The 113,129-nt window shown below is 71.9% G+C and carries 97 protein-coding genes and 14 pseudogenes (2 of these 111 running past the window's edge); 66 read left to right on the top strand and 45 right to left on the bottom strand.

What is annotated here, in order from left to right; all coding sequences use genetic code 11:
• Positions 1-720, bottom strand: the 5' portion of a protein-coding gene (locus tag F9278_RS02460; protein ID WP_152166781.1) for a LysR family transcriptional regulator. It extends 246 nt beyond the left edge of the window; 720 of the gene's 966 nt are visible here — the first part of the coding sequence; it begins with the start codon at positions 718-720; its stop codon lies beyond the left edge, outside the window.
• Positions 721-792: 72 nt separating this feature from the next.
• Between F9278_RS02460 and F9278_RS48620 the strand changes: the two are divergent.
• The 3 genes and pseudogenes from F9278_RS48620 to F9278_RS02450 all read left to right on the top strand — a co-directional run.
• Positions 793-1,155: pseudogene (locus F9278_RS48620) on the top strand (RidA family protein); the annotation flags it as partial.
• Positions 1,138-1,563, top strand: a complete 426-nt coding sequence (locus F9278_RS48615) for an antibiotic biosynthesis monooxygenase family protein (RefSeq protein WP_404819000.1) — start codon at positions 1,138-1,140, stop codon at positions 1,561-1,563. The pseudogene F9278_RS48620 and the gene F9278_RS48615, both read left to right, overlap by 18 nt.
• 124 nt (positions 1,564-1,687) lie before the next feature.
• Positions 1,688-2,806: a substrate-binding domain-containing protein gene (locus F9278_RS02450; protein WP_152166779.1), complete on the top strand. Its 1,119-nt coding sequence runs from the start codon at positions 1,688-1,690 to the stop codon at positions 2,804-2,806.
• Here F9278_RS02450 and F9278_RS02445 read toward each other — a convergent pair.
• Complete coding sequence (locus F9278_RS02445) at positions 2,763-3,254, bottom strand: MarR family winged helix-turn-helix transcriptional regulator (RefSeq protein ID WP_152166778.1); 492 nt, start codon at positions 3,252-3,254, stop codon at positions 2,763-2,765. The two genes, F9278_RS02450 and F9278_RS02445, sit on opposite strands and share 44 nt — an antisense overlap.
• A gap of 235 nt (positions 3,255-3,489) precedes the next feature.
• Here F9278_RS02445 and urtA point away from each other — a divergent pair, with 235 nt between their 5' ends.
• The 5 genes from urtA (at position 3,490) to urtE (ending at position 8,431) form a co-directional block, all read left to right on the top strand.
• On the top strand, positions 3,490-4,743 hold the full coding sequence (gene urtA / locus F9278_RS02440) for an urea ABC transporter substrate-binding protein (protein WP_152166777.1): 1,254 nt from the start codon (positions 3,490-3,492) through the stop codon (positions 4,741-4,743).
• Between the two features lie 163 nt (positions 4,744-4,906).
• Complete coding sequence (gene urtB / locus F9278_RS02435) at positions 4,907-5,791, top strand: urea ABC transporter permease subunit UrtB (protein WP_152166776.1); 885 nt, start codon at positions 4,907-4,909, stop codon at positions 5,789-5,791.
• The gene (urtC, locus tag F9278_RS02430) at positions 5,788-6,933 is read left to right on the top strand and encodes an urea ABC transporter permease subunit UrtC (RefSeq protein WP_152166775.1); all 1,146 of its coding nucleotides are present in this window, start codon (positions 5,788-5,790) and stop codon (positions 6,931-6,933) included. The genes urtB and urtC overlap by 4 nt, the downstream gene beginning before the upstream one ends.
• A complete protein-coding gene (gene urtD / locus F9278_RS02425) occupies positions 6,930-7,733 on the top strand; it encodes an urea ABC transporter ATP-binding protein UrtD (protein WP_152166774.1) in 804 nt (267 codons plus the stop codon). The genes urtC and urtD overlap by 4 nt, the downstream gene beginning before the upstream one ends.
• A 5-nt stretch (positions 7,734-7,738) precedes the next feature.
• Positions 7,739-8,431 (top strand): urea ABC transporter ATP-binding subunit UrtE, encoded by a 693-nt coding sequence (gene urtE, locus F9278_RS02420; RefSeq protein WP_152173644.1) that lies wholly within the window; start codon positions 7,739-7,741, stop codon positions 8,429-8,431.
• Here the strand turns inward: urtE and F9278_RS02415 are convergent.
• Positions 8,421-9,773, bottom strand: a complete 1,353-nt coding sequence (locus tag F9278_RS02415; RefSeq protein WP_226966597.1) for an MFS transporter — start codon at positions 9,771-9,773, stop codon at positions 8,421-8,423. The two genes, urtE and F9278_RS02415, sit on opposite strands and share 11 nt — an antisense overlap.
• A gap of 90 nt (positions 9,774-9,863) precedes the next feature.
• On the opposite strand from F9278_RS02415, the gene F9278_RS02410 reads away from it, so the two are divergent.
• Together F9278_RS02410 and F9278_RS46060 are read left to right on the top strand one after the other, a co-directional pair.
• Positions 9,864-10,223, top strand: coding sequence for an ArsR/SmtB family transcription factor (locus F9278_RS02410; protein WP_152166773.1), 360 nt, complete (start codon positions 9,864-9,866; stop codon positions 10,221-10,223).
• Complete coding sequence (locus tag F9278_RS46060; protein ID WP_226967252.1) at positions 10,220-10,723, top strand: LysR substrate-binding domain-containing protein; 504 nt, start codon at positions 10,220-10,222, stop codon at positions 10,721-10,723. The genes F9278_RS02410 and F9278_RS46060 overlap by 4 nt, the downstream gene beginning before the upstream one ends.
• An 18-nt stretch (positions 10,724-10,741) precedes the next feature.
• Here the strand turns inward: F9278_RS46060 and F9278_RS02400 are convergent.
• Positions 10,742-11,976: pseudogene (locus tag F9278_RS02400) on the bottom strand (family 43 glycosylhydrolase); the annotation flags it as partial.
• Positions 11,930-12,061, bottom strand: a complete 132-nt coding sequence (locus tag F9278_RS46780) for a fumarylacetoacetate hydrolase family protein (RefSeq protein ID WP_226966596.1) — start codon at positions 12,059-12,061, stop codon at positions 11,930-11,932. The gene F9278_RS46780 and the pseudogene F9278_RS02400, both read right to left, overlap by 47 nt.
• 199 nt (positions 12,062-12,260) lie before the next feature.
• Here F9278_RS46780 and F9278_RS02395 point away from each other — a divergent pair, with 199 nt between their 5' ends.
• The 3 genes and pseudogenes from F9278_RS02395 to F9278_RS02385 all read left to right on the top strand — a co-directional run.
• The gene (locus tag F9278_RS02395; RefSeq protein ID WP_193241343.1) at positions 12,261-13,349 is read left to right on the top strand and encodes a fumarylacetoacetate hydrolase family protein; all 1,089 of its coding nucleotides are present in this window, start codon (positions 12,261-12,263) and stop codon (positions 13,347-13,349) included.
• 70 nt (positions 13,350-13,419) lie between these two features.
• Entirely contained in the window at positions 13,420-13,959 is a 540-nt protein-coding gene (locus F9278_RS02390) for a MarR family winged helix-turn-helix transcriptional regulator (RefSeq protein ID WP_152166771.1), read from the top strand.
• 59 nt (positions 13,960-14,018) lie between these two features.
• Positions 14,019-14,399: pseudogene (locus F9278_RS02385) on the top strand (3-hydroxyacyl-CoA dehydrogenase family protein); the annotation flags it as partial.
• A gap of 105 nt (positions 14,400-14,504) precedes the next feature.
• Here F9278_RS02385 and F9278_RS02380 read toward each other — a convergent pair.
• Both F9278_RS02380 and F9278_RS48610 read right to left on the bottom strand, forming a co-directional pair.
• A pseudogene (locus tag F9278_RS02380) lies at positions 14,505-14,928 on the bottom strand (siderophore biosynthesis protein); the annotation flags it as partial.
• A 137-nt stretch (positions 14,929-15,065) separates the two neighbouring features.
• On the bottom strand, positions 15,066-15,299 hold the full coding sequence (locus tag F9278_RS48610; RefSeq protein ID WP_152166770.1) for an iron chelate uptake ABC transporter family permease subunit: 234 nt from the start codon (positions 15,297-15,299) through the stop codon (positions 15,066-15,068).
• A gap of 338 nt (positions 15,300-15,637) precedes the next feature.
• Here F9278_RS48610 and F9278_RS02370 point away from each other — a divergent pair, with 338 nt between their 5' ends.
• Entirely contained in the window at positions 15,638-16,828 is a 1,191-nt protein-coding gene (locus tag F9278_RS02370; RefSeq protein WP_152166769.1) for a type III PLP-dependent enzyme, read from the top strand.
• Positions 16,829-16,967: 139 nt separating this feature from the next.
• A complete protein-coding gene (locus F9278_RS02365; RefSeq protein ID WP_152166768.1) occupies positions 16,968-18,167 on the top strand; it encodes a 4-hydroxybenzoate 3-monooxygenase in 1,200 nt (399 codons plus the stop codon).
• Between the two features lie 9 nt (positions 18,168-18,176).
• Here the strand turns inward: F9278_RS02365 and F9278_RS02360 are convergent, their stop codons facing one another.
• Positions 18,177-18,539 (bottom strand): DUF6479 family protein, encoded by a 363-nt coding sequence (locus F9278_RS02360; protein WP_152166767.1) that lies wholly within the window; start codon positions 18,537-18,539, stop codon positions 18,177-18,179.
• Positions 18,540-18,621: 82 nt separating this feature from the next.
• Here F9278_RS02360 and F9278_RS02355 point away from each other — a divergent pair, with 82 nt between their 5' ends.
• Both F9278_RS02355 and F9278_RS02350 read left to right on the top strand, forming a co-directional pair.
• Complete coding sequence (locus tag F9278_RS02355) at positions 18,622-19,011, top strand: ferredoxin (RefSeq protein WP_152166766.1); 390 nt, start codon at positions 18,622-18,624, stop codon at positions 19,009-19,011.
• 133 nt (positions 19,012-19,144) lie between these two features.
• Positions 19,145-20,335, top strand: a complete 1,191-nt coding sequence (locus F9278_RS02350; protein ID WP_152166765.1) for an acyl-CoA dehydrogenase family protein — start codon at positions 19,145-19,147, stop codon at positions 20,333-20,335.
• An 18-nt stretch (positions 20,336-20,353) separates the two neighbouring features.
• Here the strand turns inward: F9278_RS02350 and F9278_RS02345 are convergent, their stop codons facing one another.
• The 6 genes from F9278_RS02345 to F9278_RS02325 form a co-directional block, all read right to left on the bottom strand.
• Positions 20,354-22,195, bottom strand: coding sequence for an ABC transporter ATP-binding protein (locus F9278_RS02345; protein WP_152166764.1), 1,842 nt, complete (start codon positions 22,193-22,195; stop codon positions 20,354-20,356).
• The gene (locus F9278_RS02340) at positions 22,192-23,052 is read right to left on the bottom strand and encodes an ABC transporter permease (RefSeq protein WP_152166763.1); all 861 of its coding nucleotides are present in this window, start codon (positions 23,050-23,052) and stop codon (positions 22,192-22,194) included. Before F9278_RS02340 ends, F9278_RS02345 begins: the two co-directional genes overlap by 4 nt.
• A 2-nt stretch (positions 23,053-23,054) precedes the next feature.
• A complete protein-coding gene (locus tag F9278_RS02335; protein WP_152166762.1) occupies positions 23,055-23,999 on the bottom strand; it encodes an ABC transporter permease in 945 nt (314 codons plus the stop codon).
• A gap of 1 nt (position 24,000) precedes the next feature.
• Positions 24,001-25,599 (bottom strand): ABC transporter substrate-binding protein, encoded by a 1,599-nt coding sequence (locus F9278_RS02330; RefSeq protein ID WP_152166761.1) that lies wholly within the window; start codon positions 25,597-25,599, stop codon positions 24,001-24,003.
• Positions 25,600-25,777: 178 nt separating this feature from the next.
• The gene (locus F9278_RS48425; RefSeq protein ID WP_319023143.1) at positions 25,778-25,861 is read right to left on the bottom strand and encodes a putative leader peptide; all 84 of its coding nucleotides are present in this window, start codon (positions 25,859-25,861) and stop codon (positions 25,778-25,780) included.
• A gap of 72 nt (positions 25,862-25,933) precedes the next feature.
• A complete protein-coding gene (locus tag F9278_RS02325; RefSeq protein ID WP_152166760.1) occupies positions 25,934-27,166 on the bottom strand; it encodes an ROK family transcriptional regulator in 1,233 nt (410 codons plus the stop codon).
• 281 nt (positions 27,167-27,447) lie between these two features.
• On the opposite strand from F9278_RS02325, the gene F9278_RS02320 reads away from it, so the two are divergent.
• The 6 genes and pseudogenes from F9278_RS02320 (at position 27,448) to F9278_RS02295 (ending at position 35,851) form a co-directional block, all read left to right on the top strand.
• Complete coding sequence (locus F9278_RS02320; protein WP_152166759.1) at positions 27,448-28,407, top strand: TauD/TfdA dioxygenase family protein; 960 nt, start codon at positions 27,448-27,450, stop codon at positions 28,405-28,407.
• A 325-nt stretch (positions 28,408-28,732) separates the two neighbouring features.
• Positions 28,733-28,930: pseudogene (locus F9278_RS46770) on the top strand (oxygenase MpaB family protein); the annotation flags it as partial.
• Positions 28,931-28,986: 56 nt separating this feature from the next.
• Positions 28,987-31,272: a serine/threonine-protein kinase gene (locus tag F9278_RS02310; protein WP_152166758.1), complete on the top strand. Its 2,286-nt coding sequence runs from the start codon at positions 28,987-28,989 to the stop codon at positions 31,270-31,272.
• A 108-nt stretch (positions 31,273-31,380) separates the two neighbouring features.
• Positions 31,381-33,012 (top strand): phytoene desaturase family protein, encoded by a 1,632-nt coding sequence (locus F9278_RS02305; RefSeq protein ID WP_226966595.1) that lies wholly within the window; start codon positions 31,381-31,383, stop codon positions 33,010-33,012.
• A gap of 173 nt (positions 33,013-33,185) precedes the next feature.
• Entirely contained in the window at positions 33,186-34,298 is a 1,113-nt protein-coding gene (locus tag F9278_RS02300; RefSeq protein WP_152166756.1) for an NAD(P)H-dependent flavin oxidoreductase, read from the top strand.
• Positions 34,295-35,851 carry an acyl-CoA synthetase gene (locus tag F9278_RS02295; RefSeq protein WP_152166755.1) on the top strand — a complete coding sequence of 519 codons (1,557 nt, stop codon included), beginning with the start codon at positions 34,295-34,297 and terminating at the stop codon, positions 35,849-35,851. Before F9278_RS02300 ends, F9278_RS02295 begins: the two co-directional genes overlap by 4 nt.
• A 61-nt stretch (positions 35,852-35,912) precedes the next feature.
• Here the strand turns inward: F9278_RS02295 and F9278_RS02290 are convergent, their stop codons facing one another.
• Together F9278_RS02290 and F9278_RS02285 are read right to left on the bottom strand one after the other, a co-directional pair.
• Positions 35,913-36,689, bottom strand: a complete 777-nt coding sequence (locus F9278_RS02290) for an SAM-dependent methyltransferase (RefSeq protein ID WP_193241341.1) — start codon at positions 36,687-36,689, stop codon at positions 35,913-35,915.
• A 170-nt stretch (positions 36,690-36,859) separates the two neighbouring features.
• On the bottom strand, positions 36,860-39,280 hold the full coding sequence (locus tag F9278_RS02285; RefSeq protein WP_152166753.1) for a penicillin acylase family protein: 2,421 nt from the start codon (positions 39,278-39,280) through the stop codon (positions 36,860-36,862).
• A gap of 229 nt (positions 39,281-39,509) precedes the next feature.
• On the opposite strand from F9278_RS02285, the gene F9278_RS02280 reads away from it, so the two are divergent.
• Positions 39,510-41,024: an acyl-CoA synthetase gene (locus F9278_RS02280; RefSeq protein ID WP_152166752.1), complete on the top strand. Its 1,515-nt coding sequence runs from the start codon at positions 39,510-39,512 to the stop codon at positions 41,022-41,024.
• A 13-nt stretch (positions 41,025-41,037) separates the two neighbouring features.
• Positions 41,038-41,879, top strand: a pseudogene (locus F9278_RS02275) (alpha/beta fold hydrolase).
• Positions 41,880-41,891: 12 nt separating this feature from the next.
• Here F9278_RS02275 and F9278_RS02270 read toward each other — a convergent pair.
• Positions 41,892-43,511: an acyl-CoA synthetase gene (locus F9278_RS02270; RefSeq protein WP_152166751.1), complete on the bottom strand. Its 1,620-nt coding sequence runs from the start codon at positions 43,509-43,511 to the stop codon at positions 41,892-41,894.
• A 167-nt stretch (positions 43,512-43,678) separates the two neighbouring features.
• Between F9278_RS02270 and F9278_RS02265 the strand changes: the two genes are divergently transcribed.
• From F9278_RS02265 to F9278_RS02245, 5 genes are all read left to right on the top strand, one after another.
• Positions 43,679-44,479 carry a crotonase/enoyl-CoA hydratase family protein gene (locus tag F9278_RS02265; RefSeq protein ID WP_152166750.1) on the top strand — a complete coding sequence of 267 codons (801 nt, stop codon included), beginning with the start codon at positions 43,679-43,681 and terminating at the stop codon, positions 44,477-44,479.
• Between the two features lie 114 nt (positions 44,480-44,593).
• Entirely contained in the window at positions 44,594-45,535 is a 942-nt protein-coding gene (locus tag F9278_RS02260) for a Zn-ribbon domain-containing OB-fold protein (protein ID WP_152166749.1), read from the top strand.
• A complete protein-coding gene (locus F9278_RS02255) occupies positions 45,532-46,581 on the top strand; it encodes a thiolase domain-containing protein (protein ID WP_152166748.1) in 1,050 nt (349 codons plus the stop codon). Before F9278_RS02260 ends, F9278_RS02255 begins: the two co-directional genes overlap by 4 nt.
• Positions 46,578-47,744 carry a thiolase domain-containing protein gene (locus F9278_RS02250; protein WP_152166747.1) on the top strand — a complete coding sequence of 389 codons (1,167 nt, stop codon included), beginning with the start codon at positions 46,578-46,580 and terminating at the stop codon, positions 47,742-47,744. The genes F9278_RS02255 and F9278_RS02250 overlap by 4 nt, the downstream gene beginning before the upstream one ends.
• Before the next feature lie 82 nt (positions 47,745-47,826).
• On the top strand, positions 47,827-48,072 hold the full coding sequence (locus F9278_RS02245; RefSeq protein ID WP_033526253.1) for a DUF397 domain-containing protein: 246 nt from the start codon (positions 47,827-47,829) through the stop codon (positions 48,070-48,072).
• 558 nt (positions 48,073-48,630) lie between these two features.
• On the opposite strand, the pseudogene F9278_RS48420 reads toward F9278_RS02245, so the two are convergent.
• Positions 48,631-49,044 (bottom strand): annotated as a pseudogene (locus F9278_RS48420) (transglutaminase domain-containing protein); the annotation flags it as partial.
• Between the two features lie 178 nt (positions 49,045-49,222).
• Between F9278_RS48420 and F9278_RS02235 the strand changes: the two are divergent.
• Positions 49,223-49,825 carry a CGNR zinc finger domain-containing protein gene (locus F9278_RS02235; protein ID WP_152166746.1) on the top strand — a complete coding sequence of 201 codons (603 nt, stop codon included), beginning with the start codon at positions 49,223-49,225 and terminating at the stop codon, positions 49,823-49,825.
• A 104-nt stretch (positions 49,826-49,929) separates the two neighbouring features.
• A complete protein-coding gene (locus F9278_RS02230) occupies positions 49,930-50,427 on the top strand; it encodes a hypothetical protein (RefSeq protein WP_152166745.1) in 498 nt (165 codons plus the stop codon).
• Positions 50,428-50,495: 68 nt separating this feature from the next.
• Here the strand turns inward: F9278_RS02230 and F9278_RS02225 are convergent, their stop codons facing one another.
• The gene (locus F9278_RS02225) at positions 50,496-52,472 is read right to left on the bottom strand and encodes an N-acetylmuramoyl-L-alanine amidase (protein WP_152166744.1); all 1,977 of its coding nucleotides are present in this window, start codon (positions 52,470-52,472) and stop codon (positions 50,496-50,498) included.
• Positions 52,473-52,709: 237 nt separating this feature from the next.
• Complete coding sequence (locus tag F9278_RS02220; RefSeq protein WP_152166743.1) at positions 52,710-53,852, bottom strand: aminoglycoside phosphotransferase family protein; 1,143 nt, start codon at positions 53,850-53,852, stop codon at positions 52,710-52,712.
• Positions 53,853-54,088: 236 nt separating this feature from the next.
• On the opposite strand from F9278_RS02220, the gene F9278_RS02215 reads away from it, so the two are divergent.
• Positions 54,089-55,585: a DNA-binding protein NsdB gene (locus F9278_RS02215; RefSeq protein WP_152166742.1), complete on the top strand. Its 1,497-nt coding sequence runs from the start codon at positions 54,089-54,091 to the stop codon at positions 55,583-55,585.
• A gap of 9 nt (positions 55,586-55,594) precedes the next feature.
• Here the strand turns inward: F9278_RS02215 and F9278_RS02210 are convergent, their stop codons facing one another.
• Positions 55,595-57,025 carry a PP2C family protein-serine/threonine phosphatase gene (locus F9278_RS02210; protein ID WP_152166741.1) on the bottom strand — a complete coding sequence of 477 codons (1,431 nt, stop codon included), beginning with the start codon at positions 57,023-57,025 and terminating at the stop codon, positions 55,595-55,597.
• Positions 57,026-57,418: 393 nt separating this feature from the next.
• Between F9278_RS02210 and F9278_RS02205 the strand changes: the two genes are divergently transcribed.
• Positions 57,419-57,832 carry an SsgA family sporulation/cell division regulator gene (locus F9278_RS02205; protein ID WP_152166740.1) on the top strand — a complete coding sequence of 138 codons (414 nt, stop codon included), beginning with the start codon at positions 57,419-57,421 and terminating at the stop codon, positions 57,830-57,832.
• A 1-nt stretch (position 57,833) separates the two neighbouring features.
• Here F9278_RS02205 and F9278_RS02200 read toward each other — a convergent pair whose 3' ends face one another.
• The 3 genes from F9278_RS02200 to F9278_RS02190 all read right to left on the bottom strand — a co-directional run bounded on the left by F9278_RS02200 (position 57,834) and on the right by F9278_RS02190 (position 61,350).
• Positions 57,834-58,943, bottom strand: a complete 1,110-nt coding sequence (locus F9278_RS02200) for a baeRF3 domain-containing protein (RefSeq protein ID WP_152166739.1) — start codon at positions 58,941-58,943, stop codon at positions 57,834-57,836.
• A gap of 78 nt (positions 58,944-59,021) precedes the next feature.
• A complete protein-coding gene (locus tag F9278_RS02195) occupies positions 59,022-59,552 on the bottom strand; it encodes a DUF4232 domain-containing protein (RefSeq protein ID WP_152166738.1) in 531 nt (176 codons plus the stop codon).
• A gap of 124 nt (positions 59,553-59,676) precedes the next feature.
• A complete protein-coding gene (locus F9278_RS02190; protein ID WP_152166737.1) occupies positions 59,677-61,350 on the bottom strand; it encodes an alpha/beta hydrolase in 1,674 nt (557 codons plus the stop codon).
• Positions 61,351-61,685: 335 nt separating this feature from the next.
• Between F9278_RS02190 and F9278_RS02185 the strand changes: the two genes are divergently transcribed.
• On the top strand, positions 61,686-62,549 hold the full coding sequence (locus tag F9278_RS02185; protein WP_152166736.1) for a GNAT family N-acetyltransferase: 864 nt from the start codon (positions 61,686-61,688) through the stop codon (positions 62,547-62,549).
• Here the strand turns inward: F9278_RS02185 and F9278_RS02180 are convergent.
• Positions 62,527-63,672, bottom strand: coding sequence for an acyltransferase family protein (locus F9278_RS02180; protein ID WP_152166735.1), 1,146 nt, complete (start codon positions 63,670-63,672; stop codon positions 62,527-62,529). The two genes, F9278_RS02185 and F9278_RS02180, sit on opposite strands and share 23 nt — an antisense overlap.
• A gap of 64 nt (positions 63,673-63,736) precedes the next feature.
• On the bottom strand, positions 63,737-64,240 hold the full coding sequence (locus F9278_RS02175; RefSeq protein ID WP_152166734.1) for a nucleoside deaminase: 504 nt from the start codon (positions 64,238-64,240) through the stop codon (positions 63,737-63,739).
• 216 nt (positions 64,241-64,456) lie between these two features.
• Here F9278_RS02175 and F9278_RS02170 point away from each other — a divergent pair, with 216 nt between their 5' ends.
• Complete coding sequence (locus F9278_RS02170; RefSeq protein ID WP_152166733.1) at positions 64,457-65,239, top strand: GNAT family N-acetyltransferase; 783 nt, start codon at positions 64,457-64,459, stop codon at positions 65,237-65,239.
• A 61-nt stretch (positions 65,240-65,300) separates the two neighbouring features.
• Here F9278_RS02170 and F9278_RS02165 read toward each other — a convergent pair whose 3' ends face one another.
• The 3 genes and pseudogenes from F9278_RS02165 to F9278_RS46765 all read right to left on the bottom strand — a co-directional run.
• Positions 65,301-66,215, bottom strand: coding sequence for a GNAT family N-acetyltransferase (locus tag F9278_RS02165; protein WP_226966594.1), 915 nt, complete (start codon positions 66,213-66,215; stop codon positions 65,301-65,303).
• Positions 66,216-66,332: 117 nt separating this feature from the next.
• Positions 66,333-66,596 carry a GlsB/YeaQ/YmgE family stress response membrane protein gene (locus tag F9278_RS02160; RefSeq protein ID WP_152166732.1) on the bottom strand — a complete coding sequence of 88 codons (264 nt, stop codon included), beginning with the start codon at positions 66,594-66,596 and terminating at the stop codon, positions 66,333-66,335.
• Positions 66,597-66,683: 87 nt separating this feature from the next.
• Positions 66,684-66,866, bottom strand: a pseudogene (locus F9278_RS46765) (hypothetical protein); the annotation flags it as partial.
• Between F9278_RS46765 and F9278_RS46760 the strand changes: the two are divergent.
• A pseudogene (locus tag F9278_RS46760) lies at positions 66,867-67,199 on the top strand (SRPBCC domain-containing protein); the annotation flags it as partial.
• A 119-nt stretch (positions 67,200-67,318) separates the two neighbouring features.
• On the opposite strand, the gene F9278_RS02150 reads toward F9278_RS46760, so the two are convergent.
• Together F9278_RS02150 and F9278_RS02145 are read right to left on the bottom strand one after the other, a co-directional pair.
• Positions 67,319-67,774 carry an SPW repeat protein gene (locus tag F9278_RS02150; protein WP_152166730.1) on the bottom strand — a complete coding sequence of 152 codons (456 nt, stop codon included), beginning with the start codon at positions 67,772-67,774 and terminating at the stop codon, positions 67,319-67,321.
• Between the two features lie 269 nt (positions 67,775-68,043).
• Positions 68,044-68,628, bottom strand: a complete 585-nt coding sequence (locus F9278_RS02145) for an RNA polymerase sigma factor (RefSeq protein WP_152166729.1) — start codon at positions 68,626-68,628, stop codon at positions 68,044-68,046.
• Between the two features lie 101 nt (positions 68,629-68,729).
• Here F9278_RS02145 and F9278_RS02140 point away from each other — a divergent pair, with 101 nt between their 5' ends.
• Positions 68,730-69,836 (top strand): MerR family transcriptional regulator, encoded by a 1,107-nt coding sequence (locus F9278_RS02140; RefSeq protein ID WP_152166728.1) that lies wholly within the window; start codon positions 68,730-68,732, stop codon positions 69,834-69,836.
• On the opposite strand, the gene F9278_RS02135 is transcribed toward F9278_RS02140, so the two are convergent.
• Together F9278_RS02135 and F9278_RS02130 are read right to left on the bottom strand one after the other, a co-directional pair.
• Complete coding sequence (locus F9278_RS02135; RefSeq protein ID WP_152166727.1) at positions 69,833-71,194, bottom strand: cryptochrome/photolyase family protein; 1,362 nt, start codon at positions 71,192-71,194, stop codon at positions 69,833-69,835. The two genes, F9278_RS02140 and F9278_RS02135, sit on opposite strands and share 4 nt — an antisense overlap.
• Before the next feature lie 89 nt (positions 71,195-71,283).
• Positions 71,284-72,201 (bottom strand): LysR family transcriptional regulator, encoded by a 918-nt coding sequence (locus F9278_RS02130; protein ID WP_193241340.1) that lies wholly within the window; start codon positions 72,199-72,201, stop codon positions 71,284-71,286.
• A gap of 137 nt (positions 72,202-72,338) precedes the next feature.
• Here F9278_RS02130 and F9278_RS48605 point away from each other — a divergent pair, with 137 nt between their 5' ends.
• The 6 genes and pseudogenes from F9278_RS48605 (at position 72,339) to F9278_RS02100 (ending at position 78,425) form a co-directional block, all read left to right on the top strand.
• The gene (locus F9278_RS48605) at positions 72,339-72,422 is read left to right on the top strand and encodes a putative leader peptide (protein ID WP_350284076.1); all 84 of its coding nucleotides are present in this window, start codon (positions 72,339-72,341) and stop codon (positions 72,420-72,422) included.
• 133 nt (positions 72,423-72,555) lie between these two features.
• Positions 72,556-73,674 (top strand): dimethylsulfone monooxygenase SfnG, encoded by a 1,119-nt coding sequence (gene sfnG / locus F9278_RS02120; RefSeq protein WP_152166725.1) that lies wholly within the window; start codon positions 72,556-72,558, stop codon positions 73,672-73,674.
• A gap of 14 nt (positions 73,675-73,688) precedes the next feature.
• Entirely contained in the window at positions 73,689-74,906 is a 1,218-nt protein-coding gene (locus tag F9278_RS02115; protein ID WP_152166724.1) for an acyl-CoA dehydrogenase family protein, read from the top strand.
• 59 nt (positions 74,907-74,965) lie between these two features.
• Positions 74,966-75,490: pseudogene (gene ssuE / locus F9278_RS02110) on the top strand (NADPH-dependent FMN reductase); the annotation flags it as partial.
• Between the two features lie 209 nt (positions 75,491-75,699).
• On the top strand, positions 75,700-76,980 hold the full coding sequence (locus F9278_RS02105; RefSeq protein ID WP_152166723.1) for an SfnB family sulfur acquisition oxidoreductase: 1,281 nt from the start codon (positions 75,700-75,702) through the stop codon (positions 76,978-76,980).
• A gap of 302 nt (positions 76,981-77,282) precedes the next feature.
• Positions 77,283-78,425: an LLM class flavin-dependent oxidoreductase gene (locus F9278_RS02100; RefSeq protein WP_152166722.1), complete on the top strand. Its 1,143-nt coding sequence runs from the start codon at positions 77,283-77,285 to the stop codon at positions 78,423-78,425.
• Between the two features lie 4 nt (positions 78,426-78,429).
• Here F9278_RS02100 and F9278_RS02095 read toward each other — a convergent pair whose 3' ends face one another.
• Together F9278_RS02095 and F9278_RS02090 are read right to left on the bottom strand one after the other, a co-directional pair.
• A complete protein-coding gene (locus F9278_RS02095) occupies positions 78,430-79,140 on the bottom strand; it encodes a 2-phosphosulfolactate phosphatase (RefSeq protein WP_152166721.1) in 711 nt (236 codons plus the stop codon).
• Between the two features lie 24 nt (positions 79,141-79,164).
• Positions 79,165-80,208 carry an acyl-CoA dehydrogenase family protein gene (locus tag F9278_RS02090; RefSeq protein WP_152166720.1) on the bottom strand — a complete coding sequence of 348 codons (1,044 nt, stop codon included), beginning with the start codon at positions 80,206-80,208 and terminating at the stop codon, positions 79,165-79,167.
• 448 nt (positions 80,209-80,656) lie between these two features.
• On the opposite strand from F9278_RS02090, the gene F9278_RS02085 reads away from it, so the two are divergent.
• From F9278_RS02085 to F9278_RS02065, 5 genes are all read left to right on the top strand, one after another.
• Complete coding sequence (locus tag F9278_RS02085) at positions 80,657-81,544, top strand: glycoside hydrolase family 19 protein (protein WP_152166719.1); 888 nt, start codon at positions 80,657-80,659, stop codon at positions 81,542-81,544.
• Between the two features lie 67 nt (positions 81,545-81,611).
• Positions 81,612-82,568: an aldo/keto reductase gene (locus F9278_RS02080; RefSeq protein ID WP_152166718.1), complete on the top strand. Its 957-nt coding sequence runs from the start codon at positions 81,612-81,614 to the stop codon at positions 82,566-82,568.
• Between the two features lie 48 nt (positions 82,569-82,616).
• Positions 82,617-83,801 (top strand): hypothetical protein, encoded by a 1,185-nt coding sequence (locus tag F9278_RS02075; protein WP_152166717.1) that lies wholly within the window; start codon positions 82,617-82,619, stop codon positions 83,799-83,801.
• A gap of 153 nt (positions 83,802-83,954) precedes the next feature.
• Positions 83,955-84,365 (top strand): VOC family protein, encoded by a 411-nt coding sequence (locus F9278_RS02070; protein WP_152166716.1) that lies wholly within the window; start codon positions 83,955-83,957, stop codon positions 84,363-84,365.
• A gap of 51 nt (positions 84,366-84,416) precedes the next feature.
• Positions 84,417-85,493: an adenosine deaminase gene (locus F9278_RS02065; RefSeq protein WP_152166715.1), complete on the top strand. Its 1,077-nt coding sequence runs from the start codon at positions 84,417-84,419 to the stop codon at positions 85,491-85,493.
• Here the strand turns inward: F9278_RS02065 and F9278_RS02060 are convergent.
• Both F9278_RS02060 and F9278_RS02055 read right to left on the bottom strand, forming a co-directional pair.
• Positions 85,469-85,996, bottom strand: coding sequence for a mycothiol transferase (locus F9278_RS02060; RefSeq protein ID WP_152173641.1), 528 nt, complete (start codon positions 85,994-85,996; stop codon positions 85,469-85,471). The two genes, F9278_RS02065 and F9278_RS02060, sit on opposite strands and share 25 nt — an antisense overlap.
• A gap of 228 nt (positions 85,997-86,224) precedes the next feature.
• Complete coding sequence (locus F9278_RS02055) at positions 86,225-86,845, bottom strand: hypothetical protein (RefSeq protein ID WP_152166714.1); 621 nt, start codon at positions 86,843-86,845, stop codon at positions 86,225-86,227.
• Positions 86,846-87,096: 251 nt separating this feature from the next.
• Here F9278_RS02055 and F9278_RS02050 point away from each other — a divergent pair, with 251 nt between their 5' ends.
• On the top strand, positions 87,097-88,539 hold the full coding sequence (locus tag F9278_RS02050; protein ID WP_152166713.1) for a transcriptional regulator: 1,443 nt from the start codon (positions 87,097-87,099) through the stop codon (positions 88,537-88,539).
• On the opposite strand, the gene F9278_RS02045 is transcribed toward F9278_RS02050, so the two are convergent.
• Positions 88,529-89,434: a LysR family transcriptional regulator gene (locus F9278_RS02045; RefSeq protein WP_152166712.1), complete on the bottom strand. Its 906-nt coding sequence runs from the start codon at positions 89,432-89,434 to the stop codon at positions 88,529-88,531. The two genes, F9278_RS02050 and F9278_RS02045, sit on opposite strands and share 11 nt — an antisense overlap.
• 128 nt (positions 89,435-89,562) lie before the next feature.
• Between F9278_RS02045 and mgrA the strand changes: the two genes are divergently transcribed.
• The 5 genes from mgrA (at position 89,563) to F9278_RS02020 (ending at position 95,556) form a co-directional block, all read left to right on the top strand.
• Positions 89,563-90,564: an L-glyceraldehyde 3-phosphate reductase gene (gene mgrA, locus F9278_RS02040; RefSeq protein WP_152166711.1), complete on the top strand. Its 1,002-nt coding sequence runs from the start codon at positions 89,563-89,565 to the stop codon at positions 90,562-90,564.
• Between the two features lie 431 nt (positions 90,565-90,995).
• Positions 90,996-91,406 carry a hypothetical protein gene (locus F9278_RS02035; RefSeq protein ID WP_152166710.1) on the top strand — a complete coding sequence of 137 codons (411 nt, stop codon included), beginning with the start codon at positions 90,996-90,998 and terminating at the stop codon, positions 91,404-91,406.
• A gap of 109 nt (positions 91,407-91,515) precedes the next feature.
• Complete coding sequence (locus tag F9278_RS02030) at positions 91,516-93,843, top strand: FHA domain-containing protein (RefSeq protein ID WP_152166709.1); 2,328 nt, start codon at positions 91,516-91,518, stop codon at positions 93,841-93,843.
• 5 nt (positions 93,844-93,848) lie between these two features.
• A complete protein-coding gene (locus F9278_RS02025; protein ID WP_152166708.1) occupies positions 93,849-94,559 on the top strand; it encodes an SH3 domain-containing protein in 711 nt (236 codons plus the stop codon).
• Complete coding sequence (locus F9278_RS02020; RefSeq protein ID WP_152166707.1) at positions 94,552-95,556, top strand: serine/threonine-protein kinase; 1,005 nt, start codon at positions 94,552-94,554, stop codon at positions 95,554-95,556. Before F9278_RS02025 ends, F9278_RS02020 begins: the two co-directional genes overlap by 8 nt.
• Here the strand turns inward: F9278_RS02020 and F9278_RS02015 are convergent.
• Positions 95,531-95,992, bottom strand: coding sequence for an RpiB/LacA/LacB family sugar-phosphate isomerase (locus F9278_RS02015; protein ID WP_152166706.1), 462 nt, complete (start codon positions 95,990-95,992; stop codon positions 95,531-95,533). The genes F9278_RS02020 and F9278_RS02015 overlap by 26 nt on opposite strands.
• A 53-nt stretch (positions 95,993-96,045) precedes the next feature.
• Positions 96,046-96,501, bottom strand: coding sequence for a MarR family winged helix-turn-helix transcriptional regulator (locus tag F9278_RS02010; RefSeq protein ID WP_152166705.1), 456 nt, complete (start codon positions 96,499-96,501; stop codon positions 96,046-96,048).
• A 191-nt stretch (positions 96,502-96,692) separates the two neighbouring features.
• Here F9278_RS02010 and F9278_RS02005 point away from each other — a divergent pair.
• Positions 96,693-96,932: pseudogene (locus tag F9278_RS02005) on the top strand (MFS transporter); the annotation flags it as partial.
• Between the two features lie 41 nt (positions 96,933-96,973).
• Here the strand turns inward: F9278_RS02005 and F9278_RS02000 are convergent.
• Positions 96,974-97,639 carry a hypothetical protein gene (locus tag F9278_RS02000; RefSeq protein WP_152166704.1) on the bottom strand — a complete coding sequence of 222 codons (666 nt, stop codon included), beginning with the start codon at positions 97,637-97,639 and terminating at the stop codon, positions 96,974-96,976.
• Between the two features lie 262 nt (positions 97,640-97,901).
• Here F9278_RS02000 and F9278_RS01995 point away from each other — a divergent pair, with 262 nt between their 5' ends.
• On the top strand, positions 97,902-98,852 hold the full coding sequence (locus tag F9278_RS01995) for a Dyp-type peroxidase (protein WP_152166703.1): 951 nt from the start codon (positions 97,902-97,904) through the stop codon (positions 98,850-98,852).
• 35 nt (positions 98,853-98,887) lie between these two features.
• Here F9278_RS01995 and F9278_RS01990 read toward each other — a convergent pair.
• Positions 98,888-99,841, bottom strand: a pseudogene (locus F9278_RS01990) (amidohydrolase); the annotation flags it as partial.
• A gap of 2 nt (positions 99,842-99,843) precedes the next feature.
• On the opposite strand from F9278_RS01990, the pseudogene F9278_RS01985 reads away from it, so the two are divergent.
• The 5 genes and pseudogenes from F9278_RS01985 to F9278_RS01965 form a co-directional block, all read left to right on the top strand.
• Positions 99,844-101,169 (top strand): annotated as a pseudogene (locus F9278_RS01985) (ATP-binding cassette domain-containing protein); the annotation flags it as partial.
• Positions 101,166-103,043 carry an ABC transporter ATP-binding protein gene (locus F9278_RS01980; RefSeq protein WP_152166702.1) on the top strand — a complete coding sequence of 626 codons (1,878 nt, stop codon included), beginning with the start codon at positions 101,166-101,168 and terminating at the stop codon, positions 103,041-103,043. The pseudogene F9278_RS01985 and the gene F9278_RS01980, both read left to right, overlap by 4 nt.
• Positions 103,043-104,119, top strand: a complete 1,077-nt coding sequence (locus tag F9278_RS01975; RefSeq protein ID WP_152166701.1) for an iron-siderophore ABC transporter substrate-binding protein — start codon at positions 103,043-103,045, stop codon at positions 104,117-104,119. The genes F9278_RS01980 and F9278_RS01975 overlap by 1 nt, the downstream gene beginning before the upstream one ends.
• 130 nt (positions 104,120-104,249) lie before the next feature.
• Entirely contained in the window at positions 104,250-105,290 is a 1,041-nt protein-coding gene (locus F9278_RS01970; protein ID WP_152166700.1) for a FecCD family ABC transporter permease, read from the top strand.
• Positions 105,291-105,367: 77 nt separating this feature from the next.
• Entirely contained in the window at positions 105,368-106,477 is a 1,110-nt protein-coding gene (locus F9278_RS01965) for a FecCD family ABC transporter permease (protein ID WP_152166699.1), read from the top strand.
• 7 nt (positions 106,478-106,484) lie between these two features.
• On the opposite strand, the gene F9278_RS46050 is transcribed toward F9278_RS01965, so the two are convergent.
• Positions 106,485-107,222 carry a hypothetical protein gene (locus tag F9278_RS46050; protein WP_193242108.1) on the bottom strand — a complete coding sequence of 246 codons (738 nt, stop codon included), beginning with the start codon at positions 107,220-107,222 and terminating at the stop codon, positions 106,485-106,487.
• 30 nt (positions 107,223-107,252) lie between these two features.
• Here F9278_RS46050 and F9278_RS01960 point away from each other — a divergent pair, with 30 nt between their 5' ends.
• Together F9278_RS01960 and F9278_RS01955 are read left to right on the top strand one after the other, a co-directional pair.
• Positions 107,253-108,083 carry an ABC transporter ATP-binding protein gene (locus tag F9278_RS01960; protein WP_152173640.1) on the top strand — a complete coding sequence of 277 codons (831 nt, stop codon included), beginning with the start codon at positions 107,253-107,255 and terminating at the stop codon, positions 108,081-108,083.
• Between the two features lie 256 nt (positions 108,084-108,339).
• Complete coding sequence (locus F9278_RS01955; protein ID WP_226966593.1) at positions 108,340-109,674, top strand: lysine N(6)-hydroxylase/L-ornithine N(5)-oxygenase family protein; 1,335 nt, start codon at positions 108,340-108,342, stop codon at positions 109,672-109,674.
• Positions 109,675-109,786: 112 nt separating this feature from the next.
• Here the strand turns inward: F9278_RS01955 and F9278_RS01950 are convergent, their stop codons facing one another.
• Positions 109,787-111,076 carry a streptophobe family protein gene (locus tag F9278_RS01950; protein WP_152166697.1) on the bottom strand — a complete coding sequence of 430 codons (1,290 nt, stop codon included), beginning with the start codon at positions 111,074-111,076 and terminating at the stop codon, positions 109,787-109,789.
• Between the two features lie 193 nt (positions 111,077-111,269).
• On the opposite strand from F9278_RS01950, the gene F9278_RS01945 reads away from it, so the two are divergent.
• Positions 111,270-112,559 carry a DUF6777 domain-containing protein gene (locus F9278_RS01945; protein ID WP_193241339.1) on the top strand — a complete coding sequence of 430 codons (1,290 nt, stop codon included), beginning with the start codon at positions 111,270-111,272 and terminating at the stop codon, positions 112,557-112,559.
• A 229-nt stretch (positions 112,560-112,788) separates the two neighbouring features.
• On the opposite strand, the pseudogene F9278_RS46755 reads toward F9278_RS01945, so the two are convergent.
• Positions 112,789-112,878, bottom strand: a pseudogene (locus F9278_RS46755) (ABC transporter permease); the annotation flags it as partial.
• Between the two features lie 111 nt (positions 112,879-112,989).
• On the opposite strand from F9278_RS46755, the gene F9278_RS01935 reads away from it, so the two are divergent.
• On the top strand, positions 112,990-113,129 hold the beginning of the coding sequence (locus tag F9278_RS01935) for a MurR/RpiR family transcriptional regulator (RefSeq protein WP_152166695.1). 784 nt of this gene lie beyond the right edge of the window; 140 of the gene's 924 nt are visible here — the first part of the coding sequence; it begins with the start codon at positions 112,990-112,992; its stop codon lies off the right edge, out of view.

The raw sequence follows: 113,129 nt of genomic DNA, 5'->3' as shown, positions 1-113,129 counted from the left end.
CTCCACCAGGGCACAGACCGTCTGCCACTCCACGGCGTGCTGCGCCACCCGGGGTGTGAAGCCCGCCGCGACGCACACGCCGGTGATCCGGTCGTACAGCGACGGGCCGACGGCGCGGGGCAGCAGCACGAACGGCTGGTCCGCCAACTGCGCGACACGGACGACGCGTCGCGCCGCGAGCGGGTGCGCGGACGGCAGGACGGCCACGAACGGCTCGGTCAGCACGGTCGAGAATCCGAGTTCCGTGTCGTCGGCGGGCGGTTCGCGCAGCAGCCCGATGTCGATGGTCCCCTCGCGCAGCGCGGCCAGTTGCGGGGTGGTGGTCATCTCCTGGATGTCCAGCTCCACGGCGGGGAACCGTTCCCGGAAGGTGCGCAGCAGGCCGGGCAGCAGGGTCAGGGCGAGGGAGGCGGCGAAGCCGATCCGCAGCCGCCCGGCCCGGCCGCTGCCGGCGTCCCGGGCCGCTGCCAGCCCGTCCGCGAGGCCGCCGAGGGCCTGCCGGGCCGCCGGCAGAAGCTCCCGGCCCGCCGGGGTGAGCGCGACACGTCCCGGCCCCCGGCTGAACAGCGCGAAGCCGACCTTGTCCTCCAGCCGCCGGATCTGCTGGCTCAACGGCGGCTGGGCGATGCCCAGCCGGGCGGCGGCGCGGCCGAAGTGCAGTTCCTCGGCGAGCACGACGAACGCGTGCACCTGCTGAACGGGAAGTTCGGGACGTTCCATACGCCTAGAGATATCACTCCGTACCAGATGCTGTATTAGACGTATTCCTGCTGGTCACCTAGCGTTCGGCGCATGACAGAGCGACGCGCGATCCTCAGCGGCTCGACGTTCGAGGAGGAGATCGGCTACGCCCGCGCCGTGGTCGACGGCGACCGGGTCCATGTGTCCGGGACGACCGGATTCGACTACACCGCCATGACGATCTCCGAGGACGTGGTGGAGCAGGCGAAGCAGTGCCTGCGCAACATCGAGAACACGCTGACCGAGGCGGGATGCTCCTTCGCCGACGTGGTGCGGGTGCGCTATCTGCTGCCCGACCGGTCCGACTTCGAGCCCTGCCTGCCCGTCCTGCGTGACGCCTTCGGCGAGGTCCGGCCCGCCGCCACGATGCTCGTGTGCGGCCTCTCCGACCCCCGGATGAAGATCGAGATCGAGGTGTACGCGCGCACGCGGCCACCGCGTGCCTCCGAGGAGCCCACCCGGGCCACCCAGACCGCGCAGCCCGTCCAGACCGCGCAGCCCGTCCAGGCCTATGAACCCCCGTACTACGCGGCCGTCTTCACCGCGGTGCGGACCCCGGACCGGAGCGGCTTCGGCGAGACCAACGCCCGCATGGAGGACCTGGTGAAGGACATCCCCGGGTACCTGGGGATGGACCACGCCCAGACCCCCGGCGGGCTGGGCATCACCGTCGGCTACTTCCGCGACGCCGACGCCCTCGACCGCTGGCGGACCGACGCCGAGCACCGCGCGGCGCAGCGGCGCGGGCGCGCCGAGTGGTACGAGAGCTACACGCTGCACGTGGCGAAGGTGGAGCGCAGCCACGGGTTCACGCGAGCGTAGGCCCGACCCCGCCAAGGCCCGTCTCCGCCCCGCTCGTGACCCCTGTCTCGACCCCGGCCTACGAATCGGTCTCGATCCGTGACACCGACTGGGGCGCCGATGGTGATCACGCCATCATGAGCCCATGAATCGGCCACCACCGCGCCTCCACACCCCCGAGTGGTTCACGGCCGACTCCTCGACCCTGAACGTGGCCCTCGTCTACCCGATGCAGGGACCCGCCGGGATCTTCGGCCCCACCTGCGGGGCGTGTGCCCGGCTGGCCGCCGAGGAGGTCAACAAGGCCGGGGGAGTGCTGGGCAGGGAGCTGCGGCTGATCGAGGTCGACGGCGGGGCCGAGCCGTCGCGGGTCGCGGAGGACGTGGAGGCCCTGGTCGCCTCCGGCGCGGTCCAGGGCGTCACCGGCTGGCACATCTCCTCGGTCCGGCGGGCGGTGGCCCCGCGCATCGCCCACCGGGTGCCGTATGTGTACACGGCCCTGTACGAGGGCGGCGAGCGCACCGAGGGCGTCTTCATGACGAGCGAGACACCCTCCTGGCAGCTGCTGCCCGCGATGCGGCTGCTCGCCGAGTCACGCGGGGTGCGCCGCTGGTTCGTCGTCGGCAACAACTACGTATGGCCCCGGCACACCGCTCGGGCGGCCCGGGGCTATGCCCGCGCCTGCCGGGGCCGGGTCTGCGGCGAGGCGTATCTGCCGCTCGGCACCGAGGACTTCGCGGACGTCCTGCGACGCGTCGAGCGGGCCGACGCCGACGGGGTCCTGATGCTGCTGGTCGGCAGTGACGCGGTCCGCTTCAACCGGGCCTTCGCCGCCTCCGGCCTCGACCGGCGGTGCCTCAGGCTGAGCACGCTCATGGACGAGAACATGCTGCTGGGCAGCGGCCCCGAGGCCACCCTCGACCTGTACAGCACCGCCGGGTTCTTCGCCTCCCTCGCCGACCAGAACACCCTGGACTTCCACGGCCAGTACGCCGGCCGCTTCGGCCTCCAGGCACCGGTCCCGGGCAGCCTCGGCGAGTCCTGCTACGAGGGCGTCCTGCTGCTCGCCGCACTCGTCGAGCGGGCCCGCGCCCTGGACGTCACCGCGATCGGGGCCGCCGCCGACACCGTCTCGTACGAGGGGCCGCGCGGACTGCTCGGTCTGGACGGGCGGCATGTGCGCCAGCGCATCTACCTCGCGCAGGCCGACGGCTACGACTTCAACGTCCTCGCCCAGCTGCGCGCTCCGCACGACCTGCGCTGACCCGGCCCCGCGCGTCGGCGCTCCCCCCGGCCTCCAGGGTCCGGGCCAGCCGGTCCAGCAGCAGTTCCAGCCGCTTCCCGTCCTCGTCGCCCAGTGGCTCCAGGCCGGTCCAGTCGGCGCGCACCTCGCGGGCGAGCCGCTGCCATCGCTCCAGGCCGCGCGGCGTGAGATGGGCGAGGACACGGCGCCGGTCGGCGGGGTCGACACGGCGGAACACCAGGTTCTGGTCGACGAGTTGGTCGATCAGCTTGGTCAGGCTCGGCGCCGGCAGGAAGGCGTGCTCGGCGAGGGCCGTCATGTTGTGCCCCTGCCCGTCGGAGAGCAGATCGAGGACCCGCCAGGCCTCGACGGAACAGTCGAACTCCTCCAGCACGGACTGCGTCCGGCGCACGGACAGGCGCTCGGCACGGGTCAGCAGATGGAGCAGTTCCTCGGGCCGCCTCGCCATCGCACTCCTCAACTCGCCTCGTGCCGCCCCGCGACGGGATGTCCGGAGCTTACCCTCGCCCATCCCGCCCGTGACAGGCAAACCAGGAGTACATCCTTTCTCCGGGAAGTAACAAATTCTCCGGGGCCCCACAAAAATACTTCCTCAGGAAACTGTTCTTCAATTGCCCCGAAACGCAAGGGAAACAGTCTCCTCGCAGGCTGTGGTCGCACTTCAGCGACCTAGGAGGTATTGCATGTCCGGGATCGGCATCAGCAGACGAGGTCTTCTCGCGGGCGCCTCGGCGCTCGGTACGACCGCCGCCCTCAGCGCGTGCGGCGCCAAGACCGGCAGCGGCACCTCGTCGAACGCCGGGGCCCAGGCGGACACCTCCGGCGACACCGTGAAGGTGGGGCTGCTGAACTCGCTCTCCGGCACCATGGCCATCAGCGAGGTCACCGTCCACAACGCGCTGCTGCTCGCGGTGAAGGAGATCAACGCCGCCGGCGGTGTCCTCGGCAAGAAGCTGAAGCCCATCAGTCAGGACGGTGCCTCCGACTGGCCGACCTTCGCGGAGAAGGCGGAGGCCCTGATCACCGACGACAAGGTGGTCGCCACGTTCGGCTGCTGGACCTCCGCCAGCCGCAAGGCCGTCAAGCCGGTCTTCGAACGCTACAAGTCGCTCCTGTTCTACCCCGTGCAGTACGAGGGCCTGGAGCAGTCCCCGTACATCTTCTACATCGGCGCCACCACCAACCAGCAGATCGTGCCCGCCCTCGACTACCTCAAGAAGCAGGGCCTGACACGGCTGTACCTGGTGGGCAGCGACTATGTCTTCCCGCGCACCGCCAACAAGATCATCAAGGCGTACGCGGAGGCCCAGGGTATGAAGGTGGTCGGCGAGGACTACGCGCCGCTCGGCTCCACCGAGTTCGGCACCATCGTCAACAAGGTCAAGGACGCGGGCGCGGACGCCGTGTTCAACACCCTCAACGGCGACAGCAACGTGGCCTTCTTCAAGGAGTACAAGTCCGCCGGGCTCACCGCGAAGAGCCTGCCGGTGCTTTCGGTGTCGATCGCAGAGGAGGAGGTCAAGAGCATCGGGACGCAGTACCTGGAGGGCCAGTTGACCGCCTGGAACTACTACGAGACCACACCGGGCGCCGCCAACACCGAGTTCGTCGCCGCCTATCAGGCCGCGTACGGCAAGGACAAGCCGACCAGCGACCCGATGGAGGCCGCGTACATCTCCGTGTACCTCTGGAAGGAGATGGTCGAGAAGGCCGGTTCCTTCGACGTGGCGAAGGTGAAGAAGGCGGCGGACGGCATCGAACTCGACGCGCCCGAGGGGAAGGTCACGGTCGACGGGGCGACGCAGCACGTCTACAAGACGGCCCGCATCGGAAAGATCGGCTCGGACGGGCTGATCGAGGAGGTCTGGAACTCCGGCAAGCCGATTGCGCCGGACCCGTATCTGAAGGGGTACGACTGGGCCGCCGGTCTGTCGTGAGTCCGTGGGCCCGGTGGGGACTTCTCGCGCAGTTCCCCGTGCCCCCAAAAGCAAAAAGCACGGGGCGCAGCCCCTGCTTTTTGAGGGGCGCGGGGAACTGCGCGAGAAGCCCCCACCCACCCGCACCCGCCCACGCACCCTCCCCCCGACCCGGAGCCGCGTAATGACGGTCATCCTCAATCAATCCTTCACCGGCATCAGCATCGGCGCCGTCCTCCTGCTCATCGCCCTCGGCCTGACCCTCACCTTCGGTCAGATGGGCGTGATCAACATGGCGCACGGCGAGTTCATCATGGCCGGCGCGTACACCACGTACGTGCTGCAGAAGTCCATCAGCGGCGCCGGTGCCTCCCTCCTCGTCGCCCTGCCCGTCGCCTTCCTCGTCGCCGGAGCCATGGGCGCGCTGCTGGAATGGCTGCTCATCCGGCGCCTCTACACCCGTCCCCTGGACACCCTGCTGGTCACCTGGGGCGTCTCCCTGATGCTCCAGCAGCTGGCCCGGGACATCTTCGGCGCCCCGAACGTCCAGACCGCCGCGCCCGACCTCCTCACCGGCAACATCTCGGTCGGCGGCATCACCTTCGCCAACAACCGGCTGTTCATCCTCGGCCTCGCCCTGCTCTGCGTCCTCGGCCTCACCCTGATCCTGCGGCTGACCCCGCTGGGCCGCCGTATCCGCGCCGTCGTGCAGAACCGGGACCTCGCCGAGGTGTCCGGTATCGCGACCGAACGCGTGGACCGTACGACGTTCTTCATCGGCTCCGGTCTCGCGGGCGTGGCCGGTGTCGCGCTCACCCTGGTCGGCCCGATCGGTCCGACGATGGGCACCAACTACATCGTCGACGCCTTCCTGGTCGTGGTCGTCGGCGGTGTCGCCCAGCTCAAGGGCAGTGTCATCACCGCCTTCGCGCTCGGCGTGCTGCAGTCGGTCCTCGAATACTCGACGACGGTCAGTGTCGCCAAGGTCGTCGTGCTCGTGGCGATCGTCGCCTTCCTGCAATGGCGACCCCAGGGCCTGTACACACTGCGCACCCGGAGCCTGGCATGACGACGACAACTCCCCTTCCCGAGAAGACCGTTCCCGACCCGGCGGAGCCACCTCCCTCTCTCCTGGACCGCTTCCGCGTCCCGGGCGCCTTCCTCCTCGGCGCCGTCCTGCTGCTGGGCGTCGCCCCGCTCGCCCTCTCCGACTTCCGGCTCAACCTCCTCGCCAAATACCTGTGTTACGCGATCGTCGCGGTCGGCGTCAGCCTCGCCTGGGGGCGCGGCGGACTGCTCGTCCTCGGCCAGGGCGTCTTCTTCGGCCTCGGCGGCTACGCCATGGCGATGCACCTCAAGCTCGCCGACGCCGCCGACACCGGCCAGACGCTGCCCGACTTCATGCAGCTCTACGGCACCGGCGACACCCTGCCGTGGTGGTGGCAGCCGTTCGCCAACCCGCTGTTCGCGCTCGCCATGACCGTGCTGCTGCCGATGGCGGTCGCCGCGCTGGTCGGCTTCTTCGTCTTCCGCCGCCGGGTGAAGGGCGCCTACTTCGCGATCCTCAGCCAGGCGCTGGCCGCCGCCCTCGCCATCTGGCTGGTCGGCCAGCAGGCCACCACCGGCGGCACCAACGGCCTCACCGACATCCAGGGCTTCTTCGGCTACGACCTCAACGACCCGGTCAACCAGAAGATGGTGTACTTCATCATCGCCGCCGTGCTCCTGCTGCTGATGGCGCTCGCCCGGCAGCTGTTCGTCAGCCGCTACGGCGAACTCCTCGTCGCCGTACGGGACTCCGAGGAACGCGTCCGCTTCCTCGGCTACGACCCGGCAGGCGTCAAGCTCGTCGCGTACGTCGTCGCGGCCGGAATGGCGGGCCTCGCGGGCGCCCTGTTCGTCCCTGCGGTCGGCATCATCTCCCCGGCCCTGATCGGCATCGTCCCGTCCATCGGCTTCGTGATCGGCGCGGCGGTGGGCGGCCGGGCCTCCCTGGTGGGCGCCGTACTCGGCGCGCTCGCGGTGGCCTGGGCGCAGAGCACCCTCTCCGACGCCTTCCCCGCCGCGTGGACCTATCTCCAGGGCCTGCTGTTCGTCCTCGCGGTCGGCTTCCTGCCCGGCGGCCTCGCCTCCCTGGCGGTCGTGGTGCGCCGGCGCCGTACCCCCAGGACGACCACCACGACCGCGGCCCCGACAGGAGGAACGGCATGAGCGGCGAGGGACTGACGGTCCGTGATCTGCGGGTGACGTTCGACGGCTTCAAGGCCGTCGACGGCGTGGACCTCGACATCCGCCCCGGCGACCTGCGCTTCCTCATCGGCCCGAACGGCGCCGGCAAGACGACTCTGGTGGACGCCGTCACCGGCCTTGTGAAGGCCGGCGGATCGGTCCGCTTCGGCGGCGAGGAACTCATCGGCAAGCCGGTGCACCGGATCGCCCGCCTGGGCATCGGCCGTACGTTCCAGACGGCCACGGTCTTCGAGGAACTCACCGTCCTGCAGAACCTCGACATCGCGGCGGGCGCCGGCCGCGGCCCGCTGACGATGCTCCGCCGCCGCAAGGGCGTACCGGAGGCCGTGACCAGGGCCCTGGAGACCACCGGTCTGACCGCGCTGCGCGACCGTCCGGCGGGTGTCCTGGCCCACGGACAGAAGCAGTGGCTGGAGATCGGCATGCTGCTCGTCCAGGACGTGCGACTGCTGCTGCTCGACGAGCCGGTCGCCGGCATGAGCCACGACGAACGCGAGGCCACGGGCGAGCTGCTCAGGCGCGTCGGCGAGGACCACACGGTCGTCGTCATCGAGCACGACATGGACTTCATGCGCTCCTTCGCCCGCAGCGTCACCGTCCTGCACGCGGGCAAGGTCCTCAGCGAGGGCTCCGTCGCCGAGGTCCAGGCCGACGCCAAGGTCCAGGAGGTCTACCTCGGCCGCGCCTCCGAGCCCGAACCCGCCGCCGAGCCGGTCGCGGCTCCCGCTTCCGCCCCCGTCCCCGTCGCCGAGGAGGCATGACGCCCATGCTGGAGATCAACTCCGTCCGGGCCGGCTACGACCGGACGACCGTGCTGCACGACGTCACCGTCACCGTCCCGAAGGACGGCGTCGGAGCCGTCCTCGGCCACAACGGCGCAGGCAAGAGCACCCTGTTGCGCGCCGCCATGGGCCTCATCAAGCCCAAGGGCGGGACCGTCCTGCTGGACGGCGAGGACATCACCCACCTCGCCCCGCACCAGCGGGTGGCCCGGGGCATGGCCTATGTCCCGCAGGGCCAGCAGTCGTTCCCGCACCTCACCACCGCCGAGAACCTGCAACTGGTCGCCGACGGCCGCCCGGAGGGCAAGGAGGCGATCGCGGAGGCCCTGGACCTGTTCCCCGTCCTGCGGGAACTGTCCGGCCGCCGCGCCGGTCTCCTCTCCGGCGGCCAGCGCCAGCAACTCGCCTTCGCCCGCGCCCTGATCACCCGCCCCCGTCTGCTCCTCCTCGACGAGCCGACCGAGGGTATCCAGCCCTCCGTCGTCGCCGAGATCGAGGAGACGATCCTCGCCCTGACCCGCCGGGGCGGCCTCTCCGTCCTCCTCGTCGAACAGCACGTGGGCTTCGCCATGCGGGCGGCCGAGCGGTACTACGTCCTGGAAGCGGGCCGGGTCACCTCGTCGGGCGAGGGCGGCACCGGCTCCGAACAGACCGTCCGGGCGGCGCTCAGCGTGTGAGGGGGCGCACTCGGGCCGCGTGCGCGTGGGCCGTGTGCGCTGCGTGGGCCGCGTGCGCGCGGGGCGTCGGCTCGGCCACCGGGCGCGGCTCGGCCACCGGGCGCGGCTCGGCGGCCGGTTGCGGGTCGGCGGCCGGGTCCGCCGGCCACAGCCGTACGGCGAGCAGCGCCGCGCCCAGGGCGATCGAACCCAGCGCGAGCACCGCCCGGTCGAGCCCCGCCGCCGCTCCGAGCCACCCGGCCAGCGGGTACGTCAGCAGCCAGCAGCCGTGCGACAGGGAGAACTGCGCGGCGAACGCGGCCGTACGCTCCCCGGGCGGCACCGAGCGACGGATCAGCCGCCCGGCCGGGGTGAGCACCGCCGAGGACGCGGCACCGAACGCGGCCCAGAGCACGAGCAACGCGGGCAGCCGCCAACTCCCGCCCCGCGCGGCCGTGACGACGCCGAGCCCGGCGAAGACGACGGCCGGCGACAGCGCGCCCCACAGCATCACCGCCCGGTCCCGCACCCTGTCCAGGACACGGGGCAGCACCAGGGCCACCACCATCGACCCGGCCCCGTACGCCCCCAGCGCCAGCGGTACGGCGCCCGCCGACAGGCCCAGCACCTCGCGGACGTAGACGACGGAGTTGACCGTCACCATCGCCCCGGCCGCCGCGACCGCGAGGTTCAGGGCGAGCAGGGCCCGCAGCGCGGGAACGCCGAGGAACAGGCGTGTGCCGGCCGTGGCCCTGGCGTACAGCCCGCCCGTGCGCGGGACGGAGGCGGCGGCCCGCGCGGGCAGGGCGGTCGAGACGACCAGCGCGGCCGAGGCGAGGAAACCGACGACGGTACCGGTGAACAGCCAGTTGTAGGTGATCACGGACAGCAGGACGGCCGCGAACGCGGGGGAGAGGAGGCTCTCCAGGTCGTACGCCAGCCGTGACATCGACAGCGCCCGGGTGTAGTCCCGCTCCTCGGGCAGCACTTCGGGGACGACTGCCTGGAACGTGGGCGTGAACGCGGCCGAGGCGGACTGGAGCAGGAACACCAGGACGTACACCTGCCAGACCGCGCCGACGAACGGCAGCGACACGGCGATCCCGGCCCGCACCAGATCCGCCGTCACCATGAGCGCCCGCCGAGGCACCCGGTCGGCGACCGCGCCGACGGCCGGCGCGATCACCACACAGGCCACCATCTTGATCGCGAGCGCCGTGCCCAGCACCGACCCGGCGTCGGCCCCCGCGAGGTCGTAGGCCAGCAGCCCGAGCGCGACGGTCGCGAGGCCCGTCCCCACCAGGGCCACGACCTGGGCGACGAAGAGCCGCCGATAGACACGCTGACGCAGAACGGCAAGCATGAGCCGACTATAACTTCATGTGCGCATCTGCGCACATGAATGCCGAGGGTGCTCACGACGCACCCCCGGCGGAGCGCCTACCCTGGGCACATGCCAGAACGCCACGCCGTCTCACCTGCGTCCGGTGCGCATCTGCGCGCCCCCGACAGCGCACGGCTCGTCGAGGCGACCGGAGTGTTCGCGATGCTCTCGGACGTCACCCGGCTGCATCTGCTGTGGCTGCTCGCCCAGGGCGAGTCGGACGTCGGTTCACTGGCCGACCGCTGCGAGGCGTCGCGTACGGCCGTCAGCCAGCACCTGGCGAAGCTGCGGCTCGCCGGGCTCGTGGACACCCGCAGGGAGGGGCGCCACATCTACTACCGCCTCGGCGACGGGCACTTGCGGCGTCTGGTCGTGGAGGCGCTCAGCCACGCGGACCACCGGGTCAGCGGCCAGGCACCGCACGACTGAGGACGGCCCAGGCCCTCCTCGACGGCGCCTGCGATCTGGGCCTGCTCTACGAGACCGGCGCCGAGACAGGCCTGACCTGCACCACGGTACGGGCGAGCAGGCCGTACGTGATCCTGTCGCCGGGGCACCCGCTGGCCGGCCGGGACGCCGTCTCCCTCACCGAACTCGCCGACGAGCCCCTGATCGTCTACGCGGCCCCGCCCGCCCCGGCCAACGCCGACCGCTGGATGCGCGGCGTCGGCGTCAAGCCGAACATCCGCTACCGCACCTCCTCCATCGAGGCCGTACGCACCCTCGTCGCCCGCGGCCTCGGCTACTCCCTGCTGATCCAGCGCTGGCCGACCGCCACCAACTTCGAGGGCCTGCCACTGGCATCGGTACCGATCGGCGACCCGCTGGAGGAGGTCAGGGTCGTGATCGCCCATGCCACGACCGTCACCCCCACCCGCCGGTCGCGCGCCTTCGCCCGGTACGCCCGCGAGACCCTGCCGCACGGCTGAACACGGCGGAACGGGGCCTCATCCGGACCCGAGCGTCCGGACCGGCTCGATGGACTCCAGGGTCGGCACGACCTCCTCGATCGAGCCGTCCGCCGCGAACACCAGCCGGTCCAGGGTGGATTCCCGGCGCATGCCGTCGCCGCGCGGAGTGCCGGGGCCCGGAATCGCGAACCGGTGGTAGCAGATGAACCAGTCGTCGGTGCCGGGCACATTGACGACCGTGTGGTGACCGGTCGCGAGGATCCCGTACTCCGGACGCTTCTTCAGGATCACCCCCCCCGCTTCGTCCAGGGGCCGAGCGGTGAGGGCCCGGTCGCGTAGGCGACGCGATAGTCCTCGCTGCGGGTGTCGTCCTCCGACCACATGAAGTAGTAGACGCCCCGCCGCTTCACGACGAAGGCGCCCTCGCGGAAGCCGTCCGGGGTGAACCGCCGTACCAGCGCCGGATCGAAGGACACCATGTCCTCGCCGAGCGGCACACCGTACGCCTCGCGGTTGCCCCAGTAGAGAGAGGACGTGCCGTCGTCGTCCTTGAAGACGGCCGGGTCGATCATCTGGCCCGCGTAGTCGTCGCGCCCGATCAGCGGCCGGTCCAGGGCGTCCCGGAAGGGGCCGGTCGGGCTGTCCGCGACGGCCACACCGATCTGCTGGTTCGCGCAGAAGTAGAAGTAGAAGTAGTACGCCCCGTCGCGCTCCCCGGCGGCCGGCGCCCAGGCGTAGCGGTCCGCCCAGCTCACATCCGACTCCAGATCGAGCACGACCCCGTGGTGCCGCCAGGTGACCAGATCGTCGGAGGAGTACACCTGGAACCGGGTGCCGCCCCAGCCCTCGAATCCGTCCGTCGTCGGGTAGAGGTAGTAACGGCCGTGGAACTCCTGGATGTTGGGGTCGGCGTGCAGCCCCGGCAGCAGTGGACTGCGCATGGGCACGGCCTCGACCGTCCAGGTGCGGGCGGTCCCGCCGGCCGTGGTGACGGTGTACGGCCGCGGGGTGCGGAAGTCGCGCGGGGTGCCGGACGGCGGGTCGATGCGGGAGTCCGCGGAGAGGGCGAACTCCGGGGCGAGAGCGTCGAGTCGAGTCCCCGGGCGTACGGGCAGGACCACCTTGGAGGCGGCGTCGTCGACGAGCGCGTACGCCTTCAGCGCGCCCGCCGGGACGGTGGCGTCGACGACGGACGCCTTCGGCGCCCACCCGGCGAGGAGCCGCTCACCGCCCGGTGCCGAGGCCGACGCCGGCCGGGGTGCCCGTGGAGACCACATCGCCGGGCTCCAGCGTCAGATGCTCGGTGATCTGGTCGGGTGAGCCGATGCCGAGATAGCCCAGGCTGCGAATACTCATCGGAACCTCCACTCGTCGGGGCCCGCCCGGGAAAGCGCGAGGGGCCGCCCGCTGCTCGAAGCTAGTTGTCAGAGTTCTAATTATCAAGACTCTGACTAATGCGGGGCGAAGGTTCGCAAGACTCTTGACTGTCAGAGTTCTATCTGTCCACGGTCGGGGCATCCGACGACGGCCGCCCGGCCGTCACGAAGGGCGACCCATGCCTGTATCTGAGCCGCGTCTGTCCCCCGTGGCGGAGAAGGACATCCCGGAGAAGGCGCTGACGGCCCTGGAGCCGTACCGCAACGCCGAGGCCGGCGGTGACATCTACGCGATCTGGACGACGCTCGCCGCGCACCCGGACGCGCTCCGCCGCTTCCTCGTCGTCGGCAACCACGTCCTGGGCAGGAACACCCTGTCCGTCCGGGCCCGTGAGCTGGTGATCCTGCGGGTCGCCTGGCTCACCCGGGCCGAGTACGAGTGGCTGCAGCACGTCCGCATCGCCCGCCGGGCCGGGGTGTCCGACGACGAGATCCGGGCCCTCGGCACCCCCGACCCCGCCGTCCTCTACGACCTCGCGCACCACGCCGAGCTGCGCCGGCTCGCCGAGGCCGCGGGCGACGCCGACCTCGCCGAGTACGACGAGAAGCTCCTCGGCCCGGTCTCCCCGCGCGCCCCGAAGATCCTCGCCGTCGCGCTCAACTACCGGGGCCACGCCGAGGAGTCGGACCTGCCGATCCCCGAACAGCCCACCGTCTTAGGCAAGTTCAGCAGCTCGCTGACCGGGCCCCACGACCCGGTGATCGTGGCCGAGGGCATCGACAAGTGCGACTTCGAGGCCGAGGTCGTGGTCGTCATCGGCCGGACCATGCGCGCGGTGGAACCCGGCGCGGTCTGGGACGGCATCGTCGGAGTGACCGCCGGACAGGACATCACCGACCGCCGCGAGCAGTGGCGCAAGCCGCTGAACCAGTTCACCCTCGCCAAGTCCTACGACACCTACAGCCCGACCGGGCCGCTGACGGCGACCGTCGACGAGTTCGACGACCCCGACGACATCGAGATCGTCGGACACGTCGACGACCTGGAGGTCCAGCGCGGCCGGACCTCCGATCTCATCTTCCCCGTCCCGGAGTTGGTGTTCTGGCTCTCCCGCCGTGTGACCCTGCAACCCGGTGACCTGGTCTTCACCGGCACCCCCGCCGGCTGCGGAGTCCGGCGCGTCCCGCGCCTGTACCTGGAGCCCGGGATGACGCTGACCACCGAACTTCCCGGTGTCGGTACGATGCGCAATCCGATCAGCCGATGAGATCGACCCGCTCGGTGGGACCGACACGCGCTGTTACGATGCGAGCGGTCCGGAGAAAGGGAGCCCTCACGTGTCGGACGATCACGTAGGAGACACCGTCGGCGCCGTCGACCATCCGCGCTCCCGCGAGTTCTTCGACAAGGTGCGCACCCGCCACCAGGAGATGGGCCACACGGACCGCCAGCTGGACGGCGTCGCGCTGGTCACCCATCTCACCCGGCTCGTCGCACGTCTCGTGCAGGACTTCGAGGCCTCCGTGCACCGGCCGCTCGGGATGACCTGGGCCGGCTTCCGGATCATGAACACCCTCTGGGTCTTCGGGGACATGGAACAGCGCGAGATCGCCCGTATCTCCGGCACCTCGCGGGCCAGCGTCTCCAGCGCCATCAACACCCTCGAAGAGCGCGGACTCGTCGAGCGGCGCCGTGAGCAGGGCGACCGGCGGCTCGTCCGGGTCTCGCTCACCGAGTCCGGTCTCACGATGCTGCGCAAGGCCATCGAGGGGCAGACCGAGCGCGAGCACGCCTGGATGGGCGTCCTGGAGGACCGGGAGATCTCCCAGCTGGTCACCCTGCTGGGCAAGATGGTCAACCAGGAACACCCCGCCTAGTCCGCTCTCCCGGCGCGGTCCGTTCCTGCGGCGAGGGCCGTTCCTCCGGAGAGGGCCGTTCCTCGGGCACGGCCCGCCGCACGACGGCGTTCGGGCGGCTGGGCAAGACCGTGGTCCAGGCCCCGGACCGGGCGGGATTCATCGTCAACGCCCTGCTGCTGCCGTATCTGCTCGCCGCCGTCCGCATGGTCCAGTCGGGCACCGCCACCGCCGAGGACATCGACCACGGCATGGAACTCGGCTGCGCCCACCCCATGGGCCCGCTCCGGCTCCTCGACCTCATCGGCCTCGACACGGCCCGGGCCATCGCCGAGTCCCTCTACGAGGAACACGCCGAACCCCTGTACGCGCCCCCGCCCCTGCTGCGCCGCATGGTCGCCGCCGGGCGCCTCGGCCGGAAGTCGGGGCAGGGTTTCTACGCGTACCCGGAGGCGGCCTGAGTCCGGCCGCCACCGTGCGCGGTCCCGCCACCACCCGGTCGTGGTCTTCCGACGGGCGGCGTACACCGGCGTTTACCCACGACGAAGGGCCTTGTCATGGTTCCTGGGGTACGGGGCGTCCGCGACGAGCGGGCCGGCGAGGTCGGCCGAGCCGCTGATCTCGGCGGACCAGACGGTGTCCACGCCGGCGCATCTCGGCCTTGTCCTTGCCGCGCAGGGTGGCCCGCCAGTCCTTGCCGGGGAGTTCGAAGCAGTGGGCGGCGAGGGCGGCCTGGGTCTGGAGGTGGTCGCTGTTGGTGAAGACCGCGTCGGGCCGGTGGTGGGTGGAGATCCTGGTGACGAGGGCGCGATGGTCGCGTACGTCGCAGGGGAGGATCTCGATCGCGGGGTGCTCCGGATAGGCGGCGGCACGGTGGGCGTCGGGCTGGTCGGTGAGGAGCGTGACGTCCAGGCCGAGCCGGGCGGCGGCGGGTAGGAAGCCCTCGGTGACGGAGTCGGTGGGGTTGAGGGCGAGCAGGTACAGACGCATCGGGGTGGCGCACGACTTCCGGTAGCGGGTGAGGGGTTGAGCGGGGGGTGCGGGGTGCGGGGTGCGGGGCGGGCCCGTCCCGTGGTGGGGCCCGCCCCGGGTACAGCGGGAGTGGCTGCTGCGGGAGCCACGGGGAACTACCGCTTCGGGGGTTCGACTCCGGTGGCCTTCGCGAGGTCGGTGAGCATCTCCTCGGCGGCCTGGACGCCGATGCCGGACATCCAGGTCTCGTCCGGGACCTTGAGGATTCCCAGGGTGGTTGAGGAGGCGAGTGGGTCGCGGGTGATGCCTTGCGCCACGGCGCCCGCGACGCCGAGCGCGGCGCACAGCGCCGGCGCAACCCGTTCGGGCGGGGTCACGAAACGTGACATACGGGTCGAGCTCGCGACCGGCAGGAGACGGCTTCGGAGTAGGCGGCGGGCGGGGCTTCGGACGGTGAGGCGGCGGATGGGCGGTCGGCGGATGAGCGGTCGGCGGCCGACGCGGATCCGACGACCGCCGGTCCGACGACCAGCGATCCGGCGACCGCCGCGGCGGTCAGCGCGGCGGCTCCCGCGCCGGCACGGGCTCGCACTCGGGCGGCGGACGGTAACCCACCGGCTGCCCTCACCCCTCGCCGAGGACGTCCTGCGCTGGGGCACCCGATGAGCCGCCCCGCACCCGCGCCACCCCGCCGCCCCCGCCCCCTCCGCCGAGCCAGGAGTCCCCGATGACCCTCCCCGCCCCCGCCGTACGCGACCGCGTCCTCTCCCTCCCGCCCACCGAACTCCCCGCGTACGTCTACGACTTGACGGCCCTGCGCGAACACGCCGCCCAGGTCCGCGCCGCCCTGCCCGAACGGGTCGAGCTGTACTACGCGGCCAAGGCCAACCCCGAGCCGGAGATCCTGGCCGCGCTGGGCCCGTACGTCGACGGCTACGAGGTGTCCTCCGGCGGCGAACTCGCCCACGTCGCCCGCGCCGTGCCGGGCCGCCCGCTGGCCTTCGGCGGCCCCGGCAAGACCCCGGACGAGATCCGGGCCGCCCTGGAGCAGGGCGTCGAGCGCTTCCACGTCGAGAGCGCGCACGACCTGCGCGTGCTCGGCGCGCTGGCACGCCGGGTGGCGCCGACCTCGCCGGTCGGCGTGCTGCTCCGCTTCAACCTCGCGGTGGCGGACGGCTCGTTCGCGGGCGGCGCGCTCACGATGGGCGGCCGACCCACCCCGTTCGGCCTGGACCCGGCACAGGCCCCGGACATACTCCGCCCCCTCACGGACGGCACCTACCCGCACCTCGAACTGCTCGGCGTCCACGCCCACTTGGCGAGCGGACTCGACGCACCCGAACAACTCTCCGTCGCCCGCTCGATCGTGGAATGGGCTACGGCGCTGGGCGTACCCCTCGCCGAGGTGAACGTCGGTGGCGGCATGGCCGTCGACTACGCCCGCCCCGACACCCGCTTCGACTGGAAGACGTACGGCGAAGGCCTCGCCGAACTCGCCACCGCGCACCCGGAACTGACGCTGCGTCTAGAACCCGGCCGGGCGCTCACCGCGTACTGCGGCTGGTACGCCACCGAGGTGCTGGACGTGAAGCACAGCCACGGCGAGGAGTTCGCCGTGGTCCGGGGCGGCACCCACCATCTGCGCACCCCGGCGACCAAGGGCCACGACCAGCCCTGCTCGGTCCTCGCGGTGGAGGAGTGGCCGTACCCCTGGCCGCGCCCGGCGGCCGAGGGGGAGTACGTCGGTCTCGCCGGCCAGCTCTGCACCCCGAAGGACCTCCTCGCCCGCGCCGCCCACGCCCCGGGGCTGCGGGCGGGGGACCGGGTGGTCTTCGCCCTCGCGGGCGCGTACGCCTGGAACATCTCGCACCACGACTTCCTGATGCATCCCCGCCCCGGCTTCCACTTCCTCGGCTGACCGCGCGGGTCCGGAACCCGAGCGCCCGTCCGGCCCTCTTCGGGGTGTGACCGTTGACAGGCGGGTCGGCCGGGCGCAGACTCATGCGCACAAGAGAGTGAAGTGAATTTCACCTGGCGAACATGGTCGGAGTACTCGCATGCACACCACTGTCGGCATCATCGGCGGCGGCCCGGCGGGGCTGCTGCTGGCGCGTCTGCTGCACAACGCGGGAATCGGCAGTGTGGTTCTGGAACGCAAGGATCGCGCGTACGTCGAGCAGCGTCAGCGCGCCGGAATCCTGGAGCAGGCCACCGTCGACGTACTGCGCTCCGCGGGTGCGGGCGCCCGGCTGGACGCCGAGGGCATCCCGCACGACGGCATCGAACTGCGTTTCGACGGCCGCGCCCACCGCGTCGACTTCCCCGACCTGACCGGCGGACGCCGGGTGTGGGTGTACGCCCAGACCGAGGTCGTCAAGGACCTCATCGCCCTCCAGCTCACCGGCGGCGGCCCCCTGCTCTTCGAGGCCGAGGTGCACGGGGTGGACGGCGCGGACACCGACCGGCCGGTGATCCGCTACACCCACGAGGGCCGCGAACAGACCCTGACCTGCGACTACGTGGTCGGCTGCGACGGCTTCCACGGCGTGGCCCGGGACGCCGTCCCGGACGGGGTCCGCACCACGTACGAGCGGACGTACCCCTACTCCTGGCTGGGCATCCTCGCCGACGCCCCGCCCGTCTACGACGAGTTGATCTACGCCCACTCCGAGCGCGGCTTCGCGCTGGCGAGCATGCGGTCGCCGTCCGTGAGCCGTCTCTACCTCCAGGTCCCGAACGGCACCGACCCGGCGGACTGGTCCGACGAGCGGATCTGGGACGAGCTGGACGCCCGGTTCGCGCTCACCGCGAACCCCGGCTGGCGGCTCAAGCGCGGGCCCGTCACCGCCAAGGCCGTCCTGCCGATGCGCAGCCATGTCACCGAGCCGATGCGCTACGGCCGGGTCTTCCTGGCCGGCGACGCCGCCCACATCGTGCCGCCCACCGGCGCCAAGGGGCTCAATCTGGCCGCCACCGATGTCATCGTGCTGGCCCGCGCCTTCGCCCGGCTCCGGGAGACGGGCTCGACCCAGCTGCTCGACGCCTACTCCGACACCTGTCTGCGCCGCGTCTGGCGCGCCGAGCACTTCTCCTACTTCATGACCACGACCCTGCACGTCGACCCGGACCAGTCGCCGTTCGAGACGAGACTCCAGCTCTCCCTGCTCGACCGCGTCGCGACCTCGCGGCACGCGGCGGCCGAGCTGGCGGAGAACTACACGGGCCTGCCGCTGGACACCGGGAACAGCGGATCCTAGCGACCGGGGTCAGTGGGCGCCGAGGCCGCCGCTGCCGAAGGAGCCGCTGCCGCCCTTGCTCCAGCGCGGGCGTTCCTTGTCCTCGCTGGGGCGGGATCCCATGTTTCCGTGCACCTCGTACGGTGTCAGCCGGTAGTCGCTCTTGGGGATCTCGTCGGGCTCGCGGTTCAGCCGCTCCTCGCGGACCGGGCCGCCCTCGGGGATCCGGGGCTGCTCGTCGGGGCGAGGTCGGCGCGGCTCACGGGCGCGTACGCGGGCGCCCAGCCAGAGGGCGCCGACCAGCATGGCCACCAGCACGACGCCGCCCAGGAACGGTGCGATACCGCCCAGTACGCTGCGTTCTGCGGCTATATCAGTCCATTCCATGTTCATAAGGCATGAATACCCCCAAACGGTCGAGTGAATCGATCCGGCCTCCGTGTTTGGCCGGACCCCCTCCGGCTACCCGCCCGTCGTGACCTCGACCACGACATCGACCACGACGTCCCAACAGGAACTCATCCGGTTCTTGGAGGACCGCTTCGCCTGTGCGCAGGCCTGCACCGAATGTGCGCGTGCCTGCGCGCTGCGGGCGAGCCTCGCCGACCCGGACGGGCCCGAGGGCCAGGAACAGATGCGACGCAAGGGCATCATGTGCGCGGAGGTGTGCGACGCCACGTGCAAGGTGCTCTCCGAGGAGGCGGGCCTCGACGAGGCCGGTATCCGCCTCCAGGTGGAGTGGTGCCGCACCGTGGCCCTGGAGTGCGCGCGCGCCCTCGACGCCTCACCCGGCGCCGAGGACGGTGCCAAGGCGTGCCGCGAGTGTGCCCGCGCCTGCGCGGACTTCCTCGCCACCCTCCGCTGAGCACCCCGGGGGAGGGGTGCGGGCGCCGATCCGGCTGTTCCCGGGCGCCCGTTCCCGCGCGCCTGTTCCCAATTACTGGAACACGTTCTAGCGTGTGCGCCGTCAGGTCGGCCTTGGGGAGCCTGGAGGCGCCGTGCACCTCGAATACACGCCCGAGCAGCAGCGACTGCGCACCGAACTACGCGCCTACTTCGCCGAGTTGGTCCCGGAGGGCGCGTACACTCGGCACGCCGACCCGGCGGCGCAGAAGCGGTTCTACCGCGAGACCATCCGCCGCCTCGGCGCCGACGGCTGGCTCGGCGTGGGCTGGCCCGAGGAGTACGGCGGACGCGGCCTGACCGCCATCGAGCAGTTCATCTTCTTCGACGAGGCCGCCCAGGCCGGTGTACCGCTGCCGCTGATGGCGCTCAACACCGTCGGCCCGACGATCATGCGGTACGGCACCGAGGAACAGAAGGCGTACTTCCTGCCCCGCGTCCTGTCCGGCGAGATCGACTTCGCCATCGGCTACAGCGAGCCGGACGCCGGCACGGACCTGGCCTCGCTGAAGACCCGCGCGGTCAGGGACGGCGACGAGGCCACCGGCCACTACACGGTCAACGGCCAGAAGATCTGGACCACCAACGGCGACACCGCCGACTGGGTGTGGCTGGCGACCCGCACCGACCCCGACGCCCCGCCCCACAAGGGCATCACCATGCTGCTCGTCCCCACCACGGAACCCGGCTACTCCTGCACCCTCATCAACACCCTCGCCTCGCACGACACCACCGCCAGCTACTACGAGAACATCCGCGTCCCCGTCTCCCGCCGCGTCGGCGAGGAGAACCAGGGCTGGCGGCTGATCACCAACCAGCTCAACCACGAACGCGTCACCCTCGCCGCCCACGGCACCATGGCCATCCGCTCCCTGCACAACGTCCAGCGCTGGGCCATGGAGACCAAACTCGCCGACGGCCGCCGCGTCATCGACCTGCCCTGGGTCCGCCGCCGCCTCGCCCGGACCCACACCAAGCTCGACGCCCTCAAGCTCCTCAACTGGCGCATGGTCAGCTCCGTCCAGGACGGCACCCTCACCCCGCAGGACGCCTCCGCCGTCAAGGTCTACGGCTCCGAGGCCCGCCGCGACGCCTACGCCTGGCTGATGGAGATCGTCGCCACCGCCGGCGCCCTCAAGGAGGGCTCCGCGGGCGCGGTCCTCCACGGCGAACTCGAACGCGGCTACCGCTCCGCCGTCATCTTCACCTTCGGCGGCGGCAACAACGAGATCCAGCGCGAGATCATCTCGTGGATCGGCCTGGGGATGCCACGGGTACGGCGTTAGCCGGTCTGGTCTCCCCGGTCATTCGAGCGTGGAGACTCTGCTCCGCACGCCCCCGAACCGCAGGGCGTGCCGTGAGCGGGGGCCGGGCATCGGGTCGGGAACGGCCGCCAGCAGAGCGGCCGTGTACGGGTGCCGGGGTTTCTCGCAGACCTCGTCCGAGGGGCCGGTCTCGACGATCCGGCCCCGGTGCATGACCGCGATCCGGTGGCTGACCTGCCGGACGACCGCCAGGTCGTGCGCGATGAAGACCATCGCGAGTCCCAGGTCGCGCTGGAGGTCGGCCAGCAGGTTGACGATCTGCGCCTGCACCGACACGTCCAGCGCCGAGACCGGCTCGTCGCACAGCAGCACCGACGGCTCGGGGGCCAGCGCCCGGGCGATGCCGATGCGCTGGCGCTGGCCGCCGGAGAAGGCGCGCGGGAACCGGTCGGCTGTCGCCGGGTCCAGACCGACGAGTTCCAGGAGTTCGGCGACCCGTTTCGCGCGCCTCGTACGGTCCGGGTACAGCCCGTGTGCCAGGAGGGGTTCGCCGATGATGTCGCCCACCGTCATCCGGGGGTTGAGAGAGGCGTACGGATCCTGGAAGACCATCTGCACCCGGCGTCGCAGCTCCCGCAGCACGGCGGCCGAAGGCCGGGTCACGTCCTCGCCACCCAGCCGGACGGTTCCGCCGTCGGCCGGATGCGCGTGGACGAGGAGACGGGCCAGAGTGGACTTGCCGGAGCCCGACTCCCCGACGACGCCCAGCGTCTCCCCGGCATGGACCCTCAGCGAGACGTCGTCGACGGCGAGCAGCCGGCTGCGGCGGCGTCCCCGGAACTCCTTGCGCAGACCGGATGCTTCGAGGACCGGTGTGCCCGTCGGGACGGGCGCTCGGCCGGCCGGGCCGGCCGATGGGAGCGGCGGCAGTTCCCCCGCGTGCCAGCAGGCCGCATCGGCCTTGAGCGGCGGCGCCTCGCTTCCGCACCGCGCGTCCGCCGATCCGCACCGTGGTGCGAAGGCGCATCCGGTGACCGGAAGCGACAGGTCCGGCGGCGCACCCGGAATGCCGGTGAGCCGGGTGCCGGACGGAGCGGACAGCCGGGGCACGGAAGCCAGCAGGCCGGCGGTGTAGGGATGCCGGGGGCGAGTCAGGACGTCGGCGGTGGAGCCGTGCTCGGCGACCGTTCCGCCGTACATGACCAGGGTCCGTGCGCAGGAGCGGGCGACCACACCGATGTTGTGGGTGATCAGAAGCAGCGCGGTGCCGGTCTCCTCGTTGAGCCTGCCGAGCAGGTTCAGGATCTGGTCCTGGACGGTCGCGTCGAGGGCCGTGGTGGGTTCGTCGGCCAGCAGGACGTCCGGCTCGTTGGCGAGGGCCATGGCGATCAGGACGCGCTGGCGCTGGCCGCCGGAGAACTGGTGCGGGTGGTCGTCGAGTCTGCGGCGCGGGTCCGGGATGCCGACCAGGCCGAGGAGGTCGGCGGCGCGGGCCCGGCGCGCGGCGCGGTTGCCGTGACCGTGCGCGCGGAGCACCTCGTCGAGGTGGGTGCGGATCGACAGGACCGGGTTGAGCGAGGTCATCGGATCCTGGAAGACCATCCCGACCCGGGCACCCCGGACGGCCCGCAGCTCCTCCTTGCTCGCGGACGCCAGGTCGAGGCCGTCCAGCCGCACCGAACCGGCGGTGATCCGGCCCGTGGCGGGCAGCATCCGCGTCAGCGCCAGCGCGGTGGTGGATTTTCCCGAGCCCGACTCACCGACCACGGCCAGTGTCTCGCCGCGCGCCAGCGAGAAGCTGACGTCCCGTACCGCGTGCACGGTCCGGCCGTCCGGCGAGGTGAAGTCGACGCTCAGGCGCCGTACGTCGAGCAGAGTCATCGGCGGATCTCCCGGTTGAGGGCCTCGGACAGCAGCGAGAGTCCGAGGACGAGCAGCAGGATGGCGAGCAGGGGGCCGACGGACAGGGACGGCGACTGGGCCAGATAGGGCATCGCCTGGTTGAGCACACCACCGAGGGTGGGTTCGGGCGGGGCCACGCCGACGCCCAGGAAACTCATCGCGCCCTCGATGAAGACGGCGACGGTGAGGGAGACGGAGATCTGCACCACCAGGGGGTCCAGGCAGTTGGGCAGGATGTGCCGTAGCAGCAGACGCGCCTTCCGGGCGCCGCCCAGGCGCGCGGCGAGAACGTACTCGCGTTCCCGCTGGATCAGGATTCCGGCCCGCAACTGCCGCCCGAACACCGGTATTTCGGCCAATGCGATGACGACGATCACCGGCAGCCGCCCGGGGCCGAGGACGGCGGTGACGGCGAGCGCCAGGATCAGGCCGGGGAAGGCCAGCAGAAGGTCGAAGACCCGTTGCACCACGGTGTCCGCGACCGGGTGGACGGCGGCCGACAGCGCGAGCGCGCAGCCGGCCAGTATGCCCAGCGGGACGGCGACGGCGATCACCTCCAGATCCGTCCGGATGCCGTACAGCACTCGGCTGAGCAGGTCGCGGCCCAGGTCGTCGGTGCCGAGCGGGTGGCCGGGGCTGCCCAGGGAGAGGAGCGGGTCACTGCTCTGGTCGGTCGGACCGGTCGAGGTGAGGAGCGGGGCGAACAGACCGGCCAGCACCACCAGGCCGACCAGGAGCAGTCCGAGGCGTCCGCGAAGGGTCGTCAGTGCGGCGAGGTAGGGGGGCCGACGGCCCGCGGTGCGCGCGCGACGGGGGAGGAGGGCTGTGGTGTTCATGGTCACTCCCACCGGACGCGCGGGTCGAGCAGGACGTAGAGCAGGTCTGTGAGCAATTGGACGAGGACGAAGACCGTGACGAGAAGCAGCAGCAGGTCCTGCACGACGGGGTAGTCCCGCTTGAGCAGAGCCTGTTCGGCCAGTTGTCCCAGGCCGGGCCAGGCGAAGATCGACTCCACCAGGACCGCGCCGCCCAGGAGCTGACCGGTCTGCATGCCGAGCAGGGTGACCACGGGCGGCAGGGCGCCGGGCAGGGCGTGCCGCCACAGCAGCCGCCGAGGGGAGACGCCGGCCGCGGCGGCGGTGCGGACGCAGTCCTCGGCAAGCGCGCGTTCGAGACCGTCCTTGAGGTAACGGCCCAGCACGGCCGCGCTCGGCAGAGCCAGGCAGAAGGCCGGCAGCAGCAGGTACTGAAGTGCCAGGTCGGGTGCTTCGAGAAGGCCGACCCGGCCGCCGGACGGCAGGATGCCGAGACCGACGGCGAAGACCAGTACCAGCACCACGCCGGTGACGAAGGGCGGAACGACGAGCGCGCCGGTGGTGAAGGCCCGCACCGCCGCCTGGACCGGCCGGCGGGTGGAGGCGGCCCCGGACACGCCGACCAGCAGACCGAGGACGACCGTGAAGAACAGGGCGCCCAGGGTCAGTTCGACAGTGGCCCCGAGCCCGTCCGAGATCAGGTCGGCCACCTGCCCGCCGACGGTGTACGACGGGCCCAGGTCGCCGCGTCCCAGGTCGCTGATCCAGGTCAGGTACTGCGCCGGCAGGGGCTGGTCGAGCCCGAGCTGACGGCGGATCGCCTCGACCGACTCGGGGGAGGCGTCCGGCCCGGCCAGCGTCACGGCCGCGTCCCCCGGGACGAGCCGCAGCATCGAGAAGATCAGGACGGAGGCGACCAGCAGGACCAGCAGCGCGGACGGGATCTTCCTGAGGAGGTGGGTGCGCACGTCAGTCCAGGTGGGCGTTGTCGAGGTTGAGGTAGTTGAACTTGTTGAGTGTCGGCCCGTGCAGCTTGGCGGAGGTGACCTGCACCGAGTTCTGGACGGCCAGTTCGATCACGAACGCCTCGTCGAGCAGCACGTCGGAGACTCTCCGGTACAGCGCGCGTGCCTGGCGCCCCTCGGCCGGCGCGCGCCAGGCGGCCTGGACCGCCTCGGTGTACGCGGCCGAGCGGAAGTGCGAGGTGTTCGCCGCCTCGTTGAAGGGGGGCGCGCTCACGGCGAGGGTCGCCGGCTGTACCTGGGCGAAGGCGTGAGTGTTGACCCACAGCGCCGGCATCTTCCCGCTGATCAGCATCTTCTGGAACGCCACCGGTTCGGTCGGCTGAAGCTGTGTCCTGATGCCGATCTGTTTGAGGTCGTACTGCACCATCTCGGCGACGACGACGTGCAGCCCGATCGTCGAATGGGCGAGCGGCAGTGTCTCCTTGGTCGAGAAGCCGGAGGACCTGAGCAGTTCACGGGCCTTGGCCGGGTCGTGGGTGTAGTGCGTGCGGTCGGCCTCGGTGAAGGCCGGCGACGACTTGGGCCAGGGCGCGGCCGAGGGCAGGCCGTAGCCGCCCAGAGCTCGGGCGACGATGCGTTCACGGTCGACTGCCCACGCGATGGCCTGCCGGAACGGCTTGCTGTCGGTGGGGGATTCGGTGACGGTGGCGCCGATGTACAGAGCGCCCAGACCGGTGTCGTACTCCTTGACCGTGAAGTTCCCGTCGTCCTTGAAGGTCGCGAGGGACCTGCCGGGCACCTGGTACGTCAACTGGGCCTGTCCGGAGCGGAGTGCGGCCAGGAGGGCGTCGGACTGGGTGTAGACGCGGAACTCGACCTTGTCCAGGTAAGGGCGGTCCGCGATCCAGTAGCGGTCGTTGCGGGCGAGGGAGAGACCGGTCCCGGGCTGCCACCTGACGAACCTGAAGGGGCCTGTTCCGTTGAGTTTCGTCCCCTCCAGCGCCTCGGCGACGGTGTGCCGGTCGGCGATGATCATGAACTCGAAGAGGTCGAAGAGGTTGCTGACGGGATGGGCGAGCTTCAGTACCAGTTCGTGGTCGCCGCGCTTCTCGAAGCCCGTCACGGCTCTCGCGGTGGCCGCGAGCTGGGCCGACCGTTCCGGTTTCTGGAGGTTCTGGACAGCGAAGATGACGTCGTCCGCCGTGAACGCCCGGCCGTCGTGGTACGTCACGTCGTCCCGGAGCCTGAGCGTGATGCTCCGGCCGTCGGAGGCGTACTCCCAGGAGGTCGCCAGCTCCGGCTGGGGTTCGAGGCGGTCGTCGTACCTGATGAGGGTGTTGTAGATGAGCCGGTTCTGGGAGGACAGCGCGGTCTGGGTGAACAGGAAGGCGGGGGTGAAGTCCAGGCTGGTGGCGAGCGTGAGAGTGCCTCCGCGCCGGGGTGCGCCGGACGCTTTGGCTTCGGAGTCGCTGTTCGCGGAGACGGCGGAACGGCAGCCGGTGAGCGCGCCGCCTGCGCCGACCAGCAGGGCGCCGGTGCCGATCGTGCGCAGAGCGGCGCGCCGGGACAGGGGGCCGGAAGAGCGAGGTGCGGAGGAGGACATGGAGGCGTGACCATTCTTTTCGACGCAGCAGCAATTAATAGAAGGCCAGTGAGGCCAGAGCTGGGGAAGCGGGCGACAGCGTTCGGACGCGCGGCGATGTCAGCGGGAGGCGGAACCCGGCGCGTGGAGACGCGACAGCGCTCGTGAAGAGCGGCGTCCGGAACGGATCAGCGGAGTGTCAGCGGCCGACGGCACAGATCGCGCCGGCGAGTCGGCACAAGTCGATGTGCCGACGAGACACGAGTCGCAGGTCCGGGTTCATGCGCAGCAGAATGGCAGGGCTCTCCCGGACCGGTCAACAGCCGTGTCCACCAGGTGGTCCCCGGACGGTCCGTCAGGTGGGAGCGATTGTCGCGGCCGTAGGGCCGAGAGTCCGCAGCGGATCCCTGAACAACGGGCCGAGGGCGACCGTGGAGGCCGCCAGGAGGAGAGCGGCCTTTCCTGCCCGAGGGACGACGACGCGTTCCGGGTCGTCGCAGGCGCGTGACTGGGCGATCGCCGCCTCCCGGACCTCCCCCAGATAGGCGGGATGGAGCAGGGACGACAGTTCCGTGAGCACGATCAGATCCGGGTTGAGGAGGTCCAGGAGCAGCCCCGCCACCCGGCCCACCGCACGTGCCCGTTCCCGCAGGAGCGCGTCCGCCCGCTGGTCGCCGTCCGCCGCCACGCCCAGCAGCCGCAGGACCGACGGCTCCGGGATGATCCCGTCCGCCACCGCGCGGCGGACGAGCCGGGCTTCGGAGACGGTCGCCTCCAGACAGCCGGTGCTCCCGCACGGGCAGGCCACGTCGCTGCCGGGCACGGGAAAGTGCGCCACATCGCTCGCGCCGGACCGGGGGCCGCTGTGCACCACCCCGGCGACGGCGAAGGCGGCGTCCACCACGTTGCCCACCAGGAGTTGCACGAGGGAGTTCCGGGAGGCGGGGTGGCCGAAGAGCAGCTCGGACCGCGCGAGCGCGTGTGCGTGGTTGTCGATCCAGGTCGGCAGACCGGTGTGGCGGCTCAGCTCGAATGCCAGAGGGCGCTGGTGCCAGCCGAGGGCGTCGTGCCGCAGGATCGTTCCACTCTCCGGGTCCACCCGGCCGCCGACCGCGGCTCCGACGGCGAGCAGTCGTCGGCCGGCGGGCCTGTGGTCGTCGATGAAGCGGGCCAGCTCCCGGCCCACGTGGTCGGCCAGCTCGGTGGAGCGCATCCCGCTGTGGTCGAGGTAGGCGCTGGCCACGACGTCACCCCGTAGATCGGTCAGTCCGAGAGAGGCCCCCGGCACTCCGATGTGCACCCCCGCCACCAGTGGTCCGCCCGCGTCGCCCGTGGCGAGATCCACAGGGATCTGGGGCCTGCCCACCCCGCTCGCGGTGACGAGTTCGGGAACTTCGCGCACGAGTCCGAGGCGGAGCAGATCGGTGCACTGCCGGGAGACGGCCGACGCGCTGAGCCCCGACAGCCGGGCGATGCCGTTACGGGCGACAGGGCCGTGATCGAGCACGGCCCGCAGGACGACCGCGGCGTTCGCTGTCCGCCGGTCGTCGCCGGAGGCGCGTTCACCGGCGGGCAGGGTGGTCGACATGGCTGTTCCTCCTGGTTGGCGGGGCTGACGGAGACCAACATGCCGTGCCGGAGGCTGGTTTGGCGACCTGCTCCGCGATGGTCCGGCGGGCTCGCCGGGGATGTTGCGGCATTGTGAAGTGAGGCCGGCATCTCTTGACCGGCCGTCGTACATGTACGGAAGCTTCTGCCATGCCCTGAGACCCACAGCGGGTTGATCTGTGTTTATTTAATTTCAAGCAGACAGTAATTATTGCGCCGCTCGGGGCCGCGTGCCGACCGCCTCCCGTCGAAAGGGAACCCATGACTTCCGTCGCCCCCCGCACGACCTCCGCTCCGACCGTCGAGAAGGTCGGTGGCCGCATCGGTGCCGTGATCTCCGGCGTGCGCCTCGGCGGCGGCCTGGACGAAGCCACCGTGGCCGCGATCCGTTCCGCCCTCCTGGAGCACAAGGTCGTCTTCTTCCGCGATCAGCAGCACCTCGACCCCGAGAGCCACGAGGAGTTCGGCCGGCTCCTCGGCGAGCCCGTCGCGCACCCCACCGTTCCGTCCGCGGACGGCCGGTACACCCTCAGCATCGACAAGGAGCACGGCGGCCGGGCCAACCAGTGGCACACGGACGTCACCTTCGTGCCCGCCTACCCCGCCTTCTCCATCCTGCGCGCGGAGGTGATCCCGCCCTACGGCGGCAACACCCTGTGGGCCAACACCGCCACCGCGTACGCCGGACTCCCCGAGCCGCTGCGCATCCTGGCCGACAACCTGCGCGGGGTGCACACCAACAACTTCGACTACGCGGCCGTGCGCCCCGAACTGACCGAGCGGGACGTCGAGCGGCAGGCCGCGGTGTTCGCGGCGGTCACCTTCCGGACCGAACACCCGGTGGTGCGGGTCCATCCCGAGACAGGCGAACGCACGCTGGTGCTCGGCAACTTCGTACAGCGGCTCAGCGGCCTCGGCGCGCGGGACTCGCAGGCCGTCGTCGGAATCCTGCAGTCGCACATCGAACGTCCGGAGAACACCGTGCGCTGGCAGTGGCGGACCGGGGACGTCGCCATCTGGGACAACCGAGCCACCCAGCACTACGGCGTCGACGACTCCGACGAACACCCGCGCGTCCTGCGGCGGATCACCATCGACGGCGATGTGCCCGTCGGTGTCGACGGCCGCCGATCGGTGCTGCTGACTCCGCGGTCGGTACCCGCTCCGGCCCATGGGGGCGCCTCCGGCGAGTCGACGGACGGGACGCCGGCCGAGGTGTGACGGGCGGCCGAGGGTCCTCGGCTCCCTGACACCGTGGGACTCCCTGACACTGTGCGGCGGGAGGGGGAGGCGCTGCTCCAAGCGGCCGGGGCCGGCCGCCGGCGGGCCCCGTGGCGTCGCGGTGGCTCCTGATCAGGCCCGTCGGCCAGGCAGACGTGGTCGTCCGTCTTCCCGCCGCCGTCAGGGTCCTCGGCCTCGGTCCGGCAACCGGTGCCGTACCAGCGGTGGCCGTGGAACACCACGCTCCGGCGCACTTCCCAGTCGCCCTCGGCGATCTGGTGGCCGGTGCCGCGGGTGCCCCAGGCCCTGTGACACGCCTTCCCCGCCGCCGTACGCCCACGCGTTGTACGGCAGACCGGGTCCCGCACCGGCCGTGGTCACCCGTCGCCTGCGGCGCACCGGAACCCTCCTGCGCTGTGTTCCCGCCCGGCTGCGCCGCCAACCTCCGCCCCGACACATCCTCCGCGCCATGGCACGGCTCGGCCCCGACTCCCGCCCGGCACCGTACAAAGTCGGCAGATAGACCGCCATACTGGACGGGCCAGGGGGCGGGGCCGACTACGGGGGCGATCGTTGGCGATGGGGGACACCAGGCTGATCCAGGGCCGTTACCGGCTGCTCGATCTGATCGGGCGCGGGGGGATGGGCGAGGTCTGGCGTGCCAGAGACGAGTCGCTGGGGCGACTGGTCGCGGTCAAGTGCCTCAAGCCCGTCAACACCCAGCCCGACCAGTCCTTCACCCGGGTCCTGCGGGAACGCTTCCGGCGCGAGGCACGCGTCGCGGCCTCGCTCCAGCACCGGGGGGTGACCGTCGTCCACGACTTCGGCGAGTCCGACGGGGTGCTGTTCCTCGTCATGGAGTTGCTGGAGGGCCGCAACCTCAGCCAGCTCCTGGAGGACAACAGGCACCATCCGCTGGCCGTCCCCGAGGTCGTCGAGATCGCCGCCCAAGTGGCCGCCGCCCTCGCCTACACCCACCGGCAGGGCATCGTGCACCGCGATCTGAAGCCCGCCAACATCATGCTGCTCACCGACGGCACCGTGAAGATCTGCGACTTCGGCATCGCCCGCCTCGGCCGCGACGTCACCTTCACCTCCCGCCTCACCGGCACCGGCATCGCCATGGGCACCCCGCACTACATGTCGCCGGAACAGATCAGCGGCGACGAGGTCGACCAGCGCAGCGACCTCTACTCGTTCGGCTGTGTGCTCTACGAGATCGTCACCGGGGCACCGCCGTTCGACCTCGACGACGCCTGGGCGGTCCTGATGGGCCACCGCGACACCGAGCCGACGCCCCCGCGCAGCCACCGCGCCGAGATCCCCGCGTACCTCGACCGCGTCATCCTGGACCTGCTCGCCAAGGAGCCGGACGAACGACCGCACGACGCCGGCGAGTTGGGCCGCAGGGTCGGGGAGGGGCGGGCGGCCGGCGCCACGGCCCCGGACCGCGTCCATGTGCCGACCGCCGTCTCGCGCCCCCAGGTCCCCGAGGCCACCTCCGGGCCCTGGCGACGCCCCGGGCAACCGCCGTCGCGCGAACCCCGGTTGCCGTACTGGACCCGGGGGATGACCACCGGCCACAAGGCCACCGGCACCGAACGGGGCGGCGGCCTCACCCCGCCTGACGCCTCCGCCGGGCTCACCGGCGAGTGGATCGTCCGCCCCGCCACCGGCCGCGTCGAGCGGTCCGTACGCACCGAACGGCCCACCCCGTCACCGGAGTTGATCACCACCCTGACCGGGCGGCACAACGCGGGCCTCAGCCTGGGCCGCCTCGGCCGCTGGACGGAGGCCGGGGAGGTGCACCGCGCGGTCGCCGCCGAACGCGAACACGCCCTCGGCCCGGACCACCCCGACACCCTCGCCAGCCGCTACGAGGTCGGCTTCACCCTCAGCCGTACCGGTCGCCCCGCCGACGCGCTGCGGGAGTTCGCCCACGTCGCCCGCGCCCGTGCGAACGTCCTCGGGCCCGACCACCCCGACACTCTCGCCTCCCGGCAGGAAATGGCTTACGTGCTGGGCCAGTTGGGCCGCCACTTCGAAGCCCACCAGGCCTATACGTCGGTGCTCGCCGCCCGGGAGCGCCTCGCCGGGCCGGACCATCCGGACACGCTGCGCTGCCGCCACAACCTCGCCTTCAACCTCAGCAGGCTCGGCAGGCTGGAGGACTCGTACCGCATGGCGAGCGAGGTCGCCGCCGCCCGCGCCCGCGTGCTCGGCGCCAACCATCCCGACACCCTCGTCACCCGGTACGAGGTCGGCTACGCGCTCGGCCAGTTGGGACGCTGGCCCGAGGCCCTGGAGACCTACCGTGAGGTCGCCGAGACCCGGGCCCAGGCCCTCGGCCCCGACCACCCCGACACGCTCGCCGCGCGCCACGAGGTCGGCATCAGCCTCGGCCGGCTCGGCCGCAGCACCGACGCGCTCACCCTCTACCGCGCCCTGGTCGACGACCGCACCCGCGTCCACGGGCCCGCCGACACCGAGACCCTGCGCGCCCGCCACGGCCTCGGCGTCAACCTCGGCCGCCTCGGCCGCTGGGAGGAGGCCCTCGCCGAGTCCCGCGACGTGTGCGCCCTGCGCGAGCGCGTCCTCGGCCCGGACCACCCCGACACCCTCGTCAGCCGCCGCGAGGTCGCCGTCGGCCTCGGCTGGCTCGGCCGCTGGGCCGACGCCCTCACCGAGTACCGCCGCGTCGCCGACGCCCGCGAACACGTCCTCGGCCCCGCCCACCCCGACGCCCTCACCAGCCGCAACGACGAGGCCCACTGCCTCGAACAACTCGGCCGGGGGCAGGAAGCGGTCGACCTGTACCGCCGCGTCGCGGCGTTACGCCGACAACAGGCCCCGGACCCCCACTGACCCCGAAGCGCCCGCCCCGGACCTCGCACCCCCGGGCCCGCCCCCCCCCGTTGATCCAGCTGCCCCACCCCCCTGGCCGACCCCGATCGCCGCGTGTTACCAAGAGCCATGCCTGCCACCCCCGCACCCACCCCCGTACCCGCAGCCCAGCCCGGACGTCCGGCCGGACCCCGGCCGCGCGGCTCGTACGACGCCGTGATCGTCGGCGGTGGCCACAACGGGCTGGTCGCCGCCGCGTACCTCGCCCGCGCCGGGCGCTCCGTGCTCGTGCTGGAACGGCTGGACCACACCGGCGGCGCCGCCGTCTCCACGCGCCCCTTCACCGGCGTGGACGCCCGGCTGTCGCGGTACTCGTACCTGGTCAGCCTGCTGCCCCGGAAGATCGTGCGGGACCTCGACCTCGACTTCCGCGTCCGTGGCCGCACGATCTCCTCGTACACCCCCGTCGAACGCGACGGCCGCCCCACCGGCCTGCTCGTCGGTGGCGGCGAGCGCCGCACCCGCGAGGCGTTCGCGCGGCTCACGGGCGCGGACCGCGAGTACGAGGCATGGCAGCGCTTCTACGGGATGACGGCCCACGTAGCCGAACGGGTGTTCCCGACCCTCACCGAGCCCCTGCCCACCCGTGAAGCCCTGCGCGACCGCGTCGACGACGAGGACGCCTGGCGCACCCTCTTCGAGGAACCGATCGGCACGGCCGTCGAGTCGTCCTTCACCGACGACCTGGTCCGCGGGATCGTCCTCACCGACGCGCTCATCGGCACCTTCGCGGACGCCCACGACCCCTCCCTCCGCCAGAACCGCTGCTTTCTCTACCACGTGATCGGCGGCGGCACCGGCGCCTGGGACGTGCCCGTCGGCGGCATGGGCGCGCTCACCGACGCACTGGCCGGGGCCGCGCGTGACGCGGGCGCCGTCCTCGCCACCGGCCACGAGGCCCGCCGGATCGAGACCGACGGACGGTCCGCCGAGATCACCTACCGGACGGCCGACGCCGAGGGCACCGTCACCGCACGCCACGTCCTCGTCAACGCCTCCCCCCGGGAACTGGCCGCCCTGACCGGCGACGCACCCCCCGCTCCCGCCGAGGGCGCCCAGCTCAAGGTGAACATGCTGCTCAAGCGGCTCCCCAGGCTCCGCGACGAGTCCGTCGACCCGCGCGAGGCCTTCGCCGGGACCTTCCACATCGCCGAGGGATACGACCAACTGGCCACCGCCTACACCCAGGCCGCCTCCGGCACCCTCCCCGAGGCCCCGCCCTCCGAGATCTACTGTCACTCCCTCACCGACCCGACCATCCTCGGCCCGGACCTGGTCGACCAGGGCTACCAGACACTCACCCTCTTCGGCCTGCACACCCCCGCGCGGCTGTTCGAGGCCGACAACGACGCCGTACGCGAGGAACTCCTCAAGTCCACCCTCGCCCAGCTGGACGCCCACCTCGCCGAGCCCCTCGCCGACTGCCTGGCCACCGACGCCGACGGTCGCCCCTGCGTCGAGGCCCGAACCCCCCTCGACCTCGAACGCGACCTCGGCCTCCCCGGCGGCAACATCTTCCACCGCGACCTCACCTGGCCCCACACCCAGGAGAACACCGGCCGCTGGGGCGTCGAAACCCCCCACCCCAACATCCTCCTCTGCGGCGCGGGCGCGGTACGCGGCGGCGGAGTGAGCGGAGTCCCGGGCCACAACGCGGCGATGGCGGTGCTGGAGGCGGGCGGCGCGGACGATCTGCCGTAGGCAGTCCGGGGCGCGGGGAACTGCGCGACCAGCCCGCACAGACCCGCGCTCGCCGTACAACCTTTCGTGGCACCCCCTCAAGCGCCTCCACAACGAGCCCCGGCCCAGCCGAATCTGACGGTGCATCAGAAAACCCCTTCCCTCCTCCGGAGGACTACGGCATTCTGCGCACCATGCAGACGGAGCTGAGCAACAACCTCGGAGTCCAGTACGCCGTCTTCGGCTTCACCCCGTTCCCTGCGGTAGCGGCCGCCATCAGCCGCGCCGGCGGCTTCGGCGTGCTCGGCGCGGTCCGCTACACCGCCCCCGACGACCTCAAACGCGACCTCGACTGGATCGAGGCCCACGTCGACGGCATGCCGTACGGCCTGGACGTCGTCATGCCCGCCAAGAAGGTCGAGGGCGTCACGGAGGCCGACGTCGAGGCGATGATCCCCGACTCGCACCGGCAGTTCGTCACGGACACCCTCGCCAAGTACGGGGTGCCCGAACTCGCCGAGGGCGAGGCCTCCGGCTGGCGCATCACCGGCTGGATGGAACAGGTCGCCCGCAACCAGCTCGACGTCGCCTTCGACTACCCGATCAAGCTGCTGGCCAACGCCCTCGGCTCCCCGCCCGCCGACGTCATCGACCGCGCCCACGAACAGGACGTCCTCGTCGCCGCCCTTGCCGGCAGCGCCCGCCACGCCCGCAAGCACGCGGAGGCGGGCATCGACATCGTCGTGGCCCAGGGCTACGAGGCCGGCGGCCACACCGGTGACATCGCCTCCATGGTGCTGACCCCCGAAGTCGTGGACGCCGTCGACCCGTTGCCCGTCCTCGCCGCCGGAGGCATCGGCAGCGGACAGCAGGTGGCCGCCGCCCTCGCCCTCGGCGCGCAGGGCGTCTGGCTGGGCTCGCTCTGGCTGACCACCACCGAGGCCGAACTGCCCTCGCCCCGGCTGATCGAGAAGCTGCTCGCCGCCGGTTCCGGCGACACCGTCCGCTCCCGCGCCCTCACCGGCAAACCCGCACGACAGCTCCGTACCGAATGGACCGACGCCTGGGACGACCCGGCCGGACCCGGCACCCTCCCCATGCCCCTCCAGGGGCTGCTGGTCGCCGAGGCGGTGTCCCGGATCCAGAAGTACGAGGTGGAGCCGCTGCTCGGCACCCCGGTCGGGCAGATCGTCGGCCGGATGAACAGCGAACGCAGCGTCCAGGCCGTCTTCGACGACCTCACCCGAGGCTTCGAGAAGGCCGTGGACCGCATCGACCGGATCGCCGGAAGGAGCGCGGAGCTGTGAGCCGACCCCAACCGCCGCAGGGCTTCTGGGCCCAGGCCACCGCGGACCCCGACCGCCCGGTGCTCATCGCCCCCGACGGCGAGGAGTGGACCGCCGGGCGGCTGCACGCCGAGACCAACCGGCTGGTGCACGGACTGCGCGCGGCCGGACTCGAACGCGGCGACGCCTTCGCGGCCGTCCTGCCCAACGGCGTCGAGTTCTTCGTCGCCTGTCTCGCCGCCTCCCAGGCCGGTTTCTATCTCGTCCCCGTCAACCACCATCTCGTCGGCCCCGAGATCGCCTGGATCGTCTCCGACTCCGGCGCCAAGGTGCTCATCGCGCACGAGCGGTTCGCCGACACGGCACGTGCCGCCGCCGACGAGGCCCAGCTGCCCGCCGACCACCGGTACGCCGTAGGCACGGTCGAGGGATTCCGCCCGTACGCCGAACTCCTCGACGGACAGCCCGAGTCGGCGCCCGGCGACCGCACCCTCGGCTGGGTCATGAACTACACCTCGGGCACCACCGGCCGCCCCCGGGGCATCCGCCGCCCACTGCCCGGCAAGCTCCCCGAGGAGTCGTATCTCGGCGGCTTCCTCGGCATCTTCGGCATCCGGCCCTTCGACGACAATGTGCATCTGGTCTGCTCGCCGCTCTACCACACGGCCGTGCTGCAGTTCGCGGGCGCGTCCCTGCACATCGGGCACCGGCTGGTGCTGATGGACAAGTGGACGCCGGAGGGGATGCTCCGCGCCATCGACACCCACCGCTGCACCCACACCCATATGGTGCCCACCCAGTTCCACCGGCTCCTCGCCCTGCCCGGGGAGGTGCGCGACCGCTACGACGTGTCGTCCATGCGGCACGCCATCCACGGGGCCGCGCCCTGCCCGGACCATGTGAAGCGGGCCATGATCGAGTGGTGGGGCGAATGCGTGGAGGAGTACTACGCGGCCAGTGAGGGCGGCGGCGCCTTCGCCACCGCCGAGGACTGGCTGAAGAAGCCCGGCACGGTCGGCAGGGCCTGGCCCATCAGCGAACTCGCGGTCTTCGACGACGGCGGCAACCGGCTGCCGCCGGGTGAACTCGGCACCGTCTACATGAAGATGAGCACCGGCGGCTTCTCATACCACAAGGACGAGGGCAAGACGCGGAAGAACCGCATCGGTGACTTCTTCACCGTCGGCGACCTCGGCCTCATCGACGAGGAGGGCTATCTCTTCCTCCGGGACCGCAAGATCGACCTGATCATCTCCGGCGGTGTGAACATCTACCCCGCCGAGATCGAGTCCGCCCTCCTCACCCACCCCGCCGTCGCCGACGCCGCCGCGTTCGGCATCCCGCACGACGACTGGGGCGAGGAGGTCAAGGCCGTGGTCGAGCCGGCGCCCGGCTTCACCCCGGGGCCGGTCCTGGCCGAGGAGATACTCGCCCACTGCACCCGCCGACTGGCCGGGTACAAGCGTCCGAAGAGCGTCGACTTCACCGAGGCGATGCCCCGCGACCCCAACGGCAAGCTCTACAAACGGCGGTTGCGGGAGCCGTACTGGGAGGGCCGGCAGAAGACCGTCTGACGGACCCCGGGGTGGCTACGGCGTGGCCACGGTGCGGCCCCGGCGTGGCGTCGGCGTGGCGTCAGCGTTTACGGGCCACCCCGCCGATCGCGATGACGTCGCCCGTGCCCCCGCCGGGCGCCGTCGGGTCCGGCCGCCAGTCGCTCAGTGGCACGACGCCCGGCTCCAGCAGCTCCAGACCGTCGAAGAATCCGGCGAGTTCGGCCGGGCCGCGCAGATAGTAGGGGACCGCGCCGCTCTCGTTGTAGCCGCGCGTCGCCTCGACGTTGGCCTTGTTGGTGTCGACGCTGTCGTTGAACGCGAGGTAACTCCCGGACGGCAGCGCGGACATCAGCGTGCCGATGATGGCGCGTGCCTCGGCGTAGTCCGCGATGTGGCCGCTCACCTGCATCATCGTCAGCCCGACCGGCCGCGAGAGGTCCAGGGTCCTGGCCGCCTCCCGCAGCACGGTCTCCGGGTCGTGCAGATCGGAGTCGATGTAGTCGGTCGCCCCCTCGGGCGTACTGGTCAGCAGCGCCCGCGCGTGGGTGAGGACCAGCGGGTCGTTGTCCACATAGACGACCCGTGCCTCCGGGGCCGCCCGCTGGGCGATCTCATGGGTGTTGTCCGCCGTCGGCAGACCGGTGCCGATGTCGAGGAACTGACGTATGCCCGCCTCGGCGGCGAGAAAGGTGACCGCGCGGCCCAGGAAGGCCCGGGAGTCACGGGCCAGGTCGGTGATGCCGGGGAACACCGCGCGGAAGGCGTCGCCCGCCGCGTGGTCGACGGGGTAGTTGTCCTTGCCGCCCAGCCAGTAGTTCCAGATACGGGCCGAGTGCGGCACCGTCGTGTCGATCATGGTCGTCGAATCCGTGTCCGGACGTAACGAGTCCTGCGCCACCGGGCGGCCTCCTCATGGGAACGGTCAATCGGTTATATGCCAATGGCATGGTGCTGACAGAAGAATGGTGCCGCCCCGGGCGGGGCGGCACCATATTCCTTCGCTCAATGGCTCATTGACCCACAGGCTCACTGACCGACGCGGACCACCCTCAGCCTCGGCGAGGACAGGATGTCCTTCTCGCAGAAGCGGGAGGTCACCCACTTCTCCGCCGAGAACAGCCGCGTCTGGTCCAGGTGGTGCGGCGAATTGGGGTTCGAGGACTGCGAGTACGTCAGCAGGGTGCGGGCCACCGGGCAGCGCCCGCCGTCCCAGCCGACCGCCTGAATGTGGCTGGAACCCGACGAGACCTCCGGGTAGACGCCCTCGGCCGCGTTCCACGGCGACTCGATCTTGTTCCACACGCCCAGCGACTCCGTCCCACCGGACACCGGGATGCGTTTCCCGGCGCGTACCACGAACTGGTGGTCGCCGAGCCTCGCGTCCAGCGGCACGTCCGCCGCCCGCAGGTCCCGCACCGTGTCCGCGAGGGCGGTGGCGAAGCCCGGCGCGTCCGTGTTGAGCGTGTGCGGGGTGCCGACCGGGTCCGCCGCCGAGAAGGGCACCTTCCAGAACTGGGCACGCGGCACCACGGCGTTCAGCCGCCGCCAGAACCGGTCGAAGAGCAGCGCGCCCCGGCTGCCGGTGTCCGTCGTCCGGTCCCACGCCTCGAACACACCGCACGCCTCGGACACGTCGACGACCGTGCCGTCACTGCCCGTCGCGGTGCCGCCCGGCAGCGCGGCGCACGCGGCGGTGACGTCCTCGACGGTCAGATCGGCCGCCGGCACCCGGTTGGCGAACTGCTGCCGCTGGAGGTCCCGTACGGTCAGACCGCCCTTGTCGGCCATCGCCGCCACGTCCTCGACCGCGCCCCGCGTCCGCGGCGACCGCTGGGTGCCGATGGTGCCGAACACCCGCTCGTACCCGGTCAGCGGCCGGTCCGCGTTGGCCAGCCAGGCGCTGTCGTTGGAGTTCTCCGCATACGGCGCGTCCTTGAGTGTCGGCATTCTCGCGGGCCCGAAGATCCCCGGCCGCACGGCGTCGGCGTCGCTGCCGAGCGCACAGTCGGCGCGCGAGCCGTCCAGGATCGCGACACCCGACGCCGGATACGTGGCCCTGCCCAGCGGCGTCGAGCAGCGGGCCGCCAGTTCGTCGGTGATCCGGGGGAGTGTCTGCGACTGCGTGAACAGGGTGTGCCCGGCGGAGTCGGCGGCCACGGTGTTCACCCACGGCAGGCCCTGGTGCCGGGCGAGGGACCGGAGGACGTCCGCCGTGCCACGCGCCTTGGCGAAGCCCAGCGAGGTGTCGGTGAAGCGGATGTTCGCCGCGTTGGGGTCGTTGACGGCGTACGCGGTGCCGGCCGTCCAGGGCAGCGGCAGGTCGGCGCCGAGCGAGGTGACGACCGGGCCGTACCGCGTCCACCACTGGACACGGGTGACCGGGGTGCCGTCCTTGACCCCGACGGTGACGGTCCGCTTGGTCATCCGCTCCGGCTTTCCGTCCACGAGATACGTGGTCGGGTCGGCCGGGTCCAGCGTCAGCTGATGGACGTTCATGGGGACGCCGGTGGCCACGGTGTGGCTCCACGCGACCTTCGTGTTGAACCCGATCTGTGTGATCGGTGAGCCCAGCAGGGAGCCGCCGGAGACGTTCAGTTCACCGGGGATCGTCTGCTGCGCCTGCCAGAAGCGGCGCCCGCCCGCCCACGGGTAGTGCGGGTTGCCCAGCAGCAGACCGCGGCCGTTCGCCGTGGTGTCACCGCCGAAGGCGACGGCGTTCGAGCCCATGTCCGCGTCGGCGGCGGCGAACAGCTCGCTCGCGGCGCGGGCGGCGGCCTTCGCGTCCGGCACGGCGGCCGTACCCGACGCCGCCCCGGACGCGGGTGGCCGCGCGGTGGTGATCGCGTCCACGAGCCGTCCCTCGCCGCCGAGCACGGCGAGGGCGTACGCCCGGGAGAACACGTCGACCGTGGAGACCGGCCGCACCCAGGCGGCGCCCTCGCAGGCGGGGTCGGTGATCCGGTTCTTCCTCAGCCAGGCGTTGTAGCCGGCCGCCCAGCCCCGCATCAGGTCCTCGACCGCGCGGCTCGGCCCCAGCGGTTCGGGCAGGTCCATCAGCCGCTCCACGGTGCCCGCGTCCCGGACGCCCTGGAAGTACAGGTCGCTGGTGAGGTTCCTGGAGGCGGAGGAGAGCGAGAAGTCGGGGGCGGCGTCGGGCCCGAAGTAGCGGGAGCGCTCCCCCTTCACGGTCACGAACCCGTCGGCGAGCACACACACCTGGTCGGCGGCCTGCGCCCAGCCGGTGCCGAAGCCGAGGTTCGCGTAGTCCTTGGCGACGATGTGCGGAACGCCGTACTCGGTGTAGCGGATCACGGCGGACAGACCACCGTGGGACGTGCGCCGCCCATCGGGCCGTTCGTCGCCGGCGGCGGTCGCGGAGGGCAGTACGGCCGAGGCGGTGAGCAGGGCGACGGCCGAGACCACCAACTGTCTCAGGCGGGTGCGCATGAAGGCTCCCAACATCGTTGAGGGAAAGGAACGTTGAGCGTGTCGACACATGTCTGCGTAGTCCATACGGGTGATGGATCCGCCCTCAAGGTGACTCGCCGGTCGACGGTCGAAGTTGAGCGACTTCCCGCCATGTGTGCCGGATCCCGGTCGGGCGAGCGGTGCGCTTGACCTCGCTGGCGCGCCCGAACGAGGATCGCAGCGGAACCTGGACGAAGGAGCACGGGACATGACGGCTGGCCGCAGTGTGACGGTCGACGGGACGCTGCGGCGCACCGCCGGGCGGATTCCCGCGCGGGTCGCGATCCAGTACGGCGAACGGTCCTGGACCTACGCCGAGCTGGACGACGCGGTCTCCCGCGCGGCCCGCGCCCTGCGCGACACCGGACTCGAACCGGGCGACCGGGTCGCCGCCTACGGCCACAACTCGGACGCCTACCTCATCGCCTTTCTGGCCGCAGCCCGAGCCGGTCTGGTCCATGTCCCGGTCAACCAGCACCTGACCGGCGACGACCTGACCTACCTCCTCGACCAGTCCGGCAGCACCCTCGTCCTCACCGACCCGGACCTGGCCGGGAACCTCCCCGAGGGCACCCGCACCCTGCCGCTGCGGGACGCGGACGACTCGCTCCTCGCCCGCCTGGCCACCACCGAGCCGTACGACGGCGAGGAGCCCAGAGCCGAGGACCTCGTCCAACTCCTCTACACCTCCGGCACCACCGCGCTCCCCAAGGGCGCGATGATGACGCACCGCGCACTCGTCCACGAGTACCTCAGCGCGATCGCCGCCCTCGACCTCCAGGCGGGCGACCTGCCCGTGCACTCGCTGCCGCTCTACCACTCCGCGCAGATGCATGTCTTCCTGGTGCCGTATCTCGCGGTCGGCGCCACGAACACGATCCTCGACGCACCCGACGGCGACCGGATCCTCGACCTCGTCGAGGAGGGCCGCGCCGACAGCCTCTTCGCCCCGCCCACGGTGTGGATCGCCCTGTCCAACCGCCCCGACTTCGCCACCCGCGACCTCAGCGGCCTGCGCAAGGCCTACTACGGCGCGTCGATCATGCCGGTGCCCGTCCTCGAACGCCTCAAGGAGCGGCTGCCCGAGCTCGCCTTCCACAACTGCTTCGGCCAGAGCGAGATCGGCCCGCTGGCCATGGTCCTCGGCCCCCACGAGCACAAGGGCCGCATGGACTCCTGTGGACGCCCCGTGATGTTCGTCGAGGCCAAGGTCGTCGACGAGGACGGCGAGGAGGTGCCCGACGGCACCCCCGGCGAGATCGTCTACCAGTCGAAACAGCTCTGCGAGGGCTACTGGGAGAAGCCGGAGGAGACCGCCGCGGCCTTCCGTGACGGCTGGTTCCACTCCGGCGACCTCGCCGTACGCGACGCCCACGGCTTCTTCACCGTCGTCGACCGCGTCAAGGACGTCATCAACTCCGGCGGTGTCCTCATCGCCTCCCGCCAGGTCGAGGACGCCCTCTACACCCACGACCAGGTCGCCGAGGTCGCCGTCATCGGCCTCCCCGACAACCACTGGATCGAGGCCGTCACCGCGATCGTCGTACGCCGCGGCGACACCTCGGAGGCCGACCTCATCGCCCACGCCCGCGAGAAACTCCCCCACTTCAAGGCCCCGAAGAAGGTCTTCTTCGTCGACGAACTCCCCCGCAACGCCAGCGGAAAGATCCTCAAACGGGAACTGCGGGACCGCTTCACCGAGGACCGCCTCACCGAAGGCTGAGAAGATCGACACCATGCCTGCCTTCACCGCACCCGACGGAACCGAACTCGCCTACCACCTGCGGGGCGAGGGGGAGCCGTTGATCGTCCTGCCGGGCGGCGCCATGCGGGCCTCCGCCTATCTGGGGACCTGGGTGGGCTGGCGGCTCGGCGGCGGCTGGTGCTGTTGGATCTCAGGGGGACGGGGGACTCGGCGGTGCCGGCCGACCCGGCGACGTACCGGTGCGACCGGCAGGTCGGGGACGTGGAGGCGTTGCGTCGGCATCTGGGCCTCGGGAGCGTGGATGTGCTCGGCCACTCGGCCGGGGGCAATCTGGCCACGCTCTACGCGGCGCGGTACCCGGAGCGGGTGGCCCGGCTGGCGCTGATCACCGCCACTCCCTGGGCGTTGGGGCTGCCGGTGACCGTCGAGGACCGACTCGGAGCCGCCCGGCTGCGCGAGGGCGAGCCGTGGTTCGCCGAGGCGTACCCGGCGTTCGAGGCGGCTTGGACCGGGCGGGGACCCTTCGACGACGCGATGATGCCGTTCTTCTACGGCCGTTGGGACGACGCGGCGCGCGCCCACATGGCCGCCGAGGAGGAGCAGACCAACGACGAGGCGGCCGGCGTCCACGGCTCCGCCGGTGCCTACGACCCGCCCGCGACCCGGGCGGCGCTCGCCGCGCTCCGGGCCCCGGTCCTCGTCCACGCCGGCGCCCTCGACACCGGCCCGGCACCCGCCCTCGCCCGCCGCGCGGCCGAACTGTTCCCCGGCGCGCGGTACGCGGTCCAGCCCGACGGCGGGCACTACCCGTGGCTCGACGACCCGGAGTGGTTCGTACGGTGTGTCGGGGACTTCCTCACCGGCCGCCGCTGAGCGGACGGCGGCTCACCGGTCCGCGGCCACCGCCACCGACCGCGCCCACCGGTAGTCCGCCTTGCCGCTGGGGGAGCGCTGCACGGAATCGGTGAGCACCAGCTGACGGGGGATCTTGTAGCCGGCGAGACGGGTACGGCAGTGGGTCTGGATGTCCTCCAGGGACGGCGGGGCCGCGCCCTCGCGCAGCTGCACCACGGCGGCGACATGGTTGCCCCAGCGGGCGTCCGGCACCCCGGCCACCAGGGCGTCGTAGACGTCGGGGTGCGCCTTGAGGGCCTGCTCGACCTCCTCCGGATACACCTTCTCGCCCCCGGTGTTGATGCACTGCGAGCCCCGCCCGAGGACCGTGACGACCCCCTCCTCGTCGACCGTCGCCATGTCGCCCAGGAGCACCCAGCGCTCGCCGTCCCGCTCGAAGAAGGTCTCGGCGGTCTTCCTCGGGTCGTTGTAGTAGCCGAGGGGCACATGGCCGCGCTGGGCCACCCGGCCGGGGACACCGACCGGGACCGGCTCGTACGTCGCCGGGTCCACCACCCGGGTACGGGAGTGGACGCGGATACGGAAACCGTCGCCCGCGCCCGAGTCCTCGGTCGCCGTGCCGTTGAAGCCGGACTCCGACGAACCGAAGTTGTTCAGCAGCATCGCGTTCGGCACCAGCGCCTGGAACTGCTGCCGGACCGTCTCCGACATGATCGCCCCGGACGACGACACACTGAACAGGGCCGAGCAGTCCGTGTCCTTCATCGGTCCGTTCAACGCGTCGATCAGCGGACGCAGCATCGCGTCGCCGACCAGCGACACACTGGAGACCTTCTCCTTCTCGATCGTCCGCAGAGCCTCCACGGGCACGAACTTGCGGTGGATCACCACCCGTTGGCCGAAGTTGAACCCGATGAACGCGGTCAGCGTCGACGTGCCGTGCATCAGCGGGGCCGTGGGGAAGAACGTGATCCCGTCACCCCCGGCCGCGACCCGCTCGGCCAGCTCCTCCGGCGACTTCACCGGCTCCCCGGTCGGAGCGCCCCCGCCCAACCCTGAGAAGAACAGATCCTCCTGACGCCACATCACGCCCTTGGGCATGCCCGTCGTACCGCCGGTGTAGATGATGAACTGGTCGTCGCCCGAGCGGGCCGGGAAGCCGCGCTCGGGCGACGCGGACGCCACCGCCTCGGCGAAGTCGACGACATCGAGGGCGGGCGCGACCGGTGCGGGGGTCCCCACCCGCACCAGATGCCGCAGCTTCTCCGTCCGCGGCAGCGCCGCCGCCACCCGCCCCGTGAACTCCGTGTCGAAGACCAGCCCCGCCAGATCGGCGTCCCGGTAGAGGTAGACCAACTCCTCTTCCACGTAACGGTAGTTGACGTTGACCGGTACGATCCGCGCCTTGAGGCAGCCGAGCGCCGTCTGCAGATACTCGACGCCGTTGTAGAGATGCAGGCCGACGTGCTCCCCGGGCTCGATCCCGCTGTCCAGCAGACGGTGGCCGATCCGGTTCGCCGCCGCGTCCAACTCGGCGTAGGTGAGCCGGCGTTCGGCCCCCGTCCCGGGGATGTCGAGATACACGAGAGCCGCCCGGTCGGGCACCACGTCGACGACCGACTCGAACAGGTCGGCAAGGTTGTACTCCACCGCGCTCCTCCTGACCTCGCTGCCCCTGATTGCCGGTCATCAGAGCAAAGGGCGGCACAACTGTGAAGGGTCCACGCACAGAAATCTGACTGTCTGTCAGAAAACCCTTGAAGTGCCGACCCGACTCCTGCAACCTGTTCTCGTTTCCTGCGGACGGAGGACTCCGGATGAGCGGCACCGAACACCTCGCCGTGCGGCGCGAAGGCGCCACGCTGGTGCTCACGCTCAACAGGCCCGAGGCCAAGAACGCGCTCTCGCTGCCGATGCTCGTCGGTCTGTACGACGGCTGGGTCGACGCCGACGCGGACGACACGGTCCGCTCGATCGTCCTCACCGGGGCGGGCGGTGCCTTCTGCGCCGGGATGGACCTCAAGGCGCTCGCGGGCAAGGGGATGGAGGGGCAGCAGTACCGGGACCGGCTCAAGGCCGACCCCGATCTGCACTGGAAGGCGATGCTCCGCCACCACCGGCCGCGCAAACCGGTGATCGCGGCGGTCGAGGGCCACTGTGTCGCCGGGGGCACGGAGATCCTCCAGGGCACGGACATCCGTGTCGCGGGGGAGTCGGCGACGTTCGGTCTGTTCGAGGTCAAGCGCGGGCTCTTCCCGATCGGCGGCTCCACGGTCCGCCTCCAGCGGCAGATCCCGCGCACCCACGCGCTGGAGATGCTGCTCACCGGGCGCCCGTACTCCGCGCGCGAGGCCGCGGGGATCGGGCTGATCGGGCATGTCGTGGCCGACGGGACCGCCTTGGACAAGGCGCTGGAGATCGCCGAACGGATCAACGCGTGTGGGCCGTTGGCGGTGGAGGCGGTGAAGGCGTCCGTGTACGAGACGGCCGAGATGACCGAAGCGGAGGGGCTGGCCGCCGAGTTGAAGCGGGGGTGGCCGGTCTTCGACACGGCCGACGCGAAGGAGGGGGCCAGGGCTTTTGCCGAGAAACGGACCCCTGTCTACAAGCGGGCGTAGGCGTTCTGAGGCAGTTCGTTCGTCGGCTGCGGGCCGTCCGTGGCTGGTCGCGCAGTTCCCCGCGCCCCTTGGGGGGCGCGCCTGTCGCCCCCCTTTCGAAGGAGGCAAGCCCTGATGTCCGCAATCCTCAAAGCACCCCTCACCGTCGAGTTCCCCTTCACCCGTTCCCTGGGGCCCGTGCAGAGTGCCTTTCTCACCGGGCTGCGGGAACGGGTCGTGCTCGGGGTGCGGGCCGGGGACGGCAGGGTGGTGGTGCCGCCCGTCGAGTACGACCCCGTCACCGCCGAGGAGATCCGTGATCTCGTCGAGGTCGCGTCCACCGGGACCGTCAGTACCTGGGCCTGGAACCATGAGCCCCGGCGTGGGCAGCCTCTCGGTACACCCTTCGCCTGGGTGCTGGTGAGGCTCGACGGTGCCGACACGGCGCTGCTGCACGCGCTCGACGTGCCCGGTCCCGACGCCGTACGCACCGGAATGCGGGTGCGCCTCCGTTGGGCCGAGGAGCGGTCCGGGGCCATCACGGACATCGCCTGCTTCGAGCCGTACGACGGCGAACCGGAGGAACCGGCGGGCCACGGCGGCGAGTTCGCCGAACCCGTCACCGGGATCGTCGCTCCCGCCCGCCTCGACTACACCTACGCGCCCGGCCGTGCCCAGACCGGCTACATCAACGCCCTCGCCGAACGCCGCAACGTCGGCGAACGCTGCCCGTCCTGCCGCAAGGTGTACGTCCCGCCGAGGGGAGCCTGCCCGACCTGCGGGGTCGCCACGGCCGGGCAGGTGGAGGTCGGGCCGGGCGGCACGCTGACCACGTTCTGCATCGTCAACATCAAGGCGAAGAATCTCGACATCGAAGTCCCCTACGTCTACGGCCACATCGCCCTCGACGGCGCCGATCTCGCCCTGCACGGCCGGATCGCGGGCATCCCCTACGACCAGGTGCGGATCGGTCTGCGCGTCGAACCCGTGTGGACGGAGGGCGCCCGCTATCCCGATCACTACCGGCCCACCGGCGAGCCGGACGCCGAGCACGACACGTTCAAGGAGCTGCTGTGAACCGGGAGATCGCCGTCGTCGCCTTCGCCCAGACCGACCACCGCCGCACCAGCGACGCCGTCTCCGAGGTGGAGATGCTCATGCCGGTGCTCCACCAGGTCCTGGAACGGACGGGGTTGAAGACCGCCGACATCGGCTTCACCTGCTCCGGCTCCAGCGACTATCTCGCCGGCCGCGCCTTCTCCTTCACCCTCGCCCTCGACGGCGTGGGCGCCTGGCCGCCGATCTCCGAGTCCCACGTCGAGATGGACGGGGCGTGGGCGCTGTACGAGGCATGGGTGAAACTCCGGACGGGGGACGCCGACACCGCCCTCGTCTACTCCTACGGCAAGTCATCGCCGGGCTCCGTACGGGACGTCCTCACCCGGCAGTTGGACCCGTACTACGTCGCCCCGCTGTGGCCCGACTCCGTCGCCCTCGCCGCCCTCCAGGCCCAGGCCCTCATCGACGCGGGGACCACGGACGAACCGGCACTGGCGGCGGTCGGGGCCCGCAGCCGCGCGGACGCCGAAGCGAACTCCCATGCCCAGCTGCGGGGTTCGGTGCCGCAGGGCGACTACCTGGTACGGCCGCTGCGCACCGGGGACTGTCCGCCCATCGGCGACGGGGCCGCCGCCGTGGTCCTCGCGGCGGGGGAGCGGGCCCGGGGGCTGTGTGAACGGCCCGCCTGGATCCGGGGCATCGACCACCGTATCGAGGCGCACGGCATCGGCGTCCGGGATCTGACCGACTCGCCGTCCACCCGCCTCGCCGCCCAGCGGGCCGGAGCGTACGAACGGCCCGTGGACACCGCCGAGTTGCACGCGCCGTTCAGCTCCCAGGAGGTGATCCTGCGCGAGGTGCTCGGGCTCGACGACAGGGTGCGCGTCAATCCGTCGGGCGGGGCGCTGGCCGCCAACCCGATCATGGCCGCCGGGCTCATCCGCATCGGCGAGGCCGCCGCCCGTATCCACCGGGGCGAGTCCGACCGGGCGCTCGCACACGCCACCTCCGGGCCCTGTCTGCAGCAGAACCTGGTCGCCGTACTCGAAGGGGATCCCCGATGAGCAAGGAGCCCGTGGCCGTCGTAGGCGTCGGCCAGACCAAGCACGTGGCGGCGCGCCGGGACGTGTCGATCGCCGGACTCGTCCGCGAGGCCGCCCGACGGGCCCTGGACGACGCCGAGTTGGAGTGGGCCGACGTCGAGGCCGTCGTCATCGGGAAGGCGCCCGACTTCTTCGAGGGCGTCATGATGCCCGAGCTGTATCTCGCGGACGCGCTCGGCGCGGTGGGCAAGCCGATGATGCGGGTGCACACGGCCGGCTCGGTCGGCGGTTCGACCGCACTGGTCGCCGCGAGCCTGGTCGCCGCCCGCGTCCACGGCACGGTCCTCACCCTCGCCTTCGAGAAACAGTCCGAATCCAACGCCATGTGGGGCCTGTCGCTGCCGATCCCGTTCCAGCAGCCGCTGCTGGCCGGCGCCGGTGGCTTCTTCGCCCCGCACGTGCGGGCGTACATGCGGCGCAGCGGCGCCCCCGACACCGTCGGCTCCCTGGTGGCGTACAAGAACCGCCGCAACGCGCTGAAGAACCCGTACGCCCATCTCCACGAGCACGACATCACGCTGGAGAAGGTCCAGGCCTCGCCCATGCTGTGGGACCCGATCCGCTACTCGGAGACCTGCCCCTCCTCGGACGGGGCGGTCGCCATGGTCCTCACCGACCGGGCGGGCGCCGCCCGTGCGCCCCGGCCCGCCGCCTGGATGCACGGCGGGGCGATGCGCAGCGAGCCCACGCTGTTCGCGGGCAAGGACAGCGTGTCGCCGCGCGCGGGACGGGACTGCGCGGCCGATGTGTACCGGCAGGCGGGTATCGCCGATCCGCGCCGGGAGATCGACGCCGTCGAGATGTACGTGCCGTTCTCCTGGTACGAGCCGATGTGGCTGGAGAACCTCGGTTTCGCCGCCGAGGGCGAGGGCTGGAAGCTCACCGAGTCCGGTGTCACCGAGCTGGACGGCGATCTTCCGGTCGACATGTCCGGCGGGGTCCTCTCCACCAACCCCATCGGCGCCTCCGGCATGATCCGCTTCGCGGAGGCCGCGCTCCAGGTGCGGGGCCTCGCGGGAGAACACCAGGTGGCGGGCGCCCGACGGGTGCTCGGGCACGCCTACGGCGGCGGATCGCAGTTCTTCTCGATGTGGCTCGTCGGCGCCGAACCGCCCACCTCCTGAACCTCCCCCTCACGTGGCCTGTCGGCGGTGGGGGTCGATCGCTAGTCTGGCGGGCGGACGACGAACCGGGAGGAGCACGGACGTGGCCGAGACCACCATGCAGCAGCGATCCCTCGACGGCTGGCACAAGCCGGCGGAACTGGACCTGAGCAACGCGGACTGGCGGTCGAGCAGCCAGGGGCGGGGAGATGTCCAGATCGCCTTTGTCGAGGGTTTCATCGCCATGCGCAACAGCGGCAGCCCCGAGAGCCCCTCGCTGATCTTCACCCCCGCCGAATGGGGCGCCTTCGTGTCGGGCGCCCGTGAGGGCGAGTTCGATCTGACCTGAGCGGTCGTACTGCCGCGTGGTGGGCGGCCGGGCAGCCCACCACGCGGCGGGTCGGCGGAGGGTGACCTCGCGCGGGCCGTTGTACGGCGCCAGCGACAGGACGGTTCGCGGTGTCCGCAGCCCCTCGTGCCCCGTGAACAGCTCCCGCGCCGCGCCGAAGTCCACCTCGTCGCCCGCCACCCGCGCGACCTCGTCGTACAACTCGCGGACCGGGTCGGTGAGATCATGGCCGGGCTCGGTCTCGGTGCCCCAGATGTCCCACAGCAGCGTCTCGACCTTGTTGAGGTCCGCGAGATCGAGCCGGAGGTTCCCGGCCACGAACCACTCCCCGTTGATCGGTCCCTCCTGCGGCGGATGCAGCCCGAACGAGCGGGGGTCCACCTCGCCCGCCCGGACGGCCCGCCATGCCGTGCCCGCGACGAGGAAGCGGTTGCGCGGCACGTCCATCGGGTCGAAGTCGACCTTCCAGGTGTCGACGACCAACGGGTCCATCAGCTGCGCGTCGGCCAGCAGCCAGCCACGCGCCGGATCCCAGTACTCGGTGACCACGTGATCGCAGTGGAAGCCGTTCCCGCCGAAATAGGTGGCGAAGCCCGACCGCAGCCGCGCGGGCACGCCCAGGTGGCGCAGCAGCGAGCAGTGCAGCAGCGAGAAGTCGCGGCACACCCCGACGAACCGGTCCCCGGGCTCGCGGCGGTACGACAACGGCGCGTCGTTCCGCCCGACGACGATCCGCAGGATGTCGTCGAGGTAGCGGGTCTCGGCGTCGTCGTGCAGACGCTCCCGGGGGATGGCATGGCCGAACGTCACCCCTTCGAGCCGATGGATCGTCAGATCCCGCGCCACACGGGCGAGTCGGGCCGGATCGCGGGGCAGATCGGCGTAGCGCGGGGCGAGTTCGCCCCGGTCCGTGAAGGTGCTCTGCGTGGCGTAGAAGGCGGCGACGTCCGGTGCGAGGCGCACGGGTGGCATGGCTGAACCCCCAAGAATGAATCGGCCACGCGTTCGAATTACGGGCCGCTTCGCCTCACCGTGCCAAAATTCACCCGCAATTGTCCACAATTCCCGCAGGAAACGCGGTTCCCGGAATTCCCGCGTGAATTGCGCCCACCTCGAATTAATGGATGGAGCCTCCCCTATCATTAGCGCCATGGAGTACTCGATCAGCGCGGACGCACGGCTCGCCCTGGACCTCGCCCTGACCGTCCGCCACGACGGCGCCGGCGGTGTCACCGACGACCTCACCGATGCCCCGGGGCTCGCCACCTGGGTCCGGGCACACACGGACCTCCTGCCGGGCACCGCCGACCCGGCCGTCGACGAGGCCGCGCTCACCGCCGTACGCGATCTCCGCGCCGCAGTCCGGGCCCTGTTCGCCCGCTCCGTCAGCCCCGACGCGCCCAGCCCGGCCGACGCCGCCCGGCTGCTGCCCGTCCCCGAGGCCCTGGCCCGCCTCAACGAGGCCGCCGCCCGCACCCCGACCGTCCCGGTCCTGACCTGGGGCCCCGACGCCGAACCCGTCGTGCACCACCGGTCCGCCACCGGCGAGGACCCCCTCACCGCCACCCTCGCCCGCGCCGCCCTCGCCTTCCTCGCGAGCCCCGAACGACAGCGGCTGCGCGCCTGCCATGCCCCCCGCTGTGTGCGCTACTTCCTCAAGGAACACCCCCGCCAGGAATGGTGCCGGCCCTCCTGCGGCAACCGCGCCCGCGTCGCCCGCCACCACGCCCGGCACAAGAGGACGGCAAGCTGACCCCCACCCCGCGGAACGCCCTGGAAGGCTGATGAAGATCTTGGGTTCTGGCCCCCGACGCTCCCTCGGCCCCACCGCCGCACGGCACGCCGTACCATTGCGGCATGTCCTTCCTCCGCCGCCGCAGCGCCACTCCCGCCGGCCCCGACTTCGACGTACTGGCCATGGATCCGGGCGACTGGCCGGGCAATCTCGGTGCCGGCCTGCTGCCCGCCCCCGACGGCAGCTGCCAGGGCGTCTTCCTGCGCTACGACCTCTACGGCGGCCGTGGCCCCGCGATGATCATCGGCAATCTTCCCGAGGGTTCCCCGGCGCGCGAGGTCTCCGACGGCGAGGTCCCCTTCGAGGTGGCCCAGTTGCTGATCGCGCTGGAGAACGAGGAGGACATCACCGTCGTCGGCGTCGAGGACATGCCGGTGATGCAGGGCGACAACCTCCTGATCGTCCGCCGTCTCAAACTCTCCGAGTCCCGGATCGCCTGCGTCCAGTTCGACCGCAGCGACAACGTCCTGGTGACCATCGCCGCCTGGGACCGCCCCATCACCGACGACCTGTACGCGCTTCTCAAGCCGCTCCCGGCGGAGCTGTTCCAGCAGGGCTGAGCACCGCGGAGGACGAGCACGGAAAAGGGCCGGGTGCGCGCACCCGGCCCTTCCTCGGCTCCGCACGCTCACGCCGCGGGCAGCACCCGCACATCCGCCGCCCGTACGAACGCCACCCGGTGACCGAACTGGATCTCGTAGTAGAGGTCCTTGCCGACCACGAACCGGTGTCCGCTCGTGTCGAAGGTGACCGCGTAGTAGTACTCGCCGGGCACCTGACCCCCGGTGACGTACTTCTGGTCCTTGAGGAGCTTGTACGGCCACGGGGACACCGCCTGCGCGGGCACCCCCGCCGGGTACGCCGACGCCTCCGGGTAGGCACGCCCGTACACCGGGATGTCCGCCAGGCCCTCCCGGGGCGTCACCACCAGCCCGGCCGCGCCGACCGCCGTCGGCTTGTCCGCCGGGTTCCGGAACCACGCCTTCTGTCCCAGGTACCAGATCGCCGTCCAGTCGCCCTGCCGCTCGGCGACCGCGTACTGCTGCCCGGTGGAGACCCGGGAACCGAGGTCGTTCACCCCGATCGTCGAGGCACTGCCGTCCGGCCGCAGCCCGATGTCCTTGATCAGCGGCGAGGTCGCGTCCGGCCTGCTGTACAGCCGCACCGCGCTGGAGCCGTGCACCGCGCAGGTCGCGCCGCCGGACCCGCAGCCGGTGAACGCGGGCCGGTTGTCGGCGTAGTCCGGGAGGATCGTGACCATGGTGCTGTCGCTGCCGGAGGTCGCGCCGAGCGGATGGCCCAGCAGCTCGAAGTAGTGCCGCCAGTCCCAGTACGGGCCCGGGTCGGTGTGCATCCCCGGAATCGTCGCCGTCGTCGGGCCGGGCACGGTGTCATGGCCGAGGATGTGCTGCCGGTCCAGCGGGATGCCGTGCTTGTCGGAGAGGTACCTCACCAGCCGCGCCGACGCCCGGTACATCGCCTCCGTGTACCAGGCGTCCGGCGAGGCGAGGAAACCCTCGTGCTCCAGACCGATCGACCCCGCGTTGACATACCAGTTGCCGGCGTGCCAGGCCACGTCCTTGGCCTTGATGTGCTGGGCGATGTGCCCGTCCGTGGAACGCAGCGAGTACTGCCACGACACATACGTCGGGTCCTGGACCAGTTCGAGGGTGGTGTCCCAGTAGCCCTCGGTGTCATGGACGACGATGTACCGGACAGGTTGCGCGTTCGGCCGGTCGGCCAGGTCGTGGTTGCCGTAGTCGTTGTCGCCGAACTCCTCGTACGGCGCAGGGATCCACTCGCAGGACACCGTCGTCGGGCACTCCGCGCCGGCCGCGGCGGACGCGCGCAGCCCGGCCCGGGACAACTGCCCGGTGTCGGTGCGCAGCCCCGGCTCGGCGGCGAGCGTCACCCGCTGGCCGGCGTCCGTGACGCGCCCGGCACCGTCACGGATCACCGCGAACACATCGTTCGCGTACGCCGAGGCCGTGGCCCGGTCGTCGGCGCCCGAGAAACGCGCCACCGCCCCGTACCAGTCCGCCGGATCGGCACTCGGCCGGGCGCCCAGCTCGCGCTGCGCGGCGGCGAGCAGCGCGGCACCGCCCGCGACATTGGCCTCCGTGTCCGTGCGGAGAGCCTCCTCGGGCAGACCGGTCAGCTCCGCCGCCCTCGTCAACGTCCTCAGCCGGGCCGGGAGTTCACCGGTCTCGGGCAGTTTCGCCTCGGGTCTGAGCGGCGGCCGGGAGTCGTCGCCGCGCGGGTCCTCCGCGCCCTCGCTGTGGTGCGGGGCCTCGGCCAGGGCCGTGCGCGCGTCGGTGAGATGCATGGGGCCGTAGCCGCCGGTGACGCTCGGCGCGCCGCCGTGGGCGTCCCAGCGGGACTGCAGATAGGAGACCCCGAGCAGCACACTGCGCGGGACGCCGTACTCGGCGGCGGCCGAGGCGAAGGCGGACTGCAGCCGGGCCGAGGAGACGGCCGACCCCTCGGCGGGCGGGGCCGCGCCCAGCAGGGGCAGCAGCAGGACGGCGGGCGCCGCTGCGGACGCCGCTCTTCGGAAGTGTCTGGGGTACGGGGTGTGCCTGCGGTCGGTGGGGGATCCTCGCAAGGCGGCCTCCTGGAACGGTGGGGCGTTGGCGGGGCGTGCGGGACCGAACAGCACCACTGCTATCGGTCGGCCGACGATCCGTCAATCATGCCCGGGGAAGGCCGCGTCCCCCGTGATTGATCGCCACGCTCCGCCAGGACGCCGACATGACCCCGGCAGGACGCCGGTGGGACGCCGACATGACGAAAGTCCGCGGCGTGACCCTGTCCAGGGTGCGCCGCGGACCTTCGTTTCCCCTCAGCGAGTGCCGACCGCCGCCCGTACGGCCTTGCGGGCCAATTGGCAGTCGTCGTGCAGCCGCCTGAGCAGCAGCCGCTGTTCCTCGCCGGACGGCGCAGCAGCCGGGTGGTGCGGGCCCGGTGCCGCCGGGGTCGTGTCGTGCATCGAACGCTGCACGGCCGTCTCGTAGGTACGGATCTCCCGGGTCAGGACCAGCATCAGGTTCACCAGGAACGCGTCCCGTGAGGCCGGACCCGCCGACTGCGCCAGCTGGCTGATCTGCCGCCGCGCCACGGGGGCGTCCCCGAGCACCGCCCACAGCGTCGCCAGGTCGTACCCCGGCAGATACCAGCCCGCGTGCTCCCAGTCCACCAGCACTGGACCGGCCGGTGAGAGAAGGATGTTCGACAGGAGGGCGTCGCCGTGGCAGAACTGGCCCATGCCCTGACGGCCCGAGGCGTGCGCGATGCCGTGCAGCAGCTTCTGCAGATCGCCCAGGTCCCGGTCGGTGAGCAGGCCCAGCTCATGGAAGCGGGAGATCCGCTCCGCGTAGTCCAGCGGGGCGTCGAACGTGCCCGCCGGTGGCCGCCACGCGTTCAGCCGGCAGATCGCGCCGAGCGCCGCCCGGATGTCGGCGCGCGGCGGCGCCTCCACCGGATGCCGCTGCAGGGCGGCCACCCGGCCCGGCATCCGCTCGATGACCAGGGTGCAGTTGTCCGGGTCCGCCGCGATCAGCCTCGGCGCCCGCACGGGTGGGCGGTGCCGGACGAACGAGCGGTAAGCGGCTATTTCGTGCCGGAGCCGGTCCTCCCAGATGGAGGAATGATCCAGTAAACACTTGGCTACGGCCGTACTTCGCCCTGTGGTGCCGACGAGCAGCACCGAGCGTCCGCTGCGGCGCAGCACCTGGACCGGAGTGAACTCCGGGCAGATGCGATGCACCGAGGCGATCGCCGTGCGCAGCTGCGCGCCCTGGGGGCCGGACAAGTCGAGTCTCCCGCTGAGCGGTTGGGTGCCGAGCCCGGGCGCACGCCGCGCCCGGCCGGCGCCGAGCATCGGGGCCGCCGTACGCGTGGGGTCGAGGTAGGGGCCGCCGCCGCCCGGCTGGCGGGGGTGCAGCGATCGGGGAGGAGCGGACACGGAGGACGATGCTGCGTACATGGGGGAAGACAGATCCCTTCGTGTGCCGACGAGGTCACGCGCCACCCGCCCCGGCCGTCCGGGGACACCCTGGGGAGTGCCCGTCGGGGGCGACCGGGTCGGGGTGGCGCTTTCCTACCTGACACCGGATGGGCCGTGGCACACCATGTAGCGCACCCTGGCGAAGCCTGGCGAATAGTCCCCGTGCAACTGACAGCGGGCTACATTCAACTCAGCCGAGAACCTGGGGGCTTGACGTGAGCGGACAACCCAACACCCGACTCGCAGACCTGTTCGGCCTGGCCGGCTGGTCGAAGGGCGAGCTCGCGAGGCTGGTCAACCGGCAGGCGGCGGCCATGGGCCATCCGCAGCTGGCGACCGACACCTCACGGGTGCGGCGGTGGATCGACATGGGAGAGATCCCGCGCGATCCCGTGCCGCGGGTGCTGGCTGCGCTGTTCACCGAGCGTCTCGGCCGTGTCGTGACCATCGAGGACCTCGGTCTGGTCCGGCACGGGCGTACGGGGAAACGGCAGGGCGGCGGGAGTGTGGAACATCCCGACGGCGTGCCGTGGGCGCCCGAACGGACTGCTGCGGTCCTCACCGAATTCACGGGAATGGACCTCATGCTCAACCGACGCGGCTTGGTGGGTGCGGGCGTCGCGCTCACCGCGGGCTCCGCACTCAGCAGTGCCATGCACGACTGGTTGCACACCGACCCGGCCCTCGCGGCCGACGCTCCCCATCTCGACGATCCCCTGCACGCCGACCCCGCTGGGTTCGACCGCTACGAGGCCGCCCCCATCGGATCGCAGGAGATCGAGGAACTGGAGCGCTCGGTCGAGGTGTTCCGGGCCTGGGACGCGGCCCGCGGCGGCGGGCTGCAACGCAAGGCTGTCGTGGGACAGCTCAACGAGGTGGGAGGCATGCTCTCCTACCGTCACCCCGACCGTATCCAGCGGCGCCTGTGGGGCGTCGCCGCCAACCTCGCCGTCCTCGCCGGCTGGATGTCGCACGACATCGGCCTCGAACCCACCGCCCAGAAGTACTTCATCATCGCCGCCCATGCCGCCAGGGAGGGCGGTGACCGGCCGCGCGCCGGCGAGGCCCTCTCCCGGGCGGCCCGACAAATGGTGCACCTCGGCAGGCCGGACGAGGCGCTCGACCTGATGAAGCTGGCGCAGTCCGGCTCGGGCGAGCAGGTGCTGCCGCGCACCAAGGCCATGCTCCACACCGTCGAGGCCTGGGCACAGGCCTCCATGGGCAAGGGCCAGGCCATGCGCCGCACCCTGGGCCAGGCGGAGGACCTGTTCGTCTCCGACCGGGCCGATGTGCCGCCGCCCAGCTGGATGCAGATGTTCAACGAGGCGGATCTGTACGGCATGCAGGCCCTGGCCTACCGCACCCTCGCCGAGCATGAACCGGCCGCGGCCCAGCATGCCCGGCACTATGCGGAGAAGGCGTTGGACCTGAGGACCGAGAAGCAGGAGAGGTCGCGGATCTTCGACTATCTGTCGATGGCCTCGGCCTCCTTCATCGCCGACGACCCGGAGCAGGCGGCGAGCTTCGCCCGTATGGCGCTGGGCGCCATGGGCTCCAACTCCTCCCACCGCACGTGGGACCGGCTGCGGGAGATGTACCGGCTCACCGGTCAGTACGCCGGCTATCCGAAGATCCAGGATCTGCGAGAGGAGATCAAGCTCTCCCTGCCCAAGCCCCAGCCGAAGCCCCGGCTGCCGAAGACCCCGGCCTGACCCCGGCGGTCAGGAACTGACCCTGGCGACGAGCACACAGGCGTCGTCGGCGCGCTCGGTCTCGCCGAACGTCTCCACCACCGTCCGTACACACTCCTGGGCCGTACGCGCCTCACCGAACCGTGGCGCCAGGTCCAACAGCCGCTGCACGGCTGCCTCTCCTCCTCGCCGGGGGACCAGTCCATCGGTGTGCAGGAGCAGTAGATCGCCCTGTTCGAGCGTCACTTCGGCCTGCCCGTAGACGGCACCCGAGGTCGCTCCGAGCAGGACACCGTCCGGTGGTGTCAGCGCGCGCCCCGTCCCGTCGCGGAACAGCAGCGGGGCGGGGTGTCCCGCCTGCGCCCACACCAGGGTGCGGGTCGCCGGCCGGTAGCGGCAGCAGACGGCGCTGCCGAGGGCCGGTTGCACGGTGGCGTCCAGCAGCTGGTTGAGGCAGGCCATCAGCCGGGCCGGTTCGGTGCCCGCCATCGCCATGCCGCGCAGCGCGCCGATCAGCATCGCCATGCCCGAGGTGACGGTCACCCCGTGCCCGGTGAGGTCGCCGACGCTCAACAGGCTCTCTCCGCCCGGGAGTTCGAGGGCGTCGTACCAGTCGCCGCCGATCAGCGCGCTCGTCGAGCAGGGCAGATAGTGGGCCGCGAGGTCCAGTCGAGCCGGCCCCTGTCGCGGGAGCCGCAGGGAGCCGCGCCACGGCGGCAGCACGGCTTCCTGCAGCTCGACCGCGAGCCGGTGCTCGGTCTGCGCGACATGCCGCTGGCGGTGCAGCGAGTCACGGGTCTCGCTCTCCGCCCGCTGGCTGCGCCGCAGTTCGCTGACGTCGCGCAGGACGGCCCACATGGAGGCCGTACCGCCGTCGTCGTCGAGCACGGGCTCGCCCATGATGTGCACGGTGCGCACCCCGCCGTCGGGGAGCAGGATCCGGAACTCCCCGTCGATGCGCTTGGCGTCGATCAGACAGTCCGTGACCATCGCCGTCAGCCTCGGCCGGTCCTCGTCGAGCACCAGCGACGGCAGTTCGTCGAGGGTGAGCGGCGGGGCGGCGGGGTCGCGGCCGAGGATCTGGTACAGCTCCCCGGACCAACTGGCCTCGTCCGTCAGCAGGTTCCACTCGGCGCTGCCGACCCGGCTGAGCAGGGAGGCGCGCCGGGGTGCCGGGGGCGGTGCGACGGGGAGGCCTGCCGGGGCCGAGGGGGCGGGCGGCGGTTCCGGGCCGTCCCGCAGCTGGGCCAAGTGGTCGTCCAGATCGCTCAGTTGATGCAGTGCCAGGTCGTACAGCGCGCGCTGCCAGCGGATCTCGGGGTCCGCCGGGTCGGCCGGCGCGTCCCGCCGTACGGCGTCGACGTCGCCCCGCAGCCGCCGCGTCTGCGAGATGAGCGCGTCGACCGTGCCGCGCCGGGGCGGCTGAGCGGCGGGACGATCCGCAGAGAGATGGGACGGCATCACGTACTCCGATGGGGGTCGGTACGACCAACGCTGACGTAAGGGCCGATTACGACTGTCGCACAGCCCGCGACGCGCTGTAAGGGATTTGGCAAGACGCGATACGGGGGTGCATCCGGCATATGCCACCGTCCTTGCGGTCGGGGTTCTCCACCGCAAGTCGATACGCGGGCCGAGGGCCCAAGTCGTAGGGATCGTACGTGACTTGACGGACCGTGGACCGCATTCACCTGTCTTTCATTCCCCTGTTCGAGGGGCATATGTGCGAGCCCGCGCGATTGCATGGAGCGGCATGGGTGGATCCCATCGGGTGACATGGGTCACAGAGGTGAATCCAAGGAGCCGCGTCGTGCGAAAGCCCTCGGAAGAGCTTCACCGAAACGGAGACCGTTCATGACCGTCACGCTGGAACAGCCCGCCCGCGCTCTCCTCGTCACCGCCGAGGACCGGGAGGTCCCGGTGCCCGCGAGCCTGCGCTATTCCTCCGACGATCCGCTGGCCGTGCACCTCGACTTCCCGGCCGACATCTCGCTGAACGGTGACATGGTGACCTGGACCTTCTCCCGGGGGCTGCTGGAGGAGGGGGTGCGGGCACCCTCCGGCGTCGGTGACGTCCACATCTGGCCCTGCGGCCGGTTCCGCACGGTGGTCGAACTGCACTCCCCGTACGGCATGGCACTGCTCCGGTTCGAGAAGGCGGCGCTCCAGCGGTTCCTGGTGCGCAGCTACGCCGTCGTCGCGGCCGGGAGGGAAGAGGTGGGTCCGGCGCTCGACCGGGGCCTGACGTCCCTGCTCGGGAACGTCTGAGTCAGTAGCGCAGGACCCCCGCGATGCCCCGGGCGTCGCCCAGCGTGCCGTCGGGGACGAAGCGGACCTCGGCGCCGGTGTCCAGGCACCGCTCGACGATCTCGTCCACGATGTCCTCGCGGACGTCGAGATCATCGCTCGCGGCCGGCACGAGATGACCACCGCCGGTCCCGTCACCGTGTGCGCGGACGGTCGTCCGGTAGTTCTCCTCCACGGCCAGCAGCTGGATACGGCCCTGCCGCGCGTTCTGCCAGATCTCGTCGACACTGGCCGCGAACGCCTTGTGGCCGCGGGCCGATTCGAGCCGCCGGGCCACCGTGTCGACGTTCCTGCGGTCCTCGGCGGCCACCAGCGGCCGGACCGCCTGCCACACCGCGTCCGGGGTGCCGTGCGCGAGCCCGCCGTGCGGGAGATGGATGGCGGCCTTGGTGACCGTGCCGATCTCGTCGAGCAGGGACAGCGCCGCCGTCTCCCCGGTGACGTACAGCGGCCGGTGCTGGGTCCGCAGCACCCGGGCCAGCGCGGCGTCGGCGTCCCGCAGGAAGTGCCGGGTGTCCTCGTCGCGGAAGGCCGACGGCAGATCGCCGATCCGCTCCTGCCGCTCGGCGTCGAAGTTGTCGCGGTCCCTGGTCAGTGGGAATCCGCCGGTACGCGCCTCGGTGACGCGGTCGGTGCCGCCGTTCCACAGGGTGGCCCGGTCGGGGGAGACCGAGAGCACCCAGAACGGCCGCTCGGCGGCGCGCGCGGCCACCAGGTTCCGGGTGAGGAAGGTGTCCGAGAGCACCACCCGCTCCGGCACCGGACGGGCCAGCGACCAGACCTGGTGCTCGCCCGGCGCCGCGAAGATCACCAGACCGTCCTCGGCGTGCGTCAGATCCACCTCGGCGAGCGCCAGGTCCAGCTGTCCGACGACATCGGCGCGCCGCTCCCGGGTGACGGCGGGATCCTGCACCAGCCGCCTCTTCGCCTCGGCCACCACATTGCGCAGCCGGACCGGATCCTGGGAGTTCTCGGGCTCCCGGCGGTGGGTCGGCGTCAGCACCGACACCGCCGGATAGGGCCGCGGGCGGCGCAGTTCGGTCAGGGTCGCGGGACTGAGGGCATGCTCCATGACTTCACGATAGGACCGAATCGCGCACCGGGCATTTGGGGTAATCCGGTGCGCGATTCCGTGTGATCTCCGCGAAGATCAGCCGACTTCCTTCTTCAGCGCCTTGTCGGCGGCGGCCTTGGACGGCTTCCACCAGGTCGTCACCGGCTCCCAGACCTTGACCTTCTTGCTCGAACCGAGCTGCTTCGCGGTGAACGTACGGCCGTTGAGGTTGGGGTTGGCGGACACGGTGATCGTGCCCACGCGCCGGGCCTCCGGGTCCTTGAGGTCGGCGATCGTCCGGACCGCCGCGTACACGGTCCGGCCCGCGCCGACCTTGTACGGTCCGCTCTCGCCCGAGGGCACCGGCAGGGCCGCCCCGTCGAGGTCGCCGAAGGTGACCACGGGCAGGCGGTCGATCGTGCAGGTGCGGGTGCCGGTGTTCTTGACGCTGATGTGCACCACCCGCGTGTCCTTCGCCTGCTTGGCGCCCAGCTTGAGGACCTTCGCCTTGCAGACCGGGGTCTTCGCGGCGGGCTGGGCGGCCAGCCCCTGCGGGGCGGCGGCGAGGAGCAGCGCGGCACCGGCGGTCGCCGCGGTCGAGACGGTGAGGAAGGAACGGATACGCATCGGTGGAATCCCCCAGCTTTGGTCACTTACGGGTACGGCATGCACAAAGGTGACGCCTGCCCAATGTGACGAGCGGGATGCGTACCGGGTTGTACCGGATGCGCCCGTGTTACACGCCCGATGCTCAATCGTCGGCCCCGCAGGAACTTCCGTCGTCCGGCAGCGTCCCGAACAGCAGGAAGTCGTCGACCTTCGTGTGCACGCACTTCGACGACCCGTACCCGGTGTGCCCCGTGCCCTTGTTGTCGAGGACGACCGCCGAGGAGCCGAGCCGCTTCGCCGTCTCCACGGTCCAGCGGTACGGGGTGGCCGGGTCGCCCCGGGTGCCCACCAGCAGGACCTTCGGGGTGTCGAGGTCCCGGACCTCCTCGCGGACGAAGTCGGTGCCCGCGGGGCGGCCGTAGCACATCAGCACCTGGGTGAGCCGGTACGGCCCGAACACGGGGGAGGCGTCCTCGTAGGCCGCCCGCAGCTCCTCCAGGTCGTCGGTGATCCTGGCGGCGGTGGGCCGGTCGGGGTCGTCGGCGCAGTTGATCGCCATGAGCGCGGCGGGATAGTTGTCCGGCGGTATCTTCTCGGCGTCGACCAGTCCGGCGTGCGGGGTCGGCGTGCCGGACGGAGTGGGCTCCGGGGGCTCGTGCGGACGGGCGGGCACGAGCGAGCGGTACGGGGCTGACGTACGGATCGGGCCGGACACGCGGTACGGAGTGATCGTCGGGGCGAAGCCGCCGCCCGTGAGCGCCATGACGCCCCGGGTGTCGCCGTCGTGCACGAGCATGTTGAGCGCCTGGGTGAGCAGGGGCCACATCTGTTCGCTGTAGAGGGCGTGGCCGATGGCGCCCACCAGGTGCTGGCCCGTGAAGTCCTGCCCGAAGTCGGACGGCACGGGGTACTCGTCCAGCGACTCGACCAGCGCCACGACCTGCTCCCGGGCCGACCGCGAGTCCTGCCCGAACGGGCAGGTCAGCTCCTCGGTGCACGCGTCGAGGTAGTCCTCGAGCGCGGTCTGCTGGCCCGCGGCACCGACCAGACCCTGTTCGGTCAGCGGCTCGGTCAGGGTGTCCACCCCGTCGAGGACCATCCGGCCCACCTTGTCGGGGAACTGCGCCGCGTACACCGCGCCGAGCCGGGTGCCGTAGGAGAAGCCGAGGTAGTTGAGCTTCTTGTCGCCGAGGGCGGCGCGCAGCACGTCCAGGTCGCGGGCGGCGTTACGGGTGCCGATGTGCGGCAGCACGGGCCCGGAGTTCTTCTCGCAGGCCGCGGCGGCCCGCCGCAGCTGCCTCAGCGCGGTCCGCGGGTCGTTCGCGTCGTCCCCGTCGTCGGTCGCCTCCAGGGCCGTGTCGGTGCCGTCGCCGCAGCTGACGGGGGAGGAGCGCCCCACACCGCGCGGATCGAAGGAGACCAGGTCGTAGCCCTTGGTGAGGTCCATGAAGTCCTCGCCGCTGTAGGCGAGTTCGGGGACACCAGGGCCGCCGGGGCCGCCGAAGTTCAGCAGCAGCGAGCCACGCGGGTCGCCGGTGCCCCGGATACGGGCCACCGCCAGATCGAGGGTGCCCGCCCCGGGCCGGGAGTAGTCGAGCGGCACGGTGACCTTGCCGCAGCGCAGATCCTCGGGCATCTCCATGCCCTCGCACTTCGACCACTTGATCTTCTGGTGGTGGAAGCGGCTCGGGTCGGACCGCTTGTCGTCCTTGTCGTCGTCGGCGCCCGCCGCCGTGGCCGGCAGCCCGGCCGCCAGCAGGGCCAGCACCGTGACCGCGGCTCCGGCGAGCGGGCGCCGGCTGTGCGTGGACCGCATGCGTGCCTCCAGGGACGCCCGGCCGGGGCGGCCGGGGACGACCCCCGGATCACCATAGGCGGCCCCTCGCGGCCACGCCTGCGGGCGGGCGGACCGGCCGGAACTGCCGTAACCTGCGCCGCGCCGACGCCGTACACAGCCCGTGGCCGTGTCGCTCGTCCGAGTGAACCGGGCTGTCGGCCGGGCCCATCGCCCGGCGCCCCGCCCGGGTCCGGCCGGTTCCGGCGTCGCGGGCGGGTCCGGGCCTCGGAGAGGATGCCGCGGGGTGCGGCCGACCACCGTGCCCGCGGTCGCATGTCGGCCCGCACTCGCGACCTCAGCGAAGGAGCGCAGAGATGACCTCTCCGGGGCCTCAGGACCTCGTCGTCACCCGGGCCACGCCCGACGACTGGGCGGTGGTCGCCCGATGGGCGGGGGACGAGGGCTGGAACCCGGGGCTCTCGGACCCGGCGTGCTTCTTCGCCCAGGACCCCGAGGGCTTCTTCATCGGCCGCCTCGACGGCGAACCGGTCTCGTCCGTCTCCGTCGTGAACCACGGCGACGACTACGCCTTCCTCGGCTTCTATCTGGTCCGCCCGGAGCTGCGTGGTCAGGGCCACGGCCTCGCCACCTGGAAGACCGCGCTCGCGCACGCCGGCGCCCGTACGGTCGGCCTCGACGGGGTGGTCGCGCAGCAGGACAACTACCGGCAGTCCGGTTTCGAGCCCGCCCACCGCACCTTCCGGTACTCGGGCGTGGCGCCCGCTGTGCCGGTCCCCGACGGTGTCCGGCCGGTCGAGGGCGCCGGGCCCCGGGCGGCGCAGGACCTCGCGGCGTACGACAGCGCCTGCCACCCCGCCGACCGCCCCCGTTTCCTGGAGCGCTGGCTCACCACGGACGGGCACCGGGCCCTCGCGCGGATCGTCGACGGGCGGCTCACCGGCTACGGAGTGATCCGCCCCGGACGGGACGCCCTGCGGATCGGGCCCCTGTTCGCCGACACCGCCGCCGACGCCCGCGCGCTCCTCGCCGGGCTGGCCGCCGAGGCCGCGGGCCGGCCGCTGGCCATCGACGTACCGGAACCGAACACGGCCGCCGCGGCACTGGTCGAGGAGTACGGGCTGACGCCCTCCTTCGAGACGGCCCGGATGTACACCGGCCCGATCCGGCCGCACGCGGCGGAGCGCGTCTTCGGGATCACGACTCTGGAACTCGGCTAGCGGAGCCGGCGGAAGGGGCGGCACCCGCCGTCCCGGCCGCCGGGGCCGTGCCGCTCTTCCGGAACGCCCACTCCATGCGTGGCTCGACGACACAGCGCAGCGCGGCCCGTACGGGGGAGGTGCACAGCAGGGTGATGCCGCCGACGGCGACGGCCGTGACCGCCAGTTCCCCGAGCGGGGTGTGCAGCCACTCGACGGCGTACCAGTCCCGGAACCGGGCCCACTTGATCACGAAGCCGTGCAGCAGATAGCCGTACATCGTGCCCGCGCCCAGCGCCGTGAACCACAGCCGCCGGCGCGGCACCCAGGCCAGGAAGCAGGCCGTCAGCAGCACCGCCAGACAGAACAGGGCGGGCGTGGTCAGCAGCCCCCACCAGCGGGAGACGCCCTGGCCGGTGACACTGCCCCGGTGGTAGAACCAGCCCGCGTCGAACCACGGCGCCACCCAGTACGCCGCCCCGAGCGCCCCCAGCCCGACCGGGAGCAGCCACAGCCGTGCCCGGCGGGTGCGCAGCCGCTCGAAGTGCCCGGCCCGCAGGGTCAGCCCCAGTACGAAGAACGGCAGGAAGCCCAGCACCCGCTGGATGGAGACATCGCCACCGAGATCCGGTGAGACCGCCGCCAGCGTCGCGAGCCCCAGCGCGACCGGCAGCGGGTGGCGCAACATCAGCCACAGCGGGGTCGTCAGCCGCCAGATGAACAGCGCGACCAGGAACCACATCACGTACCAGGGATCCAGCAGACTCAGCGGATACCCCGGATCGTCCTGCGCCCACCGGTAGAACAGTGTGTACGCCGTCTCGAACACGACATACGGCAGGACCACGCCCGTCATCAGCCGCTTCAGCCGGCCCGGCGCCATGTCGAAGCTCCGCGAGAAGTACCCGGAGATCAGGGCGAAGGCCGGCATGTGGAACGCGTACACGGTCAGATACGCGGCCGTCGCCGCCCGGCTGCCGTACGTCAGCGGCTCCCAGGCGTGCCCGCAGGCCACCAGGACGATGGTCAGATACTTCGCGTTGTCGAAGTACGGGTCCCGCGAGGCCCGCCCCGGCCGTGGCCGCCGCCCGTCGGGCGGGGCCGCGGGGGCGGGGCGGGTCTGCTGCACCACGTCTTCGGACATCGGTGAAAGGTCTCCGGACAACGACGACGACGGAACCCGGACCGCCTGCCCCGTCACGACCGTCTCAGTCATCGTCGGCGACGCCGCCGACGGTTTCGGCGTGGAAGCGCCGGTGCAGTGCCCGTACCTCCCCGACCAGCTCCGGCACCGGCCCCTCGACCGTCACCCCGGGCGCGATCTCCCGTACCGGCAGCGTCCGCACCGGTGGCGCGGGGACTCCCAACTCGCCGAGCCAGAGGGCGAGTTGCTCGGAGGAGGCGACGTACACGATACGGCCCAGACCCACCCAGGCGTGGGCCGCCGCGCACATCGGACAGTGCTCGCCGGAGGTGTACACGGTCGCCGCCGCGCGCTCCTCGGGCGTGAGCCGGGCCGCCGACCAGCGGGCCAGCTCGAACTCCGGGTGCCGGGTGCGGTCACCGCCCGCCACCCGGTTGTGGTCCTCGGCCAGCACCGTGCCGTCCCCGCCGACCAGGACCGAACCGAACGGCTCGTCGCCGGACTCCAGCGCCTCGGTCGCCAGCTCCACACAACGTCGTAGGTACACCAGTTCGGAGTCGTTCACCATGTTCGTCCGCACCCTCCTCGGGGACCGTTCGACCGCGTTCCGCGACGTGCACCTTACGTCGTGTGTCCGAATCCCCGGCCTTTCCACGAGCGACACCCTTGCGGCGCCGCCGAGGGCCCCGGCGAGCCGGCGCGGGCGTGGGCGGGATCGCCCCGGCGCGTGATTGGCGGGCGAATTCCGTTGCCAGGGCGAACGACTGATGATGGAGTGAGCCGTATGGATCACGCTGCTGTGCTGGCACTGTTCGACCGGGACATGCGGGAGGGCGCGCGCCCCGACGGGCCCGGGGCCCGGATCGAGCGCGTCGGTGGGGTGGTGCGCCAGATCGGATTCGAGAACGGCTGGAGCGGCGTCGTCTGGTCCGACCTGGACGAGGCGGGCGCCGACGCGGCGATCACCGAGCAGATCCGGTACTTCTCAAGCCTCGGACGCGACTTCGAATGGAAGCTGTACGGCCACGATCTCCCCGTCGACCTGGGACAACGCCTGCGCGACGCCGGGTTCACGGCCGCTCCCGAGGAGACGCTCATGATCGCGGAGGTCGCCGATCTGACCCTCGACATCGAGCCCCCGGAGGGCGTAAGGCTCCTGCCCGTCACCGACCGTGAGGGCGTGGACCTGGTGGCCGACGTCCACGAGAAGGCCTTCGGCACGGACAGCACCCGGATGCGCCACCAACTGCTGGCCCAGCTCACCGGGGACACCGAGTCGGTCGTGGCCGTCGTCGCCCTCGCCGGCGACGAACCGGTGAGCGCCGCCCGGATGGAACTGCTCCCCGGCACGCGCTTCGCCGGTCTGTGGGGCGGCGGCACCGTAGAGGGCTGGCGCGGCCGAGGTGTCTACCGCGCGCTGGTCGCCCACCGAGCCCGCGTCGCCGCCGACCGCGGCTACCGCTACGTCCAGGTCGACGCGCTGGCCACCAGCCGCCCGATCCTGGCCCGCCTGGGCTTCGAACCACTCACGACGACCACGCCGTACGAGTACGTGGTCGCCCCCTAGGGTCCTTCTGATGGATCCCCGTGGGAGAAGGACCCTGGGTCCCCCGATCACGCGGGGTCCGTCACAGGTCGAGCTGGTACTCGATCGCCGTGTGTGTGGGCCGGTAGCCGAGCACGTCGTTGACCTGGCGCATGGGGGCGTTGTCCGCCGCGGTGTCGGTGAGCAGGGCGAGCCTCGGGTCCAGGTGGTGGGCGTGGAGGATGGCCTTCGCCTTCATCCAGAGGCCCAGGGCGTGACCCCGATGCTCGGGCAGCACGGCTGTGCCGTAGTGCTGCCCCTCGCTCTTGCTCTTGTCGCTGCCTCTGCCGTCGCCCGGCAGGACGAGTTCCGAGAAGCCGACGATCGTGCCGCTCGCCGTGTGCACGGCGGCCACGGTGTGCAGCGAGTCGCCGCGTTTCGCGATCGCCTCGGCGGCGGCGACGACCCGCTCGACGTCCCAGACCACCGTCCCGTAGTCGGTGTCGCCCATCGGCATGTCGTCCATCGCCCGGCGCGACGCCGCGTAGTTTTCCGCCAGCTCGGGCGGTACGACGCCCGTCCAGTCGATCAAGTGGTAGCCGGGGCACGGCTGTTCGAGGATCCGGGTGAAGTGGCCGGGGTCCGCTCCGGCGAGTTCCAGCCGGGCGTACGTCAGGGGCAGTACGCGGCGGAAGCCGTGTGCCGCGAGGAACGCGTCGCCGGGGGAGCCCTCGGGGGCCTGGGCGACGACCGCGCGGCGGCGGTCCGCGCGCGCCGCGCCCACGGCCGCGTCCAGCAGCGCGGTGCCGACGCCCCGCCGCCGCTCGGCCGGGTGCACGGACACCTCCAGCTCCGCCAGATGCCGTTGCCCCTCCCCGCCGAACAGCCGCAGGAACGCGGAGCCGAGAGGGACGCCCTCCGCCCCGGACGCCAGCCAGGCCGGGCGAGGGCTCGACGGGGCGGCGGCGGTGTCGGTGAGCGGGGTGATACGGGTGACGCTGGTGACGCGCGGGGGCAAGAGGACTCCGGGGCTGGTCGGCGACGGAAGGGCGAAGCCCGGCGACGCTAGCCGCCGGGCACGCTCACCCGCAACGGAATTCCGGGCCTCGGCCGCCGCTGTCCGCCCCGCGCCGCCTCAGCGCCGTGCCCGTGTGCGGTCCAGTGCCGCGATGCCCAGGGCCGCCAGGGCGATCTGGATGAGCCACTCCGCCCAGTCGACGCCATCGGTGTTCGCCACGCCGACACCCGCCGCGATCGCCGTGCCGATCAGCGCGGCGACGATGCCGACGACGATTGTCAGCAGGATGCCGATGCGCTGTCGGCCCGGCACGACGAGTCGGCCGAGCACGCCTATGACAATGCCGATGACGATGGCACTGATGATGCCGTCGATGTCCATCTGAACTCCGCCCCTTGTCGTCGGGATCCACGCAACCCTGCGAGTGCCCTTCGAACGCGAGTGCAGTCCGCCTCCGTTGCGGGTTCCTCACAAGCCGCCGGTCGGTCGGACCGGCGGCGGCCTGTCGGCCCGTCGGTCCGGCAGCCATCCCGTGACGGTCGGCACCTCCGCCGCGATGTCCATGACGGTGCGTCCGTCGGTCGCGACCCGGACGGTGTCCACCGGCGCCCGCTCGTCCAGCAGACGTGCCTTGCGGACGCCGCCGGCCAGGGCTCGCGCTGGGCCCATGTCCGCACCGACGGCTCCGGCGTCGAGGACGTCGTCGGCACGGTCGTGGCGAGCGAGCCCCCGACCCGGCTGGTCACCACCTGGGCCTCGCCCGAGAACGAGGGCAGGGAGGAGACGTACTCGCGGGTCACCTTCGCCGTCGAGCCGCACGGCGACATCGTGCGGCTCACCGTGACCCATGAGGACCTGGAGGACGAGAGCGCGCTCTCCGCGGTGTCGTTCGGCTGGCCCGCGGTGCTGTCCAACCTCAAGTCGCTGCTGGAGACCGGCCGGGTGCTGCCGCAGGAGCCCTGGGAGGTGCCGCGCACGGGCTGACGGTGGCGCAGGCGCAGGCGCAGGCGCAGGCGTGGGGGCAAGGCGCAGGGGTGGGCGAACGGCGACGGCCGGTCCGCCGGAGCGGATCGGCCGTCATTACCCCTCGCGGGCGTTTCTGTTCACACCTGTGGTGTGCGGCCCCCGCGCGTGGTGCCCTTGGCCGCGGCGCCGGCGCACATCAGCCCCAGCAGCAGTGCCAGGCAGCCGATGACGATGTTGTTGACCACGACACCGGCGTCCGGGCTGTCGCCCACGATCCACGCCGAGACGATCATCCAGACACCCAGCGCGCACATGGCCCAGCTCAGGCCGTACATCCTCTCCGGTGCGGCGGTGAAGCCGAGGGCCAGCAGGCCGATCGCGATGCCCAAGATCAGGTTGTGGGGCGCCAGCGCGGGCTGGCTCGACGTGTAGTGGAGAATCCACGGGGACACGGCGCAGTACAGACCGAGCAGGAACACCGGTCCGTCCACGAGCGCCACATCGCGACCGCCGAGCATGCGGGCGAACCGGGCCTGCATTTCGGGTGCGTCGGGGTGGCTGGAGATGTCACTCCTGTGTGAGACGTTGGCCATGAGTCGACTCCTTTGAACTCTGCAGGCCTGACCGCGTCTGGTGGGGTTTGCGGTAAGCGCCGCGTACGTTCATTCTGCGCTTATTTTCCCTTTATGTGTAGGGGGTGGGGGTGCGAGGACCGTGAGGCGCCGTCCGCCTCCGAGGAGCGCCGACCGCTCCTCGGAGGCGGGCCCCCGTTCCGTCTGCTTCTTCCGTCGTCCCGGGCCCCTCGGATGCGGTGGGTCGGATGAGACGTTTGTGCGTCGAATGACCGCACGAACGGGCCGGGTCACCTGGTGCGGGTCCCGCCCAGGCGGCCCTGCAGCAGGTGCAGCGCCCGCCGGGTGTGGCTCTTGACCGTGCCCAGGGGCAGACCGGTGCGCTCCGCGATCTGGGTCTGTGTGAGGTCCTCGTAGAACGCCAGATGGAGGACCTGCCGCTGGGGCGCCGGAAGTCGGGCCAACTCGGCGAGGATCAGCACCCGGTCGAGAGCGGCCTCGGGGTCGCCGTGGCCGGGACGGTCGGCGAGGGCGAGCGCGGCGCCCGCCGAGACCACCAGCTCCGCCCGGCGGCTCCGCGCGGACACGGCGTCGGCGATCCGTCGCCGGGCGATCCCGACGATCCAGGCCCCCATCGCGCCGCGCTCCGGCCGGTAGCCGTGCCGCCCGCGCCACACCCCCAGGAACACCTGCTGGGTGACGTCCTCCGCCTCGCCCGTGTCGCCGAGGCTGCGCCGCGCGAGCGCGTGCACCAGCGCAGACCAGCGGTGATAGGCGGCGGCCAGTGAGTCGTCGTCACCCGCCGGCAGGCCGCGCGCCAGCTCCTCGTCGGCGGACACGGCACCCGCGGGCGCGCTCGGACACACAGGGCTCATGAGGGCGGCTCCTCACGGAGGGCGGTGCGCATGCCGTCATCGTGCGAGCCCGCGAGGCCGTGCTTCCACTCGCATCGCTTCTGCATCGTATAGTCGCCGTCATGGGTACGTACGGGGAGGAAAACCCCGCCGATCCGGGGCTCACCAGCGGGGCCCTGGCCCGCCGGCTGGGCGTGTCGCCCACGACCCTGCGCTCCTGGGACCGCCGCTACGGCATCGGACCCGCGCTCCGCGCCGACGGCCGGCATCGCCGCTGGACCCCTCGGGACGTGGCGATGGTCGAGACGATGTGCCGGCTGACGTCCGCCGGGCTGCCACCGGCGGAGGCGGCACGCGCGGCGAAGGAGGGCGCCGGGGGAGCGCGCGCCACGGACGGGGACCGCGCGGCGCGGGGGCCGCGTGCGCCCGGCCCGCCGTCCCCGGGAGACGTCCGTCCGCCGCCCCCGGGAGACATCCGTACGGAGTGCCGGGGCCTGTCCCGCGCCGCCGTACGCCTGGACTCCCCGGCGCTGGAGGACCGGTTGGCCGGGGCCGTCGAACGGCACGGGCTCACCGTGGCCTGGCAGGAGGTGATGGTGCCGACGCTGCACGCGGTGGGCCGCAAGTGGGCGTCGTCCGGGGACCGTTACGTCGAGGTCGAGCATCTGCTGTCCTGGCATGTCTCCACCGCCCTGCGCCGCCACACCCGGCCGCCCGCACCCCGCCACGACACCACCACCCCGGGCCCGGTCGTCCTCGCCTGTGTGCCCGGGGAGCAGCACACCCTTCCGCTGGAGGCCCTCAACGCCGCCCTCGGTGAACTCGGCCTGCCCACAAGGATGTTCGGCGCCGCCGTCCCCGCCGAGGCCCTCACCGCGGCGGTCGAACGGCTCGGCCCGGCGGCCGTGGTCCTCTGGGCCCAGGCCCGCTCCACCGCGAGCCTGCCGCTGGCCCGCCATGTCGCCGCCATGCGCTGGGGCGTCAAGGGCGCCCGCCGCCAGGCCCTCGTCGTCCTCGGCGGCCCCGGCTGGCACGGCCGCCCCGCGTCGGGCATGGTCCGCCCGACCCTGCTGGCCGAGGCGGTGGAGGTGCTCTCCGGCCGCTACGGACGGGTGGACCGGGTGGACCGGGTGGACCGGGTGGACCGGGTGGACCGGGTGGACCCGGCGGACCGGGGAGCCCAGGCGGACCGGGTGATCCCGTCGGACGGGTTGGTCCGGGCGGACTAGGGCTTGCGCGCCCGCAGGAACCGCTCGCGGCCCTCCGCCAGTTCGACGATCGGTTCCGGATAGCCGAGCGCCGCGCGCTCCGGCCCCGCCAGCCGCCACGGTTCGTGCACCGCCGGACCCGTGACATCCGCCAACTCCGGCACCCAGCGCCGTACGTACGCGCCGTCCGGGTCGTACCGCTTCGCCTGGGTGACCGGGTTGAGGACCCGGTTGGGGCGGGTGTCGGTGCCGGTACCGGCCACCCACTGCCAGTTGAGCTGGTTGTTGGCCACGTCGCCGTCGACGAGGAGGTCCAGGAAGTGCCGGGCGCCGACACGCCAGTCGACGTACAGCGTCTTGGTGAGGAAACTCGCGGTCAGCAGCCGGCCGCGGTTGTGCATCCAGCCCTCGTGGCGCAGCTGGCGCATCGCCGCGTCCACCACCGGATAGCCGGTGCGGCCCTCCCGCCACGCCTCGGCCTCCTCCGGCGCGGACCGCCAACGGTCGTGTCTGGCGCGGTAGTCCACGGACGCCACCGCCGGCCGCGCGGCCAGCAGCTGACGGTTGAAGTCCCGCCACGCGAGCTGCCGTACGAACGCCTCCGCGCCCGGACCGCCGGCCCGGCGCGCCCGGTGGACCAGCTCGACGGGGGAGAGGGTGCCGAAGTGCAGATGCGGCGAGAGGCGGGAGGTCGCGTCGCCCGCCAGATCGTCGTGCCCCTCCTCGTACGCGGCGACCCCGGACCGCAGCCAGGCCGTGAGCCGCCGTCGGCCCTCCGTCTCACCGCCGGTCGCCAGGCCGGGGGACAGGTCCGCGATGCCGGTACGGGACGGCAGCCGCTCGGAGCCGACACCGTCCGGGACCCGGACGGCCCGGGGCGCGTCCACCGCGTCGCGCGGGCGCTGCCGGGACCAGTGCCGGAAGTAGGGCGTGAACACGGCGAAGTGGTCGGACCCGGCAGGGGTCAGGGCACCCGGCGGGACCGCCGTGGTCACGGTGTCGTGCACATGCAGCCGCAGCCCCTGTCCCTCCAGCTCCCGGCGCAGCCGCTCCTCCCGCCGGTGCGCGTGCGCGCTGACGTCCGCCGCCAGGTGCACCTCGTCGGCGTCCGCCTCGGCCGCCACCTTCACGACCTGCTGCACCACGTCGCCCGACCGCACCACCAGCCGTCCGCCGCGCTCGCGCAGTCCCGCGTCCAGGTCCCGCAGACAGTCGGCGAGGAACGCCAGCCGGTTGGGCACGGCGAAACCGGCCCGGTCCACCGCCGGATCACGCACGAACAGTGGGACGACCAGCCGGGAGCCGTCCAGGGCCGCGCGCAGCGGCGGATGGTCGTGCAGCCGCAGGTCGGCGGTGAACAGGACGACTGAGACATTCATGGGCACACCTCCGTAACAGGCCCCCCACTCGTCACTTCCACCCTTCACTTCCACCGGGCGGACCACTTCGGATGCGGCCCGCGCGCTTTTCATCCGTGGGGGAGTCCGCCGGTCAGGGCGCGTGCCGTCGCCACGAACGCCTCGTGCAGATCGCGGGCGGCCTGCGGTACCGAATCAGCCCTGCGGCGCTGGAGCATCAGCAGCACCCGGGTGGTGTCACCGGCGATCGGCCGGTGGACCAGGGCGCCCCGCCGCTCCAGCGGGTCGCCGACCACGCTGAAGTCCGGCAGGACCGTCGCCCCGAGCCCCTCCGCCACCAGCAGCTTGCCCATCTCGGCCCCGTCCGTGGAGTACGCGAACGCCGGGTCGCGCCCGTCGAGGAGCCGGTGGACGTAGCGGTGCATGACGTACCCCGAGCGCATGCCGATCAGCGGCACGTCGAGCAGATCGTCCACGGACACCGCCGCCCGGGACGCCAGTGGACTGTCCGGGCGGAGCACCACCACCGGCCGGCCCCGCAGCAGCTCCGTCGCCTCGAACTCGGCGGGCACGTCGTCACCGTCGAGATGGTTGACGAGCCCGAGGTCGAAGGAGCCCTCCAGCAGACCCCGGTGGATGTCGGTCTGCTGGGCGCCGACCACCTCGACCTGGGTGAGGGGGTGATCGGCACGGAAATCCCGGATCACCGGGATGAGCAGCGGCACGGTCGCCGCGTTGACCGTGCCGAGCCGGACCATCCGGCTGATGCGGTGCTGCTCGCCCGCCGCGGCCCGCAGCCGGTCCACCGCGTCCAGCACCCCGATGATGTGCGGCAGCAACTCCCGGCCCGAGGCGCTCATCGTCGCGCCGGACCGCTTGCGCTCCAGCAGATCGACCCCCAGCTCGCGTTCCAGATTCCGTACGGTCTCGCTCAACGCGGGCTGCGAGAGCCGTAGTTCGTCGGCCGCCCGGCGCAGCGAACCGAGCCTGGTCACCGCCGTGATGTATTCCAGCTGTTCCGTTCGCACGACAGCAGAATGTGTGGCGATTTCCGGGCCGTTCAAGGGTTTCCCTGTCACACCTTCGTGAAATTCAATGGTCCGCGATACGAGACCGGTCGGGTTCTCCTTGACGGTCGTCGGCGACGGCTGTCACGATCGAGGACATGAAGATGCGACTGGACCTCACGCGACGACGCCATGTCGACCTCGCGCGCGTCTCCAGCGCCTCCTGTCGCGCCGCGGCCTGATCAACCTCCGAGAACCGATCCGCCGCGCTTTCCGCTTTTCCCGGCCTTCCGCCTGAATTCGCTGTGCCCGTATGCCCGTGCGGTGCCTGCTGAATTCGGCGTGCCCGAGAACATTCCGCAACAGGAGTTCCGCATGTCTGCCGCGCCCCTGAAATTCGCCTATTGGGTCCCCAACGTCAGTGGCGGCCTCGTCACCAGCAAGATCGAGCAGCGCACCGACTGGGGCTACGAGTACAACCGCGAACTCGCCGTCCTCGCCGAGAACAACGGCTTCGAGTACGCCCTCAGCCAGGTCCGCTACATGGCCAGCTACGGCGCCGAGTACCAGCACGAGTCGACGAGCTTCAGCCTCGCCCTGCTGCTCGCCACCGAGCGGCTGAAGGTCATCGCCGCCGTCCACCCCGGCCTGTGGCACCCCGGTGTCCTCGCCAAGTTCGGCGCCACCGCCGACCACCTCTCGAACGGCCGCTTCGCCGTCAACGTCGTGTCCGGCTGGTTCAAGGGCGAGTTCACCGCCCTCGGCGAACCCTGGCTGGAGCATGACGAGCGCTACCGCCGCTCGGAGGAGTTCATCCGCGCCCTGCGTCGGATCTGGACCGAGGACCACACCGAACTCGCCGGTGACTTCTACCGGTTGCGTGACTTCTCCCTCAAGCCCAAGCCCCTCAACACCCCCGAGCGCCCGCACCCGGAGATCTTCCAGGGCGGCAACTCCACCGCCGCCCGCGCCATGGCCGGCCGGGTCTCCGACTGGTACTTCTCCAACGGCAAGGACTTCGACGGGGTCACCGAGCAGATCACCGACGTCCGCAAGGCCGCCGCCGAAGTAGGCGGCCACGCACCGAAGTTCGGCCTCAACGGCTTCCTCATCGCCCGCGACACCGAGGCCGAGGCCCGCGACACCCTGCGGGAGATCGTCGCCAACGCCGACCGGGAGGCCGTCGAGGGCTTCGGCGCCGCCGTCAAGCAGGCCGGGCAGTCGGCCGCCGACGGCAAGGGCATGTGGCAGGACTCCTCGTTCGAGGACCTGATCCAGTACAACGACGGCTTCCGTACGGGCCTGATCGGCACCCCCGAGCAGATCGCCGAGCGGATCGTCGCCTACAAGAGGCTCGGCGTCGATCTCTTCCTCCTCGGCTTCCTGCACTACCACGAGGAGGTCGAGTACTTCGGCAGGCGGGTGCTGCCGCTGGTCCGTGAACTGGAGGCCCGGCTCCCCGAGTCCGCCCCGTCCGTCCCCGCCCAGGTCTGAGGAGGCCCGTCGACATGAGCACCGTCACCCCCACCGACTGGAAGACCGGCCCCGCCCCGAAGACCGCCGACGAGTGGATCGCCCGCGCCGGTGAGGTCGCCGCCGTCCTCGCCACCGACGCCGCCGAGCGCGACCGCGCCGGCGCCACCCCGTACGCCGAGGTCCGGCTCCTCAAGGACTCCGGCCTGGTCACCCTGCTCGGCCCCACCGAGCACGGCGGCGCGGGCCAGGACTGGCCCACCGCCTACCGTGTCGTCCGCGAGGTCGCCAAGGCCGACGGCTCCATCGGCCAGCTCCTCGGCTACCACTACCTCTGGAACTGGGCCGCCCGTCTGGTCGGCACCCGCGAGCAGTGGGAGCACGTCGAGGCCGAGGCCGCCCGGGGCCGCTGGTTCTTCGGCGGCGCCGTCAACCCGCGCGACAAGGACGTGGTGGTCACCGAGGACGGCGACGATCTCGTCTTCACCGGCCGCAAGTCCTTCTCCACCGGCAGCAAGGTCTCCGACGTCACCGTCCTCGAAGGCGTCCTGGAGGGCACCGACAACCACATCTTCGCGATCGTCCCCTCCGACAGCGAGGGACTGACCTTCCACGACGACTGGGACAACATCGGCCAGCGGCTCACCGAGAGCGGCGGCGTCACCCTCGACGGCGTCCGCACCCCCTGGTCCTCGGCCGCCGGTCATGTCGACAAGGAGTTCCGGCCCCGCGTCTACAACACCCTCAACGTCCCCACCATCCAGCTCGTGTTCGTCAACTTCTACCTCGGCATCGCGGCCGGAGCGCTGGAGACGGCGGCGACCTACACCCGTACCAAGTCCCGTCCCTGGCTGCACGGCGGCCATGAGCGCGCGGTCGACGAGCCGTACGTCATCGACGTCTACGGCGATCTGACCGCCAAGCTCTGGGCGGTCGAGGCCCTCGCCGACACCGTCGCCGCCGAGGGACAGCGGCTGCACGACGACCCCGACGCCGTCACGGAGCGCACGCGCGGCGACTTCGAGGTACGGGTGGCCGCCGTCAAGGCACGCGCCACCGAGGTGGCCCTGGAGATCGCGAACAGTGTCTTCGAGGTGACCGGCGCCCGGTCGACGGCCACCGCCGAGGGACTCGACCGCTTCTGGCGCAACATCCGCACCCACACCCTCCACGACCCCGTCGCCTACAAGCGCCGCGAGGTCGGCCGCTGGGTGCTCGAAGGCGAACTGCCCGAACCCACCTGGTACTCCTGACCGCTCCCTTCCGGGGTGCCCGTCCGCACGGGCACCCCGGGTTCCCAGAAAGAGGACCCATGGCCACCGTCCTGTCCGTCTCCGGCAGCCCCTCCGTCTCCTCCCGCACCGCGAAGCTCGTACGCCACCTGGACGCCCGGCTGATCGCCCAGGGCCATGAGGTCGTCCCGCTCGACATCCGCACCATCCCCGCCGAGGCCCTGCTCGGCGCGGACTTCAAGCACCCGGCCATCGTCGAGGCCACCGAACTCGTCGAACGGGCCGACGGCATCGTCATCGCCACCCCCGTCTACAAGGCCGCGTACTCCGGCGTCCTCAAGGCCCTGCTGGATCTGCTCCCGCAGTACGCCCTCACCGGCAAGACCGTGCTGCCCCTGGCCACCGGCGGCTCCACCGCCCATGTCCTCGCCATCGACTACGCCCTGCGGCCGGTGCTCAGCTCCATGGGCGCCCGGCACATCGTCCCCGGCTGGTTCACCCTCGACAAGGACATCACCGTGGGGGAGGACGGCAAGGTCACGGTCGCCCCGGCCACCGCCGAGGCCCTCGGCCAGGTCGTCGACCAGTTCCTGACCGCGCTGGGGTCTGTCGTCACATTCCCGTCTGCCACGCGACGCCTGGCACGCACTCTCGCCGCACCGGGCGAAAGCCCAAGTACATCCAGTACGAGGCCTTCCGCCCGGCACGCCGAGAGCACGCACCAGACGCCGCAGGACCGCCCTTCGGGCGACGACGGGAACGTGACGACAGACCCCAGGCCCCGTGCCCGAACTGGCCGCCGCGAGCTGGCCCGATGACCGACACCTCCACGGACACGTCCACGGACACGTCCACGGACACTTCCACCGACACCGCCGTCGAAGCCCCTGCCGGTCCCCGGCCCGGCGCTCCGGCCGCCAAGGTCATCGCCGACGACGTCGAGGCGCTGACCGTCGCCGCCGCGCTCGCCGAGGAGTTCCGGGCCGGTGCCTCCGCGCGGGACGCCGAACGGCGGCTGCCGCGCGCCGAGTTGGAGCGGCTCTCCGCCTCCGGGCTGCTCGCGGTCACCGTGCCCGCCGAGCACGGCGGAGCGGACGTGAGCCAGGAGACCCTGGCGGAGGTCTTCCGGCTGCTCGCCTCCGCCGACGCGAGCCTCGCCCAGATCCCGCAGAGCCACTTCGCCTACGTCAATGTGATCCGTCGTCAGGGCACCCCGGAACAGCGGGAGTTCTTCTTCGGAGAGCTCCTCGCCGGGCGCCGCTTCGGCAACGCCCAGTCCGAGGCGGGCACCAAGCACCTCCAGGACATCCGTACCCGGCTCACCCGGCGGGCCGACGGCTCGTACGTCCTCAACGGCGTCAAGCACTACGCCACGGGCGCCCTGTTCGCCCACTGGATCCCGGTGCTGGCGCGGGCCGACGACGACAATCTGCACGTCGCCTACGTGCCCGCGGACACCCCGGGTGTCACGGTCGTCGACGACTGGGACGGCCTCGGCCAGCGCACCACCGCCAGCGGCACGGTCCGGCTGGCGGAGGTCCCCGTCCCGGCGGACCGGGTCCTCCCGCACCACCTCACCTTCCGGGGCCCGCAACTCCACGGCGCGATCGCCCAGTTGCTGCACACGGCCATCGACGTCGGGATCGCCGACGGCGCGCTGGCGGAGGCCGTGCGGTTCGTACGGACCAAGAGCCGGCCCTGGTTCGAGGCCGAGGTCGAGACGGCGGCCGAGGACCCTCTCCTCATCCAGCGCTTCGGTGAACTCGCCGTCCTGGCAAGGGCGTCGAGGGCGCTGCTGCGGGAGGCGGCACGGGCCGTCGACTCGGCGCGCGCCGATCTCACCGACGACTCCGCCGCCGAGGCCTCCATCGCCGTGGCCGCCGCGAAGGCCCACGCGGCCCCGGCCGCAGTCGAGATCGCGGGCGCCCTCTTCGAGGTCTCCGGCACCCGCTCCGCCCTCGACTCCCTCAATCTGCACCGGCATTGGCGCGACGCCCGCACCCACACCCTGCACGACCCGGCCCGCTGGAAGATCCAGCACATCGGCCGCCACGTACTGAACGGCACCCGGCCACCCCGCCACGGCCTCCTCTAGGGCCTGCCGTTTGGATCACGCCTGGGCTGCGGGGCGTGGCACGCACTCCCTCACTGCCTCAAGGGCGTGGCGGGACCCCCAGCCGCGTTGTCGTCGGTCGCCGACTCCCCCACTCCCGACTTCGCGCGAGCGGGAGGTACCCCCATCGCGTCGACGCCCTCCTCCGCCTCGCGGCCGCACGCACCAAGCCCCGCTCACCGGCGGTCACCAGGCACCGTGGCCCGAAGCCGGCGTGATCCAAACGACAGGCCCTGGCCGACCCTTCGCCTCCGCAGGCCACCCCTTCGACAGGAGACCCCCACGTGTCCCTCACCTTCCACTGGTTCCTGCCCACCAACGGTGACAGCCGGCATGTCGTCGGCGGCGGCCACGGCACCCCCGCCACCGCGTCCGGCCGGGACCGGCCCCCGACGGTCGCCTATCTGAGCCAGATCGCCCGCGCCGCCGAGGACCTCGGCTTCGTCGGCGCGCTCACCCCCACCGGTGCCTGGTGCGAGGACGCCTGGCTGACCACCGCGATGGTCAGCCAGAACACCGAACGGCTGAAGTTCCTGGTCGCCTTCCGCCCCGGCTTCGTCTCGCCCACACTCGCCGCCCAGATGGCCTCCACCTTCCAGCGGCAGACCGGCGGACGGCTCCTCCTCAACGTCGTCACCGGCGGCGAGAGCCATGAGCAGCGGGCCTACGGCGACTTCCTCGACAAGGACGACCGGTATCGTCGTACCGGTGAATTCCTGGAGGTTGTCAAGGGGTTGTGGGACGGCGGGACCATCGACCTGAAGGGCGAACACCTCCGGGTCGAGGACGCGCGGCTGGCCCGGCTGCCCGACCCGGTGCCCGAGGTGTACTTCGGCGGCTCCTCGCCCATCGCCGGGGAGATCGCCGCCCGGCACGTCGACGTGTACCTCACCTGGGGCGAGCCGCCGGCCAAGGTCGCCGAGAAGATCGCCTGGATCAGGGGGCTGGCGGCGAAGGAGGGCCGCACCCTGCGCTTCGGCATCCGGCTGCACGTCATCACCCGCGACACCGCCGAGCAGGCCTGGGCGGAGGCCGACCGGCTGCTCGACGGCTTCGACCCGGAGACCGTACGGTCCGTGCAGGCCGGACTCGCCCGCAGCGAGTCGGAGGGCCAGCAGCGGATGCTGGCCCTGCACGGCGGCAGCCGCGACAGCCTGGAGATCCACCCCAACCTCTGGGCCGGGATCGGCCTGGTGCGCGGCGGCGCGGGCACCGCACTGGTCGGCAGCCACGACGAGGTCGCCGAGCGGATCAAGGAGTACCACGCCCTCGGCATCGACGAGTTCGTGCTCTCCGGCTACCCGCACCTGGAGGAGGCGTACTGGTTCGGCGAGGGCGTCCTCCCCCGCCTCGCCGCGCAGGGCCTGTGGCAGCACCCCTTCGCCAGGCCGACCGCCGCGACGGCACAGGTGCCGTTCGCGAGTTAGGGACTCAGGGACGTCGGTGGCCCGGCTCCGGCACCTCGACGGGCCGGAGCACGGTGAGCGACTCCTCCTGGCGGGCCACCATCGCGAAGGGGAACCTGTCGAGTTCCAGGCACAGTTCGACGTCGTCCGGGTGACAGCCGCCGCGCAGCTCGGCGGAGAGGTCGGCCGCGGCGCCGGACATCCTCGCGCGGCGGACGTACGGGGCGGCCTCGACCCCGCCCTCGTCCTCGCCCTCGTCCACGCACCGGCCGATGTACTCGGCGCAGGCCAGGTCCTCGTCGGCCCGGCCGTCCTCGCCGGTGACGACGAACGTCACCGGACCGGCGCCCTCGGCCCGCAGGAACCGCGCGGTCGGCCCGGCCACCACGAAGCTCGCGCACAGGACGAGCGGCGCGTCGGCGACGGCCAGCGCGCCCACGGTGCCCGCCGTCGTCTTCTGCACCAGCGTGCGACCGCCGAGATCACGCGACCTGAGCTGTCCGGGCGAGTTCACCGCGTCGAACCCCGGCGCCGGCGCCCCGTCCTTGAGCGCCAGCCAACCCGGGTGGCTCTCCTTGAGGGCGAGGGCCTCCGACTGCGTCGAGGCCAGCACGATCTTCTCCACCCCACGCGAGAACGCCCAGGCGGCCACGGTGAAGGCCCGCATGACATCGATGACGACCGCGACCCGGGGGACGCCCGTCAACTCCGGTATACCGACGAAGTGGTGATCCATTCCACCATTCTGCGTCAGGGGCCCCTAGTACGCGGCCGACAACGCGGCGAGGTGGGCCCGGCGGACCTCCGCGGTCTGACCCTGGACCAGGAGGAACAGGGCCTCGCGGGCCAGGCGTTGGGCACGGTCGTCCAGGCCGAGGGCCCGGCCGCCGCCCGCGACGACCGCGGCCGTCGTCGCCGTGCGCATCAGGTCGAACGCCTTCGTCTTGAGGGCCAGCCGCTCCGCCATGTGCTCGTGGGGCGCGGGATGGTCGGCGAGGGCGTACGCCTGGCGCCGGACCTTGTCCAGCCGCAGCCGCAGCCCCTTGGTCGTGGGGTCGTCCTGGTCCAGCAGGGCGAGGGCCGACTCGGCGACCCCGAACACCGCCGGTGAGGCGTTCGTGGGCTTGGGGCGGTCGCTCGCGGCCCAGGACTCGTACGGCGCGTGCAGGGCCACCGCGTCGTCCGGGATCCACAGCCCGTCGAGCTGCAGCGAGACCGTACGGGCGGCGGTGAGCGCCGCGAGCCGCATGGGCGCGGAGGCCTTCAGCCCCGACTGCTGTTTGGCCTCGGTGAACGCGAACACCACCTCGTCCGCGTCCGTCACCCCGGCCAGCAGCATCACGTCGTTGAGCCCCCACCCGGTGTACCAGGGAACCGTCCCGTGGAACCGCCACCCGCCCCGCTTCGGCACCGCCCGCACCGGCACCCGCGGATACCGGCGCAGATGCGCGTACGCCACCCCGGACAGCAGCTCGCCCGAGGCCAGCTTCCCCAACAGGCCTTCGCGGGCCGGTAGTTCGCTCTTCATCAGGGTCAGTACGGGGGTGTAGTGCTGGGTCTGCACGAACCAGGTGGAGCAGCAGGCCCCCGCCAGGATCTCGGCGGTCTCCCGGGCCACCGAGTTGGGCGCGCCCGACCCGCCGTACGCCACCGGCGCGCTCACCCCGAGCAGCCCCGACCGTTTGATCGCCTCGATGCTGCTCGCGGGCACCCCCTCCTGGTCGACGCGCTCCGCCTGAGGTGCCAGCACCTCGGTGGCGAGTCTGCGCGCCTGGACGACGAGAGGGTGTGGTGACGTGGTCATGGGGTGATTCTCCCCGGCCCGGACCCCGAAGATCACATCTTTGGGGCCGGAGGATCACATCTTCTCCACGGGCGGGACGGGGTGTGACCTGCGCCACGTCGGCCTGCTGTGAGGTCGTGGGCCGGAACCGGTCAGCCCGCTGCGCTTGCATAGGAGCCGCAGGGGCCGCACCCCGGCGGCTCCACGAGCGACGGTTCGCTCCACCCCCCACCGGGCCGCTCGGCCCCGTGATCGGCCCGCGACGGACCTGACCTGGTGTCATACGGGTTGACTGGTCTACACCCTTGACTGGTACATACCAACGCGGTTGAGTGTGCCCACCACCCCCCACCATGGCCGCCCCCACGCCGTGGCCGGCTCCGCCGGCGCGTGCGCGCGAGGTTCAGTCCAGTCATGCCCTTCGGGCCCTTGCCCGGGTGCGGCCGTGCTCCACGAAGGAGTTGGTCCCGTGTCGAGGCGCCGTATCGCCGCCGTACTGACCGCGCTGGTCATCGGCGGTTCCACCCCTCTGCTGCTGCCCGCCCAGAGCGCGTCCGCCGCCCCCTGTTCGAGCTATCCGAACTGGGTGGCCGGAAGGTCCTACGTCACCGGCAACATCGTGCGCTACACCGACGGCAAGGCGTACATCGCCGAGCACGACAACCCGGGCTACGACCCCACCATCAGCACCTGGTACTGGGAGCCGTACGCCTGCGAGAACGGCCCCACCAACCCCTCCGGGTTCGTGGTGAGCGAGGCGCAGTTCAACCAGATGTTCCCGAGCCGGAACTCGTTCTACACGTACAGCGGGCTGCGGGCGGCCATGAGCGCCTACCCGGCGTTCGCCACCACCGGCAGTGACACGATCAAGAAGCAGGAGGCCGCCGCCTTCCTCGCCAACGTCAACCACGAGACCGGCGGGCTCGTCCACATCGTCGAGCAGAACACCGCCAACTACCCCACCTACTGCGACTGGAGCCAGTCCTACGGCTGCCCGGCCGGACAGGCGGCCTACTACGGGCGCGGCCCCATCCAGCTCAGCTGGAACTTCAACTACAAGGCGGCCGGTGACGCGCTCGGCCTGAACCTGCTGGGCAACCCCTGGCTGGTGCAGAACGACGCGGCCGTCGCCTGGAAGACCGCCTTGTGGTACTGGAACACCCAGAAGGGTCCCGGCACCATGACCGGCCACAACGCGATGGTCAACAGCGCCGGATTCGGACACACGATCCGCAGCATCAACGGCTCGCTGGAGTGCGACGGCAAGAACCCGGCACAGGTGCAGAGCCGGGTGAGCGCCTACCAGCGGTTCGTCCAGATACTCGGCACCTCGGCGGGCGGCAACCTCTACTGCTGACGCGAACTCGTCCATCCCTCCGTAGCTTCCGGAGGGTGCCGCGCCCGGCGCGTGCGAGACTGCGGCGGTGAACTCGGAGACGACCGCCGTGAACGCCGTGACCACCGCGAGCGCGGCGGGTACCTGGACACTGGGTGATCTGCCCGTCAACCGTGTCGGCTTCGGCGCGATGCGGCTGACGGGCAGCGCCGCCTTCCATCTCGGCACACCGAGGGGCCGCGAGGGGGCGATCGCGGTGCTGCGGCGCGCGATCGAGCTGGGCGTCAACCACATCGACACGGCCGCCTTCTACTTCTCCTCCCTGCGCTCCGCCAACGAACTGATCAACAGCGCGCTCGGCGGGCCCTACCCGGACGGCCTGGTCCTCGTCGCCAAGGTCGGACCGCACCGCGAGTACTCGGGGGAGTGGGGCACGGCCGCCCGCCCCGACCAGCTGCGCGGCCAGGTCGAGGAGAACCTGCGGCAGCTGGGCCGCGACCACCTCGACGTCGTCAATCTGCGCCGGATGCGGCAGGACTCCATCGCCGAGCACTTCGGCGCGCTGGCCGAGCTTCGGGAGGCCGGGCTCGTCCGCCACCTCGGGATCTCGGGCGTCGAGCCCCGGCACCTCGCCGAGGCCCGAGCGATCGCGCCGGTCGTCTGCGTCCAGAACCGGTTCGCCCTGGGGGTACCCGAACCCGCCGCCGACGAGGTGCCGCGCCTCTGCGGTGAACTGGGCATCGCCTTCGTCCCGTTCTACGCGATCGCCGGCGACGCCGGCCCCGAGGGCGCGACCACCGCCCACGACGACGCCCTGCTCGCCGTCGCCCGCGCCCATGACGCCACCCCCGCGCAGATCCGGCTCGCCTGGACCCTCCACCAGGGCCCGCACGTCCTCGCCATCCCGGGGACGGGGAATCCCGACCATCTGGCCGAGAACATCGCCGCGGGCGCGCTGCGGCTCACGGCGGAGGAGATGGCCCGGCTGGACGCCGCACACCGGGGCGAGGCGTCGGGGCAAAGCGGCACCAACGGGTTCATATAGGCTGCCTGTTCTGTCCCTGCCGTTCGTCACCACCCGGGAGAGTCACCCGTGAGCGTAGCCACCGCCCACTCCGCATCGGCCGTACCGCCCGCCGACGGGACGCCCGTCACACCGGAGGCCACCGGGGGGATTCCGTCGCAGGACGAAGGCTTCTGGGTCGAGCCGGGCACCGCCGCGGAACCGGCACAGCCCTCCGTCGACGACACCCCCATCGATGACACCCCCATCGACACCGTTGACGTCGTGGACGAGCAAGTCGCCCGTGACGCCCGGGAGTTCGGCGTGTACGCGCGCACCGGCGGCTGGGCGTTCGCGTTGAAGGTGGCGCGGAGCGTGCGGCCCGGCGGGGAGACGGCGGGGGAGACGCCGAAGGTGTCGGCGAAACAGTTCGCCGAGCTGGCCGGGTGCTCGCCGGAGCGGGTCATGCGGTACTACAAGGCGTGGGACAGGGCGGCCGACGACGGCATGGTCCCGCACTTCGAGGCGCTGGCACCCGGCGAGGAGATCGACCTCCCCGACTCGGACGTCTGGCTGACCTACTACAGCTCCCGGTCCAGCGCGACCTCCGACCGGGGCACCGCGATCACGGCGGCGGCCGAGGCCGAGGGCATCCGCCCGACCAAGGCGCTGGAGGTCGCCGAGAACCCCACCGCGCTGCGCGCCGCGATCCTCGCCGACCCCTCCACCGCGCAGGCGGCCCGCACCGCGCTCCTCGACCGCCTCAAGGAGGACCCCTCCCTCCAGGCCGGGCTGGCCCGTGACATCGCCCGCACCGACGAGCTGAAGAAGGCCGTCGCCAACGAGACCCAGGCGGCCAGCCGGATCGGCTACGTCCGGCAGATCGTCGAGAACGGGCAGGTCAAGACCCCGGCCGGGCAGGTCATCGACGCCACCGCCGAACTGCGCGCCGAGGCCGAGCGCCACCTGTCCCTCATCGACGAGCTGAACGACGACGAGGACACCGGCGAGTGGGCGACGGAGGCGTACGACACCGTCAAGGAACTCGTCGTCCAGACCGTGCAGGCCGACCCCGAGCTGCGGGTCCAGGAGCGCCGGACGAAGTTCTACAGCAGCCTGCAGAAGGCCACGAAGGTCTTCGAGGAGCTGACCCTCGACGACGCCGTCGACCTCGACGCCATCTACGAGGACGACATGCTCCAGCGCCTGGAGGAACTCCAGGAGGCCCTCAACACCTGCATCGCCGCCCTGCGCAAGGCGTCCCCGGGGGAGTGACCCCGGGCGAGTGACCCGGGGCTCCGGCCCACCCCACCGACCGGGGTGGGCCGGAGCCCCGGACCGGAGACGGAAACGCCATTTGCCGTCCGGCGCGTGTTACGTATAACCTCCCGGGAACCCCGAGCGACCCGAGCCACCCGAGAGGCCCCGATGAGACGCATTGCCCTGGTCGCCCTCGTGGTCGACGACTACGACGAGGCGATCCGCTTCTACACGGAGGCGCTCGGCTTCACGCTCGCCGAGGACGAGTCGAGGCCCGACGGCAGCCGCTGGGTCGTCGTCGAGCCGGGGAGCGGGGGACCGGGGAGCGCGGCACCGGGCGGCGGACTGCTGCTCGCGCGGGCCAAGAACGACGCGCAGCGCGCCCGGGTCGGTGACCAGACCGGGGGACGCGTCGGGTTCTTCCTGCACACCGACGACTTCGCCCGCGACCACGCCCGCATGCGGGCCGCCGGCGTCAGGTTCCTGGAGGAGCCGCGCCATGAGCCGTACGGCTCGGTCGCCGTCTTCGAGGACCTGTACGGCAACCGCTGGGACCTCCTCCAGCCCGCCACCGGCTGAACCCCACCTCACGACCCACCCCGTCGCACCACCTGCCGAGGAACGAACGCCATGTCTGCTACGCGCATAGACGCCGAAGTGATCCGCCGTCTCCCCAAGGCCGTCCTGCACGACCACCTCGACGGCGGTCTGCGCCCCGCCACGCTGGTGGAACTGGCGGCGGAGGTCGGTCACACCCTCCCGGAGACCGACCCGGAGGCACTGGCCGCCTGGTTCTACGAGGCCGCCAACTCCGGTGACCTGGTGCGTTACATAGCCACCTTCGAGCACACCCTCGCCGTGATGCAGACCCGCGAGGGCCTGCTGCGCACCGCCGAGGAGTATGTGCTCGACCTGGCCGCCGACGGCGTCGTCTACGGCGAGGTGCGCTACGCGCCCGAGCTGAACACCCGGGGCGGGCTCACCATGAGCGAGGTCGTCGAGACCGTGCAGGAGGGGCTGGCCGCCGGTATGGCCAAGGCCGCGGCCCAGGGCACGCCCGTCCGCGTGGGCACGCTGCTCTGCGGGATGCGGATGTTCGACCGGGTCCGTGAGGCCGCCGACCTGGCCGTGGCCTTCCGGGACGCCGGGGTCGTCGGCTTCGACATCGCGGGCGCCGAGGACGGCTTCCCGCCCGCCGACCACCTGGCCGCCTTCGAGCACCTGCGCGCCGAGAGCGTGCCCTTCACCATCCACGCCGGCGAGGCCCACGGGCTGCCCAGCATCCACCAGGCCCTCCAGGTCTGCGGTGCCCAGCGCATCGGGCACGGCGTCCGGATCACCGAGGACATCGTCGACGGCAAGCTCGGCCGTCTCGCCTCCTGGGTCCGCGACCGCCGTATCGCCCTGGAGATGTGCCCCACCTCCAACCTCCAGACCGGCGCGGCCACCTCCATCGCCGAGCACCCGATCACGACGCTGAGGGACCTCGGCTTCCGCGTCACCCTCAACACGGACAACCGTCTCGTCTCGGGCACCACCATGACCCGCGAGATGACCCTGCTCGTGGAGGAGGCCGGCTGGACCGTCGACGAGCTGCGCACGGTCACCGTCAACGCCCTCAAGAGCGCCTTCCTCCCCTTCGACGAGCGCAACGCCCTCATCGAGGACGTGGTCCTGCCCGGCTACGCGTCGGCGTCCTCGCGCTGACCCCGCACCAGCCCCCGTACGTAGGCCGCCTGGCCGACATGCTGGAGATCGTCGGCCAGGACACTGATCAGGCGTACGCCGAGGGTGACGGCCGGGGTCCATCGCTCGTCCACGATCCGGTCGAGGTCGTCGGCGCCGAGGCCGTGCACGAACCCCAGAGTCCGTTCGTGCACGGCGTCGAAGTAGCCGGTGAGCAGGTCGCCCGAGTCCACCCGTACCTTCGCCACCTGCGCCGGACCGTGCCCGTAGCCCGTGTCGCGGGACGGCAGCGTGAGCCCGAACCGCTTCTCCCAGCCCTGGGACAGCCAGACCTGGTCCAGCCCGGAGGCGTCGGCCACATGGTCGTCCTGGACCCGGGTCAGATGCCAGACCAGCCAGGCGACGGAATTGGCGTCGGGGGCGGGACGGGCGTGGAGGTCCGCCGGGGACAGTCCGTCCACGGCGGCGTGGACCTCCTCCTTGATCCGGCCGTACGCGTCGCCGAGAACGTCCTTCGCATCCATAGCCATACGTCCACCATCGGGCACGGGGGCCGTGCCCGCACCGCCCCCGTCCCCGCCCCGTCTCGCAGCGCCGGTCCCCCGATCCGGCGCTGCGGGGTTCTTGTCGGCTTCCGGCGGCGCCCTTGGTGCCGATGTGGAAGATCTTGAGGTCGAGGTGCCGTTGTCGGTGACCTTCCACCGCACGGGCGTGTTCCGGGCCCGCAGCGCCGGTGGGTGAGCGGTGGTCGGTCAGTGGAGTTTGTTGACGGCGGTGGTCGTCGTCTTCTTGAAGGCCTTGACGGGCGCGTCCTTGAAGCCGCCCATCTGCCCCCAGTCCACGACGGTCACGGTCCGGCCGTCCCGGCCCACGGACAGGAGCCGGATGTCCACGGCCCCCCAGGACGTGACGGTGGCGACCCCGTGGACGCGGGCGCCCTCCTCGACAGGCAGCGTCCCGAGGTCCCGGTACTCGGCCTCGACGTCCGGGTCGGAGGAGTCGCTCACACAGTTCTTGAAGTCCTTGTTCAGCCGCGTGGCGAGCGCCTTGGCCCTGCCGGCGCTGCCGGTGACGACGACCAGCTGGCGGGCACCGGTGTCCAGGTCCGTCCGGAAGGAGCGGTGGTTGATGTCGTAGGCCAGGAGCGCGTCGCCCAGGCAGTACCGCAACTCCTCCGGAACACCGTCCTCGATCTTGCCGGCGGTCCAGGAGGACGACGGGTGCGGCGGGAGCTCGGACGCCGACAGGTACTTCGGCCCGCCGCTCGCCTCCGCGGCGGCGGCCGGGACGGCGCCGGCGGCGAGCGCGGAGCCCGCGGTGAGGCCCGCCACGACGAGTGCGGTCAGGGTGCGGGCTCGGGTGTGCCTGGGCATGGCTGTCCCCCGTGAACGAGTACGTGAGATGCGTACATGGATGAGATGAGTGAGAGGTGCTGCTTCGCCGCCGACGCCGGATGGTCCGTCCGGTCCTGGTCGGTGCGCCACCCAGAGCATCGGCCGTCACCGGGCGTGAGCGCGACGGCCGACGCCCGGCCCTCGGCCATGGAACCATCCCAGCCCTTCTGACGTGCATGTATAGGGAGTGCCCGGGATGCCGTCCCGGGACGGGGAGGACGTGGAGAACAGTGTCGGCAGCACCGGACGACGTGCGCGAGTTCGCGGCGGCGCTCACGCGCATCAAGGAACGCACGGACCGCAGTTACGGGCAGCTGGCCCGCCGCCTGAACATGAACACCTCGACACTGCACCGCTACTGCGCGGGGGACACCGTCCCGCTCGACTTCGCGCCCGTCGAACGCTTCGCCGCGCTCTGCGGGGCGACACCGGAGGAGCGGCTCGAACTCCACCGGCTCTGGCTGCCGGCGGTGGCGGCCCGGCAGCGGGCGCGGACGGGCGGGGGAGCGGCGAGCGGCCCCACGGCACCGGAACCGGCAGGGCCGGCAGAGTCGGGTGAGGAGGCGGAGCCGGTCGAGGAGGTCGAGCCTGTGGGGTCCGCCGCGCCCACCGAGCCGACCGAGCCCGCCGAGTCCGCCGAGTCTCCTGAGTCGGTCCAGGCCATCGACCTCACCACGCCCACCGCTTCTGTCGGCCCCGACGATGTGCCCGAGTCGGTGCCCTCGGCCCGTCGCCCCTGGCACCGTCGTAGGCGCACGCTCGTCAGCGCGGCCGTCGTCGCGGTGCTCGTCGCGACGCTGGGGAGCCTCACCGTGCTGCCGTCCGGCGGGTCCCCGGGGGACGGCGACGCTCAGGGTGGTGAGCCGGCCCCGTCCCGTACGACCTCGGGAGCCCAGCGTCCCTCGACCGGGCCCACGAGCCCGTCCCCCTCGCCGGACACCAGCGGCGGCACGAAGAGCCCTTCGCCCACGCCCACCCCGACCTCCAGCGCCGAGCCAGAGGACGACCCCACGAAGGGCGACGACACGAGGGCGACCCGGCCCCCGGCCACCGGTGTGCCCCTCACCTGGACGGCGAACTCCCAGCTCTGGGCGCTCGGCTGCGGGCACGACTACGTGGTCGCCAAGCCGCCGAAGGAGGTGCCCCCGCCGCCCGCGCCGCAGGACGCGGGCGTCTGGGCCGCGACCCAGCAGGGCGTGCACGGCCGCAACACGATCGTGGAGATCACGGTGCAGGGGCGGAAGTCCACCGCCGTCGTCCTCACGGCGCTGCGGGTGCGCGTCGTCGGCCGCGCGGCCCCCGCCAAGGGCAACTCCTACGCCATGGACCAGGGCTGCGGAGGCAGGGTCAGCCCCCGGTACTTCGACGTGGACCTGGACAAGGACCGGCCGATCGCCCGCCCGGTCGACGGCGCCGACCTGGACGTACGGATCCCGGCCGTGCGGCTTCCGTACCAGGTGTCCGCCGACGACCCGGAGGTGCTGATGATCTCCGCCGAGACAGAGACCTGTGACTGCGGCTGGTATCTGGAGCTGGAGTGGTCCTCCGAGGGCCGCACCGGCACGGTCCGGATCGACGACGCGGGCCGCCCGTTCCGCACGACCGCGATCAAGGGCCTGCCGCGCTACGGGTACGACACCCTGAACCGCCGCTGGTCCTCCCTCAGCGACTGACCTCGGAGCACCCGGCCGGCGGATCGAGCAGCCCCATCAGGGCGCGGGCCGCCGGGCTGGTTGCCTGCGGGGGCGGCAGCAGGGCGACCGTCTCGTACATGGTCTCGCCGGTGCCCTTGACGGCGAGCGAGGTGAGGGACTCGCGTTTGTGCCGGAAGTGGCGGGGGACGACGGCGACGCCGAGGTTCTCGTCGACGAGTTCGAGGAGGCTGTGCACGTCGTTGACCTCCAGGGCGACGGCCCGGCGGACACCGGCCGCGGCGAAGACCGCGTCGGTGGCGCGGCGCGGGCCCCAGTCCGGGTGGAAGTCGACGAAGACCTCGCCGCCCAGTTCCTCCGGGGTCACGGCGGCGCCGGCCGCCGCCAGCCGATGGCTCGGGTGGCACAGCACGGTCATCGGCTCGCTGGACAGCGGGACGACGCGCAGCTGATCGGTGTCCTCCTGTGCCGTCCGTACGGCGAACGCCAGATCGAGCCGCCCGCTCGCGACCTCCTCGGCGAGGGCGCCCGAGCCCGCCTGCCGCAGACAGATCTCCACATCGGGGTGCCGCCGCCGGAACGCCGCCAGCAGCCCCGCCACATGCAGGCCGGCCACACACTGCTCCGACCCGAGCGCGAGCATCCCGCGCAGCACGCCCTGCACGGCGGCCACCGCCTCCCGGGCCGACCGCACCTGCGCGAGGATCCGCTCCGCCTCGGTCAGCAGCGCCCGCCCGGCCGGGGTGAGCATCACCCTGCGGGTCGTCCGTACGAACAGCGGGGTCTGCAGCTCGCGCTCCAGGGCCCGGACGGAGGCCGACAGACCCGACTGGGAGACCAGCAGCCGTTCGGCGGCCCGGGTGAAGTGCTCCTCCTCGGCGACCGCGACGAAGTGCTGGAGATGGCGGAGTTCCATGACTGAGAAGCGTAGGCGCTGAATCCCATCGGATTCTTCTGTTGGACCAATGCCCCCAGGTCGCGAAAGAGTGGACACCGGTTCTCGGGGACCCTCGGTCCCACCGTGCCAACCTCTCTGGAGTCGCGTTGTACACCGCACACCCCGACCGCTACGCGGACATGCCCTACCGGCGCACCGGACGCAGCGGCCTGAAGCTTCCCGCGATCTCGCTCGGCCTGTGGCACAACTTCGGTCCGGCGGACCGGACCGTCGAGACCCAGCGGGCCATCCTGCGCCGCGCCTTCGACCTCGGCGTGACCCACTTCGACCTCGCCAACAACTACGGCCCGCCGCCCGGCTCCGCCGAGTCCGCCCTCGGCGAGGCGCTCAAGGCCGACTTCGCGCCGTACCGTGACGAGCTGGTCATCTCCACCAAGGCCGGCTATCTGATGTGGCCCGGCCCGTACGGCGAGTGGGGCTCCCGGAAGTATGTGCTCTCCTCGCTCGACCAGAGCCTGAAGCGCATGGGCCTCGATCACGTCGACATCTTCTACTCGCACCGCCCCGACCCGGAGACTCCGCTGGAGGAGACGATGGGCGCGCTGCACTCGGCGGTCCAGCAGGGCAAGGCGCTGTACGTCGGTGTCTCCAACTACTCCGCCGAGCAGACCCGCGAGGCCGCCCGCATCCTGGGCGACCTGGGCACCCCGCTCCTCATCCATCAGCCGCGCTACTCGATGCTCGACCGGCGCCCCGAGAGCGAGGGCCTGCTCGACGCCCTCGACGAACTCCAGGTCGGCTCCATCGTCTTCTCCCCGCTGGAGCAGGGCCTGCTGACCTCCCGCTACCTCGACGGCATCCCGGAGGGCTCCCGCGCGGCGAGCGACAGCCCGTTCCTGAACTCCGACGCCGTCACCGAGGACCTGGTCGGCAGGCTGCGCGCGCTGGACGAGGTCGCCAAGGCCCGGAGCCAGACCCTGGCCCAGCTCGCCCTGGCCTGGACGCTCCGCGGCGGCCGGGTCACCTCCGCGCTCGTCGGCGCGAGCAGTGCGCGGCAGATCGAGGACAGTGTGGGCGCCGTCGACAACCTCGACTTCGAGGCGGACGAGCTGGCCCGCATCGACGCGATCATCGAGGGCAAGGGGTAGCTTTCTCGTCCGGCTTCGGGTTGCCCGCGGTCCGGTGGGGGCTTCTCGCGCAGTTCCCCGCGCCCTGAAAGACACAGGCCGCGGGGAACTGCGCGACCAGCCCCCACCGGACCCGCACCCGCTTTCGAACCGCACGCGTTGAACACTCCGCCGAGCGCACACGTATGAGAGGAGAAACCCCCGCTCAGCGGGCCCTTCGCATCGTTTCAGCCAATCGCGCGCTCGCATATGCCAGGAGACTGGCTGAATTGGCATGGTGACAGAGGGTCAGGAGTGTCGATACTCGACTGACAGGGCGATTGAGTCATGAACGAACGCGCACCCGTGCGCGCTCTTCATGTCGCTGTGCGTGACTTTCAGGTCGCCGGATGTGCACGACCAGCAAATCTGTGAGGCGAGAGCGAGTCCGCGTGCGATCGGGGGAGTGAAGCGTGCACGACGAATTCCTGTGCCATGTCACCGCGTACGGCTGGTGCGACGGCCGGCGCGTCGGTGTGCCCCTCGGTACCTATCGCGCCCCCACGTTGGCGCTGGCGCTGTGGTGGATGCGCGACCGCGCGTTATGGATCGCCGAACGCCTCGATCCACGGCCCGAGAACCCCAACTTCCCCCCGAACGCGGTCGTTCCGGTCGCCGACACCGTGCCGGACGTACCGAGCCAGCTGCGCGCCTGGACCACCGACGACGGCCAACAGGACCTGGTCGCCGAGGAGTTGGCCGCCGGAAACCTGGTCCGGATCGCCACCAACGACGACACCACGGAGTACGAACTGCTCGCGGAGTCCGTCGACGCCGTACGGATGCAGCGCATCGCCCAGAGAATCGCCGCCCCCGCCGCCTGAGCCCGCCGCCGCGGGCGACACCTCGGTCGGCCGCCTCGGCCGACCGCCTGAGGCGGCCTCCCGAAGCGGGCGGGCGCGCATATCCGGGCGTATCGGTAGAATTTTCCCCATGGCAGAGCGGTCGATCGCACCGACTGCGCCCGAACTCGTGCTGGAGACCGAGTCGGGCTCCACCGTGATGACCCCGTCCCACGCCTACCACGTGGGACGCGACCCGCTCAGCGACGTCGTTCTCGACGACGACCGGGTCTCCTGGCACCACGCGGTGCTGCGGGCGGCGGAGGGCCACTGGACCATCGAGGACGAGGACAGCACCAACGGCACCTACGCCGACGGTCACCGCGTCCACGAGTGGGACGTCGGCCCCGGCACCGTCATCCACTTCGGCAGCCTCCCCGACGGCCCCCGGGCCGTGCTCACCGGCCACGCCCCCGAGCGGCCCTCCGGCATCCTCCGCCCCGCCTCCACCGGCACCTTCCGGCAGCCCACCAGTGTCCGCCCGCTGCCCGAGCGGACCGTCCGCATCGGCCGCGCCGCCGACAACGACCTCGTCATCGACGACCTCGTCGTCTCCCGCCGGCATGCCGAGCTACGGGCACGGCCCGAGGGCACGTACGAGATCGTCGACCTCGGCAGCCACAACGGCACCTTCCTCAACGGCACGCCCGTCGACCGGGCGCCGGTCACTCCCGGTGACATCGTCGGCATCGGCCACTCCGCGTTCTGCCTGGTCGGCGACGAGCTCCAGGAGTACGTCGACACCGGCGAGGTCTCCCTCGATGTCCAGGAACTCACCGTCGCCGTCGACCGCGGCCGGAAGACACTCCTGGACGGGGTGTCGTTTCCGGTCGGCGAGAAATGCCTGCTCGCCGTCGTCGGCCCGAGCGGCGCCGGCAAGTCCACCCTCCTGAACGCCCTCACCGGACAGCGCCCCGCCGACAGCGGCACGGTCCTCTACGACGGCCGCGACCTCTACCGCGACTACGCCGAACTGCGCCAGCGCATCGGTCTGGTCCCGCAGGACGACATCCTGCACGCCCAACTGACCGTCCGCAGGGCGCTCGCCTACGCCGCCGAACTCCGCTTCCCGCAGGACACCGCGAAGGCCGAGCGACAGGCCCGGGTCGACGAGGTGATCCGTGAACTGGGCCTCGAACAGCGCGCGGGCCAGCCCATCCACAGCCTCTCCGGCGGCCAGCGCAAACGGGTCAGCGTCGCCCTGGAACTGCTGACGAAACCCTCGCTGCTGTTCCTGGACGAGCCGACCTCCGGGCTCGACCCCGGCATGGACCGCTCGGTGATGCACATGCTGCGCGGCCTCGCCGACGACGGCCGTACCGTCATCGTCGTCACCCACAGCGTCCTCAGCCTCGATGTCTGCGACCGTCTCCTCGTCCTCGCGCCCGGCGGCAAGGTCGCCTACTACGGGCCGCCGGACGACACCCTCGCCTTCTTCGGGTTCGAGCAGTGGCCGGAGGCCTTCGAGGCGTTCGAACGGGACCGGGAGCGGGACTGGGCGGGGGAGTACCGCGACTCGCCGTTCCGGCGGCAGTACGTCACCGCCGCCATGGAACAGCCGTACCTGCCCGACCCGGAACCGGTCGCCGCGGCACCGCCACCGCCCAAACCGCAGAGCTGGGGCGCCCAACTGGGCACCCTGGTCCGCCGGTACACGGCCGCGCTGAGCGCCGACCGCACCTTCCTCGCCATCATGATCGCGCTGCCGTTCGTGATGGGCGCGATGGCCAGGGCGCTCGCGGGCAGCACCCTGGACCGCGAGACCGCCATGAACGCGCTGCTCATCCTGTGCGTCGGCGGTGTGCTCACGGGCGCGGCGAACGCCGTGCGCGAACTGGTCAAGGAACGGGTGGTCTACCAGCGCGAACGGGCCGTGGGGCTGTCCAGATCCGCGTATCTGATGTCCAAGGTCGTCGTCCTCGGCACCGTCACGATCCTCCAGGCGGTCGTCCTCACCCTGGTCGCCCTGCTCGGCGTCGACCTCAACGCCCCCGGTGGCGAAGGCGTGTTGCTGCCGCCCCTGGTCGAGATCACGGTCGCCGTCGCGCTGCTCGCGTTCACCGCGATGATGCTCGGCCTGGTCGTCTCCGCGCTGGTCCGCAAGGAGGAGGTCACCATGCCGCTGCTGGTGCTCCTCGCCATCGTCCAGGTGGTGTTCTGCGGAGCCCTGCTGGATGTGCGCGGCACGATCGTCCTCGAACAGCTGGCGTGGCTGGTGCCGTCGCGGTGGGCGTTCGCCGCGATGGCCGGCACCATCGACCTCGAAGAGATCGTCCCCGACACCTCGGACCCGCTGTTCGCGCACTCGGCGGGCGTCTGGCTGCTCGACATGGGGATGCTCGTCGTCCTCTCGCTGCTCTGCGGCTGTCTCGTCGCCCGGCTGCTGCGCCGCCGCGAACCCGCGGTGATGCGGAAGTAGCCGCGATGACGACCCCCGAGTTCCTCCCCACCCATGTCGTCCCGCCGGGCGGCCTGTCCGCGTGGGACGCCCCCGATCCGTCGCGGCCCACCGTGGCCCTCGACGCGCTGCTGCCGGTCCAGCTCCTGGGGCGGCGCGGTGACTGGGGCCATGTCCTGTGCGCCAACGGGTGGTCCGCCTGGGTCGACGGCCGACTCCTCGTCGCCGTACCGCAGGACCCGCCCGCCGCCGGAGCGGACGCCGCCCGTACGGCCGACCCGCGCCCGCTGCTCGCCCGCGCCGAGGAGGCCCTCACCCGCTACCGCACCGAGGCGGAGGCGCTGGCCGCCGGGCACCGGGACGGGGAGGCTTTCCGTGAGCGGACGAAGGGGCTGCGGATCGGCGTCGTCGTCGACGGCGAGTCGCTGTGGCTGTTCGACGCCGCGCACGAGCGATGGGTGTACTGCGACGGGGCCCGGCTGAGCACGTTCGCCGTGGCCGAGAAACCCCACGAGACACCGGCCGCCCCACAGGTACCGCCGGCCGGGGCGCCGACCCCGACCCCGACCCCGACCCCGGCCCCGGAACCGGCGCCGACCCCGGAGCCGACCCGTGTCGTCCAGGAACCCGAGCACGCACCGGCCGAACACCCGCCGACCGAGCGGCGGCCCGCCCCGCGCGGGCCGAGTGACGGCGAACCCACGCGTCTCGTCCCGCCGGTGACCCGTGATGAGTGACACCCAGCCGTACGCGGGGCGCCCCTCGGAGCTGGTCGGGCGGCAGATCGCGGACTACCGCATCGAACGCGAGATCGGCCGCGGCGGTATGGCCGTCGTCTACCAGGCCCTGGACCTACGGCTGGAACGGACCGTCGCGCTGAAGCTGCTCGCCCCGGAACTGGCCCGCAACGACACCTTCCGGCGCCGCTTCACCCATGAGTCACGGGTGGCCGCCGCCATCGACCATCCGCACATCGTGCCCGTCTTCGAGGCGGGCGAGACGGACGGCGTCCTCTACATCGCCATGCGGTACGTCGCCGGCAGCGATCTGCGTCATCTCCTGGACCGGGAGGGCCCGTTGCCGATCATGACGGCCACCCGGATCGCCGCCCAGGTCGCCTCCGCGCTCGACGCCGCGCACGACCACGGGCTGGTGCACCGAGACGTCAAGCCCGGCAACATCCTGGTCGCGCAGGGCACCGACAGCGACCATCCCGAGCACGTCTATCTCACCGACTTCGGTCTGACGAAGAAGTCGCTGTCGCTCACCGGGTTCACCAGCGTCGGCCAGTTCGTGGGCACACTCGACTACGTGGCTCCGGAACAGATCTCGGGCAAGCCCGTCGACGGCCGCTGCGACGTCTACAGCCTCGCCTGCGTCGTCCACGAGACCCTCGCCGGCCGGCCCCCGTTCCAACGGGACGACGACATGGCCCTGTTGTGGGCCCATCAGTACGACGAGCCGCCCCCGCTGACCGGCGGACGGCCCGACCTGCCACCGGCGGTGGACCAGGTCATGGCGACGGCGCTGGCCAAGTCCCCGGACGACCGGTACGACTCCTGTCTCTCCTTCGTGGCCGCGCTCAGGGCGGCGGACACGGCACGCGGCTTCCCGCCGGGGCACGCGCCGACCTGGGCCGTCCCGCCGAAGGCGTCCGGACCGCCCGAGGCACCGCCCGAGCCGCCGCCTTGGGCCGAGCCCGTCTTCATCAGGCCCGGCCCGTACCCCGGTTGACGTCGAGCCGCTCCACATGGGCCACGTTCTCCCGGTCCTCGGCGTCCTGACCGGCCTCGGCCGCGAACCAGGCGTCCAGGATCTCCTTGAGCTGCGGCTCGGAGGTCAGCCGCAGCCCGATCGCCAGCACGTTGGCGTCGTTCCAGCGGCGGGCGCCGTCCGCCGTGTACGCGTCCGTGCACAGCGCGGCCCGTACGCCGGGCACCTTGTTCGCGGCGATCGACGCGCCCGTGCCCGTCCAGCAGCACACCACCGCCTGGTCCGAGGCCCCGGAGGCGACCTCGCGCGCCGCCGCCTCCGAGCACACCGCCCACCGGGCGTCGTCCCCGGGGCGCAGCGCGCCGTACGTCACTACTTCGTGGCCCCGGCCGCGCAACTCCGTGAGGAGGAAGCGGGCGACGGGCTCGTCCATGTCCGAGGAGACGGAGATCCGCATGCCCCCGAGGCTACCCGGCACGCGACATCCGGCATTCGGCATCCGGCCGGTGGCTACGGGCGCGGCCAGGTCTTGCCGTGCAGCCGCTCGATGCTCGTGTTGAAGCGTTCGAGACAGTCCGCGAACCCGGTGATGTCGTCGTCGGACCAGCCCTCCAGCACCTGGCTGAGGCTGCGGACGTTGCCCTCCCGCTCCTCGTCCAGCCGGCGCTCGCCCTCCTCGGTGATACGGAACTTCCGCGCCACCCCGCCCTCCGGGGCGAGGATGTGCTCGACCAGCCCGGCGCGCAGCGCGGCGGCGGTCTGCCGGCGCAGGGTGGAGGCGTCCAGACCGAAGGCCTCGCTCAGCTCGCTGATGGACATCGGCCCCTCGACACGGATGCGACTGAGGAGGATGTACGCGCTGCGCTCCAGCGCGGAGTCCTTGCGGCGCCCCTTGCTCTGGCTCAGATGCTGGTAGCGCCCGAGCAGCATGTTCTCGTACTCGACCCGGCGCGTCGGCTCTTCCACGGTCGCCTACCTCCTCGTTGCGGACACGGCCAGGGCGATCTTTCCATCCCGGCGGGCCCGCCCCGCCGGACCAGGCAGCGTACCCGTGATGTGCATCATGCGCGAGACATGCATCATGCATGATGCATGTATGCTGCACGCCAGGTGCATGACGTATGCCCTGTCGCCGGTTTCATCGCACCAAGGATTCCTTGACGGCCAACCCCCCGCCCGCCATCCGCCCGGATGGTGTCATCGCGACGCTGGCGCTCGCCGGCATCGTCGCCGCGGTCACGCAGACGCTGGTGACACCGCTGCTCACCGACCTGCCCACGATCCTCGACACCGGCGCGGCGAACGCCACCTGGGTGATCACCGCGACGCTGCTCACGGGCGCGGTCTTCGGCCCCGTCGGCGGACGCCTCGGCGACCTCTACGGCAAGCGCCGGATGTCCTCAGGCCAACCCTACAGAGAGAGGAGAGGGTCATCCGTTTATACGAGGGGGCGGACGGTGAGGGACCAGGGGCCGTCGGAGCGGGCGTAGATGAGACAGGGGCCGGTGAGCGCGGCCTCGCCCTGCCAGGGGCCGACGTGATTGGCCAGCTCGTCGAGGAAACCGGTGCCGTCCGGCTCGAAGGTGTCCACGAGGAAGTAACCGCCGTCGTCGGACCGGGGATCGCCCTCGTACCGGAGCGTCGCGATCGCGGGGCCGCCGGTGTGGCGCAGCACGTCCGAGGCCGGGCGCCGCGTGGGGCCCTCGCAGGACAGCGCGCTCGACACCGGGCGGACGTCGACCGTCCACGGTCCGTCCGCCTGGACGCGCAGCGCCCGCACCGGCCGGTCGTCGGCGTTCACCAGGGCACGGCACGAGAAGGGACCGTCGGTGTAGACGAGTTGGCTCTGCGAGTGCAGCCGTCCGTCGAGTGCGTCCACCACGAAGTGCCCGGTCCCCGGGTGGACGATGTCGAGGATCACCGGCCCCGTGCCCGTGGTCAGCCGGCCGACCTCGTCACCGTCTCCGCCGAGCCGCTGGAGCGCCGGGCCGCCGGCGGTGAGCAACGGGGGTGCCTGCCGGGGCGGCTCGTCGCTCTTGTCGACGCCGAACTCCCGCACCATATCCGGCCGTTGCTTGGCGCGGTCGCGCTGGAACCACTTCATCGGGTGCCCCCCTGGTGACGTCTGCGCACAGTATTGGGCGTCCCGGTCCTCGCGTATACAACATGGACCCGCACTTCCGTGGCCACCCTTGTGACCTGCGAGGTTGTGTCGTTCATCATTGTTTGCGGGGTGTACGGAACTGGTGGGTATCGTCCCCGTCCCGACCGGGCATGGTGAGGGGGGCGGAACGGCCGCCCGAGCCGTCCCGAGGGGATGTGGTCCACGCGTGGGGCGCACGTGTGGCACGTGAAGAGGGGGAGCCATGGCACTGCCGGTCGTGTCCGATGACGTTCTGCCGCAGCCGATGCTGGGTCCGTTGACACCCGCCGCGGTCTTTCTGGTCGTCACCGTCGCCCCGGGCGGCGAGCCGACGGCCCGTGAGGTGCTGGCCGGACTCGCCGGGTTGGAGAGGGCGGTGGGCTTCTCCAGCCCCGAAGGCGCCCTGGGCTGTGTGGCCGGGATCGGCGCGGAGGCCTGGGACCGACTCTTCGGCGCGCCCCGGCCCGCCGCGCTGCACCCCTTCCGGGAGTTGGAGGGGCCCCGGCACCGGGCCGTGTCCACACCGGGCGATCTGCTCTTCCACATCCGCGCGACGCGCGTCGACCTGTGTTTCGCGCTGGCCGCCGAGATCATGCGGCAACTGCGCGGCGCGGCCACCCTGGAGGACGAGGTCCAGGCCTTCGCGTACTTCGACTCCCGCAACCTCCTCGGCTTCGTCGACGGCACCGAGAACCCGGTCGGACGCGTCGCCGCCGACACGGTCCTCGTCGGCGACGAGGACCCCGACTTCCGGGGCGGCAGCTATGTGCTCGTGCAGAAGTACCTGCACGACGTGGACTCCTGGGAGGAACTCGCCGTCGAGGCGCAGGAAAAGGTCATCGGCCGGACCAAACTGACCAATCTGGAGCTGGACGTGGAGGGTTCGCACGTCGACGTCAACACCCTCGTCGGCCCGGACGGCGGCGAGCAGCGCATACTGCGCGCCGCCATGCCCTTCGGCAGGCCCGGACAGGGCGAGTTCGGTACGTACTTCATCGCCTACGCCCGCGACCCCGAGGTCCCCGAGACCATGCTGCGGAAGATGTTCCTCGGCGAACCGCCGGCCGGCCACGATCCGATCCTGGACTTCTCCCGGGCCGTGACCGGAACCATGTTCTTCGTGCCGTCGGCGGACTTCCTGCGTACGATCCCGGCCCGGCGCCCGCCGGTCTGACCCGGACCGACCCCGTTGTGGCGGAGGCCGGTCCGTCAGTACGCGTCCTCGCCCTCGACGAACGTCCGCACCACCTCGATGTCCCCGATCCGCGACACGTCCACCCGGCGGGGATCGTCGCCCAGCACCACGAGGTCGGCCCGCCTGCCGGGGGTGAGGCTGCCCGCGTCGGTCTCCCAGTGGCAGGCGCGGGCGGCCTCGACGGTGTACGCGCGCAGCGCCTCGTCGACGGTGAGCGTCTCGGCGGGGCCGATGAGGCGGCCGGACTCCGAGGCCCGCTCCACCATGAACTGGATCGCCCGCAGCGGGGCGCCGTTCGCCACCGGCCGGTCCGAACTGCCGGCGACCCGGACGCCGTGGTCGAGGAAGCCCCGGCCCCGGTAGAGCCAGCCCGCCCGGTCCTCGCCCATGATCGTGGCGTAGTCGTCGCCGTAGTAGCGCAGGAAGCTCGGCTGGATGACGACGGTCACGCCGAGCGCGGCAAGCCGCGGCAGCTGGTCGGGCCGGACCAGGCCGGCGTGCTCGACGCGATGGCGGGCCTCCGGGCGGGGGCTCAGCTTCTGCGCCTTCTCCAGCGCGTCCAGGGCGACATCGAGGGCCCGGTCGCCGATCGCGTGCACGGCGAGCTGCCAGCCCGCGAGATGGCCCTCGACGATCGTGCTCTCCAGCACCTCGGGCTCGTCCGCCAGCTGACCGGAGCCACCGGTTCCTTGGGCGCCGTCGGCGCCCGGATAGGGGCTGGTGAGGGCCGCCGTACGGGCCATCATGCCGCCGTCGGTGAAGACCTTGAGCGCGCCGAGGGAGAGCGGGCCCTCCCCGAAGCCGGTGCGCAGCCCGAGGTCGATCGCCCGGCTCGTGGTGTCCTCGGCGTCCGCGCCCACCGGCCGCAGCGCGTCGGCGGCCACCATCAGCCGTACCCGCAGCGGCAGTCGGCCCGACTCCTGGGCTAGCTGGTACGCGGCGCCCTCGATGGGGCTGTGCCCGAGAAGCCGAACTCGTCGGCCGTGTCCTCGCGCCCGAGGGCGGCGCCGAGGAGGGCCGGCTGCCGGGCGAGCTGACCAACGTCGCCCTGGGCCTCCTCGTCCTGCTCGGCACCCCGCTGCTGCTGTGGCTGGGGCACCTGCTGAGCAAGCCCCTGGAACGGCGCAGCGAGACCGAGCGGGAACGCGCCGCGCGGGCCTCCGGTGTCGCCGCCGACCTGGTCGCCGGACTACGTGTCCTCAAGGGCATCGGCGCCGAGACGGCGGCCGTCGCCCGCTACCGGCGCGTCAGCCAGGACTCCCTGGCCGCGACCCTGCGCGCCGCCCGCGCCGAGGCCTGGCAGAACGGCGTGGTCACCATCCTCACCGGCGCGTTCATCGCGGTGGTCGCCCTCGTCGGCGGACATCTCGCCGCGCGCGGCGACATCGGCCTCGGCGAACTCGTCTCCTCCGTCGGCCTCGCCCTGTTCATCGTCGGCCCGCTCGGCGAGTTCGCCTGGATCAACGCCGAACTGGCGCAGGGCCGCGCCTCCGCCGCCCGCATCGCGGAGGTGCTGGACGCCCCCGGTGACGTGTCCGAGGCACCCTCCGCCGACCCCGTCGCGATCGGCGGCGTCGAGGGACGGCTCACCCTCCGCGCCCTCACCCACGGCACCCTGCGCGGCCTCGACCTCGACATCGCCCCCGGCGAGACCGTCGGCGTCGCCACCACCGACCCCGCCGACGCCGCCGCCCTGCTGCGCTGCCTCGGCCGCCGCGTCGACCCCGACGAGGGCGCCGTCGAACTGGACGGCACCGCGCTGACCGCGCTCGGCCTCACCGACGTACGCGCGGCGATCCTCGTCGCCGAGCACGACGCCGACCTGTTCGAGGGCACGGTCCTGGACAACGTCACGGCGGCGACCGGCGCCCCCGCGTCCCCGGCAACCGGGGCCGTACCGGCCGTAGTCACCGCCGCCATGGCCGCCTCCGGCACGGACGAGGTCGCCCGCGCGCTCCCCGACGGCGTCGACACCCCCGTCACCGCGCGCGGCCGTTCGCTCTCCGGCGGACAGCGGCAACGCGTCGCCCTGGCCCGCGCCCTGGCCGCCGACGCGCCGGTCCTCGTCGTGCACGAGCCCGCCACCGCCGTCGACGCCGTCACCGAGAGCCGTATCGCCGCCGGGATCAGGGACGTCCGCGGCGGACGCACCACACTCCTGGTGACCAACAGCCCGGCCCTGCTCGCCGTCACCGACCGGGCCGTCCTCCTCCACGACGGCCGGGTCACCGCGACCGGCGACCACGAGCGCCTCGTCGACGAGTGCGCCGACTACCGTACGGCGGTTCTGACATGACCGAGCGACCCGACGCCGACACCACGGTCGAGGCCGCACCCCGTGGCGGCGACCGCCCCGGACCCGAACTGCTGCCCGTCGCCACCCCGGCCCGCACCCGGGCGGCGGTCGCCGAGCTGCTGCGCCCGCAGCGGCGGCCGGCGCTGTCCGCCTTCGTCGTGATGGTGGGCTCCACCGCCGTGGGCCTGCTGGTGCAGCCCCTGCTGGGCCGGATCGTCGACCTGGCCGCCGACCGGGGCTCCGCCGACACCATCACGGTCACCGCCGCCCTGCTGGTGGCCGTCGCCGTGGTCCAGGGCGTCACCGCCGGATTCGGTCTCTCGCAGATGGCCAGGCTGGGCGAGACGACCCTCGCCCGACTCCGTGAACGCTTCGTCGACCGCGCCCTGGCCCTCCCGCTGGAGCGGGTCGAGAAGGCCGGCGCCGGCGACCTGACCGCCAGGGTCACCGCCGACGTCTCCCTCATCGCCGACGCCGTCCGCAACGCGCTGCCCGCGCTGTGCCACTCCCTGCTCACCATCTTCCTGACACTCGGCGCCATGGCCCTGCTCGACTGGCGTTTCCTGCTGGCCACGCTGCTCGCGGTCCCCGTGCAGATCGCCACCGCGCGCTGGTACGTCGCCCGCGCCATCCCGCTCTACGCCGAACAGCGGGTCGCCGCGGGCGCCCAGCAGCAGCAGATGCTGGACACCATCGGCGGCAGCTCCACCGTCCGGTCGTTCCGCCTCGGCGAGGAGCACACCGAGCGGGTCACCGACCGCTCCTGGTCCGTGGTGGCGCTGACCATGCGGGGCGTACGGCTGGTCATCGGCTTCTACAGCCGACTGCACATCGCCGAGTACATCGGGCTGGCCGCCGTCCTCGTCACCGGCTACTGGCTGGTCCGCGACGGCTCCGCCAGCATCGGTACGACGACCGCCGCCGCCCTGTACTTCCACGGTCTGTTCGGTCCCGTCAACGCGGCTCTCGCCCTCCTCGACGACGCCCAGTCGGCCACCGCGGGCCTCGCCCGGCTGGTCGGTGTCACGGACGAGCCGGTGCCCCCGGTCCCGGAGCACACCGTCCGGGCCGGCGGCGTCGACGTCACCGTCCGAGGCCTCGGCCACGCCTACCGCACCGGCCACCCCGTCCTGCACGACATCGACCTGACGGTCCGGCACGGCGAACGCGTGGCCCTCGTCGGCGCCAGCGGAGCCGGCAAGACCACCCTGGCCAAGCTGGTCGCGGGCATCCAGCCGCCCACCACCGGCGACGTCCTGGTGGGCGGGATCCCGCCCACCGAACTCGGCTCCGCCGCCTCCCGCACGATCGCCCTGATCACCCAGGAGACCCACGTCTTCGCGGGCCCCCTCGCCGACGATCTGCGGCTCGCCCGGCCCGACGCCACCGACGACGAACTGCGTGCCGCGCTCGACCGCGTGGACGCCCTCGGCTGGGCGGAGGCCCTGCCCGACGGGCTCGCCACGGTCGTCGGCGACGGCGGCCACCGCCTCAGCGGCGAGCGGACCCAGGCCCTGGCGCTGGCCCGGCTGATCCTCGCCGACCCGCCCCTGGTGATCCTCGACGAGGCCACCGCCGAGGCGGGCAGCGCCGGGGCGCGGACGCTGGAGAAGGCCGTCGCCCGCGCCATGGACGGCCGGACCGCGCTGATCGTCGCCCATCGCCTCAGCCAGGCCGCCACCGCCGACCGGGTGGTCGTGATGGAGGCCGGCCGGGTCGTCGAGAGCGGCACCCACGACGAACTCCGCGCCGCGCGGGGCCCCTACGCCGCCCTCTGGTCGGCCTGGTCGGACGCCCGCGACACCGACCCCCGGCCGGCCCCCGAGCCCCCCACACGTATCGCTCCACAGGAACCCGAACCGAAGGACCTCTGATGTTCCGCTCCCGTAGAGCGCCGCGGCTCGCCGTCGTGCTCGCCTCCGCCACCCTGCTCCTCGCCACCGCGTGCGGCGGCGGCTCCACCTCGAACGACGACTCCGACGCGTCGGACACCGGCACCAAGGCGAGCACCTCCTCCGGCGAGTCCGCCTTCCCGGTCTCCCTCGACCACAAGTACGGCAGCACCACCATCGAGGCCGAGCCCGAGCGGATCGTCACGGTCGGCCTCACCGACCAGGACGCGGTCCTCGCCCTCGGCAAGGTCCCCGTCGGCACCACCGAATGGCTCGGTGGCTACAAGGGCGCCATCGGCCCCTGGGCCGCGGACAAGCTCGGCTCCGCCGCGGCCCCGACCGTCCTCAAGGACACCGGCACCGGCCCGCAGGTGGAGAAGATCGCCGCCCTCCAGCCCGATCTGATCCTCGCGGTGTACGGCGGACTCACCAAGGAGCAGTACGAGTCGCTGTCCAAGTTCGCGCCCGTGGTCGCCCAGCCGAAGGCGTACAGCGACTACGGCGTGCCGTGGCAGGAGCAGACCGAGACCATCGGCAAGGCGCTCGGCAAGGAGAAGGAGGCGACCGAGGCGGTCGCCGACACCGAGGCGAAGATCAAGGCCGTCGCCGACGAGCACCCCGAGTTCAAGGGCGCCACGGCCGTCATGGCCACCCCGTACGAGGGCATGTTCGTCTACGGCAGCGAGGACGTCCGCTCGCGCATCCTGACCGGCCTCGGCTTCTCCCTGCCGGCCGACCTGGACAAGGCGATCGGTGACCAGTTCGGCGCCAACATCAGCAAGGAGCGCACCGACCTGCTCGACCAGGACGCCATCGTGTGGATCGTCGCGGACCCGGTCAGGGACGCCGCGAAGCTGCACAAGGACGCCTCGTACAAGGACGTGGGTGTCGTGAAGGAGGGCCGCGAGGTCTTCGTCAACGAGTCCAGCGACTACGGCAACGCCACGTCCTTCGTCTCGGTCCTCAGCCTGCCGTACGTGGTCGAGCGGCTGGCCCCGCAGCTGGCGGCGGCCGTCGACGGCGAGACGGACACCAAGGTGGAGCAGCCCGCGTCCTGACGCGGGCGGGCGGGGTACGGGAAGGCGTGCGGTCTGAGCCGGGTCGCGGGAATATTAAGGTAAGGGTTACCTAATTCACGGGGTGCTCGCTCTACGGTTAAGGCAAGCCTCAGCAAAGAAAGTTGAAGACGTGGGGACCTCTGCGGTCCGGGTGGCGAAAGGCCCCCGCGCGGTACTGCTGCTGACGTTCTCGGGCGTGGCACTGATCACACTGTGCGCCCTGTCGATGGCGTTCGGCGCGCTCGGCGTCCCCCTCGACCAGGTGTGGCACACCCTGCTCGGCAACCCCCCCAACGCCCGTGTCGACACCGTCATCTGGTCGGTACGGCTGCCCCGCACCGCCCTCGGTCTCGCCACCGGCGCCGCCCTCGGTCTCGCGGGCGCGCTGATGCAGGCGCTCACCCGCAATCCGCTCGCCGACCCCGGCATCCTCGGCGTCAGCGCGGGCGCCGCCTTCGCGGTCGTCCTGTCGGTCGGCGTGCTCGGCATGTCCTCGGTGTACGGCTACATCTGGTTCGCCTTCGGCGGCGCCTTCGCCGCCAGCGTCCTCGTGTACGTCCTCGGCGGCCTCGGCCGGTCGGGCTCCACCCCCGTCAAACTCGCCCTGGCGGGCGTGGCCGTGACCTCGCTGCTCTTCTCCCTCACCAGCGCCATAGCCCTGACCGACCCGGACGCCCTCAACCGCTACCGCTTCTGGAGCGCGGGCTCGCTCGCCGACCAGGACCAGGAAGTCCTCCTCCGTGTCCTGCCGTTCCTGGCCGTCGGCGCGATCCTCGCCCTGGCCTGCGCCCCGGCCCTCAACAGCCTCGCGCTCGGCGACGACGTGGCCAAGTCCCTCGGCCTCAGGCTCGGCCCGATCCGCGTCCAGGGGGTCGTCGCCGTCACCCTGCTCACCGGGGGAGCGGTCGCCGTCATCGGCCCCGTCGTCTTCGTCGGCCTGGTCGTCCCGCACATCGCCCGCGTCCTCGCCCAACTCGCGGGCCTCGGCCCCGACCACCGCTGGCTCCTCCCCCTGTCGGCCGTCCTGGCGCCCTGCCTCCTGCTGACCGCCGACATCGCCGGCCGCCTGATCGCCCGCCCGACCGAGATCCAGGCGGGCATCCTCGTCGCCTTCATCGGCGGCCCCTTCTTCATCGCACTGGTCCGCCGCCGACGCCTCGCGGAGCTGTGACCCATGACCGCACGCCACCGCACGACCACCGGGCGGACGCGGGCCCCTGCAGACCGAACCCGTGGAGCTGTGAGCCGATGACCACCGAACTCGCGCCCGTGCCGCCCCCGAAGGGCGACGCGGACCCGACGCCGACCCGGCGTACCGGCGACCGCCTCGCGTTCCGCATCCCGGTCCCGCCCGTCTCCGGTGTCGTACGCCCCCGGCTGCTCGCCGTCTGTCTGCTGCTGTCGGCCGCCACGTTCCTGGCGTTCTCCGTGGAGACCTCCGTCGGCGACATCGACCTGCCGGTCACCGATGTGATGAAGGCCCTGGTGGGCGTCGGCGACCCCGGCACCCAGCTGATCGTGCACGAACTGCGGCTGCCCCGCGCCCTCGCCGGGCTGCTCGTCGGCATCGCGTTCGGCATCTCCGGGGCCCTGCTCCAGACCGTGACGCTCAACCCGCTGGCCAGCCCCGACATGATGGGCATCACCCAGGGCGCAGGCGCGGTGGTCGTCGCCGGGATCGTCCTCGGCCGGGACAGCGGCCTCAACACGCAAGCCCTGGGCCTGCTGGGCGCGTTGACCGCCGGACTGCTGGTGTACGTCCTGGCCTGGAAACGCGGCACCACCGGCTACCGCATCGTCCTCGTCGGCATCGGCATCGCCTGGATCTGCACCAGCATCACCGACTACCTCCTCGCCCGAGGCCAGCGCTTCCAGGCCCAGGCCGCCCTCGGCTGGCTCGTCGGCAACCTCAACGGCCGCACCTGGGACCAGATCAGCCCGCTCGCGATCACCATGGCCGTGCTGGTGCCCCCGGCGGTGCTCCTCGGCCGGCAGATCCGGATCCTGCAGCTCGGGGACGACGTCGCCAAGGGCCTCGGCACCCGGGTGCACACCGTCCGGGTCGCCGTCCTGCTCATCTCGGTCGGGCTCGTCGCCTTCGGTACGGCGACCGCCGGACCGGTCGCCTTCGTGGCGCTCGCCGCACCCCAGGTCGCCCAGCGCCTGGCCGGCACCCCGTTCCCGCCACCCGTCGCGGCCGGGCTCACCGGCGCCGTGATGGTGCTGGTGTCCGACCTCGCCGCCCGGAAGATCATCCCGGACACGGAACTTCCGGTCGGGGTCGTCACCGGGGTCCTCGGCGCCCCCGTCCTGCTGTGGCTGCTCATCCGCGCCAACCGCGCCGGTTCAGGAGGCTGAAGACGTGTCATCGAAGTACGAACCGGTCACGAAGGGCGAAGTCCGTGCGGACGCCTCTGCCGACTCCCACACCGACTCCCACACCGACCCCGACACCGAAGTCCCGTCCGGTGCCCGTCCGGACGCCCCGGCCGGTGCCGCCGCCGCAGCGCGGGGAGGTTCCCGTGGCGGTGTCCCGGGTGATGCCGACGCCGAAGTCCCCGCCGATTCCCGTGCGGACACCTCGGCCGGTCCCGGTGCCGAAGGGGCGGTCGGTGCCCGTCCGGATGCCCCGGCCGGTGCTGCCGCCGCAGCGCGGGGAGGTTCCCGTGGCGGTGTCCCGGGTGATACCGACGCCGAAGTCCCCGCCGATTCCCGTGCGGACACCTCGGCCGGTCCCGGTGCCGAAGGGGCGGTCGGTGCCCGTCCGGATGCCGCCGCCGCAGCGCGGGGAGGCTCGCGTGCCGGTGTCCCGGGTGATGCCGACGCCGAAGTCCGGGTCGGCCCGCGTGCCGGTGTCCCGGCCGACAGCGGTGCCGAAGTCCGGGTCGGCCCGCGTGCCCAGGCCGCGGCCTCGGCCGGTTCCGGTGCCGAGGCCCCGTCCGGTGCCCGTCCGGATGCCCCGGCCGGTGCCGCCGCCGCAGCGCGGGGAGGCTCGCGTGCCGGTGTCCCGGGTGATACCGACGCCGAAGCCCGGGACGGCTCCCGTGCCGACGCCCCCACCGGCTCCCGCCCCGATCCGCGCTCGGATTCTCGCCCCGGCCACCGCGTCGGCTCCCGCGCGGACGGCCCCGAGCTGCGCGCCGAGGGTCTCCGCCTGGCCTACGACGACCGGATCGTCGTAGACGATCTCGACCTGGTGATCCCGACGGGCCGGGTGACGGCGATCGTCGGGGCCAACGCCTGTGGGAAGTCCACCCTGTTGCGCGCCCTGGCCCGGCTGCTGACGCCCAAGGCCGGTGTCGTCCATCTCGACGGCCGCTCGGTGCACTCGATCCCGACCCGCACCCTCGCCCAGCAGCTCGGCATCCTGCCGCAGAGTCCCATCGCCCCCGAGGGGCTGACGGTCGTCGACCTGGTGGGGCGCGGGCGTTCACCGCACCAGACCTGGTGGCGGCAGTGGTCGAAGGGCGACGAGGAGGCCGTCCACGAGGCGCTCAGGGCGACCGCCATGACCGACCTCGCGCACCGGCCCGTCGACGAACTCTCCGGCGGCCAGCGGCAACGCGCCTGGATCGCCATGGCCGTCGCCCAGGGCACCCCCGTGATGCTGCTGGACGAGCCGACGACCTATCTCGACCTCGCCCACCAGATCGACGTCCTCGACCTGGTCACCGACCTCAACCGGAACCAGGGCCGCACGGTCGTGATGGTCCTGCACGACCTCAACCAGGCCTGCCGGTACGCCGACCACGTCATCGCCATGAAGGGCGGGCGCGTCGCCGGCGAGGGCACCCCGGCCGACGTCATCACCGCCGCGATGGTCGAGGACGTCTTCGGGCTGCGCTGCGTCGTGGGCGAGGACCCCGTCAGCCGTACGCCGATGGTCATCCCGATGGGCCGCCACCACGAGGGCACCGAGACGGGCGGCGCGGACCCGGTGTCCGTGGCGGGCACCGCCGGCTGACACACGGCCGGGGGCGGGCGCCTGTGAGAAGTGTCACGAACGGGCCCACCGCCCCCGCCGGTTCAGGGACGAGCCGTCAGACATCCGCCCACCGTGCGGAAGTGGCCCCCAGGTCTGGTACCCGAACATGACGACCCGCACATGAGCCCCCTCACCGTTGCTAGGTAAGGCTTGCCTTATCTAATATGTCTTTGCTTGAGGGAGGTTGTGTTCCTGATTGAGAAACTCTGTGACCCGCTCTATGAAAGGCGATGCGGTGACAACGCTGCACACCGGGCCGGATTCCATCTACGACGTACTGGGTATCGGGTTCGGCCCATCGAATCTCGCACTCGCCATCGCACTGCATGAACAGTCCGCGAACAGTGGACCGGAGGGCGGACTGAAGGTCGGGTTCCTGGAGAGACAACCCCGCTTCGGATGGCACCGCGGGATGCTCATCGACGACGCCACCATGCAGGTGTCCTTCCTGAAGGACCTGGTGACGATGCGTGATCCCACCAGCGACTTCAGCTTCCTGTGCTACCTGCGCGACCAGGGCCGCCTTGTCGACTTCCTCAACCTCAAGACCCTCTTCCCCCTGCGTATCGAGTTCCACGACTACTTCGAGTGGGCCGCCGCCCGTGTCGCGCACCTCGTCGAGTACTCCTCCGAGGTCGTCTCCGTGCGCCCCGTCACCCGGGACGGCGAGGTCCGCTGGTTCGACGTCACCAGCCGGGTGCCCGGCGACCCGGACAGCCTGACCGTCCGCCGCGCCCGCAGCGTCTGTGTCGCCACCGGCCTGGAACCGCGGCTCCCGCAGGGCGCCTCGCTGTCCGAACGGGTCTGGCACAACAGCGAGTTGCTGCCCCGCGTCGAGAAGGTCCGGGCCTCGGGACAGCCGATACGCCGGGCCGTCGTCCTGGGCGCCGGACAGAGCGCGGCGGAGGCCGTCGACTACCTCCACCGCAACTTCCCCGAGGCCGAGATCTGCTCCGTCTTCGCCAAGTACGGCTACACGCCCGCCGACGACAGCCCCTTCGCCAACAAGATCTTCGACCCCGAGGCCGTCGACCTGTACTACGACTCGCCCCGCGAGGTGAAGCAGTCGCTCTTCGACTACCACCGCAGCACCAACTACTCCGTCGTGGACATGGACTTGATCGAGGCCCTGTCCCGGACCATGTACCAGGAGAAGGTCCAGGGCCACGAGCGGCTGCGGATGATGAACGTCTCCCGGCTGCGCGAGGTGGACGCGGGCGCGGAGGACGTCAAGGTGACCGTGGAGTTCCTGCCGACGGGGGAGCGCGAGATCCTCTCCGCCGACCTCCTCGTCTACGCCACCGGCTACCAGCCGCAGGGCGTCGGCGACAACCTGGGCGAGATCGGCAAACTCTGCCTGCGCGACGAGGAGGACGCCCTACGCGTCGGCCGTGACCACCGGGTGGCGACCGTGCCCGACGTCACCGCCGACATCTACCTCCAGGGCGGCACCGAGCACACCCACGGCCTCACCTCGACCCTGCTCTCCACCACGGCGGTGCGTGCCGGGGAGATCTGCGCCTCCCTCGTGGCCCGCCGCGCCGCGGACCCGACGCCGACGGGGGACTGAGCGACTGACCCCGGGCGGGCGCGCCACGGCGCCCGCCCGTCGTGGGCCGGTGGTCGCCGCCCGTCCACGGGGTGCGGGCGGCATCCGCCTACGGGGTGCGGGCGGCGTCCGCCTACGGGGTGCGCTCGGCGTCCGCGCCGACCGCGCCCCGCCGATGCACTCCCTTGGCCAGCGCCCCGCCCAGGAACCCGGTCACCAGCCCCCAGACGACGGCCAGTCCGAGCGCGGACCACAGATGGGGCCGCAGATACAGCTCGCCGCCCAGGTCCCCGCCGAGGTCGCCGATGCCGATGACCGACAGCCCGTAGTGCGCGGAGATCCGGGCCACCAGACACACCGTCAGCACGGTGAGCACGAGCGCCGCCGCCATGTGCACGGCGTGCTGCCACAGCCGCATCCGGGCCGGTGAGCGGGCCGCCATCACGAACGCGGCGCCGATCAGCAGCACGGCGTTCACGACGAGCAGCCACCACACCCGGCCGTCGTACTCGGCGAGCGAGCCCAGGTTCAGGGTCGACACATCCGGGCCGCGCACGACCTCGTCCAGGATCTTCGGCATCGGCAGCCCGAACGGCCCCTCGACCTGGCTGTCCCAGGTGGCACCCAGACCGATCGTGAAGACCAGCCACACCACGTTCGGCAGACCCAGCAGGATCACCGCGGCCGTCTCGGCGGCGTGCCCACGGGTCAGCGCCACCACCACCGCGATCACCAGCCCGATCCCGACATACGCCAGCAGCAGCCCGACCATCGCGTACGCGGCCGGCCGCACCGACTCCTGGAACCGCAGCAGCCGCGCCGGCAGGGGCGCCCCGCGCGACACCAGCAGCGCCAGGGCGAGGACCCCGGCGAGCCACAGCAGTCCGAAGAACACGGTCGGCACCACGGCCGTCTCGAAGCCCACGTCGGCGGAGGTGCCGAAGAAGTCGCCCACGTCGCCGAGCGGGATGTCGAAGGTCTGCCGGGCCGCGATCGCGAGGCCGATCAGCGCCGCCAGCCACAGGACGGCGATCCGTGCCGCCCAGCCCGCGAGTTCGGTCGCCCCCGCCACCGCCCGGTGCCGCAGTGGTCGCAGGAACCCGGCGGCCATGACCAGCGCGCCCACCAGGGTCACCGACAGGGGGATCGCCGTCAGACCCGCCCGGGTCTCGGCGAAGGCCCCGGCGCCGCCGGACAGCTCGATCGTGCCGCCGACCGCCGTCACGACGGTGGCCGCGACGACCCGGGGGAACGCGCCGTCCGGGAGGTCCGCCGCACCCGCCGCCCACAGCCCCAGGGACGCCGTCACGATCATCGCGATCAGCCCGGCGAGCACGGTGGCCAGGGCCTGGAGCCAGCCGTGCCGGGCGACCTCCCGCTCGGGTGCGCTCGCCTGCCGGGGACTCAGTGTCCGAGGACTCACTCTTGCCACGCTAAGCACGCCGGAGGCACTCCGCGCGCCGGGAGCCCCCGGCCCGCTCGGCTTGCGGGTGGCACGGGGCCAGAGCACACAATGGGCCTGTTGTGGAATAAAGCGGCGGTAAACGCAGGGTAAGAGCAGGAAATCGCCTGAAAGCCGCACATCGCCGCAGTGCCCCTATGGCGGGAGAAGCCCCGTGAGCTCCGAGCAACCGTCCTCCGGCCGTCCGACCGGCCCGCCGTCCGGCCCGCTCTCCGGGCCGACGCAACCCAGCCCCACCCCGCCGAGCCCCACCCCGCCGAGCCCCACCCCGCCGAGCGGCACGGGCGGCGGGGGCGGACCGGAGGGCCCCGGCGGGCCCGGCGGCGGCTCCGGCGGATCCGGTGACTCCGGGCAGGGGTCCGGGAGTCCCGGTCACCCCTGGTGGCGGTCGGCTCCCCGGATCGCCCTCATGGTCACCGCGGCCGTGGTCGCGGTGGTCCTGATCGTCGTCTTCACCCGCTCCGACGACTCGGGCGGCTCGGCCGACGGGGAGGTGTTCCTCCAGGCGGCGGGCAAGTCCGGCCCGGACCCGTTCACCGAGTCGACGGCGACGGACAGCTCCACCCCGCCCGAGACCCCCGAGGCGTCACCGGGCAGTTCGGAACCCGGCAATGTGACGCGGGCCGTGGACGGCGCGTCCCCCGGCCTCTACGGCGGTACCCGGAACGTCGCCAGCTGCGATGTCGAGAAGCAGATCGAGGTGCTCGGGGCGAACCCCGCCAAGAACGACGCGTTCGCCTCCGTCGCGGGCGTCAAGTCCTCGGGGGTGCCCGCCCATCTGCGCTCGCTCACCCCGGTGCAGCTGCGCATGGACACCCGTGTCACCAACCACGGCTACCGCGACGGCGCCGCCACCAGCTATCAGGCCGTCCTCCAGGCCGGCACCGCCGTCCTCGTCGACGACCGGGGGGTGCCCCGGGTGCGCTGCGCCTGCGGCAACCCGCTGAAGCAGCCGGTCGCGCAGAAGACCACGCCCGAGCCGAAGGGCGACTCCTGGCCGTCGTACCGGCCGCAGAACGTCGTGGTCGTCGAGGGCTCGACGACGATCGTCAAGGTCTTCGTCCTCTACGACGCCGAGCACGACGACTGGTTCACCCGGCCCAGGGGCGACACCGGAGGGAAGGACAAGAAGACCGACCCGCCCGTCGACCGGCCCTCCCCGTCGGTGTCGACGTCGTTCACCGAGAAGCCGCCCACCAAGAAGCCCGAGCCGTGCCGCTCGACCCCGGGCGGAGACTCCGGTGAGGGCAGGACCGAGAGCCCCTGCCCCTCCTCGTCCTCGGTGACTCCGTCGACCCCCTCGTCACCGGAACCCGAGCCGGAGACCTCCGAGCCCACGACGGAGTCGGAGAGCCCCGAGACGGCCGACTCGCTGCCCGACGACACCACGACCACCGAGACGGCGTCCCTCAGCGCCCTGGAGTCGGTCACCCCGGAGTCCTGACCGGCCCGGCCGACGAAGCGTCCCCGGGGCCGACCCGGCCGACCCGGCCGACCCGGCCGACCGGGCCCCGGGCCAACCGGACCTGGACGCCCCACGCGTCGCCCTGCTCGGTCGCGACCGGGCCACCGCGCAGATCACGCTCGTACCTCAGCCCGTCGGCTGCCCGGCGAGCGCCGCCCGTGCCGCGACCGCGTCGTCCGGGTCCCAGCCCTTCCTGGGCACGGCGGCCAACGGTAAACAGCGGCCCGGGGAAGGCGTACATGACGTCCGTGACCCGGGAGACGAACGTGTCGACCCAGCCGCCGCGCCACGCGGCGAGCAGAGCTGCCCGTGGATGACGCTGTGCTGTAACGTCGGTTACGAGAAGCTTCCCTCCTGGAATGTGTCGTCCAGGAGAGTAACGACCGTCACGAGGAAGTCAATGTCTGTAATGAAAATTTCAGATCACGAGGATCGTGGAGACCGCGGCGATCTCGGCGAGGGTCTGGCGCGGCTCCGGGCGGCGGTCCGTGACCACTGGGAGAGCCTCTCCGCGTCCGAGCGGGCGGTCGCCCAGTACCTGGTCGGCGC

Origin of the sequence: Streptomyces phaeolivaceus (genome assembly GCF_009184865.1) — a bacterium.
Classification (GTDB): domain Bacteria; phylum Actinomycetota; class Actinomycetes; order Streptomycetales; family Streptomycetaceae; genus Streptomyces; species Streptomyces phaeolivaceus.
The sequence above is the reverse complement of the archived record's forward strand: the minus strand, read 5'-3'. Positions and strand labels throughout refer to the sequence as shown.

Bases quoted from the DNA above. Each gene is read 5' to 3' on its own strand.
- F9278_RS02445 (WP_152166778.1), bottom strand. From the start codon at position 3,254: ATGGCGAGGCGGCCCGAGGAACTGCTCCATCTGCTGACCCGTGCCGAG.
- F9278_RS02045 (WP_152166712.1), bottom strand. From the start codon at position 89,434: ATGGAACTCCGCCATCTCCAGCACTTCGTCGCGGTCGCCGAGGAGGAG.
- F9278_RS02290 (WP_193241341.1), bottom strand. From the start codon at position 36,689: ATGATCGACACGACGGTGCCGCACTCGGCCCGTATCTGGAACTACTGG.
- F9278_RS02230 (WP_152166745.1), top strand. From the start codon at position 49,930: ATGTCCTTCCTCCGCCGCCGCAGCGCCACTCCCGCCGGCCCCGACTTC.
- F9278_RS02370 (WP_152166769.1), top strand. From the start codon at position 15,638: ATGACCCTCCCCGCCCCCGCCGTACGCGACCGCGTCCTCTCCCTCCCG.
- F9278_RS02180 (WP_152166735.1), bottom strand. From the start codon at position 63,672: ATGTCCGAAGACGTGGTGCAGCAGACCCGCCCCGCCCCCGCGGCCCCG.
- F9278_RS02250 (WP_152166747.1), top strand. From the start codon at position 46,578: ATGAGCAAGGAGCCCGTGGCCGTCGTAGGCGTCGGCCAGACCAAGCAC.
- F9278_RS02200 (WP_152166739.1), bottom strand. From the start codon at position 58,943: ATGGAGCATGCCCTCAGTCCCGCGACCCTGACCGAACTGCGCCGCCCG.
- urtD (WP_152166774.1), top strand. From the start codon at position 6,930: ATGAGCGGCGAGGGACTGACGGTCCGTGATCTGCGGGTGACGTTCGAC.
- F9278_RS02415 (WP_226966597.1), bottom strand. From the start codon at position 9,773: ATGCTTGCCGTTCTGCGTCAGCGTGTCTATCGGCGGCTCTTCGTCGCC.
- F9278_RS02150 (WP_152166730.1), bottom strand. From the start codon at position 67,774: ATGGCCAACGTCTCACACAGGAGTGACATCTCCAGCCACCCCGACGCA.
- urtC (WP_152166775.1), top strand. From the start codon at position 5,788: ATGACGACGACAACTCCCCTTCCCGAGAAGACCGTTCCCGACCCGGCG.
- F9278_RS02015 (WP_152166706.1), bottom strand. From the start codon at position 95,992: ATGCGGATCTCCGTCTCCTCGGACATGGACGAGCCCGTCGCCCGCTTC.
- F9278_RS02345 (WP_152166764.1), bottom strand. From the start codon at position 22,195: ATGACTCTGCTCGACGTACGGCGCCTGAGCGTCGACTTCACCTCGCCG.
- F9278_RS02160 (WP_152166732.1), bottom strand. From the start codon at position 66,596: ATGGACATCGACGGCATCATCAGTGCCATCGTCATCGGCATTGTCATA.
- F9278_RS02220 (WP_152166743.1), bottom strand. From the start codon at position 53,852: ATGTACGCAGCATCGTCCTCCGTGTCCGCTCCTCCCCGATCGCTGCAC.
- F9278_RS02285 (WP_152166753.1), bottom strand. From the start codon at position 39,280: ATGCGCACCCGCCTGAGACAGTTGGTGGTCTCGGCCGTCGCCCTGCTC.
- F9278_RS02020 (WP_152166707.1), top strand. From the start codon at position 94,552: ATGAGTGACACCCAGCCGTACGCGGGGCGCCCCTCGGAGCTGGTCGGG.
- F9278_RS48425 (WP_319023143.1), bottom strand. From the start codon at position 25,861: ATGAACCCGGACCTGCGACTCGTGTCTCGTCGGCACATCGACTTGTGC.
- F9278_RS48615 (WP_404819000.1), top strand. From the start codon at position 1,138: ATGAAGATCGAGATCGAGGTGTACGCGCGCACGCGGCCACCGCGTGCC.
- F9278_RS02280 (WP_152166752.1), top strand. From the start codon at position 39,510: ATGACGGCTGGCCGCAGTGTGACGGTCGACGGGACGCTGCGGCGCACC.
- F9278_RS02025 (WP_152166708.1), top strand. From the start codon at position 93,849: ATGACGACCCCCGAGTTCCTCCCCACCCATGTCGTCCCGCCGGGCGGC.
- F9278_RS02325 (WP_152166760.1), bottom strand. From the start codon at position 27,166: ATGTCGACCACCCTGCCCGCCGGTGAACGCGCCTCCGGCGACGACCGG.
- urtA (WP_152166777.1), top strand. From the start codon at position 3,490: ATGTCCGGGATCGGCATCAGCAGACGAGGTCTTCTCGCGGGCGCCTCG.
- F9278_RS02300 (WP_152166756.1), top strand. From the start codon at position 33,186: ATGCAGACGGAGCTGAGCAACAACCTCGGAGTCCAGTACGCCGTCTTC.
- F9278_RS02195 (WP_152166738.1), bottom strand. From the start codon at position 59,552: ATGCGTATCCGTTCCTTCCTCACCGTCTCGACCGCGGCGACCGCCGGT.
- F9278_RS01965 (WP_152166699.1), top strand. From the start codon at position 105,368: ATGACCACCGAACTCGCGCCCGTGCCGCCCCCGAAGGGCGACGCGGAC.
- F9278_RS02095 (WP_152166721.1), bottom strand. From the start codon at position 79,140: ATGGATCACCACTTCGTCGGTATACCGGAGTTGACGGGCGTCCCCCGG.
- F9278_RS02060 (WP_152173641.1), bottom strand. From the start codon at position 85,996: ATGGATGCGAAGGACGTTCTCGGCGACGCGTACGGCCGGATCAAGGAG.
- F9278_RS02090 (WP_152166720.1), bottom strand. From the start codon at position 80,208: ATGACCACGTCACCACACCCTCTCGTCGTCCAGGCGCGCAGACTCGCC.
- urtE (WP_152173644.1), top strand. From the start codon at position 7,739: ATGCTGGAGATCAACTCCGTCCGGGCCGGCTACGACCGGACGACCGTG.
- F9278_RS02450 (WP_152166779.1), top strand. From the start codon at position 1,688: ATGAATCGGCCACCACCGCGCCTCCACACCCCCGAGTGGTTCACGGCC.
- F9278_RS01995 (WP_152166703.1), top strand. From the start codon at position 97,902: ATGGCACTGCCGGTCGTGTCCGATGACGTTCTGCCGCAGCCGATGCTG.
- F9278_RS02260 (WP_152166749.1), top strand. From the start codon at position 44,594: ATGTCCGCAATCCTCAAAGCACCCCTCACCGTCGAGTTCCCCTTCACC.
- F9278_RS02265 (WP_152166750.1), top strand. From the start codon at position 43,679: ATGAGCGGCACCGAACACCTCGCCGTGCGGCGCGAAGGCGCCACGCTG.
- F9278_RS02185 (WP_152166736.1), top strand. From the start codon at position 61,686: ATGACCTCTCCGGGGCCTCAGGACCTCGTCGTCACCCGGGCCACGCCC.
- urtB (WP_152166776.1), top strand. From the start codon at position 4,907: ATGACGGTCATCCTCAATCAATCCTTCACCGGCATCAGCATCGGCGCC.
- F9278_RS48610 (WP_152166770.1), bottom strand. From the start codon at position 15,299: ATGTCACGTTTCGTGACCCCGCCCGAACGGGTTGCGCCGGCGCTGTGC.
- F9278_RS02070 (WP_152166716.1), top strand. From the start codon at position 83,955: ATGAGACGCATTGCCCTGGTCGCCCTCGTGGTCGACGACTACGACGAG.
- F9278_RS01980 (WP_152166702.1), top strand. From the start codon at position 101,166: ATGACCGAGCGACCCGACGCCGACACCACGGTCGAGGCCGCACCCCGT.
- F9278_RS02000 (WP_152166704.1), bottom strand. From the start codon at position 97,639: ATGAAGTGGTTCCAGCGCGACCGCGCCAAGCAACGGCCGGATATGGTG.
- F9278_RS02055 (WP_152166714.1), bottom strand. From the start codon at position 86,845: ATGCCCAGGCACACCCGAGCCCGCACCCTGACCGCACTCGTCGTGGCG.
- F9278_RS02330 (WP_152166761.1), bottom strand. From the start codon at position 25,599: ATGTCCTCCTCCGCACCTCGCTCTTCCGGCCCCCTGTCCCGGCGCGCC.
- F9278_RS02310 (WP_152166758.1), top strand. From the start codon at position 28,987: ATGGGGGACACCAGGCTGATCCAGGGCCGTTACCGGCTGCTCGATCTG.
- F9278_RS02065 (WP_152166715.1), top strand. From the start codon at position 84,417: ATGTCTGCTACGCGCATAGACGCCGAAGTGATCCGCCGTCTCCCCAAG.
- F9278_RS02235 (WP_152166746.1), top strand. From the start codon at position 49,223: ATGGAGTACTCGATCAGCGCGGACGCACGGCTCGCCCTGGACCTCGCC.
- F9278_RS02105 (WP_152166723.1), top strand. From the start codon at position 75,700: ATGACCGACACCTCCACGGACACGTCCACGGACACGTCCACGGACACT.
- F9278_RS46780 (WP_226966596.1), bottom strand. From the start codon at position 12,061: ATGAGTATTCGCAGCCTGGGCTATCTCGGCATCGGCTCACCCGACCAG.
- F9278_RS02305 (WP_226966595.1), top strand. From the start codon at position 31,381: ATGCCTGCCACCCCCGCACCCACCCCCGTACCCGCAGCCCAGCCCGGA.
- F9278_RS02135 (WP_152166727.1), bottom strand. From the start codon at position 71,194: ATGAATGTCTCAGTCGTCCTGTTCACCGCCGACCTGCGGCTGCACGAC.
- F9278_RS02115 (WP_152166724.1), top strand. From the start codon at position 73,689: ATGAGCACCGTCACCCCCACCGACTGGAAGACCGGCCCCGCCCCGAAG.
- F9278_RS02205 (WP_152166740.1), top strand. From the start codon at position 57,419: ATGACCGTCACGCTGGAACAGCCCGCCCGCGCTCTCCTCGTCACCGCC.
- F9278_RS02365 (WP_152166768.1), top strand. From the start codon at position 16,968: ATGCACACCACTGTCGGCATCATCGGCGGCGGCCCGGCGGGGCTGCTG.
- F9278_RS02395 (WP_193241343.1), top strand. From the start codon at position 12,261: ATGCCTGTATCTGAGCCGCGTCTGTCCCCCGTGGCGGAGAAGGACATC.
- F9278_RS02320 (WP_152166759.1), top strand. From the start codon at position 27,448: ATGACTTCCGTCGCCCCCCGCACGACCTCCGCTCCGACCGTCGAGAAG.
- F9278_RS02360 (WP_152166767.1), bottom strand. From the start codon at position 18,539: ATGAACATGGAATGGACTGATATAGCCGCAGAACGCAGCGTACTGGGC.
- F9278_RS02140 (WP_152166728.1), top strand. From the start codon at position 68,730: ATGGGTACGTACGGGGAGGAAAACCCCGCCGATCCGGGGCTCACCAGC.
- F9278_RS02145 (WP_152166729.1), bottom strand. From the start codon at position 68,628: ATGAGCCCTGTGTGTCCGAGCGCGCCCGCGGGTGCCGTGTCCGCCGAC.
- F9278_RS02190 (WP_152166737.1), bottom strand. From the start codon at position 61,350: ATGCGGTCCACGCACAGCCGGCGCCCGCTCGCCGGAGCCGCGGTCACG.
- F9278_RS02410 (WP_152166773.1), top strand. From the start codon at position 9,864: ATGCCAGAACGCCACGCCGTCTCACCTGCGTCCGGTGCGCATCTGCGC.
- F9278_RS02210 (WP_152166741.1), bottom strand. From the start codon at position 57,025: ATGCCGTCCCATCTCTCTGCGGATCGTCCCGCCGCTCAGCCGCCCCGG.
- F9278_RS02340 (WP_152166763.1), bottom strand. From the start codon at position 23,052: ATGAACACCACAGCCCTCCTCCCCCGTCGCGCGCGCACCGCGGGCCGT.
- F9278_RS02170 (WP_152166733.1), top strand. From the start codon at position 64,457: ATGGATCACGCTGCTGTGCTGGCACTGTTCGACCGGGACATGCGGGAG.
- F9278_RS01975 (WP_152166701.1), top strand. From the start codon at position 103,043: ATGTTCCGCTCCCGTAGAGCGCCGCGGCTCGCCGTCGTGCTCGCCTCC.
- F9278_RS02030 (WP_152166709.1), top strand. From the start codon at position 91,516: ATGGCAGAGCGGTCGATCGCACCGACTGCGCCCGAACTCGTGCTGGAG.
- F9278_RS48605 (WP_350284076.1), top strand. From the start codon at position 72,339: ATGAAGATGCGACTGGACCTCACGCGACGACGCCATGTCGACCTCGCG.
- sfnG (WP_152166725.1), top strand. From the start codon at position 72,556: ATGTCTGCCGCGCCCCTGAAATTCGCCTATTGGGTCCCCAACGTCAGT.
- F9278_RS02175 (WP_152166734.1), bottom strand. From the start codon at position 64,240: ATGGTGAACGACTCCGAACTGGTGTACCTACGACGTTGTGTGGAGCTG.